Annotated in this window: 106 protein-coding genes and 1 pseudogene (2 of these 107 cut by a window edge); 47 read left to right on the forward strand and 60 right to left on the reverse strand. The window is 65.2% G+C overall.

Annotation, left to right across the window (positions count from 1 at the left end):
• On the forward strand, positions 1–211 hold the 3' portion of the coding sequence (locus J2R76_RS25670; protein ID WP_057015515.1) for a response regulator transcription factor. The gene continues 326 nt to the left of window position 1, outside the view; 211 of the gene's 537 nt are visible here — the last part of the coding sequence; its start codon lies off the left edge, out of view; it ends in the stop codon at positions 209–211.
• A gap of 58 nt (positions 212–269) precedes the next feature.
• On the opposite strand, the gene J2R76_RS25675 is transcribed toward J2R76_RS25670, so the two are convergent.
• Positions 270–668 carry a nuclear transport factor 2 family protein gene (locus tag J2R76_RS25675; RefSeq protein ID WP_057015516.1) on the reverse strand — a complete coding sequence of 133 codons (399 nt, stop codon included), beginning with the start codon at positions 666–668 and terminating at the stop codon, positions 270–272.
• Positions 669–862: 194 nt separating this feature from the next.
• On the opposite strand from J2R76_RS25675, the gene J2R76_RS25680 reads away from it, so the two are divergent.
• Positions 863–1,282 (forward strand): hypothetical protein, encoded by a 420-nt coding sequence (locus J2R76_RS25680; RefSeq protein ID WP_057015517.1) that lies wholly within the window; start codon positions 863–865, stop codon positions 1,280–1,282.
• A 335-nt stretch (positions 1,283–1,617) separates the two neighbouring features.
• Here J2R76_RS25680 and J2R76_RS25685 read toward each other — a convergent pair whose 3' ends face one another.
• The 6 genes from J2R76_RS25685 to J2R76_RS25710 all read right to left on the reverse strand — a co-directional run bounded on the left by J2R76_RS25685 (position 1,618) and on the right by J2R76_RS25710 (position 9,463).
• On the reverse strand, positions 1,618–2,172 hold the full coding sequence (locus J2R76_RS25685) for a hypothetical protein (RefSeq protein ID WP_141341017.1): 555 nt from the start codon (positions 2,170–2,172) through the stop codon (positions 1,618–1,620).
• Between the two features lie 311 nt (positions 2,173–2,483).
• Entirely contained in the window at positions 2,484–3,290 is an 807-nt protein-coding gene (locus J2R76_RS25690; protein WP_076824782.1) for a CarD family transcriptional regulator, read from the reverse strand.
• A 411-nt stretch (positions 3,291–3,701) separates the two neighbouring features.
• Positions 3,702–4,040 carry a ferredoxin FdxA gene (gene fdxA / locus J2R76_RS25695; protein ID WP_057015519.1) on the reverse strand — a complete coding sequence of 113 codons (339 nt, stop codon included), beginning with the start codon at positions 4,038–4,040 and terminating at the stop codon, positions 3,702–3,704.
• A 136-nt stretch (positions 4,041–4,176) separates the two neighbouring features.
• Positions 4,177–4,461: an RNA-binding S4 domain-containing protein gene (locus J2R76_RS25700; protein WP_076824784.1), complete on the reverse strand. Its 285-nt coding sequence runs from the start codon at positions 4,459–4,461 to the stop codon at positions 4,177–4,179.
• A 30-nt stretch (positions 4,462–4,491) separates the two neighbouring features.
• Positions 4,492–8,004 (reverse strand): helicase-related protein, encoded by a 3,513-nt coding sequence (locus J2R76_RS25705; protein WP_076824786.1) that lies wholly within the window; start codon positions 8,002–8,004, stop codon positions 4,492–4,494.
• A 628-nt stretch (positions 8,005–8,632) separates the two neighbouring features.
• Positions 8,633–9,463: a DUF3108 domain-containing protein gene (locus J2R76_RS25710; RefSeq protein WP_076824790.1), complete on the reverse strand. Its 831-nt coding sequence runs from the start codon at positions 9,461–9,463 to the stop codon at positions 8,633–8,635.
• A gap of 354 nt (positions 9,464–9,817) precedes the next feature.
• Between J2R76_RS25710 and rpmB the strand changes: the two genes are divergently transcribed.
• Positions 9,818–10,126, forward strand: a complete 309-nt coding sequence (rpmB, locus tag J2R76_RS25715; RefSeq protein ID WP_028341882.1) for a 50S ribosomal protein L28 — start codon at positions 9,818–9,820, stop codon at positions 10,124–10,126.
• 214 nt (positions 10,127–10,340) lie between these two features.
• Here the strand turns inward: rpmB and J2R76_RS25720 are convergent, their stop codons facing one another.
• Positions 10,341–10,622: a hypothetical protein gene (locus J2R76_RS25720; protein ID WP_141341019.1), complete on the reverse strand. Its 282-nt coding sequence runs from the start codon at positions 10,620–10,622 to the stop codon at positions 10,341–10,343.
• A gap of 379 nt (positions 10,623–11,001) precedes the next feature.
• On the opposite strand from J2R76_RS25720, the gene J2R76_RS25725 reads away from it, so the two are divergent.
• On the forward strand, positions 11,002–11,229 hold the full coding sequence (locus J2R76_RS25725; protein WP_028336196.1) for a hypothetical protein: 228 nt from the start codon (positions 11,002–11,004) through the stop codon (positions 11,227–11,229).
• A gap of 299 nt (positions 11,230–11,528) precedes the next feature.
• A complete protein-coding gene (locus J2R76_RS25730; RefSeq protein ID WP_076824792.1) occupies positions 11,529–12,734 on the forward strand; it encodes an ABC transporter substrate-binding protein in 1,206 nt (401 codons plus the stop codon).
• A gap of 203 nt (positions 12,735–12,937) precedes the next feature.
• On the opposite strand, the gene J2R76_RS25735 is transcribed toward J2R76_RS25730, so the two are convergent.
• From J2R76_RS25735 to J2R76_RS25750, 4 genes are all read right to left on the reverse strand, one after another.
• Positions 12,938–13,900 (reverse strand): alpha/beta hydrolase, encoded by a 963-nt coding sequence (locus J2R76_RS25735; RefSeq protein ID WP_076824794.1) that lies wholly within the window; start codon positions 13,898–13,900, stop codon positions 12,938–12,940.
• A gap of 29 nt (positions 13,901–13,929) precedes the next feature.
• On the reverse strand, positions 13,930–15,705 hold the full coding sequence (locus tag J2R76_RS25740; RefSeq protein ID WP_076824796.1) for an NAD(P)-binding domain-containing protein: 1,776 nt from the start codon (positions 15,703–15,705) through the stop codon (positions 13,930–13,932).
• A 75-nt stretch (positions 15,706–15,780) separates the two neighbouring features.
• A complete protein-coding gene (locus J2R76_RS25745) occupies positions 15,781–19,251 on the reverse strand; it encodes an acyl-[ACP]--phospholipid O-acyltransferase (protein WP_076824798.1) in 3,471 nt (1,156 codons plus the stop codon).
• A gap of 287 nt (positions 19,252–19,538) precedes the next feature.
• Complete coding sequence (locus J2R76_RS25750) at positions 19,539–19,796, reverse strand: hypothetical protein (RefSeq protein WP_057015528.1); 258 nt, start codon at positions 19,794–19,796, stop codon at positions 19,539–19,541.
• Between the two features lie 52 nt (positions 19,797–19,848).
• Here J2R76_RS25750 and J2R76_RS25755 point away from each other — a divergent pair, with 52 nt between their 5' ends.
• Positions 19,849–20,469, forward strand: a complete 621-nt coding sequence (locus J2R76_RS25755; protein WP_194295307.1) for a TetR/AcrR family transcriptional regulator — start codon at positions 19,849–19,851, stop codon at positions 20,467–20,469.
• Between the two features lie 20 nt (positions 20,470–20,489).
• Here J2R76_RS25755 and J2R76_RS25760 read toward each other — a convergent pair whose 3' ends face one another.
• The gene (locus tag J2R76_RS25760) at positions 20,490–21,488 is read right to left on the reverse strand and encodes a winged helix-turn-helix domain-containing protein (protein ID WP_076824800.1); all 999 of its coding nucleotides are present in this window, start codon (positions 21,486–21,488) and stop codon (positions 20,490–20,492) included.
• A gap of 151 nt (positions 21,489–21,639) precedes the next feature.
• Here J2R76_RS25760 and J2R76_RS25765 point away from each other — a divergent pair, with 151 nt between their 5' ends.
• Positions 21,640–22,818, forward strand: coding sequence for an ABC transporter substrate-binding protein (locus J2R76_RS25765; RefSeq protein ID WP_253625171.1), 1,179 nt, complete (start codon positions 21,640–21,642; stop codon positions 22,816–22,818).
• Positions 22,819–22,977: 159 nt separating this feature from the next.
• Here J2R76_RS25765 and J2R76_RS25770 read toward each other — a convergent pair whose 3' ends face one another.
• A complete protein-coding gene (locus tag J2R76_RS25770) occupies positions 22,978–23,397 on the reverse strand; it encodes a hypothetical protein (protein ID WP_028336188.1) in 420 nt (139 codons plus the stop codon).
• 220 nt (positions 23,398–23,617) lie between these two features.
• On the opposite strand from J2R76_RS25770, the gene J2R76_RS25775 reads away from it, so the two are divergent.
• Both J2R76_RS25775 and J2R76_RS25780 read left to right on the forward strand, forming a co-directional pair.
• The gene (locus tag J2R76_RS25775; RefSeq protein WP_076824804.1) at positions 23,618–25,885 is read left to right on the forward strand and encodes a DUF2235 domain-containing protein; all 2,268 of its coding nucleotides are present in this window, start codon (positions 23,618–23,620) and stop codon (positions 25,883–25,885) included.
• Positions 25,886–26,116: 231 nt separating this feature from the next.
• Entirely contained in the window at positions 26,117–27,799 is a 1,683-nt protein-coding gene (locus J2R76_RS25780; protein WP_076824806.1) for a phospholipase D-like domain-containing protein, read from the forward strand.
• A gap of 66 nt (positions 27,800–27,865) precedes the next feature.
• Here the strand turns inward: J2R76_RS25780 and J2R76_RS25785 are convergent, their stop codons facing one another.
• Positions 27,866–28,966 carry an LLM class flavin-dependent oxidoreductase gene (locus tag J2R76_RS25785; protein WP_076824808.1) on the reverse strand — a complete coding sequence of 367 codons (1,101 nt, stop codon included), beginning with the start codon at positions 28,964–28,966 and terminating at the stop codon, positions 27,866–27,868.
• A 105-nt stretch (positions 28,967–29,071) separates the two neighbouring features.
• Positions 29,072–29,710 carry a TetR/AcrR family transcriptional regulator gene (locus J2R76_RS25790; RefSeq protein WP_076824810.1) on the reverse strand — a complete coding sequence of 213 codons (639 nt, stop codon included), beginning with the start codon at positions 29,708–29,710 and terminating at the stop codon, positions 29,072–29,074.
• A 55-nt stretch (positions 29,711–29,765) separates the two neighbouring features.
• Between J2R76_RS25790 and J2R76_RS25795 the strand changes: the two genes are divergently transcribed.
• Positions 29,766–31,277, forward strand: coding sequence for an FAD-dependent monooxygenase (locus tag J2R76_RS25795; protein ID WP_200844625.1), 1,512 nt, complete (start codon positions 29,766–29,768; stop codon positions 31,275–31,277).
• Between the two features lie 19 nt (positions 31,278–31,296).
• On the opposite strand, the gene J2R76_RS25800 is transcribed toward J2R76_RS25795, so the two are convergent.
• The 5 genes from J2R76_RS25800 to cobS all read right to left on the reverse strand — a co-directional run bounded on the left by J2R76_RS25800 (position 31,297) and on the right by cobS (position 36,940).
• On the reverse strand, positions 31,297–32,409 hold the full coding sequence (locus tag J2R76_RS25800) for an NADH:flavin oxidoreductase/NADH oxidase (RefSeq protein WP_057015537.1): 1,113 nt from the start codon (positions 32,407–32,409) through the stop codon (positions 31,297–31,299).
• A 137-nt stretch (positions 32,410–32,546) separates the two neighbouring features.
• Entirely contained in the window at positions 32,547–33,629 is a 1,083-nt protein-coding gene (locus J2R76_RS25805; RefSeq protein WP_200844626.1) for an esterase-like activity of phytase family protein, read from the reverse strand.
• A 3-nt stretch (positions 33,630–33,632) separates the two neighbouring features.
• On the reverse strand, positions 33,633–35,531 hold the full coding sequence (gene cobT, locus J2R76_RS25810; RefSeq protein ID WP_076824816.1) for a cobaltochelatase subunit CobT: 1,899 nt from the start codon (positions 35,529–35,531) through the stop codon (positions 33,633–33,635).
• Positions 35,528–35,938: a GNAT family N-acetyltransferase gene (locus J2R76_RS25815; protein WP_076824818.1), complete on the reverse strand. Its 411-nt coding sequence runs from the start codon at positions 35,936–35,938 to the stop codon at positions 35,528–35,530. The genes cobT and J2R76_RS25815 overlap by 4 nt, the downstream gene beginning before the upstream one ends.
• Before the next feature lie 3 nt (positions 35,939–35,941).
• Positions 35,942–36,940, reverse strand: a complete 999-nt coding sequence (gene cobS, locus J2R76_RS25820; RefSeq protein WP_057015539.1) for a cobaltochelatase subunit CobS — start codon at positions 36,938–36,940, stop codon at positions 35,942–35,944.
• Between the two features lie 292 nt (positions 36,941–37,232).
• Here cobS and J2R76_RS25825 point away from each other — a divergent pair, with 292 nt between their 5' ends.
• Complete coding sequence (locus J2R76_RS25825; protein WP_057015540.1) at positions 37,233–37,895, forward strand: DedA family protein; 663 nt, start codon at positions 37,233–37,235, stop codon at positions 37,893–37,895.
• Between the two features lie 60 nt (positions 37,896–37,955).
• Here the strand turns inward: J2R76_RS25825 and J2R76_RS25830 are convergent, their stop codons facing one another.
• Positions 37,956–39,179, reverse strand: a complete 1,224-nt coding sequence (locus tag J2R76_RS25830) for a citrate synthase family protein (protein WP_057015541.1) — start codon at positions 39,177–39,179, stop codon at positions 37,956–37,958.
• Positions 39,180–39,255: 76 nt separating this feature from the next.
• On the opposite strand from J2R76_RS25830, the gene J2R76_RS25835 reads away from it, so the two are divergent.
• Positions 39,256–40,350 (forward strand): citrate synthase/methylcitrate synthase, encoded by a 1,095-nt coding sequence (locus tag J2R76_RS25835; protein WP_076824820.1) that lies wholly within the window; start codon positions 39,256–39,258, stop codon positions 40,348–40,350.
• 199 nt (positions 40,351–40,549) lie between these two features.
• On the opposite strand, the gene J2R76_RS25840 is transcribed toward J2R76_RS25835, so the two are convergent.
• Positions 40,550–41,188: a J domain-containing protein gene (locus J2R76_RS25840; RefSeq protein WP_028338207.1), complete on the reverse strand. Its 639-nt coding sequence runs from the start codon at positions 41,186–41,188 to the stop codon at positions 40,550–40,552.
• Positions 41,189–41,297: 109 nt separating this feature from the next.
• Between J2R76_RS25840 and J2R76_RS25845 the strand changes: the two genes are divergently transcribed.
• Positions 41,298–41,573 carry a BolA family transcriptional regulator gene (locus tag J2R76_RS25845; RefSeq protein WP_028338206.1) on the forward strand — a complete coding sequence of 92 codons (276 nt, stop codon included), beginning with the start codon at positions 41,298–41,300 and terminating at the stop codon, positions 41,571–41,573.
• A 118-nt stretch (positions 41,574–41,691) separates the two neighbouring features.
• Positions 41,692–42,138, forward strand: a complete 447-nt coding sequence (locus J2R76_RS25850) for a hypothetical protein (RefSeq protein ID WP_076824822.1) — start codon at positions 41,692–41,694, stop codon at positions 42,136–42,138.
• A 149-nt stretch (positions 42,139–42,287) separates the two neighbouring features.
• Here J2R76_RS25850 and J2R76_RS25855 read toward each other — a convergent pair whose 3' ends face one another.
• The 3 genes from J2R76_RS25855 to J2R76_RS25865 form a co-directional block, all read right to left on the reverse strand.
• Positions 42,288–43,595 carry an HlyC/CorC family transporter gene (locus J2R76_RS25855; protein WP_076824825.1) on the reverse strand — a complete coding sequence of 436 codons (1,308 nt, stop codon included), beginning with the start codon at positions 43,593–43,595 and terminating at the stop codon, positions 42,288–42,290.
• Between the two features lie 117 nt (positions 43,596–43,712).
• The gene (gene aroB / locus J2R76_RS25860; RefSeq protein ID WP_057015544.1) at positions 43,713–44,855 is read right to left on the reverse strand and encodes a 3-dehydroquinate synthase; all 1,143 of its coding nucleotides are present in this window, start codon (positions 44,853–44,855) and stop codon (positions 43,713–43,715) included.
• 10 nt (positions 44,856–44,865) lie between these two features.
• Positions 44,866–45,486 (reverse strand): shikimate kinase, encoded by a 621-nt coding sequence (locus J2R76_RS25865; protein WP_076824827.1) that lies wholly within the window; start codon positions 45,484–45,486, stop codon positions 44,866–44,868.
• A gap of 145 nt (positions 45,487–45,631) precedes the next feature.
• Between J2R76_RS25865 and J2R76_RS25870 the strand changes: the two genes are divergently transcribed.
• From J2R76_RS25870 to J2R76_RS41115, 5 genes and pseudogenes are all read left to right on the forward strand, one after another.
• A complete protein-coding gene (locus J2R76_RS25870) occupies positions 45,632–45,778 on the forward strand; it encodes a hypothetical protein (RefSeq protein WP_016843561.1) in 147 nt (48 codons plus the stop codon).
• Between the two features lie 16 nt (positions 45,779–45,794).
• Complete coding sequence (gene xerD / locus J2R76_RS25875; RefSeq protein ID WP_057015546.1) at positions 45,795–46,778, forward strand: site-specific tyrosine recombinase XerD; 984 nt, start codon at positions 45,795–45,797, stop codon at positions 46,776–46,778.
• Between the two features lie 160 nt (positions 46,779–46,938).
• On the forward strand, positions 46,939–47,967 hold the full coding sequence (locus tag J2R76_RS25880) for an IS110 family transposase (protein WP_057016162.1): 1,029 nt from the start codon (positions 46,939–46,941) through the stop codon (positions 47,965–47,967).
• A gap of 511 nt (positions 47,968–48,478) precedes the next feature.
• On the forward strand, positions 48,479–49,441 hold the full coding sequence (locus tag J2R76_RS25885; RefSeq protein WP_076824843.1) for an acetyl-CoA carboxylase carboxyltransferase subunit alpha: 963 nt from the start codon (positions 48,479–48,481) through the stop codon (positions 49,439–49,441).
• Between the two features lie 397 nt (positions 49,442–49,838).
• A pseudogene (locus tag J2R76_RS41115) lies at positions 49,839–50,180 on the forward strand (murein L,D-transpeptidase family protein); the annotation flags it as partial.
• A 278-nt stretch (positions 50,181–50,458) separates the two neighbouring features.
• On the opposite strand, the gene J2R76_RS41120 reads toward J2R76_RS41115, so the two are convergent.
• The 3 genes from J2R76_RS41120 to J2R76_RS25900 form a co-directional block, all read right to left on the reverse strand.
• A complete protein-coding gene (locus tag J2R76_RS41120; protein WP_141343358.1) occupies positions 50,459–51,157 on the reverse strand; it encodes a pentapeptide repeat-containing protein in 699 nt (232 codons plus the stop codon).
• A 422-nt stretch (positions 51,158–51,579) separates the two neighbouring features.
• Positions 51,580–51,810 carry a hypothetical protein gene (locus J2R76_RS25895; protein ID WP_028337297.1) on the reverse strand — a complete coding sequence of 77 codons (231 nt, stop codon included), beginning with the start codon at positions 51,808–51,810 and terminating at the stop codon, positions 51,580–51,582.
• A 68-nt stretch (positions 51,811–51,878) separates the two neighbouring features.
• Complete coding sequence (locus tag J2R76_RS25900; protein WP_076824839.1) at positions 51,879–52,955, reverse strand: flavodoxin family protein; 1,077 nt, start codon at positions 52,953–52,955, stop codon at positions 51,879–51,881.
• A gap of 198 nt (positions 52,956–53,153) precedes the next feature.
• On the opposite strand from J2R76_RS25900, the gene J2R76_RS25905 reads away from it, so the two are divergent.
• Genes J2R76_RS25905 through J2R76_RS25915 form a run of 3 tightly spaced genes read left to right on the forward strand, consistent with a single transcriptional unit; the run spans position 53,154 to position 54,606 of the window.
• Positions 53,154–53,777, forward strand: coding sequence for a phosphatase PAP2 family protein (locus J2R76_RS25905; RefSeq protein WP_076824837.1), 624 nt, complete (start codon positions 53,154–53,156; stop codon positions 53,775–53,777).
• Complete coding sequence (locus tag J2R76_RS25910; protein WP_057015633.1) at positions 53,774–54,121, forward strand: DUF3147 family protein; 348 nt, start codon at positions 53,774–53,776, stop codon at positions 54,119–54,121. Before J2R76_RS25905 ends, J2R76_RS25910 begins: the two co-directional genes overlap by 4 nt.
• The gene (locus J2R76_RS25915; protein ID WP_076824835.1) at positions 54,118–54,606 is read left to right on the forward strand and encodes a DUF3147 family protein; all 489 of its coding nucleotides are present in this window, start codon (positions 54,118–54,120) and stop codon (positions 54,604–54,606) included. Before J2R76_RS25910 ends, J2R76_RS25915 begins: the two co-directional genes overlap by 4 nt.
• Positions 54,607–54,612: 6 nt before the next feature.
• On the opposite strand, the gene J2R76_RS25920 is transcribed toward J2R76_RS25915, so the two are convergent.
• The 8 genes from J2R76_RS25920 to J2R76_RS25955 all read right to left on the reverse strand — a co-directional run bounded on the left by J2R76_RS25920 (position 54,613) and on the right by J2R76_RS25955 (position 63,387).
• Positions 54,613–55,314 carry an ABC transporter ATP-binding protein gene (locus J2R76_RS25920; protein ID WP_057015632.1) on the reverse strand — a complete coding sequence of 234 codons (702 nt, stop codon included), beginning with the start codon at positions 55,312–55,314 and terminating at the stop codon, positions 54,613–54,615.
• A complete protein-coding gene (locus J2R76_RS25925; RefSeq protein ID WP_028343255.1) occupies positions 55,307–56,041 on the reverse strand; it encodes an ABC transporter ATP-binding protein in 735 nt (244 codons plus the stop codon). The genes J2R76_RS25920 and J2R76_RS25925 overlap by 8 nt, the downstream gene beginning before the upstream one ends.
• Positions 56,028–57,122 (reverse strand): branched-chain amino acid ABC transporter permease, encoded by a 1,095-nt coding sequence (locus J2R76_RS25930; RefSeq protein WP_253588262.1) that lies wholly within the window; start codon positions 57,120–57,122, stop codon positions 56,028–56,030. The genes J2R76_RS25925 and J2R76_RS25930 overlap by 14 nt, the downstream gene beginning before the upstream one ends.
• Positions 57,123–57,128: 6 nt before the next feature.
• Positions 57,129–58,346: a substrate-binding protein gene (locus J2R76_RS25935; RefSeq protein WP_028337305.1), complete on the reverse strand. Its 1,218-nt coding sequence runs from the start codon at positions 58,344–58,346 to the stop codon at positions 57,129–57,131.
• A gap of 4 nt (positions 58,347–58,350) precedes the next feature.
• Positions 58,351–59,208, reverse strand: coding sequence for a branched-chain amino acid ABC transporter permease (locus J2R76_RS25940; RefSeq protein ID WP_028337306.1), 858 nt, complete (start codon positions 59,206–59,208; stop codon positions 58,351–58,353).
• 54 nt (positions 59,209–59,262) lie between these two features.
• Positions 59,263–60,777: an amidase gene (locus J2R76_RS25945; RefSeq protein ID WP_057015636.1), complete on the reverse strand. Its 1,515-nt coding sequence runs from the start codon at positions 60,775–60,777 to the stop codon at positions 59,263–59,265.
• Between the two features lie 164 nt (positions 60,778–60,941).
• Positions 60,942–62,126 carry a substrate-binding domain-containing protein gene (locus J2R76_RS25950; protein ID WP_057015628.1) on the reverse strand — a complete coding sequence of 395 codons (1,185 nt, stop codon included), beginning with the start codon at positions 62,124–62,126 and terminating at the stop codon, positions 60,942–60,944.
• Positions 62,127–62,205: 79 nt separating this feature from the next.
• Positions 62,206–63,387: a substrate-binding domain-containing protein gene (locus J2R76_RS25955; protein ID WP_076824739.1), complete on the reverse strand. Its 1,182-nt coding sequence runs from the start codon at positions 63,385–63,387 to the stop codon at positions 62,206–62,208.
• 178 nt (positions 63,388–63,565) lie between these two features.
• Between J2R76_RS25955 and J2R76_RS25960 the strand changes: the two genes are divergently transcribed.
• Positions 63,566–64,009 (forward strand): MarR family winged helix-turn-helix transcriptional regulator, encoded by a 444-nt coding sequence (locus tag J2R76_RS25960; protein ID WP_016847408.1) that lies wholly within the window; start codon positions 63,566–63,568, stop codon positions 64,007–64,009.
• Between the two features lie 165 nt (positions 64,010–64,174).
• Positions 64,175–64,609, forward strand: a complete 435-nt coding sequence (locus J2R76_RS25965; protein WP_076824737.1) for a VOC family protein — start codon at positions 64,175–64,177, stop codon at positions 64,607–64,609.
• Between the two features lie 57 nt (positions 64,610–64,666).
• Here the strand turns inward: J2R76_RS25965 and secA are convergent, their stop codons facing one another.
• Positions 64,667–67,531, reverse strand: coding sequence for a preprotein translocase subunit SecA (secA, locus tag J2R76_RS25970; RefSeq protein WP_076824735.1), 2,865 nt, complete (start codon positions 67,529–67,531; stop codon positions 64,667–64,669).
• Positions 67,532–67,923: 392 nt separating this feature from the next.
• On the opposite strand from secA, the gene J2R76_RS25975 reads away from it, so the two are divergent.
• Together J2R76_RS25975 and argJ are read left to right on the forward strand one after the other, a co-directional pair.
• A complete protein-coding gene (locus tag J2R76_RS25975) occupies positions 67,924–68,850 on the forward strand; it encodes a peptidylprolyl isomerase (RefSeq protein ID WP_076824733.1) in 927 nt (308 codons plus the stop codon).
• A gap of 284 nt (positions 68,851–69,134) precedes the next feature.
• Positions 69,135–70,376 (forward strand): bifunctional glutamate N-acetyltransferase/amino-acid acetyltransferase ArgJ, encoded by a 1,242-nt coding sequence (gene argJ, locus J2R76_RS25980; protein ID WP_076824764.1) that lies wholly within the window; start codon positions 69,135–69,137, stop codon positions 70,374–70,376.
• 159 nt (positions 70,377–70,535) lie between these two features.
• On the opposite strand, the gene J2R76_RS25985 is transcribed toward argJ, so the two are convergent.
• A complete protein-coding gene (locus J2R76_RS25985) occupies positions 70,536–71,864 on the reverse strand; it encodes a TadE/TadG family type IV pilus assembly protein (RefSeq protein ID WP_076824731.1) in 1,329 nt (442 codons plus the stop codon).
• A 174-nt stretch (positions 71,865–72,038) separates the two neighbouring features.
• Between J2R76_RS25985 and J2R76_RS25990 the strand changes: the two genes are divergently transcribed.
• Positions 72,039–72,449, forward strand: a complete 411-nt coding sequence (locus J2R76_RS25990) for a (deoxy)nucleoside triphosphate pyrophosphohydrolase (RefSeq protein WP_076824729.1) — start codon at positions 72,039–72,041, stop codon at positions 72,447–72,449.
• A 397-nt stretch (positions 72,450–72,846) separates the two neighbouring features.
• Here the strand turns inward: J2R76_RS25990 and J2R76_RS25995 are convergent, their stop codons facing one another.
• Positions 72,847–73,689 (reverse strand): methyltransferase domain-containing protein, encoded by an 843-nt coding sequence (locus tag J2R76_RS25995; protein WP_076824727.1) that lies wholly within the window; start codon positions 73,687–73,689, stop codon positions 72,847–72,849.
• Between the two features lie 77 nt (positions 73,690–73,766).
• Here J2R76_RS25995 and J2R76_RS26000 point away from each other — a divergent pair, with 77 nt between their 5' ends.
• The 5 genes from J2R76_RS26000 (at position 73,767) to J2R76_RS26020 (ending at position 76,773) form a co-directional block, all read left to right on the forward strand.
• Positions 73,767–74,576, forward strand: a complete 810-nt coding sequence (locus J2R76_RS26000; RefSeq protein WP_141340583.1) for a ComF family protein — start codon at positions 73,767–73,769, stop codon at positions 74,574–74,576.
• Between the two features lie 29 nt (positions 74,577–74,605).
• Positions 74,606–74,878, forward strand: coding sequence for a glutaredoxin 3 (gene grxC / locus J2R76_RS26005; protein ID WP_057015554.1), 273 nt, complete (start codon positions 74,606–74,608; stop codon positions 74,876–74,878).
• Positions 74,878–75,753 carry a carbon-nitrogen hydrolase family protein gene (locus J2R76_RS26010; RefSeq protein ID WP_057015555.1) on the forward strand — a complete coding sequence of 292 codons (876 nt, stop codon included), beginning with the start codon at positions 74,878–74,880 and terminating at the stop codon, positions 75,751–75,753. Before grxC ends, J2R76_RS26010 begins: the two co-directional genes overlap by 1 nt.
• Complete coding sequence (locus tag J2R76_RS26015; protein WP_057015556.1) at positions 75,750–76,220, forward strand: DUF1178 family protein; 471 nt, start codon at positions 75,750–75,752, stop codon at positions 76,218–76,220. Before J2R76_RS26010 ends, J2R76_RS26015 begins: the two co-directional genes overlap by 4 nt.
• A gap of 112 nt (positions 76,221–76,332) precedes the next feature.
• Positions 76,333–76,773, forward strand: coding sequence for an EamA family transporter (locus J2R76_RS26020; RefSeq protein WP_076824724.1), 441 nt, complete (start codon positions 76,333–76,335; stop codon positions 76,771–76,773).
• On the opposite strand, the gene J2R76_RS26025 is transcribed toward J2R76_RS26020, so the two are convergent.
• From J2R76_RS26025 to J2R76_RS26035, 3 genes are all read right to left on the reverse strand, one after another.
• Positions 76,774–77,673, reverse strand: coding sequence for a DMT family transporter (locus J2R76_RS26025; RefSeq protein ID WP_076824722.1), 900 nt, complete (start codon positions 77,671–77,673; stop codon positions 76,774–76,776).
• Between the two features lie 256 nt (positions 77,674–77,929).
• On the reverse strand, positions 77,930–78,712 hold the full coding sequence (ubiG, locus tag J2R76_RS26030) for a bifunctional 2-polyprenyl-6-hydroxyphenol methylase/3-demethylubiquinol 3-O-methyltransferase UbiG (protein WP_076824719.1): 783 nt from the start codon (positions 78,710–78,712) through the stop codon (positions 77,930–77,932).
• Between the two features lie 14 nt (positions 78,713–78,726).
• Complete coding sequence (locus J2R76_RS26035) at positions 78,727–79,194, reverse strand: PH domain-containing protein (RefSeq protein WP_057015559.1); 468 nt, start codon at positions 79,192–79,194, stop codon at positions 78,727–78,729.
• A 209-nt stretch (positions 79,195–79,403) separates the two neighbouring features.
• Here J2R76_RS26035 and J2R76_RS26040 point away from each other — a divergent pair, with 209 nt between their 5' ends.
• The 3 genes from J2R76_RS26040 (at position 79,404) to prfA (ending at position 84,486) form a co-directional block, all read left to right on the forward strand.
• Positions 79,404–80,660: an aspartate kinase gene (locus J2R76_RS26040; protein ID WP_057015560.1), complete on the forward strand. Its 1,257-nt coding sequence runs from the start codon at positions 79,404–79,406 to the stop codon at positions 80,658–80,660.
• Positions 80,661–81,081: 421 nt separating this feature from the next.
• Entirely contained in the window at positions 81,082–83,349 is a 2,268-nt protein-coding gene (ptsP, locus tag J2R76_RS26045; RefSeq protein WP_028343590.1) for a phosphoenolpyruvate--protein phosphotransferase, read from the forward strand.
• 57 nt (positions 83,350–83,406) lie between these two features.
• Complete coding sequence (gene prfA / locus J2R76_RS26050; RefSeq protein ID WP_076824716.1) at positions 83,407–84,486, forward strand: peptide chain release factor 1; 1,080 nt, start codon at positions 83,407–83,409, stop codon at positions 84,484–84,486.
• A 34-nt stretch (positions 84,487–84,520) separates the two neighbouring features.
• On the opposite strand, the gene J2R76_RS26055 is transcribed toward prfA, so the two are convergent.
• Positions 84,521–84,991 carry a MarR family winged helix-turn-helix transcriptional regulator gene (locus J2R76_RS26055; protein WP_057015561.1) on the reverse strand — a complete coding sequence of 157 codons (471 nt, stop codon included), beginning with the start codon at positions 84,989–84,991 and terminating at the stop codon, positions 84,521–84,523.
• A gap of 145 nt (positions 84,992–85,136) precedes the next feature.
• Positions 85,137–85,577, reverse strand: coding sequence for a hypothetical protein (locus tag J2R76_RS26060; RefSeq protein ID WP_244558659.1), 441 nt, complete (start codon positions 85,575–85,577; stop codon positions 85,137–85,139).
• Between the two features lie 291 nt (positions 85,578–85,868).
• Between J2R76_RS26060 and J2R76_RS26065 the strand changes: the two genes are divergently transcribed.
• From J2R76_RS26065 to J2R76_RS26080, 4 genes are all read left to right on the forward strand, one after another.
• Positions 85,869–87,224 (forward strand): substrate-binding protein, encoded by a 1,356-nt coding sequence (locus tag J2R76_RS26065; protein WP_076824712.1) that lies wholly within the window; start codon positions 85,869–85,871, stop codon positions 87,222–87,224.
• A 114-nt stretch (positions 87,225–87,338) separates the two neighbouring features.
• Complete coding sequence (locus J2R76_RS26070) at positions 87,339–88,214, forward strand: branched-chain amino acid ABC transporter permease (protein ID WP_076824710.1); 876 nt, start codon at positions 87,339–87,341, stop codon at positions 88,212–88,214.
• Between the two features lie 14 nt (positions 88,215–88,228).
• Positions 88,229–90,085: an ATP-binding cassette domain-containing protein gene (locus tag J2R76_RS26075; RefSeq protein ID WP_057015565.1), complete on the forward strand. Its 1,857-nt coding sequence runs from the start codon at positions 88,229–88,231 to the stop codon at positions 90,083–90,085.
• Positions 90,082–90,780 (forward strand): ABC transporter ATP-binding protein, encoded by a 699-nt coding sequence (locus J2R76_RS26080; protein WP_076824708.1) that lies wholly within the window; start codon positions 90,082–90,084, stop codon positions 90,778–90,780. Before J2R76_RS26075 ends, J2R76_RS26080 begins: the two co-directional genes overlap by 4 nt.
• Positions 90,781–91,021: 241 nt before the next feature.
• Here the strand turns inward: J2R76_RS26080 and J2R76_RS26085 are convergent, their stop codons facing one another.
• Entirely contained in the window at positions 91,022–91,447 is a 426-nt protein-coding gene (locus J2R76_RS26085) for an HIT domain-containing protein (protein WP_057015567.1), read from the reverse strand.
• A 105-nt stretch (positions 91,448–91,552) separates the two neighbouring features.
• Here J2R76_RS26085 and prmC point away from each other — a divergent pair, with 105 nt between their 5' ends.
• On the forward strand, positions 91,553–92,440 hold the full coding sequence (prmC, locus tag J2R76_RS26090) for a peptide chain release factor N(5)-glutamine methyltransferase (protein ID WP_076824707.1): 888 nt from the start codon (positions 91,553–91,555) through the stop codon (positions 92,438–92,440).
• A 481-nt stretch (positions 92,441–92,921) separates the two neighbouring features.
• Positions 92,922–93,692, forward strand: a complete 771-nt coding sequence (locus tag J2R76_RS26095) for a DUF4167 domain-containing protein (RefSeq protein WP_076824705.1) — start codon at positions 92,922–92,924, stop codon at positions 93,690–93,692.
• 66 nt (positions 93,693–93,758) lie between these two features.
• Here the strand turns inward: J2R76_RS26095 and J2R76_RS26100 are convergent, their stop codons facing one another.
• Positions 93,759–94,511 carry a class I SAM-dependent methyltransferase gene (locus tag J2R76_RS26100; RefSeq protein ID WP_028343579.1) on the reverse strand — a complete coding sequence of 251 codons (753 nt, stop codon included), beginning with the start codon at positions 94,509–94,511 and terminating at the stop codon, positions 93,759–93,761.
• Positions 94,512–94,696: 185 nt separating this feature from the next.
• Between J2R76_RS26100 and gloB the strand changes: the two genes are divergently transcribed.
• Both gloB and J2R76_RS26110 read left to right on the forward strand, forming a co-directional pair.
• Positions 94,697–95,464, forward strand: coding sequence for a hydroxyacylglutathione hydrolase (gloB, locus tag J2R76_RS26105; protein WP_076824703.1), 768 nt, complete (start codon positions 94,697–94,699; stop codon positions 95,462–95,464).
• On the forward strand, positions 95,464–95,895 hold the full coding sequence (locus tag J2R76_RS26110; RefSeq protein ID WP_076824702.1) for a cupin domain-containing protein: 432 nt from the start codon (positions 95,464–95,466) through the stop codon (positions 95,893–95,895). Before gloB ends, J2R76_RS26110 begins: the two co-directional genes overlap by 1 nt.
• Before the next feature lie 271 nt (positions 95,896–96,166).
• On the opposite strand, the gene J2R76_RS26115 is transcribed toward J2R76_RS26110, so the two are convergent.
• The 3 genes from J2R76_RS26115 to J2R76_RS26125 form a co-directional block, all read right to left on the reverse strand.
• Complete coding sequence (locus J2R76_RS26115) at positions 96,167–97,039, reverse strand: DMT family transporter (protein ID WP_057015572.1); 873 nt, start codon at positions 97,037–97,039, stop codon at positions 96,167–96,169.
• A 187-nt stretch (positions 97,040–97,226) separates the two neighbouring features.
• Complete coding sequence (gene phbB, locus J2R76_RS26120; protein ID WP_076824700.1) at positions 97,227–97,952, reverse strand: acetoacetyl-CoA reductase; 726 nt, start codon at positions 97,950–97,952, stop codon at positions 97,227–97,229.
• A gap of 268 nt (positions 97,953–98,220) precedes the next feature.
• Positions 98,221–99,399, reverse strand: a complete 1,179-nt coding sequence (locus tag J2R76_RS26125; RefSeq protein ID WP_076824763.1) for an acetyl-CoA C-acetyltransferase — start codon at positions 99,397–99,399, stop codon at positions 98,221–98,223.
• 313 nt (positions 99,400–99,712) lie between these two features.
• Between J2R76_RS26125 and phaR the strand changes: the two genes are divergently transcribed.
• The gene (gene phaR, locus J2R76_RS26130) at positions 99,713–100,303 is read left to right on the forward strand and encodes a polyhydroxyalkanoate synthesis repressor PhaR (RefSeq protein ID WP_057015574.1); all 591 of its coding nucleotides are present in this window, start codon (positions 99,713–99,715) and stop codon (positions 100,301–100,303) included.
• Between the two features lie 125 nt (positions 100,304–100,428).
• On the opposite strand, the gene J2R76_RS26135 is transcribed toward phaR, so the two are convergent.
• The 6 genes from J2R76_RS26135 to J2R76_RS26160 form a co-directional block, all read right to left on the reverse strand.
• On the reverse strand, positions 100,429–100,815 hold the full coding sequence (locus tag J2R76_RS26135) for a RidA family protein (RefSeq protein ID WP_076824761.1): 387 nt from the start codon (positions 100,813–100,815) through the stop codon (positions 100,429–100,431).
• A 257-nt stretch (positions 100,816–101,072) separates the two neighbouring features.
• Positions 101,073–103,406: an acetamidase/formamidase family protein gene (locus J2R76_RS26140; protein WP_253625172.1), complete on the reverse strand. Its 2,334-nt coding sequence runs from the start codon at positions 103,404–103,406 to the stop codon at positions 101,073–101,075.
• An 82-nt stretch (positions 103,407–103,488) separates the two neighbouring features.
• Positions 103,489–104,730: an acetamidase/formamidase family protein gene (locus J2R76_RS26145; RefSeq protein WP_076824697.1), complete on the reverse strand. Its 1,242-nt coding sequence runs from the start codon at positions 104,728–104,730 to the stop codon at positions 103,489–103,491.
• Between the two features lie 40 nt (positions 104,731–104,770).
• Positions 104,771–106,381 (reverse strand): amino acid ABC transporter permease/ATP-binding protein, encoded by a 1,611-nt coding sequence (locus J2R76_RS26150; RefSeq protein WP_057015577.1) that lies wholly within the window; start codon positions 106,379–106,381, stop codon positions 104,771–104,773.
• A gap of 32 nt (positions 106,382–106,413) precedes the next feature.
• A complete protein-coding gene (locus J2R76_RS26155) occupies positions 106,414–107,307 on the reverse strand; it encodes an ABC transporter substrate-binding protein (RefSeq protein WP_076824695.1) in 894 nt (297 codons plus the stop codon).
• A 204-nt stretch (positions 107,308–107,511) separates the two neighbouring features.
• Entirely contained in the window at positions 107,512–109,209 is a 1,698-nt protein-coding gene (locus J2R76_RS26160) for a bifunctional diguanylate cyclase/phosphodiesterase (protein WP_076824693.1), read from the reverse strand.
• 219 nt (positions 109,210–109,428) lie between these two features.
• Between J2R76_RS26160 and J2R76_RS26165 the strand changes: the two genes are divergently transcribed.
• Positions 109,429–109,701 (forward strand): hypothetical protein, encoded by a 273-nt coding sequence (locus J2R76_RS26165; protein WP_076824691.1) that lies wholly within the window; start codon positions 109,429–109,431, stop codon positions 109,699–109,701.
• 7 nt (positions 109,702–109,708) lie between these two features.
• Here the strand turns inward: J2R76_RS26165 and J2R76_RS26170 are convergent, their stop codons facing one another.
• The 3 genes from J2R76_RS26170 to mtgA all read right to left on the reverse strand — a co-directional run bounded on the left by J2R76_RS26170 (position 109,709) and on the right by mtgA (position 111,508).
• Positions 109,709–110,347, reverse strand: a complete 639-nt coding sequence (locus tag J2R76_RS26170; RefSeq protein ID WP_076824689.1) for a hypothetical protein — start codon at positions 110,345–110,347, stop codon at positions 109,709–109,711.
• A 143-nt stretch (positions 110,348–110,490) separates the two neighbouring features.
• Positions 110,491–110,676 (reverse strand): 50S ribosomal protein L32, encoded by a 186-nt coding sequence (gene rpmF / locus J2R76_RS26175; RefSeq protein WP_021077536.1) that lies wholly within the window; start codon positions 110,674–110,676, stop codon positions 110,491–110,493.
• Positions 110,677–110,836: 160 nt separating this feature from the next.
• Positions 110,837–111,508, reverse strand: coding sequence for a monofunctional biosynthetic peptidoglycan transglycosylase (mtgA, locus tag J2R76_RS26180; RefSeq protein WP_253625173.1), 672 nt, complete (start codon positions 111,506–111,508; stop codon positions 110,837–110,839).
• Between the two features lie 213 nt (positions 111,509–111,721).
• On the opposite strand from mtgA, the gene J2R76_RS26185 reads away from it, so the two are divergent.
• Positions 111,722–112,642 (forward strand): polyprenyl synthetase family protein, encoded by a 921-nt coding sequence (locus tag J2R76_RS26185; RefSeq protein ID WP_076824685.1) that lies wholly within the window; start codon positions 111,722–111,724, stop codon positions 112,640–112,642.
• A gap of 18 nt (positions 112,643–112,660) precedes the next feature.
• A complete protein-coding gene (locus J2R76_RS26190) occupies positions 112,661–113,341 on the forward strand; it encodes a DUF1345 domain-containing protein (RefSeq protein ID WP_076824683.1) in 681 nt (226 codons plus the stop codon).
• A gap of 78 nt (positions 113,342–113,419) precedes the next feature.
• Here J2R76_RS26190 and J2R76_RS26195 read toward each other — a convergent pair whose 3' ends face one another.
• Positions 113,420–113,776, reverse strand: the 3' portion of a protein-coding gene (locus tag J2R76_RS26195; protein ID WP_076824759.1) for a GFA family protein. Its footprint extends 78 nt past the window's final position; the window shows 357 of its 435 coding nt (coding positions 79–435); the start codon falls outside the window, past its right edge; it ends in the stop codon at positions 113,420–113,422.

A 113,776-nucleotide genomic window follows, 5' to 3' on the forward strand; every position in this document is an offset into this window, starting at 1 on the left:
CACCGACGACATCGAGGCCGCGTTCCTTAAAGCGCAGGGCAATGCCGCCATCGAGGTCGGTGCGCGGCCGACGTCGATCAAGACGCTGGAATGGGAGCGCATCCACCAGACCCTGATGGAGACCGACTTCAACATCTCGGAAGCCGCCCGCCGACTCGGCATGCACCGCCGGACATTGGCGCGCAAGCTCGAGAAGCAGCGGGTGAAGTAGGCGATAGAGGCGGATGACGCCGACGACATCCGCGCATGCGCGCCTGCCTCTTGCTTTGTCACGACATCGCGGCAACATCCGCCGCAGTGTCAATGTACTCCTGAAAGCGGACCGCCTTCCCGTCACGGTACTTGAAAACGTGGGCCCATTCGTTCGTTACAGTCTTGCCTGTTTTCTTTGCCCGCGCCGTGAGTGTACCCAGGACCACGACGGTGTCGCCCTGCTCAATCATCTCACGCGGCGCGAACTCGCTGAATTCCAGATTCTCGCCAACCTGGACGAAGAAGTTTGCAATCTGCTGCTTTCCCTTGAAGGTCCCGGCCCAAGGCAGTTTGTCCTGGGGACCCGGGGTTATCCACGTGCAGTCGTCATCGATCAGATCCCTCATGAGCGTCGGAATGTCACCACGTTGAAAGGCCTCATAACCCTTCCTGGTTGCCTCAACATTGGATGTCATCGAATTTCTCCTCGCTGCAAATTGATGGGGTCAGTTTAATGTCGATCAAATAACGGCAGGGCGGTCAGCATAGCACGCCGCGCTCCGGTTGCCGTCGTCATCCATGAAGCAAGACAAGACGATACTGGTCAGGATCGTTTACGTAGCTTCGAGCGTCATTGCGGCTCGCTTCGCTGCCAGTGTAGAGCGACGGCATGAGTAATGCCGACAAGCTCTTCCAACCCGACCCTGACAATGCCGACCATGCGGCCATGATCGCGGCGGCGATCCGCTGCATCGACGATTTCACCGACCGCTTCAACGCTCGCGATCTCGCCGGCATGGACGCGCTGCTGCACTTCCCGCACGTCATCCTATCCGGCGAGCAGCTCGTGATCTGGGATGGCCCGGGCCAGCTGCCGCCGTCGTTCTTCAACGATCTGGCGCGCACCACGGGATGGACGAAGAGCACCTATCAGCGCAAGGAGCCGGTGCTGGTCGGGCCGCGCAAGGTGCATCTGCTGGTCGAATACAGCCGCGACCGCGCCGACGGATCGATTGCCAGCCGTCACCGCAATCTATGGATCGTGACCTCCGAGAACCGCCGCTGGGGCATCAAGCAGCGCTCGTATTGAGCACGCGGCGCGGCAGCATCAACGGCGTAGCCGACGGGCTACCGCCGAGCCAGGAAGACCCCCAGCAAGAATGCAACGGCAAGCGATTGAAGCGGAGCCGCCCTGGTCGCTTCACTCAAGTGATGCAGCCACCGATCTTGTTGCGGCAAAGGTTCGAATACGCCGCGCTCAGCCATCTGACGGATCGCCTCTGACGCCTGCTCTATGCGTTGTTCAGGACTGGCAGTTGAAGCAATGGAGTTTTCGTTAGCCATCAGACGAACGGGCCTTCTGTATCAGCACTGACGTCCCTCGATTGCGGACTGTTCCTCGGCTCCTTCACTAAAGCGATGCGCTCAGTCATTCCTGAAGAAATTCGCGAACGGACGCGGCGGGGAGTCATCGTCTTCAGACGCCATGATCGGCACTTCGTGGCGTCGCGCCTGCTCCAAGAGCACCGGAGCTTCGCGGCGTTGCTCGCCTTGTTCGATGCGCCGCTGTTGACGCCTCGCCTGCTCGGTCGCGACGCGCTTCGCCTTGCGTTCGGCGTAGCGCTTACGCCGCTCCTTTTCTGCAATGTCAGATTTTCTCGTGTCCACCACGTCCGCCTGCTGCTCGACAGGCGCTTGTACGTCCTTGACCGGCTCCAGTGGCGGCTGCGGCGGTGAGGCTGCGTCTGGCGTGGCGGGCTCTCGTTGGGTGGCAGGCTGCGGTGGCTGCGCAGCTTCTGCCGTGGATGGCAGGATAACGCGCGCTGGTTCCGCGGGCGCTGGCGAAGAGACACGCGCGGGGGCGCCGGCAGAATCCTTAAGCGCCGAATTCGCCATGAACAGTCCACCACCGAACCCAGCGCCTAGGATAATAAAAGTTGTTCCAACGCCTGCGAAAAAAATGCCTGCCTTTGATGTCATGGTCCGCTCTCCTCACTGGCGAGCGAACGCGCGAAAGTTACCGGCGTTCCGTTTCGGGATAAGTCGGCAACGTGTGCCGCTGGTCCAAGAGTCCAGCGGCGCGGACAGTTTGGAATATCGATCTGCCCGGGCGAAGATCGCGGTCGAGGGGCTGCAACTTGCGGAGAGCCTGCACCCTCACCCGGATTGCATTTGCCATGCAATCCGACCTCTCCCACAAGGGGAGAGGTAAGCGTGCCCCACGGACACGCCGCCAAAGCAAAAAGCCCGGTCTTGCGACCGGGCTTTTGTTTTCAATCCGTCGAACCCTTTCAGGCGGCTTCGTCCTCGACGGCGGTATCGTCGCCATCGGTATCGGCATCCTCGCCGTCGGCATCACCCTCGCCTTCACCCTCGGCTTCTGCCTTGGCGCCGCGGCGCGGGCTCTTGGCGAGCTGGCCTTCGATCTCCTTGATCGCCTCGGTCTCGGTCGAGTGCTGCACGACCGCGATCTCGCGCGACAGGCGGTCGAGCGCCGCTTCATAGAGCTGGCGTTCGCTATAGGACTGCTCGGGCTGCGATTCCGAACGATAGAGGTCGCGGACCACCTCGGCGATCGCGACGATGTCGCCCGAGTTGATCTTCGCTTCGTATTCCTGGGCGCGGCGCGACCACATGGTGCGCTTGACGCGGGCACGGCCCTTCAGCGTCTCCAGCGCCTTCTTGACCAGCGCCGGCTCCGACAGCTTGCGCATGCCGACATTGGCGACCTTCGCCGTCGGGACGCGCAGCGTCATCTTGTCCTTCATGAAATTGATCACGAACAACTCGAGCTTGGCGCCCGCGATCTCCTGCTCCTCGATCGCCAGGATCTGGCCGACGCCGTGAGCGGGATAGACCACGAATTCATTGGCCTTGAAGCCCTGACGCTGCGTCACGACCTTCTTCGGCTCCTCGATGCGCGGCGCGGCGGCCGGCTTGGCGGCAGCCTTCGGAGCAGCGGCGGGGACGGCAGCCTTCGGGGCGGCCGGCTTCGGCGCAGCAGCCGTCTTGGTCGCGGCAGGCTTGGGGGCGGCCTTGGCAGCAGCGGGCTTCGCAGCTGCCGCTTTCGCGGCAGTCTTGGCAGTCTTTTCTGGCATCACGCTTCTTTTGTTCTTTGAGGACTTTGCAGCCGCCGCCTTCTTGGCCCCCTTCACGGACGCCTTGGCACGGCCCTTGGTTGCGCTGCGAGCAACGACAGCGGCTTTTTTCGTCGTCTTTGAAGCACTCTTTTTACGCGTTTTCTGTGACACAGCCTGCGCGCGGAAACTGCCACGCCCCTGTTCGAGTTTGCGGGAACCTCGAAGCCACAAGGTACGCATGGCAGGGGGTTCTTGGCCTGTAATGTGTCAGATATAGCACATTTTCCGCAAAAATCAATGGTTTACGCCCGATTCCGGGCATAACAGGGGCCGTTCAGGTCATATGTCCGTCATTAGGGTTAAATCGGCGGCCGAACGGAGGGCCGCGGCGGACCAGAGTCCGACCTTACCACGGTATTCCCTGGCGAATCAGTCGCCGCTGCCGGGATTCGGAGAAAAATATTTATCGAACTTGCCTTCCTTGCCTTCCCACTCCTTGGCGTCTTCCGGCGAGTCCTTCTTCTGGGTGATGTTCGGCCAGCTCTTGGCGTAGTCGCGGTTGACCTCGAGCCACTTTTCCAGGCCCGGCTCGGTGTCCGGCTTGATGGCGTCCGCCGGGCATTCCGGCTCGCACACGCCGCAATCGATGCATTCGTCGGGATGGATGACCAGCATGTTCTCGCCCTCGTAGAAGCAATCGACGGGGCAGACCTCGACGCAGTCGGTATATTTGCACTTGATGCAGGCTTCAGTGACGACGTAGGTCATCCAAAACTCCGGAACGATCGATTTTTCTGGGGTTGCGTAGCGCAGGAATACCGGGGCCGCAAGGGAAGCGGCCCTCGAAAAACGCCCGTATTCTCACGCTCCTGCCACCCAAATTGAGATAGCAAGCGCTAGATAACTACTCCTTACCGGCCTGCAAATTGCCAGCCTGCAAATCCTCGTACAGCACCCGCGCCGAGCTGGCATCGCCGCGCCGCTCGGCAAAGCCGATCACCTTGAGCACGCGGACGCTGTTGTCGAGCGCGACGGTGACGACGTCGCCCGCCTTCACCGCATGGCCCGGCGATTTCTCACGCGCGCCGTTGATCCGGACATGCCCCGATACGACGAGTTCAGCGGCACTGGTGCGGGCCTTCACCAGGCGCGCATGCCACAGCCATTTGTCGAGGCGCTGTCGATCCAAACTAGACCAAGCGTTAAACCAAGGGTTGGACTATTCCTTCCGGCCTGCGAGCTGCTCTTTCAGGGCAGCGAGCTTGGCGAATGGCGAATTCGGATCGATCGGCCGGTCGCGCTCGCGCGGCGCGCTCGAGGCGTAGGGCCGATGCGACGGGCCGCCCTCGCGCTTGTCGCGGCCGCCCTTGCCGAAATCGCGGCCGCCGCGGTCACGATCGCCGCGCTCGCCCTTGCGGTCGCCGCCAAACTTGTTGTCGCGGCGACGCTCATTGTCGCGATCGCGACCCTTGCCTTCGAAGCGTTCGCGGCGCTGGCCCTTGTCGTCCCTGTTGTCGCGGGCCTGCGCGCCCTCGGCGGGCGCCGCAGCCGGATCCGCGGGCGCGCCTGGACGCGGCGCGCGGAAATCCTGGTGACGGCGCGGACGGCGATGCTGTTCGCGCTTGCTGTCGCCCTCGCCGCCGCCTTCAGCGGCCTGCGCGCCCTCGGCGGGCTTGCCCTGGTGACGGCCGCGGTTGCGATCGTGGCCGCGATGATGCGGACGGCGCTCGTCGGAGCGGCCGCCGGGACGCCAGACTTCGACCAGCTGCGGCTCGGCCGGCGTCTCCGCGGCGGCGGCTTCAGCCGGTGCTGCCTCGGCACTCGCGGTCTCCGCGGCCGCCTCAGTGGCGGTCTCGGAGGGTGTCTCTGCAGTGGCTTCCACGGCAGGCGCGGGCTCGGATACTTCCGAAGCGGGCGCCTCAGCAGCGGGCTCTTCGGCGACCGCGGCGGGCTCCGCGGCAACTTCTGCCACGGGCTCGGGCTTGGTCTCGACGACGACCGGCGTAGCCTCGCTGGACACCACCTCGGCAAAGCCGACATCGGGCAGCAGCGCGGCCGACGGTGCGGGATCGCCCGACACCGGCTGATCCGGGGCAGCCTCGGGCGCTTCGGCCACAACCTCGGCGGTGGCACCGACCGGCGCATCCACGGCGGCCTCGACCGTCGGCGTCTCGGCGGCGACCGTCTCGGTGGTCCCGGCCACGGTCTCCGTGGTCTCGGCGACGGCCTCGGTGGCCTCGGCCGGCGCGGCCTCGACGGGCTTCGGCAGCAGCGGCGGACGGCGGTCCATGCGGTAGCCGAGCGCGCGCAGGATCGAGGCAAAATCCTCGCCTGCGGAGCCGGTCAGCGAGGTCATCGCCTGCGTCACGACAAAGCCGCGGCCGTCGAACGCACCCGCAGGCTTCTCGCCCGGCGAGGTCTCGCGCCAGGCCAAAGCGGGGCGGATCAGGTCGGCGAGCCGCTCCAGGATGTCGACGCGCACCGCGCGCTCGCCGCACTGGCGATAGCCGAGTACGCGATAGGCATCGCGCGGCAACGCCTTGTCGACCGGGAACGAGGTGCGGCCGCTGGAGGCGAGATGCTGCACATTCGACAATGCCGCCATGTCGGCATTGCTCTGCTTCTCGGCCCACAGCAGCGAGGCCAGCGAGCGCGCCGCGGGCTTCAAGAGCTGCGGGAAATAGATGTGGTAGGCGCCGAACCGCACGCCGTATTTGCGCAGGGCCGCGCGCGAGGGCTGGTCGAGATCCTTCATCTCGGCCGCGATCTTCGCGCGTTCGAGCACGCCGAGCGCCTCGACCAGCTGGAAGGCGATGCCGCGGGCGATACCCTGCAGGTCCTCGGCCTTGGACAGTTCGAACAGCGGCCCGAGCAGCTTTTCAATATGCGTCTTGAGCCAGAGGTCGAGCCGGGTCTGCACCGCTTCGCGCGAGGCGCCGGTCAGCCGCTCGTCGGAGATGATGCGCAGCCGCGGATGCAGCGCGTCCTCGGCGGCCACCAGCTTGGCGACCGCATCGCCGGTCCAGCGGATGGTGCCGTCGGAGGTCAGCACGAACTGCTCGTCGGGGGCGGCGCCCAGCTTCTCGGCGCGCGCATCGATCTCGCGCGCCAGCACCTGCTGGGCGGCGGCTTGCAGCGCCTTGGCGTCGCTGCCGGCCTCGGCCGCATCAGGTGCGAAGGTGAAACCATCGAGCCGGCCGATCACGTGGCCTTCCACGATCACTTCACCGGTCTTGCCAATTTCCGTATTCAAAACTGAGTTCTCCCGCAGGCGGCGCATCAATACACTGGTCCGCCTGTCAACGAAACGCTCCGTGAGCCGTTCATGCAGCGCATCGGATAATTTATTTTCGAGCTCGCGCGTGATCCCCTGCCAGTGGTCCGGGTCGTAGAGCCAGTCCGGCCGGTTGGCAACAAAGGTCCAGGTCCTGATCTGCGCGATCCGGCCCGATAGCGTGTCGATATCGCCGTCGGTCCGGTTGGCCTGGTCGACCTGGGCGGCAAACCATGCGTCAGGGATACGCCCCTTTTGCATCAGGAAGCCATACAGCGTGGTCACGAGTTCGGCATGGGCGGCCGGCGACAGCTTCCGGTAGTCCGGAACCTGGCAGGCCTCCCACAGCCGCTCCACCGCGGCCGCCCCATGCGCGAGATTGCGCACCTCGGCGTCGCGCGCAACATGCTCGAGCACGCGCAGGTCCTCGGCCACCGGGGCCCGCGTCAGTGCCTCATGATTGGGCGACAGCGCCAGCGACACCTGCAACGCGCCGAGCGAGGCGAAGTCCAACTTCGCGTTGCGCCATTGCAGCACCTTGACGGCATCGAAGGTGTGGTTCTGCAGCGCGTTGACGAGCTCCGGCTCGAACGGCGCGCAGCGGCCGGTGGTGCCGAAGGTGCCGTTGCGCGTCGCGCGGCCGGCGCGGCCCGCGATCTGCGCGAATTCGGCCGGCGTCAGGCGGCGGAACTGGTAGCCGTCATACTTGCGGTCGGAAGCGAAGGCGACGTGATCGACGTCGAGATTGAGCCCCATGCCGACCGCGTCGGTGGCGACGAGATAATCGACGTCGCCGTTCTGGAACATCGCGACCTGGGCATTGCGCGTGCGTGGTGAGAGCGAGCCCAGCACCACGGCCGCGCCGCCATGCTGGCGGCGGATCAATTCGGCGATCGCGTAGACTTCGTCGGCGGAGAACGCGACGATTGCCGTTCTGCGCGGCTGCCGCGTGATCTTGCGGTCGCCGGCGAATTCGAGCTGCGACAAACGGGGCCGCGTGACGATGGAAGCGCCCGGCAGCAGCCGCTCGATCATCGGCCGCATTGTCGCAGCGCCCAGCAGCAGCGTCTCGTCGCGGCCGCGGCGATTGAGGATGCGATCGGTGAACACATGCCCACGCTCGAGATCGGCTGCGATCTGGATCTCGTCGACCGCGAGGAACGAGACATCGAGATCGCGCGGCATCGCTTCCACGGTCGAGACCCAGAAGCGCGGCGCCTTCGGCTTGATCTTCTCCTCGCCGGTGACCAGCGCGACGTTGTCGACGCCGGCGCGATCGACGATCTTGTTGTAGACCTCGCGCGCCAGCAGCCGCAGCGGCAGCCCGATCAGGCCCGACGAATGCGCCAGCATGCGCTCGATGGCCAGATGCGTCTTGCCGGTGTTGGTCGGCCCGAGCACCGCGGTGACGCCTGCACCGGGCACGCGGTCATTTCCGAACGAAGTTGAGAAAACCATATTTTGCAGGTGTTTCTTGAATTGTTGGGGCGCTCTCTGATCCGTCATCCCCGGTACGACGGCGAATTCGCCGTTGTACCTATGAGCAGCGCGTCAGCGCGTCTCGAAGGATGCACGGCCGAGATCGACCCGTTTGCGGCGATCTTGATGAGACAGCAGGGCCGTCGCCCTTCGAGAGGGCCGCTGCACGGCCTCCTCAGGGTGACGGTGAGGGATTGACGCTCTGGTCTTCACTCCTTCACGCGTCCTTTTCACAAAATCTGTCTCACAATGCGACGCTTTCCGCGCCTACCTTAAGCTCTGGAACGACTCTAGAACGAATCGCGGCCGAATCGCTGACTCGATTCCGGGCTCGAAACGTTCACCGCAACATCTCGGGCAGGCTGACGGCGGCGGCACTAGATCAAGTTTGAAGGGGCTCCACAAGCACAGGATATGCGGACTGAATTCCTTAAGTTCCAGGGGTGGCCGAGTCGAATCAGAAGCGGACAAGAGTCAACTGGATTCCGGTGACATTTGTTGTTGGTCCGCGCCTACCTCTGTCTGTCATTCCGGGGCGCGCGTAGCACGAACCCGGAATCTCGAGATTCCGGGTCGCGCTACGCGCGCCCCGGAATGACGGTGCGACTTACTGCGTCTTCGCCACGCGCGGCGGCGCGGCTGTGGTGACGAACGAGGTGGCTTCCAGCATGGCCTGGCCGAGCGGGGTCGGGATCGTCATGCGGAACGGCACCAGCAGGCGGGTGCCGGCGATCGGCACGAAGGCGATCTCGATGTTGCGCTGGGCGGCGAGATATTTGATCACCGGGCGATCCGGGATGTAGCCCGAGATCGGCACGAAATAGAGCGCGCAGACCAGCGCCGGGCCATGATAGCCGCGCTCGGCCTTGACGATCTCGACCCGCTTGAAATCGAGCTTGAGGTCGTAGCGCATGCGGCCGTCGAAGATGCCGGCGCCGCTGCGGCAGATATCCGGGCTCATCAATTCGGCATTGCCGGGCGCGCGCAGGAACGAGCCGGTCATCGGATCGAACACGTTCTTCTTCTGCGCATCGGTCACCGGCAGGCGGTCGGGATCGACCGGCGGCTCCGGCTCGATCGCGGATTCCTTGATGCCGCCATTGGCCAGCACCATCCGGATCGTCTCCGACTTCTTCGAGGTGGTGGTGGTCGCGGTGTAGGAGGTGGCGGCCAGCGCGCCGTTGACGACGCGGCCCTGCGAGGCGCCCGCGCCAGAGCCGCCGGAAAACGCTTTCAGAAGGCCCGCGGTGCCGCCCTGGGCCGAGGCCGAGAAGCTGTCGTCGCCGACTTCGATGGTCCAGCTGCCCTTGCCGACCGGGATACCGGCCAGGGTCGCCTCATACTGGGCGTCGAGCCGCCCCTGCGCGCTGGCGCGCTCGGCGCAGAACAGCAGCAATGCGCCCGCGCACAGGCCGAGCAGCCGGCCGAGCGGGGGCAAAATGGCAATGGCGGTGGTCACTTAACCTACCTGACGGTCCTGCTATCGGCGCTCTATCCATTGTCCATTTCGGCGTTCAATTCGGCCGGACAACAAGGCGCATCTTGTATGGAACCTAGACTTGCAGCCGAATACGCCCTTTATATGGTTGCCATATCCGCCGTTAAGTGGCTGGAAGACCTTATGAACCGGCAATTCCGGTGCCCCGCATGCGGCGATATAATCTTGACGCCCGGGTATTCTCCCCCTATACACCCGCGGTTCCTGGAAAATGGACGCGAATTCAAAACCCCCGCGCGGGCCGTGTGATTGCACGCCCTTCGAGCGGCGGGGATGCAATAAGGATTTTGTAAGATGTCCCGGCGCTGCGAACTGACGGCCAAGGGCCCCCAGACGGGCCACAAGGTGAGCCACTCGAACATCAAGACCAAGCGGCGCTTCCTGCCGAACCTGGCCAACATCACCTTCATCTCCGAAGCGCTCGGCCGCAACGTGCGCCTGCGCGTCTCGACCAACGCGCTGAAGAGCGTCGACCACAATGGCGGCCTCGACGCCTATCTGCTCAAGGCCAAGGCCGACGTGCTCTCGCCCCGCGCCCTCGACCTGAAGCGCGCGATCGAGAAGAAGGTCGGCAAGCCGGCACCGGTGAAGAAGGCGAGCTGAGCGAGACTGCGGGAGCGGAATTCGCGGGAAGAGAGATTTGAACGGCCGGGTCGGATGACCCGGCCGTTTTTGCTTGGCCAACAAACTGGCTACCGAGATGGTCGCTCTGGTTGCATGCGTCGCACATTCATGCGTGAACGCTGGACCAATTTCGGAAGGGGACACGCGGGCTCTCGTGTCAAGCGACGCATCAGTGCATTTCGTCGACTTGGTATCAAAGCAATAGAATTGAAATGAGACCGCGATCGAGGCCCGACGGCGAAGTGGAATCTTCTTTGCGCAATGACGACCGAAGTAAAATCATCCATTGCTCTGCGTAAGGAGAGATGGATTGCTTCGTCGCTTCGCCAAGGCTTCGGCGGACAAGTCGTCGCTTCGCTTCTCGCAATGACGGCGTCACCATGGGTTGCGACAGTTCGCTGACAGCTGCTGCCAATGACAGCGGTGTCATCTCCTCCATCACGCGCACATCACACGAATCTTCTGCTTGATCCATCGAGAGCGCGTGAAGAAACGCTTAACGCGCGCGCCCCGACCCACAAAGAAAGCCTATAAATAAAGGCAAAAGCGGCTTCTCGCGTGGGCTTGTCGCGCCGCAGCCTTGGCGAAGGCGGACGTTAATCACAACCTCACGCGATCAATCACGAGCGCATGAGGCGCATGCAAAACGCCACGATCTCTTCCAGATATTAGTGTGCAAACAAGCCGTCCGACACGAATGCGATTCGACGCGGTACGCCGCATCGTCTCGAAGACCGTGAGAGACATCACGGCCAGCACAACTGATTGTGAGGCATGTGCGCCGCACTCTTGGGAAGAAGCCTGGCCGTTCCTATGTCACGTCCAAAGAACGACCCCGATAAAGGAATTGCTCGATGCAAGTTCGCGCAGCCGATCCGCGCGGAAGACTGGTGCCTGCGATTGCAACCGCCGCCGTGGCGGTGCTCGCCACGGCCGCCCTCGTCATCCTCGAATTCAACCCGCCCCGCAATGTGCAGGCCGCGGCCGAGCCCGGCATGATCACCTCTGCCGCCGCCAGCAGAGCCGGCGCCACCGTGCTGCCGACCGATCCGGTCACGACCGGCAGCGTGCGGGTGCGCTGAGGCGCGACTCTCTCATCATCGTCGTCCCGGCCGAGTGCGCAATTGCGCACGGGGGCCAGGACCCATTATCACTAAAGTTTGCCGTTACGCGGAATGTTGCCCCAGCGTCGCTCCAAATAAGCAGTTGGGGTAATGGGTCCGGGCCTTCGCCGCGACGACGCAGGTGGTTACACCGTGCCGCTATAGCACCAGCCGCATTTTCGCATCCCTGCCCCGGCGTCTCACCACAAGCCCAACGTGCGGCCGCTCACGTAAGCTCTCCCTCGCGAACAAAACAAAAAGCCACAGGGAGGCTCACGATGATCTGGAAGGCCGTCACGGCAGCCGTCGCGCTTGCGCTCGCGACGCAGGTACACGCCGCCGAGAAGAAATATGGCACGGGCGCCAGCGACACCGAGATCAAGCTCGGACAGACCTCGCCATTCTCCGGCGCGGCATCGGCCTACAGCGTGATCGCGAAGACGCAGGCCGCCTACTTCAGGATGATCAACGACCAGGGCGGCGTGAACGGGCGCAAGATCAACCTGATCACGCTCGACGACGGCTACTCGCCGCCGAAGACGGTGGAGCAGACCCGCAAGCTCGTCGAGCAGGAGGAGGTCGCCGCGATCCTCAATCCGCTGGGCACGCCGACCGGCCTGGCCGTGCGCAAATATCTCAACGACAAGAAGGTGCCGCAGCTGTTCGTCGGCGCCGGCGCCACGTTGTGGGGCGACTACGCGCATTATCCGTGGACGATCGGCTTCCAGCCGTCGTACCAGGCCGAGACCGCGGTCTACGCCAAGTATGTCCTGACCAACAAGCCGGACGCCAAGATCGCGCTGTTCTACCAGAACGACGACGCCGGCAAGGACTACGGCAACGGCTTCAAGAAGGGGCTCGGGCCGGAGAACACCGCGAAGATGGTGGTGGCGGAAACGACCTATGAATCGACCGATCCGACGGTCGACAGCCAGATCGTGAAGCTGAAATCATCCGGCGCCAACGTGCTGTTCATGCACGCGATCCCCAAGCAGGCGGCGCAGGCGATCAAGAAGATCGGCGAGATCGGCTGGAAGCCCGACCTGTTCTTCCTCGCGGCGACCTCGACCTCGGTGTCCTCGGTGCTGAAGCCGGCCGGCTTCGAATATTCCAGGGACATCATCTCGTCCTACTCGCTGAAGGATCCGAACGATCCGCAGTGGAAGTCGGATCCGGACGTGATCGCGTGGCAGGACTTCATGAAGAAGTATTTTCCGGACGGCAATCTGCAGGACCAGCTGATCGTCTACGGCTATGTGGTGGCGGAGGCGACGGTGCAGGTGCTGAAGCAGTGCGGCGACGACCTCACCCATGAGAACATCATGAAGCAGGCCGCCAATCTCGACGTCGCGCTGCCGATGTTCCTGCCCGGCATCAAGGTGAAGACCTCGCCGACCGACTACTTCCCGGTCGAAGCGATGCGGCTGCAGAAGTTCAACGGCGAGACCTGGCAGTTGTTCGGCGACACGATCGGGAATGATTGAGGGGTTGTTGAACGCAAATCCATCCACGTCGTCGTCCCGGCGAAGGCCGGGACCCATTACCCCGACTGGATGGAGTGGCACGACGTTGGGGCCGCAGCCCGCCGCAACAACAGGCTGCGGTGGTTATGGGTCCCGGCTCGCGCTTCGCTTGGCCGGGACGACGGGAGGTTAGACCGCCCTACAAAGGCCGGGACGACGGGAGCTTAGACGCCCCGCTCCAGCAACGCCCGAAAATCCGCCCGCGCGCGCTGCGCCTCGGCGCGTGCGGCCTCCGACGCGTCGCCGAGACCAAAATAGCCGTGAATCAGCCCCTCGCCGGAATGATAGGTCACCGGCACGCCGGCCGCCTGCAACGCCTCGGCGTAGGCATGGCCCTCGTCGCGCAGCGGGTCGAACCAGGCTGTGGTGACCACCGCCGGTGCCACACCCGCAAGGCTCTTCGCGCGCAGCGGCGAGACGCGCCAGTCGGCGCCCTCAGCCTTGTCGGCGAGATAGTGCCCGCAGAACCACTGCATCGTCGCCCGCGTCAGGAAGTAGCCGTCCGCATTCTCGGCGCGTGACGGAAACTTGGCGTTCTCGGCCGCGTCGGCAAAATTGCCGACCACGTCGGTGACGGGATAGACCAACAATTGCCCGGCGAGCCTGATCCCGGCGTCGCGGCAGGCCAGCGCGGTGGCGGCGGCGAGATTGCCGCCGGCGGAATCGCCGGCGACGCCGACGCGGGCGAGATCGCCGCCGAATTCATCGATCCGCGCGACCACGTCGCGGATCGCGGCGAACGCATCCTCGAACGCGCCGGGAAAGCGGGTTTCCGGCGGGCGGCGGTAATCGACCGAGATCACGACAGCGCCGGTGTCGATCACGAGGTTGCGGGCCTGGCGATCATGCGTCTCAAGATCGCCGGCGACCCAGCCGCCGCCGTGGAAGAAGATCACGGTCGGCGCCGTGCCGCGGCCGTTGCGATAGAGCCGCGCGCCGAGCTTGCCGGCGGCGCCAGCGACCTCGATATCGCGTGCCACGTCGACCGGCGGCGGCGGCACCGCCTTGCGCGCCTCCGCCAACGCCCGGAGCGAATCGCGACAGCTCTGCGGCGTCATGGTTTCGGGATCGCGCAGCGGCAGCAGCGGGATGATCTTCTCAATGACGGGATCGAGCGGAAGCGGCATGGGAGTCCTTCAGTGCGAGTGCGCGGAGTTCAGGTGAGTTGCTTGGAAAGCGTGCCGGCCTCGATCGCTGCGATCTGCAGCGCGATGAAGCGGCTGTAGATGCGGGCCTGCGAGAACGCGCCGCCGGCGAACCAAAGGCCGGGCTGCGGCGTGCGTGTCCACATGTTGCGCAGCTCTTGCGTCGCATCGTCAAAGCCCCAGACCCGGCCGACGCGCTCGGCGACGTCCTCGCCGAACAATCTGCCGACCAGATGGTCCGGGCCCTTGTAGCCGGTAGCGAGCACGAACAGCTCGGCGCCGAGCGATGTGCCGTCCTTCAGCGCAAGACCGGTGGCGGTGATATCAGCGATGTCGGCGGCCTGGATCAGGCGAATCTTGCCGTCGGCGATCAGCTCGGAGCAGCCGACATTGAAGTAATAGCCGCCGCCGCGGGAGCGGAACTTCAGCGGCCAGCCGGTGCCGTCCTCGCCGAACTCGAGCTGGAAGCCGGCGCGCTCCAGCCGCGACAGCAACGACGCATCGAGCCGCTTGACCTCGTCGGTGATGATCCTGTGCGCGATCTTCATCACCGGCAGCGGCACGCCGGAATTGAGGATGTCGCGCACCTCGATCGCCGGTCCGTCGCCGAGATAGGTCTTGTCGTAGAGCTGCGCGGGCTCGACATTGACTACCATGGTCGGGCTGCGCTGCACCATGGTGACGTCGGCGCCGGCGGCGTGCAGCTCCTGGCAGATGTCATGCGCGCTGGTGCCGGTGCCAAACACGACGACCGAACGCCCCGCCCATTCGCGCCCGGCCGCGAAGGCGCTGGAGTGCAGCACCTTCCCCTCGAAATTCCCGATGCCGTCGATCCTGGGAATGTTCGGCGTGCCGCTGACGCTGGTCGCGAGCACGATGTGCTTCGGATGCAGCGTGCGCGGGCCGCTGGTCCCTTGCAGCGTCACGGTCCAGCGCTGCGTCGTATCGTCATAGCGCGCGCCCTCGAACGAGGTCTCGGTCCAGAAGTCGAGCTCCATGATGTCGACATAGCTCTCCAGCCAGTTCGCGATCTTGTCCTTCGGGATGTAGTCCGGAAAGCTCGGCGGGAACGGGAGGTAGCGAAACAGATTGACCGGCGTCTTGTTGTGCAGCTTGAGCCCGCGATAGCGCAGCCGCCAATTGTCGCCGATGCGCCGCTCGCGATCGACGATCAGGGCATCGAGCCCGATCCGCTTGCACTCGACCGCGGCCGCGATGCCGGCATGGCCGCCGCCGACGATCAGCACATCGGGCTCGCGGTCGGCATAGGCGCGCGAGGCCTGCCGCTGCTCCAGCCAGTCGGGTGCGGCGAAATCGCGCGCATGGGATTGCTCGGCGGCGCCATCGGCGCGCGCCTCGCAGATGCGGTTGAAGTCGAGCATCGTGGAGAACGTCCACGCCACGGAATTTCCGCCCCTCTCATGCAGCAGGCGGACCGCACCGGTGCCGGGACCATTCGACGTGTCGAAGGTGAAGACCGCCTCGATCGTCTCGCGTCCGGCCACCACGGCCCGCCGCGGTATCAAGGCACGGTCATCGAGACGAAATCCGCTCGCGCCGACCGCTTCAGCGCGCGTCAGCAGTTCGGCAACGACGCGCTGCCGCCCGCTGAAGGTCGCAAATTGCCAGGAGATGCCGAAGATATTGCGCCAGTGGCTCTCCGGCGCAAGCAATGCGGATAGAGCCTCCATGGAGCGGCTCGCGAGCGCCGCATCCAGCGCGCCGATCCATCGCTCGGCGGCAAGTTCAGGCGCATCCTCCGTAGCCGGGTTCAGTTTGTCCAGCATGATCGTGCTTTCTCGGGAGCAGTTGCCGTCTATCTGACAACATGCTCCCGAAAAGCACAACCATCATGCCAAGCCTCATGCAACGTGTTGCGCCAGCTGCGCGGGCTCGGCCTCGCCCTCATCGCCGGCGGGCTCGGCCTGCGGCGCGGGCGCCGCGGCGAGTTCCGCTGCTATTTCCTTGGCCAATGCAGTGGCACCGACATAGTCGGTCTTGCCGGTGCCGAGCAGCGGCACCTTGTCGATGACGCGGATATCGGCCGGCACCGCGAGCTCGGAGGCGCCGACGCTCTTGGCCTGGCGCTGCATCGCGGCGCGGTCGGCGTCCTTCTGCGTAGTGAGCAGCACGATGCGTTCGCCCTTGCGCTGATCGGGCAGCGTGACCGCAACCGACATGGCCTGCGGCCAGATCGCGGCCGCGATCGCCTCCACCGCGGACAATGAGACCATCTCGCCGGCGATCTTGGCGAAGCGCTTGGCACGACCCTTGATCGCGATGAAGCCCTGCGCGTCGACCGAGACGATGTCGCCGGTGTCGTGCCAGCCTTCGGGCAGCGGCTCGAGCACGCCGGGATTCTCGGCACGGAGATAGCCGAGCATCACGTTCGGGCCCTTCACCGACAGGCGGCCGCCTTCCTCGATGCCGGGGACCGGATCGAGACGGTACTGCATCAGCGGCGAGATGCGGCCGACGGTGCCCTGGCGATTGGCCATCGGCGTGTTCATCGCCAGCACCGGCGCGGTCTCGGTGACGCCATAGCCCTCGAGGATGCGGATGCCGTAGCGCTCCATGTAGATCTGCCGCGTGCGCTCCTTCACCGCCTCCGCACCGGCGATGACGAGCCGCAGCGTGCGGAAGTCATAGGCATGCGCCGAGCGGGCGTAGCCGGTGAGGAAGGTGTCGGTGCCGAACAGGATCGTCGCGCCGGTTTGGTAGATCAGCTCGGGCACGATCCGGTAATGCAGCGGCGACGGATACATGAAGATCGGGATGCCGCCGAGGATCGGCATCATCATGCCGCCGGTCAAACCGAACGAGTGGAACACCGGCAGCACGTTGAACACCTTGTCGTTGGCATTGGCATCGACCCGCGCCAGCGCCTGTGCCGCGTTGGCGAGGATGTTGCGATGGGACAGCACGACGCCCTTCGGCGTGCCTTCCGAACCCGAGGTAAACAGGATGACCGCGGGATCGTTGGCCTTGCGGGCGACGCGCGGCGCGATGCCGGCGCGGAAGCCCGCGACCTTGTCGGCGAGGCCGATGCCGGCCCTGACATCCTCGAGATAGACGACGCGCGCCTGGCCGGCGAGCGCCGCGATCAGCTTGTCGAGCTTGCCCTTCTCGATGAAGGCCTGCGAGGTCAGCACGGTCTTCACCTGCGCCGCCTTCATCGCCGCCAGCACATTGACTGGACCTGCCGAGAAGTTGAGCATCGCCGGCACGCGGCCGATGGTCTGCAGCGCCATGAACACGACGGCAACGCCGGCCGAGTTCGGCAGCAGCACCCCGACATTCTCGCCGACCGCGGTGCCCTGCTCGAGCTTGCGGCTCAGCACCTGGGCGCCGAGGATCAGCTTGCGATAGGTCAGCTTGGTGCCGAGCGCGTCCTCGATGATCGGCTTGCCGGTATCGCGGTCGCGATAGGCGTGGCCGAGGCCCTCGAACAGCGTGTGGTCGAGCATCGCGTTCTGGACCATGGCGTTGATCATCACGTCCTGCAGCGCGGCACCGGCGGCATTGCGGCGCGCCTTGCCCTTCAGCGACTGGTCGACCGGCAGCTTCACCGGCGGCAGGATCGAGATCGTCACCTTGGGGAACCAGGAGCGCTTGATCTCGCCATTCTTGAGATAGCTGAGATGCGAACGCTGCGCGCCCTCGATGCGGACCGGGACGACGACCGCATCGGCCTTGTCGGCGATCATTGCGGTGCCATCATAGACCTTCATCAACGAACCCGAGACCGTGATGCGCCCTTCCGGGAAGATCACCACCGGCTCGCCGGCGGCGACCAGCTTGATCAGGTCGCGCGCGGCCAGCGGCTTGGACGGGTCCATCGTGTAGTGCTTGATCATCTTCAGGAACGGCTTGGCCCACCACGCCTTGGAGATGCCGGTGTCGACCGCGAAGCTCGCATCGATCGGCAAGGTGGCGTGCAGCAGCGGGCCATCGACCAGGCTGACATGGTTGGGCGCGATCAGCATCCGCGTGCCCGATGGCGGCAGGTTCTCCATGCCACGCACCTCGACACGGAACAGCGCCCGGAACAGCAGCGCGCCGAAGTCGCGCACGCCCTCCTTGCCCCACTTGCTCAGCACGAACCAGACGGTGCCGAAGCTCGCGACGGCGAGGCCGAAGAAAATCCAGGCGATCGGCAGGCCGATATATTGCAGGGCGCCGACGAACACCGCGCCGGCGACCATGAAGCCGGCCTGCAAAATGTTGCCTGCGGCGATGATGCGGGCGCGCTCGGACGGCGCGGTCCAGGCCTGCACGGCAGCGAACGACGGCACCACGAACAGGCCGCCGCCGAAGGCGAACAGGAAGAAGTCGGCCAGCATGCGGAAGCCGCCGAACGAGGTCGCGAACGCAACCGCGGTGACATCCTTGCCGAGCGAGGTGGTGGCGATCGCCCAGGCGAGGTCGAGGCCGACCACGCCCATCACGATGGCGCCGATCGGCACCAGCGCGAGGTTCGGGCGGACATGGCTCAGCTGCGCGGCGAACAGCGAGCCGGCGGCGATGCCGATCGCGAACACGGCGAGGCACAGCGTGACCACGCCCTCGGTACCGCCGACGCCTTCCTTGATCAGCGCAGGCAGCAGCGACAGCACGATCGCACCGACCATCCAGAACCAGGACACGATCACCATGCCGTCCCACAGCCGCGGCTCGGCATAGAGCGACTTCAACAGGCGCACGGTCGAGGTCCAGGGATTTTTTGTGATCGGCAGATCGGGCGCCGACGGCTGCGTCACCGGGATGCGCGATGCAAACGCCCAGGACAGCACCGACAGGCCGACCACGGCGGCGCAGATCCAGCCCATGTGGCTGGCGCCGGCGACGAACATGCCACCCGCAATGGTGCCGATCAGGATCGCCATGAAGGTTGCGCCCTCGACCAGCGCGTTGCCGGTCGCGAGTTCAGACACCGACAGCTGGTCGGGCAGAACGGCATATTTCACCGGACCGAACAGCGCCGCGACGATGCCGAACAGCGCCAGCGCGATGAACAGCAGCGGGATCGAATGGGTGAAGAAGCCGGCGGCGGCAAAGGCCGCGGCGAAGATCTCGAAGAACTTCAGCCGGCGGGCGACGACGGACTTGATGTAGCGGTCGGCGAGCTCGCCGCCGAGCGCCGAGAGCACGAAGAACGGAGCGATGAACACCGCCCCCGCGAGCTGGACCAGCGCCGGCCCCTGCTCGTTGGCGACGCCATACAGCAGCATGATGACGAGCGCGTTCTTCAGCACGTTGTCGTTCAACGCCGAGCAAAACTGCGACCAGAACAGCGGCGCGAAGCGGCGGGACGTCATCAATTCCTTGATCATGACCGGTTCCTTGGGTTAGCGCGCACGGCGCTGGCAGGTCTGCGAATTCGGGTGGCGGAGAATGGTGAGCATGGAGAAAATGACGGGGATGCCGCAGCCTTTAGTCTTTTCCGCAACGTATCGGTTCGAAGGCGCGCAAAATCGGGCGAACCGGGACGTCGCGACATTGCCCGCCAGAGATGTACGAGACCTTATCCAGACCTGGGGCTGATCGACGCCGGATAGGCTCGCAGGGGACATGGTGAGCGCTTTGTTGAGGTTTCGCCGACAATTGCGGGCCGCGTGCTTCAGGTCAGTTCACTCAAGCCGCCGAACGGTGACCATCGGCAGTTGCGCGGCTTGCAGCGGCCTCCGCTCGCAGCCGCCTGGCGCGGCGCGCGCCGATCCGCGCGCCGCTGCTCCAGGACGCCTGCGACGTCGCAGGCGCGGGCGATCCGCTCGATCGGCGCGGTCGCCAGCGTGAGGACGGCGCGGCCGAAGCCCTTCACGAGCTCGATCGCGTCATCGACAAGGGTGGCGGTCAATTGAAGTGCTAGGGTCTGCATCTGAGTGGCCTCCTATGCCAACTTGAGCAACGCTCAAATTAGTAGTATGAAAATGAACATTGTTCAAGAAGAATCGCGACGAGACCGAAAAAAACTTCAGCGGCGGGCCCTGCTGATCGAGATCGCGCGCCGGTCAATCGCCACTAAGGGATTGAGATCACTCAAGGTTCGCGATGTCGCCGAGGCCGCCGGCTGCTCCATCGGCAGTGTCTATAATGAGTTCGGCGACTTCGACGGGTTGATCCTGACCGTGAACCGGGAGACCGTTCACGCCCTGACCACACGCCTCAAGGCGGTCCCGGCCGACGATCCCCTGCGCCAGCTGCACGGACTTGCCGACGCCTATCTCGGCTTCGCCACCGAGCACGCCAATCTGCTGCGCTCGCTGTTCGAGCACCGGATGGAGGACGACCGGCCGTTTCCGGAAGACATCCTCACGATGGTGATGGAGGCGTTCGCGCTGATGCATGCGCCGCTGCTCCGGCTGCTGCCCGATCGCGATCCCGACGATGTCGCGTTGCTGTCGCGGACGATGTTCTCCGCGGTCCACGGCATCATCTCGCTCGGCCTCGAAGAGCGCATGGTCGCGGTCCCGCCTGAGATGCTGCGCGAGCGCCTCGCGCAGTTCGTCGACACGCATCTGGCGGGGCTCGGTGTTTCGCGGCGCGCGTAATCACACCGGGTGCGCTTCGATCAGGTTTGACTGCGTGCAATGGGGCCTGGGTGGGCAAGGGTCCAGAGCGGTTCGAGGAACACGACACCGGTACCTCCCTCACGGAAGACGAGCTTGAACTCGATCCGCCCATCCGCGGTGATGGAGGCGGAATGCAGTCCGGTATTGCCGTCATAGCGCAAGACGTCGTCGAGGACATATCCGGTGAAGCCACCGGAAAAGCCGGGCCCGGGTACACGGCTGTGCGGCATCGCCGGGCCGTTCACGAGATAGCCGGTCGCGACACAATCCCGATCGACATTGGTGACGATCATCATGAATTGGCGGTGCGAATTGATCCAACCCTCGGCGCTCACCCACACGCCGAGAAAGCGGCGGACATTGTCCGGCACGTCGCTTGCCGGCGCGCGAACGCGATAGGCGGGAAGCGGCAGCTGCTTCTCGGCGGCCAGCGCGGTGATCCGCTCGACATCCTGCTTCGGCACGATGCCGTGATCCTGCGGCACAAGCCAGTGCGCCAATTCGGCCAGAGGATGCCACATCCCGTTGGCCAGCGGCGGCACGGATGCGAATGATGCGAAGGCGATCACCGACAGGCCGGCGATCAGCAACCATCGGGGAAGCGCGGCCAAGCGTGCCGCGATACCGCGGGGAGCGGACGTTCGGCGCGAGACGTTCTGCGATCCATGATCGTGCGGCGGCGGCAGCGGCCTGGCATCGAGGCGATAGCCGCGGCGAGACACCGTCTTGATGATGCGGTGGTCATCATCGCGCAGCTTCAGGCGCAACTCGCGGACGCATTGGACGAGCGAGTCGTCGGAAACCGCGACGTTGCCCCAGACCGCCTCGTGCAGATCCTGCTTGGATGCCAGCCGCCCGGCATTGCTGGCGAGATAGCCGAGCACCGCGAATGATTTCGGCCTGAGATCGAGATCGACGCCATCCACGCGGGCTACGCCGCGGGCGAGATCAAGCTCAAAGGAATCAAATATCAAAACGGAATCAGTCGCCGGGTCCATAGAGGTCACTCCATGCCCACAGACGGCACCAATCGGGAAAATTTAGCAGGAAATTCGGCGTTCTGTCACTTCTTCATCAGGACTTCCCTGGCGCGAAGCCGATAGTCGCGAACCGGCCCGGCATCATCTCCGGGCTCGCGGGAGGTTGGCCATGTCGAGTACCCGGTTTGCCATGTTGGTCGGGGCCGTTCTGGCGCTTGCGGCGGTGCGACCGGGACCCACCCAGGCGCAGGACGTCGTAAGGGTCGGGCTGGTGATGCCATTGACCGGCGTCCTGGGGCCGGTCGGCAAGCAGGCGGTCGCCGGGGCGCGGCTCTACATGGCGCAGCACGGCGACATGGTCGCCGGCCGCAAGGTCGAATTGATCGTCCGGGACGATGCCAGCGTGCCCGACAATGCCAAGCGCATTGCGCAGGAGCTGATCGTCAACGACGGGGTGGCGATCCTCGGCGGCGGGTTGACGCCGAGCGTGCTGGCGCTCGCGCCGCTGGCCAATGAGAGCAAGACGGCAACCGTCGTGATGGTATCGGGCACTTCGATCGTGACCGAACGGTCGCCTTACTTCGTGCGCACCAGCTGGACGCACGCGCAGCAGGCCAGCGTGCTGGCGGATTGGGCGGCGAGAAACGGATCGAAACGGGCCACCATCATCGCATCCGACTGGGCACCCGGGCGCGAAGCCGCCGGCGTATTTTCGGCGAGCTTCACCGCGGCAGGTGGAACGATCGTCGAAGCGCTGAAAGTGCCGCTGGCCAACCCCGATTTCGCGCCGTTCCTGCAGCGCGCGCGGGATGGCAATCCCGACACTCTGTTCATTTTTGTCCCGACAAGCCAGGCCGGTATCCTGGCCAAGCAGTTCGTCGAGCGCGGGCTCGACAAGAGCGGGATCAAGCTGATCGGCCCCGGCGACATCGCCGACGACGAGGACCTGCCGGGCATGAGCGATGCGATGATCGGCATGATCACGGCGGGGTTCTACTCCGCCGCGCATCCATCCGAGCTGAACCGCGACTATGTCGCGGCGTTTCGCAAGGCCAACGCGAATGTTCGACCGAACTTCATCAGCGTCAGCGCCTATGACGGCATGCATCTGATTTACGAGGCGCTGAAGGTGACCGGCGGCAAGACCAATGGCGATGCGCTGGTCGAAGCCATGAAGGGCATGACCTGGGAAAGCCCGCGTGGCCCGATGTCGATCGACCCGAAGACGCGCGAAGTCGTCCACGACATCTACATTCGCAGGGTCGAGAAGGTCGGCGGCGAGCTCTACAGCGTCGAGCAGGAGACGTTCAAGGCGGTCAAGGACCCCGCCAAGGTCGCGAACCGATGAGGGAGGCGCAGTAGCAGCTGATCCGGCTCGGCGTAGGCCTTTGCGGTGTCCCGGCGTAGCGGTGACGGCCGACACAGGACTTGCGTTCAGACCATCCCCCCTGCAACACGACCGATCCCGAGCCAGCAAACCAGCCTCGTCCAACGCCACTCCGACGCTTCACGCGCGCGCCCGCGCGATCGTGCCGCCGACGATCTGCATGGCAACGCCGAGCACCCAGCCCGCCATGATGGCCGCGGTCCAGCCGATGTCCGGCTCGCTGCGCAGCACGACGACGCCAACCGAGAAGAACGCAACCATTGTCGCGAGGAAGGTCCCGATCGCGCCGAGCAGCTCCGCCGCGTCGATCTTGCGCATCGAGGCCGAATCCTTCGGATGGAACAGCTTGGGCGGCGTATCGATGCCGAGATAGAAGCCGATCGCTCCGCCCAGCATCATGACGAGCAGGAACGCCTGCGAGGTCAGCGCCGAGACGCTCGAGCCGACATGGATGGCGACAAACAGACCGCTTGCGGCTCCCGCCAAAGCAAGGCCGAAGCGCTCAAGGACGTGGGCAAATTTTCTGACGTGGCTGCGCATGGCTGTGCCTCATCAATGAATTGCGCCGCTATTAGGCTAGGCCTTTTCGCAGCAACGCGAAAGCGGTCACCTCTCACATGGCCGCGACCACGTGACGCTTTGTGCGCTAGTTCACACCTATCGCGGCATGGAATGATTAAAGAGCGATCAAAGGTAGCAAACGATCCGGTCCCTGCTACGCTGCGCCATCCGCTTCATTCGTTTCAGCGAGCGTCTTTCAATGCCGAGTCCGAAGATCATTATTCTGTCCGATGGCACCGGCAACGCCGCTTCCAGCGTCTGGCGCACCAATGTCTGGCGGATCTTCCAGTCGCTCGATTTGCAGGGCGATACGCAGGCCGCCAAGTATGATGACGGCGTCGGCACGTCGAAATTCATTCCGCTGGCAATCCTCGGCGGCGCCTTCGGCTACGGTCTCAAGCGCAATATCCTCGACGCCTACAAGTTCATCTGCCGGAACTACGACCACGCGAACGATTCGAAGGTCTACCTGTTCGGATTCAGCCGCGGCGCGTTCACCGTGCGCACGCTCGCCGCACTCATCCTCGATCAGGGCCTGATCGTCGCGGACACCGAATCCGAGCTGCACGACGGCGCGGTGAAGGCCTATCGCGCATACCGGGCCGAGGGCTACCACTCGATCTGGCGCATCGAGGTGCTGTTCCGCGCGCTGCGCGACTATGTTCTTGTGCCGCTGTGGGATCGCCTTCGAGGCAACAAGCCGTATGCAAGGATCGCGCGGAAGCCGGTGCCGGCGATCGAGTTCATCGGCATCTGGGATACCGTCGCGGCCTATGGCCTGCCGATCGACGAGATGACGCGCGGCATCTCCAACTGGGTGTGGCCGCTCGAACTACCGAACCGGATTCTCAGCCCGAAGGTCAAGTGCGCGCGACACGCGCTGGCGCTCGACGACGAGCGCACGACCTTTCATCCGGTGCTCTGGACCGAGCAAGAGCCGGGGCAGCCCGCACCGGCCGTGCCGACCAGCATCGATGGCGAGCGCCTCGTCCAGGTCTGGTTCGTCGGCATGCACGCCAATGTCGGCGGCGGCTATCCGGACGACGCCGTCGCCTTCGTGCCGCTGGCCTGGCTGGTCGACGAAGCCGTCAAGCGCGGCCTCGCATTCAAGAGCGCACCGATCGCCGACCCTGACGCGATCAAGTCAATCAAGTCCTCCGAGGACAAGGATGGCCGCCTCTACGATTCGCGGGTGGGCCTCGGCGCGTACTACCGGTACGGTCCGCGCAAGGTCGCCGACCTCTGCAACGATCCCTATGCCGGCGTCAGCGTGCCGATGCCGAAGATCCACGAGAGCGTGTTCGAGCGGATCAACAGCGGCGCCAATGCCTATGCCCCGATCGGACTTCCGCCGAACTACGTGGTCGTCTCGCGCAGCGGCCAGGTCACCCCGCTCGGCGCCAATACGTTTGAGACGCCCGCGGGCGCACCGGCGCGCTATGCCGCGCAGGAGAAGCTGTGGAACTACGTCTGGCTGCGGCGGATCGCCTACTTCGCCACTCTGGCGGCGTCGCTGCATCTGGCCGCGTTCTGGCTGTTCCACAACCAGCATAAGGAGCACGAATTCAGCTCCTATGTCAGGATGATTTCGGAGCTGGTGCGCTTCGTTCAATCATTCCTGCCCGATTCCTTTCATTGGTGGACCGATTGGTACGCCGGCAATCCGGAATGGTTCGCCGGCGGCATCCTTGCTGTCATCGTGCTGATGGGTGCCGGCAGTTCGCTCAGCGCGACGATCAGCGACAGGATGCGGATCATCTGGCGTGACCGCGCGAAGCCGACGCCACTCTCCGGGTTCTTGCACGATGCGATCTATCGATTCCGTACCAGCGCGGTCTATCAGTGGATTCTCAATGTCGGAAAGCGGCATGTCGTCCCTTTCCTGCTCACGGCCCTGCTGGTCTGGTTCAGCGCGACGCTGGCCAGCCACTTCCTGTTCAATCTCGCCGATTCGACGGGGGCATTCTGCAAGGGCACTGCAACGGACAAGCTTGTCGCCGTCGACAAGGGCATCCCGCAGGATGCCGCCGACTTCGACACCGGCGCCATCTGTGCGCCGACCGGCCTCAAGGTCCGCACCGGGTTCAAATACGAGATCGCGATCACGATGTCGGAGCCATGGGAGGACGCCGGCCGCGCGGTGACGCCGATCGGATACCGGACCTCGACCATCGAAGGCACAAAGCAGTTGCGCGGCTATTTCGCGATCTTCCTGCGGCGGATCCTGTTCCGGCCATGGTTCAGGCTGATCGCACGGGTCGGAGAGACCGGCGTCGACGAGTATTTTCTCGACCCCCTGCCGATGTCGAACACCGACCCGCAGGTCTACAAGGCGCGTTTCACCGCCGATCGCAGCGGCGAGATCTTCCTCTACGTCAACCAGGCCGTCATCAGCCTGCCCTGGGTCTGCGGATGGTTCTACGGCGACCATAAGGGCAAGGCGAAGGTCACGGTGCGGTTGCTGTAGGAAGCCGCGATCGGGCCCACAGCATCGCGGCCCAACGGGTGCGCACGACGTGACCGATCTGTGATCCTGCCGACAGACCAGGTTGTAGATTGTCTGGCATACTCTCCTTGCTAGATCAGCTGCCCCGACGCCCGGAACGATCCGACGCGACTTCAGGGATCGCCGGGCGACGTTGACGCGCCAGGTTCATGTCGACCGGATATTTCTCAGCCGCGATTTGGAGGCATCACCATGATTTCCACAATTCAGGCGTTCCCGACCACCGACGGCATCTTCGTGGTCTGGGAGGTCGCGGCAATGATCCCGGACTGCCTCGGCTTTGCGCTGTATCGTCAGCAGCAGGGCAAAAGTGCAACCGTGGTCGACACCTGGGTCGGGTTCGAGGACCAGGCGCAGGATCACAAGCCGGGCGAACATCGGCCGAGCACCGAATGGCCGGTGCAGAAGACCAACTGGACCGATTTCCTGGCGCCAACCGACGCGCCGGTCCGCTATGGCGTCGTTCCGGTTCTCAAGGACGGCGCCACCAAGGTGAAGCCCGCCTACAGTGCGCCAGCGACATGGACCGAATACGTCTCCGCAATGCCGTCGGGCCTGCTCAAGCCATGGTTCAACCGCGGCACGATCTCGGCGCAATGGCTGTCGCGCGCGATCGGCAAGGACAAAAAGCCGGCGCAAACCCTGGAGAAGGCGATCTCGACCAAGGGCAACAAGATCCGTGACTTCCTCAAGGGCCAGCTCGGCGCCCGCCTGCTGGCGCTGTTGGCTGAAGCCAAGAAGAGCAAGCGCGACGTCTATCTCGCGCTCTACGAGCTCAACGACCCTGAGCTGATCGCCGCGCTGACCGCGATGAAGGGCAAGGCGCACGTCGTGCTCGGCAACAGCACAGGCAAGTCCGACGCCACCGCCAAGGACACCGAGAAGAACGCCGGCGTGCTGAAGAAGGCCGGCGTCGACATCGTTCGCCGCAAGATCGCGCCGAGCCGTTACGCCCACAACAAGTTCGCGGTGTTCTGCGACGGCGCGCAGAAGCCGAAGGTGGTCTGGACCGGCAGCACCAACTGGACCCGGTCCGGACTGTGCACCCAGAACAACAACGGGCTCGAGATCACCGACGACAAGGTCGCGGCGGCCTATCATGACCATTGGAAAGCGATCTACGCCGACGGCAGCAAGTCGCCGAAGGCGCTGGCCGTGGCCGGCGATCACGAATGGCCCTTCACCATCGGCAAGTCGAAGCTCAGCGTCTGGTTCACGCCCACCACCAGGAGCGGCGACCTCAAGGAAGCCACCAGGATGATCGAGGACACCGAGCATGGCGCGGCGTGCCTGATGCTCAATCCCGGCAACAAGGGCCTGCTCGGCCCGATCCTGGAGAAGGCGCAGGACAAGAAGCTTTATGTGCGCGGGGTGCTCAACAATTTCCCGGCGCAGGGCAAGGACAGCCCGAAGGATCAGCTGCAGCTCCTGGCCGGCGACGGACAGCAGCAGGTCTTCAAGGGCAAGCAGATCGCCGACGTGATCCGGCCCGCCGGCATCGACAAGACCGCGGACTGGTGGGAGCACGAGATCAAGAACACCGGCAAATTCATGATCGCCGTGCACAGCAAGGTGATCGTGCTGGATCCGGCCGGCAAGAACGCGGTGGTCATGACCGGCTCGCACAATTTCTCCGACCGCGCCAGCACCAAGAACGACGACAACCTCGTCATCATCAGGGGCGATTCGCAGCTGGCGCTGACCTATGCCGCGCGCATCGTCAGCATCTACGGCCAGTATCGCTGGCAGGCCTGGCGCAACACGCCGGAGGGCCAGAAGGACAAGGGTCTGAAGCGCAGCGACACCTGGCTGAGCAACCGCATCGGCAAGGGCTGGGCGGAAACCGAAACGCGGTTCTGGCTCGGCACCACCTGACGCCGGCGATCCGTCGTGAACAAGGGGCAGCGTTACCGCTGCCCCTTGTTATCCTCTCCGCCAAACCTACGCCGCGCGGCCGACCGAGGCGTCGAGATGCTTCAGCCGCGGCAGCACCTCCTGCTTCAGGAGCCGCAGCGAATTGTGCCAGGCTTCCGGCTTGTGCTTGTAGTCGAAGCCGAACACCAGGAGCACGCCGAAGCCGCCGACCTCCTGGTAGATCTGCTCGATCTTCTCGGTGACGGTCGCGGGCGAGCCGACGATCCAGTTGTTGCGCGCGCAATATTCGACCGTGACGTCGCTGTCCGGCACGTCGGGCGAGGCCTTCAAGTAATCCTTGAAACCAAAGTGGCCGAGCAGCGGCAGGAAGTACTCGCCCATCATCCGGCCCATCATGTCGCCGGTCGACAGCTTCCATGCTTCTTGATCGGTGTCGGCGACGAATACCTCGCGCACCATTCGCCAATCCTTGCGGCTCGGCGTGCGGCCGGTCTTGGCCGCGCCCGCCTCCACCGAGTCCCAGTGGCTGCCGACATAGGCCGGGTTGAGGTTGAGGCTCATCGGAATGAAGCCGCGCTCGCCGGCGAGCTTCAGCGTGTCCGAATTCTTGGAGAGCCCCGCGACGCCGATCGGCGGATGCGGCGCTTGCTGAGGCTTGATATGCGGCTTGAGGAAATCGAACATCGTGTCCGGCTTGGTCACGGTCCAGAACTTGCCCTTGTGGGTCCAGGGCGCCGGCTCGGTCCACATCTTCAAAATGATCTCGAGCGCCTCGCGGGTCATGTCGCGGTTCTGTCCTGACATGCCGTCGACATTGAACATCGCCCAGTCGCTCGGCAGCCCGGAGGCCGCGACGCCGAAGTTGAGCCGCCCGTTCGAGAGATGATCGAGCATCGCGACGCGGTTGGCGAGCTCTGCCGGGTGATGATACGGCAGCAGGAAGCCGCCGGGTCCGATGCGGATGTTCTTGGTCTGCAGCAGCGCCTGCGCCACCAGCAGGTCGGGCGACGGGTGCGGCTCCCAGGGTGCGGTGTGGTGCTCGCCGATCCAGGCTTCCTGATAGCCGAGTTCGTCGAGCCAGCGCAGCACCTGCAGGTCCCAGTCGTGGCCCTCCTTCAATCCGCACTCCGGCGGATGCGACGGCATCGCGAAGTATCCGAGTTCCATGGGTTTCCTCTCTTTGTTCGATGCGTGTCTTCCGCACGCGCTTCGAGAGTAGCTGCCCCGGCTACGGCAGAACAATGGCCTTGTCGCATCCGGCTCGGCCGGGATTCATGCGTAGGGCGTATCCTTCAGCATGATCGCGATACCGGAAAAGCTTCGCTCCATGATCCGCAGAAAGGTCTCGCGTGACGATGCAGCCGACCTGCGGGCCTTGTGCTCGCGAAGCCCTTCCGCATAGGCGACGGTCAGCGCCGTGACCACCATCGACGCGGCGAGCCGGGCATCGGCATCGGCGAGCGGGCGCTTGATGGCTGCCGCCAGCACGCTCGCGAGATCATCGATCAGTTCGTCACGCATCTCGCGCGCCCGCGCCGAGAGCACCGGGCTCTCGGCGACGGTGCGCCAGAATTTCGCCGTTGCGTCGGTGAATTTCGCGAACGGATGCACGCGATCCGCCAGGCTGTGCACCAGCTTGCGGAGCGTCGCGATCGGCGCCTCGCCGGCCGGACGCTCGGCAAAGGCAGTCCGCAGCAACTGACGGCTTTCCTCTTCACGGTCGAAGAACAGGTCTTCCTTGCGTGGAAAGTAATTGAACACCGTCATCCGGGAGACCTCGGCTGCCTCGGCGACTTCGGCCACCGAAACATTGTCGAAGCCCCGTTCCAGGAACAGCTCGGTGGCGACATCCGAGATCGCCTGGCGCGTCGCCTCCTTCTTCCGCTCCCGCAACCCGCCCTGATTTGACATGCGGGAATTTGTACCATAATAAATATTATACTGAGTATAATTTTATGGTGACGGCGTGACGCGTGAACGAACCGATGTGGTTGTGGTCGGTGCCGGGCCGACCGGACTGCTGCTGGCGATCGAACTGACCCTGGGCGGCGCCGACGTGATCGTCATCGAGCGGCTGGCCGAGCCCGACCAGACCATCAAGGCCGGCGCGATCGGCGCGCTGGCAGGCGAGGCCCTCGAGCGCCGCGGCCTCGGCGATGCGATGAATGCGGTCGAACGCAGCATGGCGGACAGCATGTCCAGGCTCATGAAGGGCTCGGGCGATGCGAACGACCTGCCGTTCAAGAAATTCGGCGGTCACTTCTCGGGCATTTTCCTGATCGACCAGACGCGTCAGCGCGAGCCGGACCGGCGGTTGCGCGGGGTGAACCAGCAAGCCCTGGAAAGCATGCTTGCCGAGCGCGCCCACGCGCTCGGCATCGAGATCAGGCGCGGCTGCGAGTTGATCGATTTCGAGGATAGCGGCGACGGCGTCGTGGCGCAAACTAAGGACGCGTCCGGCGATGCCACGCTGCACGCGGCCTATCTCGTCGGCTGCGACGGCGGACGCAGCGCCGTGCGCAAGCGCGCAGGCTTCGCATTCCCCGGCACCGAACCGACCCTCACCGGACACCAGGCCATCGTCGATCTCGATCATCCGGATCGACTTCTGCCGGTCGGCTGGCGGCGAACGCCGGTCGGCATGATGGCCTATGGACCGATTCCTGGCCGGGTGTTCCTGGCCGAGTTCGACGGACCGCCGGCCGATCGCAGCGCGCCGGTCACGCGCGAGGAGATCGAGACCACCCTGCGCCGGATCAGCGGCGTCGACGTTCGCGTCACCGCTGTCAAGACCGCGACGCGCTTCACCGACAATGCGCGACAGGCCGACAGCTATCGCAGGGGCCGCGTCCTCTTGGCGGGCGATGCGGCGCATGTGCACTCGCCATTCGGCGGACAAGGCCTCAATCTCGGCCTGCTCGATGCGGTCAATCTCGGCTGGAAGCTTGCGGCGGTCGTGTGCGATCGCATGCCCGACAGCCTGCTCGACAGCTACACCGAGGAGCGGCACCCGATCGCGGCAAGGGTGCTGGCCAACACCCGCGCCCAGGTCGCCTTGATGCGGCCTGATGTGTTGACGGACGCCCTGCGCGACATCGTCGCTGATCTGATGAGCCTTGACGAGGGCACCCGCTATTTCGGCGAAATGATCAGCGGCGTCAGGATCCGTTACGATCTCGGCAGCGACCATCCATCGGTCGGCCGGCTCTCCGGCAATTTCGCTCTCGGCGACGGCGACGCGGAAACAACCCTGTTCGATCAGATGGAGGACGGCAGGGCCGTGCTGATCGATGCGACTGATGGAGCCGCGTCAGCGATCGCGGCACGCTGGGATATCTTCGTGCGATGCGTGCCGCGACGTAGCGGCGCTTCGCTGCTGATCCGCCCGGATGCCTGCATCGCCTGGGCGGCCGACGACGCCGACACGACGGGCCTCGACGCCGCGCTGACGCGCTGGTTCGGGCCCGCCATGCCGTGACCTCGCACGAGGTGCGCTGTCAGCGCGTCCCGAACGTGGTCTTGCCGAACAGCGCCTTCTGCGTCGAGGGCTGCGAGCGCCAGTATTGCGGCGGTGCGCTCACCTCGCCGCCGAGCTCGGCGGCAGCGTGCCAGCCCCAGCGCGGGTCGTAGAGCATGCCGCGGGCGAGCGCGACCATATCGGCCTTGCCGGACGAGACGATCTCCTCCGCCTGCTTCGCTTCCGTGATCAGGCCGACCGCCATCGTGGTAACGCCGGTCGCCTCCTTGACCGCCAGCGCCGCCGGCACCTGGTAGCCCGGCCCGAGCGGGATCTTCTGCAACGGCGAGACACCGCCGGAGGAGACATCCATCCAGTCGACGCCGCGCTTCTTCAGCTCCCTGGCAAACTCGATGGTCTGCGCAAGGTCCCAGGCGCCCTCGACCCAGTCGGTCGCCGACACCCGCATGCCGATCGGCTTGTGATCCGGGAATACGGCGCGCACGGCGTCGAACACTTCCAGCGGGAAGCGCATGCGGTTTTCGAGCGAGCCGCCATAGCGGTCGGTCCGCTTGTTGGCGATCGGCGACAGGAACTGGTGCAGCAGATAGCCGTGCGCGCCGTGCAGCTCGAGCGCATCGATGCCGAGTCGGTCGGCGCGCTTCGCCGACGCGACAAAGGCCTCGCGGATGCGCGTCAGGCCGGCGTCGTCGAGCGCCACCGGCGCGGCCTCGCCTTCCTTGTGCGGGACGTCAGATGGTCCGACCGTCTGCCAGCCGCCTTCGGCAATCGGGATCAACTGCCCGCCCTCCCAGGGGCGCTGGCTCGACGCCTTGCGGCCGGCATGGGCGAGTTGCATGGCGACCGCCGCTTTCGAATGCTTGCGCACCGAGGCCAGGATCGGCTTCAGCGCCGCCTCGTTGGCGTCGTTGTAAAGACCGAGGCAGCCCGGCGTGATCCGCCCGATATCCTCGACATGGGTGGCCTCGATGCAGAACATCGCCGCGCCCGACAGGGCCAGCATGTTGATGTGGGTGAAGTGCCAGTCGTTGGCGGAGCCGTCGACGGCCGAATACTGGCACATCGGCGAGACCATGACGCGATTGGAGAGTCTCAGGTCGCGCAGTTCGATCGGGGAGAACAGGGTGCTCATGCGGCGGATATCCGGGATCGGGGAGAGGGCCCGGTTAAGATAGAGGCACCACGGCCGATCACCAACCGTCCGGATGGCCGCGCAGGCCGGGGCGCAGATCAGCAATGTCCTGACGGGGTCCCTCCGGGCCGGCGCCCTCAGTCCACCAGCGTGAACTGCAGCAGCAGGTTGCGCTGGATCAGGGAGAAATTGTCGTCGGAGACCATGGTCAGCACGGTCTCGCCCTCCTCCGTGACATGGGCGTCGATGCCTTCCATATTGTCGATCTCGTTGCCGAGATCGGCATTGAAGATCGCGGGGCCGTCGACCACGGCGCCGGGCGCGATATCGGACAGCGCGAGACGGCGGATGCGGATGCCGACGCCGCCGAACCAGGAGAATTTCCGCTCCAGAATCAACAGACCGCCCGACGGCAGCAGGACCGCGTCGCTGATATCGAAATTCTCGCTGCGACGGACGCTAAACTGGCCCGGCGTCTTGCCGCCGACCAGGAAGGCGACCAAATTGCCGCTCGCATCGAGCCCGCGTTCCGAGAATGCGATCAGCGTACCGGCAAGCGGCTGGCCTTTCGGCACGAAGACGAGCCCCTCCAGCCCCTTGTTGTTGGGAAGCTTGCGTGCCGCCGGCGGCAGCGCAATCACCTCGCCGCGCGAGCGGGTAAAGCCCTTGGCGAAATCGAAGCGCAGCACCTGGTTGACCCGCTCGAGACCGACATAGGCGAACGAGCCGTCGAGCGCGAGCGATTCCGAATCATACCAGCCGCGGGTCGCGGTGATCGGCCTGCCGTCGGCGCCGAGCAGCGGCGCCGCTTCGACATCCTCGAGCCCGACCATCTCCCGGCCGCGATAGACGATGCGGCCGGTGAACCAGCTGCCCTGGTCGCTGACCGCGATGAAGCGTTCGCCCTTGGCATCGAGCCGTAGCGCGGAGAGGCCGCCGAAGCCGGAGAACGACGAGGTCAGGATCAGGCCGCTGCGATATTCCAGCGCGCCGAACCGCGTGCGCGCGCGGTCGCGGATATCGAACGACGGCATCGGCCGCGCGTTGACGTCGATCGAAACCGGTTCGTTGACCCGGTAGGGGCTCGGCCTCGCAGCCGGCCTCGACGTTGCCGGCGGCTGGGTCGCGCTCTGCGCCTGCGCAAGACGCGGCAATGCGGCGACCGACAGCCCCGCCGCCATACCCTGGAGGAAACGGCGGCGGCTAGGGGATGAGCGCATGTCTCACGAGTGGAGGCGGCGCCGGACGCCCGGCGCGGGCGCCGAGCCGTGAGTCTCGCTGAACAGCTCGGCGAGCTTTTCGGTAATGGCGCCGCCGAGCTCTTCGGCGTCCACGATGGTCACGGCGCGGCGATAGTAGCGCGTCACGTCGTGACCGATGCCGATCGCGATCAGCTCGACCGGGGAGCGGGTCTCGATCTCGTCGATGATGTGTCGCAGATGCCGCTCGAGATAGTTGCCGGGATTGACCGACAGCGTGGAGTCGTCGACCGGCGCGCCGTCGGAGATCATCATCAGGATGCGGCGCTGCTCGGGGCGCGCGAGCAGGCGCTTGTGCGCCCAGTCGAGCGCCTCGCCGTCGATGTTCTCCTTGAGCAGGCCTTCGCGCATCATCAGCCCGAGGTTTTTCCGCGCGCGACGCCAGGGTGCGTCAGCCGACTTGTAGATGATGTGCCTGAGATCGTTGAGGCGGCCCGGATTGGCCGGCTTGCCGGCCGCGAGCCACGCTTCGCGCGACTGCCCGCCCTTCCAGGCGCGCGTGGTGAAGCCGAGGATCTCGACCTTGACGCCGCACCGCTCCAGCGTGCGCGCCAGAATGTCGGCGCAGGTGGCGGCGACCGTGATCGGGCGGCCGCGCATCGAGCCGGAGTTATCCAGCAGCAGCGTCACCACGGTGTCGCGGAAGGTCGCCTCCTTCTCATGCATGAAGGACAGCGGATGATAGGGATCGGTGACGACGCGCGACAGCCGCGCCGGATCGAGGATGCCCTCCTCGAGATCGAAATCCCAGGCGCGGTTCTGCTGCGCCATCAGCCGACGCTGCAAGCGGTTGGCGAGCCGCGCCACGATGCCCTGCAGATGCGCGAGCTGCTTGTCGAGATAGGAGCGCAGCCGCTCGAGCTCGTCGTGATCGCAAAGGTCTTCGGCGGCGATCACCTCGTCGAACTTCGGCGCGAAGGCGTGATATTCCGGACCGCGCGGCTCGTTCTGTCCGCGCGCATTCGGCCGCGTCGCCTCGCCCGGCGTCTCGTCGTCGCCGAGCTCGCCGTCGTCGAACGTATCAGACGTGGAGGCCTGCGCGCTCTCCATCGCGCTTTCGCTCATCTCTTCCGCTGACGTCTGCGCCTGGTCGGCGCTCATCTCCTGCGCGGCATCGGAGTCGGGCGAGCCCTCGGCGCCGGACTGATCGCTCTCGCCGTCCTGGTTCTCGTCCTGGTCGTCGTCATCGTCCGAATCCATGTTGCGGTCGTCGCCGAGATCGAGCGCCGACAGCAGATCATGGACGAGGTCGCCGAACCTCGCCTGGTCCTCGGTGAAACGGCTGAGCTTGTCGAGCCGCGAGCCGATCTTGTCCTCCAGGGTCGGACGCCAGAGATCGACCATCTTCTTGGCGGCCGCGGGCGGGGCCATGCCGGTGAGACGCTCGCGCACCAGCATCGCCAGCGCATCCGACAGCGGCGCGTCGGCGCGATCAGTGATCTCGTCATACTTGCCGCGATGGAAATGATCGTCGAGCATCGCGGTGAGGTTCTTCGCAACGCCCGCCATCCGCCGCGAGCCGATCGCCTCGACGCGCGCCTGCTCGACCGCCTCGAACACGCCGCGCGCCTGCGGATTACCCGGCATCAGCTTGCGATGCACCTTGGGATCGTGACAGGCGATCTTGAGCGCGATCGAATCGGCGTGGCCGCGCACGATCGCCGCATCACGCTTGGTCATCTTGCGCGCCGGCTCCGGCAGCCGCGCCTTGCCGGGCGCGAGCCCCGGGCGCTCGGCGGCGAAGGAGACCTCGAGCTCCGGCTTCTTGGCGATCGCCTTCAGGCACGCCGATACCGAGCGCTTGAACGGCTCGGTCGGCGCTTCCTTGGATCCGGGACGGAATTTGATGTTGGAGGTTGTCATAGCGATTTCGTAAACCAATGGCGCGTTACGCCGCCGGGATACCCCTCAATCGAACCGAACTCTTTATATCCGTTGGCGCGGTAGAAGCCCGGCGCCTGGAAGCTCATCGTATCCAGATAGGATCGCGTCGCTCCGAAGCGCCGCGCCTCGTCCTCGATCGCCTTGATCAGCTTCGCGCCAAAGCCCTTGTTGCGAAACTTCTGCTCCATCCAGAACAACTGGATGAACAACACCGCGGTCCAGACCTCGCCGACGATGCCGCCGACAATCTTGTCGCCTTGCCGCAGCGAGATGGCGAAGCGCTTGTACTTCTGCTTCCCCATCTTCTCGTTGTTGTAGTGGAGCAATCCGCCGAGCACCGCTTTCTTCGTCTGTGTGACTGTGCGCTCGACGGAGATTTTCGGCATGGACTAGCTGAGCGCCACGTTGACCGAGGATTCCGGCAGCTCGACGTTGAAGCAGCGCTGGTAGAACTCGGCGACCAGCGGCCGTTCCAGCTCGTCACACTTGTTGAGGAAGGTGACGCGGAACGCGAAGCCGATATCGCTGAAGATGTCGGCGTTCTCGGCCCAGGTGATCACCGTGCGCGGGCTCATCACCGTCGACAGGTCGCCATTGGCGAACGCGTTGCGGGTGAGATCCGCCAGCCGCACCATCTTGTTGACGATGTCGCGGCCTTCCTGGGTGCGATAGTGCTTCGCCTTCGCCAGCACGATCTCCACTTCCTCGTCATGGGCGAGGTAGTTCAGCGTGGTGACGATCGACCAGCGGTCCATCTGGCCCTGGTTGATCTGCTGGGTGCCGTGATAGAGGCCCGAGGTGTCGCCGAGGCCGACCGTGTTGGCGGTCGAGAACAGGCGGAACGCCGGATGCGGCTTGATCACCTTGTTCTGGTCGAGCAGCGTCAGGCGGCCGGAGACTTCCAGCACGCGCTGAATCACGAACATCACGTCCGGGCGGCCGGCGTCGTATTCGTCGAACACCAGCGCGATATTGTGCTGCAGCGCCCAGGGCAGGATGCCGTCGCGGAATTCGGTGACCTGCTTGCCTTCCTTGACCACGATCGCGTCCTTGCCGACGAGGTCGATACGGCTGATGTGGCTGTCGAGGTTGACGCGCACGCAGGGCCAGTTGAGGCGGGCCGCAACCTGCTCGATGTGGGTGGACTTGCCGGTGCCGTGATAGCCGGTGACCATCACGCGGCGGTTCTTGGCAAAGCCGGCGAGGATCGCGAGCGTGGTGGCGCGGTCGAAGCGGTAGTCGCTGTCGACCTCCGGCACATGCGGATCGACTTCGGAATAGGCGGGAACTTCCAGGTCGCTATCGATCCCGAAGACCTGCCGGACCGACACCTTCATGTCGGGCAAGCCGACGGGTTCCTGAGCTTTGGTCTGGACGGCGGTCGTCATTCATCCTCCGAGGTCCCGGGCGTTCCCGAAACCAGATTAATCGTTTGGCTGCGGATGGGGTGCTACGCATAAGCCTAGCAGAGAGCAACGGTTGGCAGAAGCCCGCGAGCAAATCAAAGTTCCGTTGTTCTATCATAAAGATAGGAGCGAAACTCGGTTTTTGGAAGGCTGCCCTGCAAATCCCGCCGTACTTTCGCCGCAGCACCACGACGGCCGGCCCGGGCCGGGCACTTTTCAGCCCGGCGGGGAGTTGTTAGCTCTCAAATCGATAACACCGCCACATGGGAATTTTGTGACTTCATTCCTTGACCCTTTGATCGCGTTCGTTTCGGCCCACGCCTGGCTTGCCTATCTGACCCTGTTTCTGGCCGCCCTGCTGGAGGCGGTGCCGGTGGTCGGCTCCCTGGTGCCGGGGTCGACCATCATCCTGGCGTTGAGCGCGCTGGTGCCGGGCGGCGAATTGAAGCTGTTGCCGGTGCTCGCCGCGGCGGCCGCCGGCGCGATGCTCGGCGACGGCACCGCCTACCTGATCGGCCACCGCAGCCAGCGCGAGATACTGTCGGCCTGGCCGCTTTCCAACTACCCGCGCGTGGTGGCGCAGAGCGAGGCCTTCTTCAACCGCTGGGGCGTGCTCGCGGTGTTCTTCGCCCGCTTCGTGCCGCCGATCCGCGCCTTCGTGCCGATCACGGCCGGCGCGCTCGGCATGCCGCCGGCGCGCTTCTACGCGGTCAACATCCCCGCGATCCTGCTCTGGGCGCCGGCGCATGTGCTGCCCGGCGTGCTCGCCGTCACCGCGCTGCATGACTATGCCGGCCTGCCGCATCATGGCCATGTCGGCAAGCATCTCTGGATGTTTGCGGTCGCGGGCGGCGCCGTGATCCTGGCGCTGGCCGTCTGGACCATCCGCCGCCGGCATGGCGGCAGCCTGATCGAACCGGCCAAGCCGGCGAAATAATTCCTTTCACTTGCGCATGATCTTCTCGGAAAACCGGTCTCCACTTTTCCGGATCATGCGCTAGATGCTGTTGGTCGTTCCCGCCCGCCCGGGTGCCGGACCGACATAGCGCGCGCGAGGCCTGATCAACTTGCCGAGCTGAAGCTGCTCGCTGGCATGCGCGATCCAGCCGACGCTGCGCGCCATCGCGAACAGCGCAAGCTCGCTGCCCGCGGGCATCCGCAGCGCATGCACCAGCACCGCCAGCGCGTAATCGATGTTGACGAATTCGCCCGTTGCCTCCGCGATCCGCTCCGGCACTTCCCTGGTGAATTTGCGCGGCGCGCCGGCCCGCGTCAGCGCTTCGAGCAGCGAGATCGCACGCGGATCGCCCTTCTTGTAGACGCCGTGCCCAAAGCCGGCGAAACGCTCGCCAAGCGCGACCCGCTCACGAACCACCGGCGCAACGTCATTGTCGAGCATCGTCTTGACGAGGCGCGAGGCGAGCACGCCGGCACCGCCATGCATCGGTCCCTTCAACGCGACGAGACCCGCGATCACGGCGTCGTACAGATTGAGCCCGGTCGATGCCGCGCAGCGTGCGGTGAAGGTCGACGCATTCAGTTCGTGATCGGCGAGCAGCACCAGCGCGCGGCGGATCAGGTCGGGCGCGTGCTTGTTGCCTGGCGTCCAAACCTGCGCCACCTGCTCGTGCAGCGGCTCGTTCGATGGCGCAGCGTTCAGCATGGTCGCGACCAGCAGCCGCAGGATGCGGCCGCCGACCATGGCGCGGCCGTCGGGCGCGCGCGTGAAGGCGCCGGGATCGGCACTTGCCGCCAGCGCCAGCACCGCCACCGTGCGGTCGATCGGCTGGGCGCGGCGCGCGGCCTCAGCGATCGCGCGCATTTCGTCCGAGAGGTGCGGGCAATTGTCCGGCGCGAACGGATCGACGCCGGTGACATCCCACAGCAGCGTCGCGGTGTGCTCCAGCGTGTCGCGCTCGGCGAGCTCGACGCAGTTGACGCCGCGATAGATCGGGCCTTGCTCGGTGATGGTTGCGATCGCCGAATCCATCACCGGCAGGTCGGCGTCGAAATTACGGAAGCCCCGCGGCTCCGGCGACGGCACGCGGCGCTCCTTCAACCCCCTGATGTCCTCGGCGCGGTAGCGGTGGCTGCGCGAATCCGGCGACGGCTCTGAGCGGATTAGCCCGCGGCTGACATAAGCGTAGAGGGTCGCCGGCGAGATCGCGAGCTCGGCGGCGGCTTCGCGAGCGGAGAGGTAAAGCTCGGCGGATTTTTTCATATTGATTTATATAATCAAGATTGATCAACTCGTCGAGAGGCCTGACCTTGAAGGGGTGAAGCAAGGAGATCAGGCCATGAATATGCACCTCACCAAGAGCCAGATCGGTCTGGACGGCGTTCCTGCCGCCGAGACCGTGTTGAGCCATGTCGACGGCGAGCGCGGCGAATTGATCATCGCCGGCGAGCACGTCGCCGACCTCGCGGGCAAGTCGAGCTTCGAGGGCGTCACGGCGCGGCTGTGGAACGGCGCCACCGGCAAGTCGCTGAGTGAAGCCAATGTCCGCGCCAGCCTCGGCGCCGCCCGCGAACGCGCCTTCGCCCGCCTGCCGGACCTGCTGCCGGCGACGCGCGGCATGTCGATCGTCGACGGCTTCCGGGCCGCGATCGCAGGCCTCCGCGGCGAGAGCGGGCTGGAGCACGAGGCGACCATCGTCGGCGCCTTCCCGGTGATCGCCGGCGCGCTGGTCCAACACGCCAAGGGACACGACCCGATCGCGCCGGACCCGAATGCCGGCCACGCCGCCGACACGCTGCGGATGCTGCTGGGCCGCAAGGTCGAGCCGCGCGAGGTGGCGGCGCTCGACGCCTATCTCGTCACCGTCTGCGACCACGGCATGAATGCGTCGACCTTCACCACGCGGGTGATCGCCTCGACGCAGGCCGACCTGTTCGCGGCGATCACCGGCGGCTATTGCGCGCTGACCGGCCCGCTGCACGGCGGCGCACCTGAGCCGGTGCTCGAAATGCTGGACGCGATCGGGACGCGCGAGCGCATCAAGCCCTGGGTCGACGGCGCGCTGGCGCACGGCGAACGGCTGATGGGGTTCGGTCACCGCGTCTATCGCGTGCGCGACCCGCGCGCCGACGTGCTGAAGATCGCGATCGAGCGCCTCGAGGCCAGTGGCGCCGACCTGCCGTTTGCCGGCGAGGTCGAGGCCTACATCCGCGAGGCGCTGCGGAAAAAGAATCCGGAGCGGCCGCTCGAGACCAATGTCGAGTTCTTCACCGCGATCCTGCTCGACGGGCTGGAAATCCCGCGGCAGGCGTTCACGCCGATCTTTGCCACCGCGCGCGCCGCCGGCTGGACCGCGCACGCCCTGGAGCAGCGGCGCACCGGGCGCCTGATCCGGCCGAGCTCGTCCTATGTCGGGACGGTGCCGAAGGGGTGAGAACTAAGCCGCATCAACGTTTACGATGGCGGAGCCACACACTCCGCCGTCGTCCCGGCGAAGGCCGAGACCCACACGCCGCGGCCCATCGATGGGGCAATCGGGCAGACATCTTGTGCAAACGATAACGGCCGGTGGTTATGGGCCCCAGCTCCGTGCGCAACTGCGCACTAGGCAGGGGCGACGAGGACGAGAGACTTCAGGCCTCGCGCACCACGGTCTTCAGATAATTGTACGCCTTGATGATCTCGATCAGGCGATCCTCGGTGGAGCGGTCGCCGCCATTGGCGTCGGGGTGGTGCTGCTTGACCAGCGCCTTGTACTTCGACTTGACGTCTTCGAGCGTCGCCTCGGCCCCGAGCCCCATCACCTGCAGCGCCTTGCGCTCGGCGTTCATCACCTTGCGGGTCTCGGGCTTGGGCTCCGCGCCACCGGGTCCGGGGCGCCAGCGGCCGCGGCCGTTGAGCTCGGAGAATACGTGGAACGGATCGGAGGCGGCATCGAGACCGCTCTCGCCCTTCTTGCCGTTGTTGGCGCCCATCTTCCAGGTCGGACGGTGGCCGGTCAGCGCGTCCTTCTGGTAGCGCGCGACGTCGTCAGGGTTCATACCCTGGAAGAAATTGTAGGACTGGTTGTATTCACGGACGTGGTCGAGACAGAAGTGCCAATACTCGCGTGAATTCTCGCGGCCTTTCGGGGCGCGATGCGCGCCCTTGTTCTGGCAACCCGCCCACTCGCAGGTCACGGCCTGCTCGCCGGCCTGCGCCTGGCGCTTCGCACTGACCTTGGTCGGCTTGATGCGAATGGAGTCGAAGAATTTTGATGAATCGATCGGCATGTTCTCTTTGACTACGCAATGCACAAATCTTCAAGTCTTGACATTGCGCGGACCTCGTTTCCCGCTTGCACCATTGACGAAAAGCTGTCGCGAACCTAACTCCGCCGCCATGAGCACCAAAGACGCTATCATAAACAAGTTGCGTGAAGCTTTCTTGCCGGAAAGCCTCGACGTCGTCGACGAGTCACATCTGCATGAGGGCCACGCCGGCCACAGGCCAGGCGGGGAGACGCACTTTCGGGTATATATTGTGTCTCCGGCCTTCGAAGGGAAGAGCCGGATCGAACGCCATCGCATGATAAATGCGACGCTGGCGCAGGAACTCGCCGGCTCGGTGCATGCGCTGGCGATCCACGCCCACGGCCCCGGGGAAAAGCCGCGCTAGTTCGCGCTTGCCTCAAGACGAAGCGGTGGTTTTCCTCTATGAGAACAGGATGGACCTGCTCCATAGGTGAGCAGGTGAAACTACGGATTGCACCGCCACGCATGATATGGGGCCATTGATGATCCGTTGCTGGCCACGTTTCCGGTCGATCGTCACCGCCGGCCTGCTCCTGATCTGCGCGATGCGCCCGGCCTCCGCGCTGGACATGCCGAGCCCGTTCGTCCAGGAGGTGCTGATCAAGAGCATCCTGGTGTCGCTCAACGATGCGGTGGCCGCGAACAATTTCACCGTGTTCCACGCCAAGATCTCAAAGCCGTTCCGCGACCAGTTTCCACCCGACAAGCTCAAGACCATCTTCAAGGATCTGGTCGACAAGCATGCGGTGTTCGACGCCGTGGTTGCCAAGCCGATCGTTCTCGACGAGGACGCCAGGATCGACGACAAGGGCGTGCTGCGACTGAAGGGACATTTCGACACCACGCCCAAGCAGGTGAAGTATCAGCTCGGCTTCATCCCCTCCGACGGCGCCTGGAAGCTGTCGGGTATCTCGATCGATATCGAGTAGCACTGGGGCAGTCGCCAAACCGTCATCCTGAGGTGCGAGCGGAGCGAGCCTCGAAGGATGCACGGCCCGGCTGGTGGCCGTCGACCCTTCGAGACGCGCGCGATGCGCGCTCCTCAGGGTGACGGTACCGGCAGCCTAGCCAACTCGAACTAGAACGCCGTCCCCGCCCGCTTCGGCTTCTTCTCCTCCAGCTCGGTCTCGCGCGGGACGGCGACGATGCGCAGCGCGGTGATGCGGTTGCGCTCGCGGCGGAGCACGCGGAAGCGGAAGCCGTGGAAGGTGAAGCTCTGGCCGCGCTCCGGGATCGAGCGCGCCTCGTGGATCACGAGGCCGGCGACGGTGGTCGCCTCCTCGTCCGGCAGGCGCCAGTCCATCGCGCGGTTGAGATCGCGGATCGGCACCGAGCCGTCGACCACGACCGAGCCGTCCGGCTGCGCCCGCACGCCGGCAACGACGACGTCATGCTCGTCGGAGATGTCGCCGACGATCTCCTCCAGAATGTCCTCCAGCGTCACCATGCCTTCGACCTCGCCATACTCGTCGACCACGAGGGCGAAGTGGGTCTTGCGGCGACGGAACGCCTTCAGCTGTTCGGAGACCGGACGCATCTCCGGCACGAACCAGGGCGGCAGCGCGATCGCGGAGGCATCGATCGCCGACATGTCACCCTCGTTGGCGCGCATCGCGCGCAGCAGGTCCTTGGCGTGGAGCACGCCGACGATGTTCTCCGGCTTCTCCCGCCACAGCGGGATGCGGGTGTATTCGCTCGCCAGCACCTCGCGCACCAGTTCCTCGGGCGGCAGGTCGGCGTTGACCATCGTCATCTCGGTGCGATGGACCATGACGTCGGAGACCTGCAGCTCGCTGAGATCCAGCAAGCCGCCGAGCATGTCGCGATCCTGCTTCTCGACCTTGCCCTCGTGATGCAACAGATCGACCGCACCGCGCAGACGTTCGGTCGGCGACAGCACCGCCTGATGCGCCCCGACCTTGATGCCGAGCAGCTTCATCAGCGCCAGCACGATGGTCTCGATGATGGTGAGCAGCGGCCCCAGCACGAAGATCGTCAGCCGCATCGGCCGCGCGACCAAAAGCGAGATGCGGTCGGGCGCGTTGATCGCGATGGTCTTGGGCAGCACCTCTGCAAACACCACGACCATCACGGTCATGACAGCGGTGGCATAGAGCACGCCGACGTCGCCAAACCAGGCGGTGAACACGCCGGTCGCCAGCGCCGAGGCGCCGATATTGGCGATGTTGTTGCCGAGCAGCAGCGCGCCGATCATGCGCTCGCGCATGTTGACCAGCTTGGAGACCACACCGGCATCGGTGTTGCCCTGCTTCGACAGCCGCAGCATGCTGGCGCGCGAGGCGCCGGTCAGCGCCGTCTCACTCGCCGCGAAAAACGCCGAGATGAACAGGCAGAGCAGCACGATCGAGAAGGTGAACCATCCCACTGAACTGATCCGTGGCTAGAGCATGATCCGGAAAAGTGTGTAGCGGTTTTCCGAAAGGATCATGCTCAAATCAAAAAGATAGAGCGGGATGACGATCCGAAGGAGAGGCATCCCGGTCTAGGCCTTCAGCTTGGCTTGCAGGAAGTCGCGCACCGGCTGCGGCTCGACATTGTTGGCGATCACGGCGCGGCCGACGGCCTCCAGCAGGATGAAGGTGAGCTTGCCGCGCTTGACCTTCTTGTCCTGCGCCATCAGCGCCAGCAGCGCGTCGGCGTCGGCAAGGCCTTCCTGCGCGAAGCCTGCGATATCCTGCAGGCGCGTCGGCAATCCGACCGCGGACAGATGACGCGCGATGCGCCCCGCATCGTCGGACGAAATCATGCCGAGTTGCGCCGAGAATTCCGCCGCCAGCACCATGCCGACCGCGACGCCCTCGCCGTGGAACAGCCGGTCGGAGAAGCCGGTTGCGGCTTCCAGCGCATGGCCGAAGGTATGGCCGAGATTGAGCAGCGCCCGCTCGCCGGTCTCTCGCTCGTCGCGCGAGACGACGCCCGCCTTGGCGCGGCAGGAGGTTGCGATCGCGTGCTCGCGCCCGGCGCCGCCGGCGAAGATGTCGGTGTGGTTCTTCTCGAGCCAGGCGAAGAAGGCTTCGTCGCCGAGGATGCCGTATTTCGCGACCTCGGCGTAGCCGGCGCGGAACTGGCGCGGCGACAGCGTGTCGAGCACCGAGGTGTCGGCGATGACCAGCACCGGCTGGTGGAATGCGCCGATCAGGTTCTTGCCCTGCGGCGAGTTGATGCCGGTCTTGCCGCCGACGGAGGAATCGACCTGCGCCAGCAGCGAGGTCGGCACCTGCACGAAATCGACGCCGCGGCGCAGGATCGCGGCCGCGAAGCCGGCGAGATCGCCGACCACGCCGCCGCCGAGCGCGATCACGAGGTCATTGCGCTCGATCTTCGCCGCGATCAGCGCCTCGCTGACCTCGGTCAGCGTGGCATAGCTCTTCGAGCCCTCGCCCTCCTCGACGACGATCCGCGACGTCGGCACCCCCGCGGCGGCGAGCGACGCCTCGGTCGGCTCCAGCCAGTGCTTGGCGACGGTGCGGTCGGTGACGATGGCGGTACGCACGCCGGGCCGCAGCGCCGCGACACGCTCGCCGAGTGACTGCAGCACGTCGCGGCCGATCACGATGTCATAGGCGCGGTCGCCGAGCGCGACGTCGACGGTAACTGAGGCGGAATGTTTCAAGGGCGCAGTCATGAGGTCGCGTTCAATCCATCACAGGTGGTTGCTCGTCGGCCGGACGCGCACCGCACAGATGCGCATGCAGGGCCTCGAGGCATTCGTCGACGATGCGGTCGTGCGGCACGTCGCGCGAGGCAATCGTCAAATCGGCGGTGCCGTAGACCGGCTCGCGCTCGCTGAGCAGGCGGTTGACGGTCGCTTCGGGGTCAGGGGTGTGCAACAGCGGACGATCGGCGCGGCGGCGCACCCGGCGCATGATGATATCACTGTCGGCCTTGAGCCAGATCGAGATCGCGCGGTCGCGGATCCGGTTGCGGGTCTCCTCGCGCATGAAGGCGCCGCCGCCGGTCGCCAGCACGACCGGGCCATTGCCGAGGATGCGGGCGATCACCCGCGCCTCACCGTCGCGGAAATACGGCTCGCCCTTGCTCTCGAAGATCTCCGGGATAGTCATGTCCGCCGCCGCCTCGATCTCGGTGTCGGCATCGGTGAACGGCAGCTTGAGTCGCGCCGCCACCCTCCGGCCGATGGTCGACTTGCCGGCCCCCATCATGCCGACCAGCACGATCGACCTCGTCCCCAGCGCGGCCGCGATGTCGGCCTCCAGGGTCGGGTGGGTAGGCGCCGGTACGGCTGCGTCGGACATCAAAAAGCTCGGATATTGGGACGAATTGTTCAGAATTCGAGCCACCTATACTACCCCCGGCGACACCCTTACCAGCGACTCTTGCAACCGCGCGGGGAACATGTTGGATGATTTCATTGGTTAATTCGCCGCCCGAGTCGCCTCCATGCCCAGCCTGTTCCGCTTCCTGACGGTCGTCGCCGTGATTTTCGGGATCGGCTACGGCATCGTCTTCGCGCTGGCTAATTTCGTGCACCCGAAACCGCGGGAAATGACGGTGACCATCCCACCGGATAAGTTCCTCAAGAAATAGACGCTATGATTCCGGCATGCCCGCTGCTGCCAAAAATCCCGCCAAGACCCTCGCCAAGTCCTCCGACGCCAGACTGACCGCGTTGTTCCTCGACATGCTCGCCGCGGAACAGGGCGCCGGCGCCAACACGCTCGACGCCTACCGGCGCGACCTCACCGATTTCTCCGACTACCTCGCCCATGCCGGCGCCGATTTCACCAGCGCCGACACCGAGACGCTGCGTGGCTACCTCGCCGACCTCGATGTCAGAGGCTTCAAGTCGACCAGCGTGGCGCGGCGGCTGTCGGCGATGCGGCATCTCTACCGTTTCCTGCTCAATGAGCGGGTCCGCACCGACGATCCGGCCGCGATCCTGTCCGGCCCGAAGCGCGGCCGCGGCCTGCCCAAGGTGCTGTCGATCGCCGACGTCGACCGCATGCTGACCCGCGCCAAGGAACTGACCCAGACCGACGTCTCGCCGGCGCAGCGGCTGCGCGCGCTGCGGCTGTATTGCCTGCTCGAGGTGCTCTACGCCACCGGCCTGCGCGTCTCCGAGCTGGTGTCGCTGCCGGTCTCGGCGGCGCGGCGCGACGCGCGGATGATCGTGGTGCGCGGCAAGGGCAACAAGGAGCGGCTGGTGCCGCTGAACGACGCCTCGCGCCAGGCGATGGCGGACTATCTCGCCGCGCTGGAAGTGATGCAGCCGAAGGCGAAGAAGGCCGCGCCGGCGAAATGGCTGTTTCCGTCCTCCGGCGAGAGCGGCCATCTGACCCGGCAGCATTTCGCCCGCGATCTGAAGGAGCTCGCGAGCGCCTCCGGCCTTGCGCCGCGGCTGGTCTCCCCGCACGTGCTGCGTCATGCGTTTGCCAGCCATCTGCTGCACAATGGCGCGGACCTGCGCATCGTGCAGACCCTGCTCGGCCACACCGACATCTCGACCACCCAGATCTACACCCATGTGGTCGAGGAGCGGCTGAAGAGCCTGGTCCGCGACCTGCACCCGTTGGCGGAGAAGTCCTAGGGATCCGTAGATGGGGTAACGGGCCGGCCGCCCGCTCGCTACGGCGCAATTTGGAAGCGCGCTCGCGAGCGGCCTGTTGGTTGGAAGGCGGTCGTCCCTCAAACTGATGGTGTTCAACGGAGTCGGGCAAGCCCGCTCCAAGCATCATTAAGGGACGACCATGTACCACTATGCAGGAATTGACGTGTCTTTGGAATGCTCGAGCGTTTGCCTTGTCGATGGGACAGGCAAGATTTTGCGCGAGACGAAGGTTGCGAGCGAGCCGGCGGCGCTGATCGCCTGGTTCCGGTCGCTGGGTCTGGTACTGGAACGGATCGGGCTGGAGGCAGGCCCCTTGTCGCAATGGCTGTATGCGGGTCTGCGAGACGCAGGGCTTGCGGTCGAGCTGCTGGAAACGCGGCACGTTCGCGAAGCCTTCAAGTCGATGCCGGTGAAGACGGACCGCAACGATGCCCGCCGGATCGCGCAGTTGATGCGGCTCGGCTGGTTCCGGCCGGTGCACTGCAAGTCGGTCGCGGCGCAGGAGACCCGCGCCATCCTGACGGCGCGCAAGCTGCTGCAATCCAAGCTTCGCGATGTCGAGAACAGCCTGCGCGGCATACTTCGCGGTTTTGGCCTGAAGGTCGGTGCGACCACCGAGCGCACGTTCGCCGGACGCATCCGCGAGCTCGTGACCGGCCATCCCGGACTGGAGTTGGTCGCGGCGGCGCTGCTCCAAGCCCATGCGGTGCTGCTGCGGGAGTTCAAGAGCCTGGACAAGCACACCCAGAAGCTCGCCAGGACGCATCCATCCGCCAAGCTCCTGATGACAACGCCGTCCGTTGGTCCGATCGTGGCGCTCACCTATGCCGCGGCGATCGACGACCCGAAGCGCTTCCGCTCCTCGAAGGCCACGGGAGCCCACTTTGGGCTCACCCCGAAGAAGTACCAGTCCGGTGAGACCGACTACACCGGCCGCATCAGCAAGATCGGGGATGCCTCCGTGCGCGAGGCACTCTACCAGGCAGCTCACGTCATGCTGACCAAGCCGGTCAAGAATTGCTCGGCATTGAAGAGCTGGGCGATGCGGATCGCCCGGCGCGCAGGCATGCGCAAGGCCAAGGTAGCGCTGGCTCGCAAGCTCGCCGTGATCCTGCATCGCATGCTCGCCGACACCAAACCGTTCAACCCGATGACCAAGGCCATCTAGCCAGGAGCAGCAATCGGTTCCGGGCGGGCCACGACACCAGGCTCTCCCCGAGCGAAGTCCCTCCGCTGGGACGATGGATCCGGTCAGGCCGCCATCCGGGAAGTGGCTCACGACCACGCAATCCGTAGATTGGCCGGCCGGCTCCTCAATGCACCCCATCAGGCGACGGCCTTCGCGCCGATCCCGTACAGAAGCAAGTGCCCGGCGAGTGGATGACGCGAAAAGGGATTGACTAACCAAGGCCCGTTACAGAAGCCCGGATGAAGCGCAAGCGAAATCCGGGAATGGAATATCGGTCGATATAGCTCCCCGGATTGCGCTTCGCTCCATCCGGGCTACGAGCAATCCGCCTTGACTTCCGCTTCGTCTCCGCAGAAAGAGCGTCACCTGCTTGCGATCCCGAAGCGTGCATTCCACCCGGATGCGCGTTAACCGTTTGAAGTTACAAAGCTTCTCTTTCCGACGCCGAAACCGCTTCGCCCCTCGCACCGTTCCTCCCTATATTGAGTTGATGCCCGACCCGATGCGCAGCTATCTCGACTTCGAAAAACCCGTCGCCGAGCTTGAATCCAAGATCGACGAGTTGCGTGCGCTTGCCGCGAGCGGCAGCGACATCGGCGACGAGGTCGCGCGGATCGAGGACAAGGCGGCGCAGGCGCTCACCGAGCTCTATTCCAATCTGACGCCGTGGCAGAAGACGCTGGTGGCGCGGCATCCGCAGCGGCCGCACTTCACCGATTTCATCGGCGGCCTGATCACCGAATTCACCCCGATGGCCGGCGACCGCAAATTCGCCGACGACGAGGCCCTGGTCGGCGGCTTCGGCCGCTTCCGCGGCGAGAGCATCTGCGTGGTCGGCCAGGAGAAGGGCGCCACCACCGAGAGCCGCATCAAGCACAATTTCGGCATGGCGCGGCCCGAAGGCTACCGCAAGGCGGTGCGGCTGATGGAGATGGCCGACCGGTTCGGCATTCCGGTGCTGTCGATCGTTGATTCCGCCGGCGCCTATCCCGGCATCGGCGCCGAGGAACGCGGCCAGGCCGAGGCGATCGCCCGCTCGACCGACGCCTGCCTGTCGCTCGGCGTGCCCAATGTCGCGATCGTCACCGGCGAAGGCATGTCCGGCGGCGCCATCGCCATCACTACCGCCAACCGCGTCCTGATGATGGAGCACGCGATCTACAGCGTGATCTCGCCGGAGGCGGCATCCTCGATCCTGTGGCGCGACGGCACCAAGGCGCAGGAAGCCGCCAACAGCATGAAGATCACCGCCCAGGACATGCTGCGCTTCGGGGTGATCGACCAGATCCTGAAGGAGCCCTCGGGCGGCGCTCATCGCGACCCGGGCGCGATGATCGCGACCACCGGCGATGCCGTCGCCCAGGCGCTCAACGACCTACGAAATCTTGATCCGGACGCGATTCGCAAACAGCGGCGCCAGAAATTCCTCGATATCGGCCGCAAGCTCGGCTGAGGCGCCCAAACCGCCCGATTTTTCGTCCAAATCGACCAATTTTGCCGTAATTGGGCCCCGAGCCGGGTCTTTAACATTCCTTGAACCATGCCTGCTACCGTGAGGGCTGTCCGCCCCGGTTCAGGTTGCGAGCAGGGGTCGTCGAAGGCTAATATTTTACACAATGGCTTCAGGGCATATTCGCCGTGTTGGGGTCGCGAAAATCGCCCGGTGGGTGTGGAGCTCGGACTTGACTCATCGCACGCTCGTACGCGCGCTTCTGACCTCGGCGGTCCTCGCCGCAGGCGTCATGCTCGCCGGTTGTGACAGCGACCAGATCTCGCTCGCGCAGAACGCCAAGGCCAACCAGCCGGTCCCGCCAAAGCTCGTCGCTGCCATGACCGAAAAGGACATGGACATGCAGTCGCCGATCCTGGTGCGGCTGTTCAAGCAGGAGGCCGAGCTCGAGGTCTGGAAGCAGAACCGCTCCGGCCAGTTCGCGCTGCTCAAGACCTATCCAATCTGCCGCTGGTCGGGCGACCTCGGTCCGAAGGTCCGCGAAGGCGACCGCCAGGCGCCCGAAGGGTTCTACTCGATCAACCCGAGCCAGATGAACCCGCAGTCGGCCTATTACCTGTCGTTCAACACCGGCTATCCCAACGCCTTCGACAAGGCGCTCGGCCGCACCGGCTCGCAGCTGATGGTGCACGGCGATTGCTCTTCGCGCGGCTGCTACGCGATGACCGACGAGCAGATCGCAGAGATTTACTCGCTCGGCCGCGAATCCTTCTTCGGCGGCCAGAAGGCGTTCCAGCTGCAGGCCTACCCGTTCCGGATGACGCCGGTGAACATGGCCAAGCACCGCAACAATCCGAACATGCCGTTCTGGAAGATGATCAAGGAAGGCTACGATCATTTCGAGGTGACGAAGCAGGAGCCGAAGGTCGACTTCTGCGAGAAGAAGTATGTGTTCGACGCGGTGAAGGCGCCGGGCGCGACACGCGATCCGGTGTTCGACGCCTCCGCGAAGTGCCCGGCCTATGTGATCCCCGAGGAGATCGCGAGCGCCGTGCACGAGAAGGAGCAGAAGGACGCCGCCGAGACCGCCAAGCTGGTATCCAAGGGCACGCCCGTTGCGCGCCTCAACACCGGCATCGACGGCGGCATGAACGCGATCTTCGCCTCGAAGATTCCGGAAGGAAACACCGGCCTCTCCGAAGGCGGCGACAGCCAGGCGCTGGCCTCGATGTCGCTGGCGCGCGCGCCCGGCACGATCCCCGGTACGGTCAATCCGCCGAAGCCCAATCTCGCGGTCCAGCAGGAAGAGCCGGTCGTGGCGACAACGTCGTCCACCGCATCGTCGGCCAGCACCCGCGTCGCCTCGGCGAACGCGTCCGACAAATCCGCCTCTGACAAATCCGCCTCTGACAAATCCACCTCTGACAAATCCGAAGGCTTCTTCTCCAGTTTTGCCCGCAAGGTCGGGATCGGCGGCACCGCCGACGCCAGCAAGACGACCGCGCCGGCTCCGGCCGCTGCCGCACCAGCCAAGCCGAAGGTCGCCGAGGCCAAGCCGCAATCGGTGGTTCGCGTCGCCCCCAAGGCTGAGCCGAAGCAGGCCGCCAAGCCCGCGCCGAAGCCGGCAGTGACCACGGCCGCAGCCGCCGCACCGGCCCCGTCGTCGTCGACCCAACTCGCCGGCTCCGCGCCTGTGGTGCAGACCAACTCGTTCGACACCCGCTTCTCGGCGGTGAAGTAGGCGGGGCGCGTCTGCGCGAAGACAGCTCGCTGCCGCTTGTCGCAATGCTGCTGTAGCGCAAACTATTTCCAGCCGTCGTCCCTGCGAAAGCAGGGACCCATAACCACCGAACTTGATCGTGAATGGGATCGTTGGCCCCAGCGTCGCGCAACAACTCTCATTTGGGGTAATGGGTCCTGGCTTTCGCCAGGACGACATTGAGTGTGTGGCGCGGTCTGTGAGTCACACCACAACGTTCTCGCGACATGATTTGTCCGAGCTTTGCTCTTCGTTCCGCTCTCTCCGTTGGCAGAGCGCGCAGGGAGGCCGGGCGCCGATCGCACTCAAGGCGCCGCACCGCCAGCTCGCGGCTTCAAACGCCACGCTCCGTCACGTCGCATGCGCGTTGGCAGGCGACGGGTTACATTCCGTGGCTTTCGAAAACCTTCTTGCAGCTTCGGCTCAGGCTGGCCCGCTTCATCTGAAGACAGTTCTGCACGGCACCGTCATTGCCGAGGTCCTTCCGGCAGAAGCGCTGTGCATCGCGCGTGCACGCGCTCTGTTCCGATGGCGTACCGGAATGCTGCGCCAACGCGGCACCGCTGCTCATCACGGCAGCAGCAACAAGAGCTGCAATCGAAATATAGCGCATTGTGACTTCCTCCCGCGGCCTAACGGGCAGCGGGGGCCCATCGTTCCTTTGGGAACCCGGATTCCATCCTACTTCGGCCGCGGGTCCTCAAGCCCCTTGCCGGGATCTTCCAGATGCCCGGTGCGCGCGAGGTCGACGGCGGCGCCGAGCGCCTGCGCGACATTGCGCACCTGTTCCTGGAAGGCCTTGTCTTCGTCGAGATCGCGATGCGACGTCGCATAGGGCTTCATGTAGCCGACATAGCCATCGATCTCGGCCCTGCCGCCGGCCGAGATCAACTCCATGTCGGTGAGCCAGTCCGCAAGAAAGCGGCGGCATGTTTCCGCACCGACGCTGTCGCCGTGGACCACGATGCCGAAATGCCGGCCGCGCAAATGCTTGGGGTATGGCCAGCCCTTGAGTTCGAGCGCCTTGGCTTCGCTCGCGGTCTTACCGTGGGTCGAGGTCGGATCGAGATTGCCGCCATCGGCGCAGACCAGGCGATCGATCATCGCCTTGAGTCCGGTCGGCGTCTGGTACCAGTTGACGGGCGAGATGATCATGATGCCGTGCGCGCGCACCCACAGCGGATAGATCTCGTTCATCCAGTCGTCGGTTTGCCCGAGCGAGTAGTTCGGATAGCAGCTGCACGGCCAGTGGCAGAGTGCCATCGAGGTGGAGACGCAGGACTTGCAGGGGTGAATCTCCCTGCCGAACTCGGACGTCAGCCGCGACAGATCGAGCACATCGACCGCGAGGCCCATCTCGCGGAAGGCGGCCTCGGCGATCTCGACCATGCGCCAGCTTTTGGACATCTCGCCGGGACACGTGTGCTCGCTGCGCGAGGAGCCGTTGATCAGCAGGATATGCGGCGCTTCGTTTGGATCGTCGTGCCTGCGTTGCGCTTCATCGATGGCATCGCGCGCGGACAGCCAATCGACCGCGAGATCATAGTCGGGATCGGCAAAACCGGGGCCGGCCTTGCGGGTAACCGGCGCCTTGCGCGAATGACGATAGGCGTCCCAGGCGCCGGCGATGATCGTCGCAAGCTCCGTCTGCATGGATTGAAAGACCGGATCGGCAAATCGCTTGCGGTAGCGCCGTTCGAATTCATCGCGCGAAAGCTTGACCGGCGGCATCCCCTTGCGAACGTCCGGCTCCGTCATCGACACCTCTCCCTGCCTACAATCCATCGCCCGCCGTGCATCCCGGTTGGCGCGCGAAACCTCGGGATGAGACCTTGGGATCAAGTCGAGACGGGCAGAGGCTAAAGACCATCGATCTGCATTTGGTTCCTCCGGGCGATGCCTCGCACGCCGGTTAGGACCCATGCCGCGGCTGGCGCGTTGGATGGGAACCTGATCATGCATACGACAGCCCGAGTTCGCGCACGCCGCCAGCGAGGCGCCCCCTTCCCGATCACCATTCGCCCGACCGCGGCGGACGCCATGATCGCGCGTGCGATCGCCCGCAACACCGCACCTGCGCCGGAAGAGATCGCCCGCACACTGACCTGGGGCGCTGACGAAAAGGTCCTGCTTGCGCTCGCCGCCGCAGGCTGGCTCGCCTCGCGCGGGCGCGGCGCCTCGCTCGAGCGCGCCGGCAATCACGCGCTGCTGGTGACGGTCGCAGCATCGCTGCTGCCGCATGGCCTGAAGTTGCTGTTCAACCAGACTCGCCCGGATCGCCTGACCGTGGCCGGCCATGCCAACGGCATCCCGATCTCTGGCAAGCGCGACGACGCCTTCCCATCCGGCCACGCGCTGCATATGGGCGCGCTGGCGTCGGCGGCAGCGACATTGCCCGCCGGCGCGCGCCGCCCAATCCAGGCACTCGCGGTCGGCCTCTCGCTGACGCGCGTTATGGTTCTCGCACACTGGACGAGCGACGTGATCGCGGGATTCGGGCTCGGAGCACTTCTCGAGCGGCTGCTGCGATTGTGGACCGGCTATCCCGGTGACGATCCACCGCGGGGCAAGGCGCGATGAGCGAATATGTCATCCGCTTTCTCGTGGGCGGGGCCGTGGTGTCGGCCTTCGCGATGCTGGGTGACGTGCTGCGTCCGAAGAGCTTCGCCGGGCTGTTCGGCGCGGCGCCGTCGGTTGCGCTCGCCACCCTCGGCATCGCCGTGTACCAGCACGGCACCGACTATGCCGGCCTGCAGAGCCGCGCGATGATGGCTGGCGCCGTTGCGCTGGCCATCTATAGCTTCGTGGTCTGCCAATTGCTGATTCGCGCGAGGCTCCGCGCTGCCCCCGCCACCTTGCTGGCGCTTGTCGTCTGGCTCGCGATCGTCTTCGGCTTGCTGGGCGTTGCCGGAGGACAGGCATGACACCGGTCCGCGTCTCACTGTCCTCGCTCAGGGAAAGCCGGTGGACCGAATATCTGATCCGCTTCGTGCTCGGTGGCGGCGCCACCGTCCTGACCGGACTGATCAGCAGCACGTGCGGCGCCTATGTCGGCGGCGCCTTTCTTGCACTCCCCGCCATCTTCTGCGCCAGCGCCACCCTCATCGAGAAGCATGAAATCCGCCGCAAGCGGAACGCCGGCCTCGACGGCACGTGGCGCGGGCAGCAGGCCGCGGCGCTCGATGCGGCGGGCGCAGCGCTCGGCGCGGTCGGCATGCTGGCATTCGCCATCGTCTTCGCGCTGACGGTGGGCCGCAGCGTCCCGGCCGCCTTCATCGCGGCATCGCTGGCCTGGCTGATCTGCTCGGTCGCGGCCTGGTATGTGCGTCGCGAGATACGATCGGCACGGCGGACGCGGACGCCGGGAGACGGCGTGATCGGCCGCAAGGCCGACCGCCTGCCGCATTGAAGCCTGCTACGGCGCCAGATAGCGCAGCAGTTCCGGATCGCTCCGCACCTCGCTGGCGCCGCCCTGCAGCGCGACGCGGCCGCGGTCCAGCACATAGGCATAGTCGGCGACGCGCAGCGCGAGGTCGAGATGCTGCTCGACGATCACGACCGAGATGCTTTTGGCGAGCTCGATCAGCCGTTCGGTGATCTCCTCGATCACGCCGATCCAGACGCCTTCGGTCGGCTCGTCCAGCAGCAGCAACTTTGGATTGCCGAGCATGGCGCGGCCGATCGCCAGCATCTTGCGCTCGCCGCCGGACAGCGTGCCGGCCGGCTGGTCGAGCCGCTGGCCGAGTTTCGGAAAGATGGCCAGCACGCGATCGACGGCGCTGGCATCGGAATTGAACAGCGAGCCGACGGCGAGGTTGTCGCGCACCGACAGGCGGGCGAACACCGAATGCTCCTGCGGCACATAGCCGATGCCGGAGCGCACCCGCTCCTCGGTGCGGCGGCGGGTGATGTCGCGGCCGTCGAAGAACAACTCGCCCTGCGAGCTTGCGAGCTCGCCGACGATGGTCTTCATCAGCGTGGTCTTGCCGGCGCCGTTGCGGCCGAGCACGGCGACGCCGCCGCGCCAGGGAATGCCGATGTTGACATCGAACAGGACCTGGCTGCGGCCATAACCGGCGTCGAGATGCCGGATATCGAGGAAGGTTTGCTCAGGCACGGCGAAGATAGATCTCCTGGACGCTTTTGTTGGCCTGGATTTCCGCGACCGTTCCCGAGGCCAGCACCTTGCCCTGGTCGAGCACGGTGAGGCGGTCGCAGATGTCGCGGATGAAATCGAGGTCGTGTTCGACGATGACGAGCGAGCAATGCTGCTTGATCGGCTGCAACAGCTCGCCGGTGACGCGGCGCTCCTCGAGGCTCATGCCGCCGGTCGGCTCGTCCAGCAGCAACAGCCGCGGCTTGCCGGCGAGCGCCATCGCGATCTCGAGCCATTGCTGCTGGCCGTGCGACAGCGCCGCGGCGGCATCATGCGCGCGATCGGCGAGCCGGAACTGGGTCAGCATCGTCATCACCTGATCGTGCAGCTTCTTGCGGGTGCGCGACAGCACCAGGTCGAACAGCGAGCAGTGCGCCTGCAGCGCCAGCAGGATGTTGTCGTACAGCGTCAGCGTCGGCAGCACCGAGGTGATCTGGAACTTCAGGCTCATGCCGGCGCGGGCGCGCTCGGTCGGCGTGAACGCCGTGATGTCGGTGTTGATGAAGCTGACCTTGCCGGTGGTCGGCACCTCGGCGCCGGCGACGCATTTCATCAGCGTGCTCTTGCCCGAGCCGTTCGGGCCGATCAGGCCGTGGAACTCGTTCTCGCCGACGGTCAGCGCTGCACCGTCGAGCGCGGTCAGCTTGCCGAACACTTTGCTGATCCCTTGCGCCTCAAGGAGCGGCATTGCCGGTCTCCTTCGGGGCTTTGCCGAAACTGCCGACCCGCTCGCGCTCGCCGAGCACGAAGGAGATCAGCCCGAGCGGCCGGAACATGATGACGAGCAGCAGCAGCACGCCGAGGATGATCGGCCAGACGTCGCGGTAATTGTCGGACAGCCAGAAGCTGACGCCCTCGATGATCACGGTGCCGATCACGGCGCCGATCAGCGTGCCGGAGCCGCCGAACAAGACGTAGAGCACGACCTGGGTCGAGAACACGACGCCCAGCATGTTGGGCCAGACGAAGCCCTCGTGGAAGGCATAGAGGCTGCCGGCAAGACCGGCGATGGTGCCGCCGACTGCAAAGATGATCGCCTTCAGATGCTGCGCCTTGTAGCCGAAGAAGGCGATGCGCTGCTCGTTCTCGCGCAGGCCGGCGAGCGCGAGGCCGAATTGCGAGCGGACCAGGAAGCGGCAGAGCAGATAGACGACCACGAGGATGCCGAGCACCATGTAGTAGTAGATCGGCCCCTCCTCGAACTCGTAGCTGCCGAGGGTGAGCGGCGGGATCGACGGGATGCCGTTCTGGCCGCCGAGATAGTACCAGCCGCGCGCCAGCCGGTCCGCGGCATAGGAGCCGGTGAGGGTGCCGAGCGAGACGAAGATCACGCTCGAGGGATAACGCCCGAGCAGCAGGAAGCCGCCGAGCAGCAGCGACGCGGTGAGCCCGATCAGCGTTCCGGCAGGCAGGATCAGGAGGATCGAGGTGACGTTGAGATCGCGCGCCAAGAGCGCCACGCCGTAGCCGGCGGCGCCGAAGAACAGCGCCTGGCCGAAGCTCATGATGCCCGCATAGCCCCACACCAGGTCGAACGACAGGGCGAACAACGCGAGGATCACCACGCGGGTGGCGAACACCGTCAGATAGTCCTGCAGCACCCATGGCAGGACCAGTGCGATCAGCAGCACCAGCCCTTCCACGATCGGCAGGACCTTCCATCCTGCCGATACCCGTCCCGCCGGCGCGCTTGCGGCCGGTGCACCCTCGCCCGTCACGACATCTGGTTCCTCACCGACGCGTGCGACAGCCTCTCTTGCTCCAACCATGGTCGCTCAGCATTCCTTGGGATCAACGAGACCGTCGCTGCGCGCGACGATCTCATAGTTCCCGCCTTTGGCAACAGCGGTGTACATCTTCATCTTGCAGTGACGCTTGCCCGGCACCATCTCCGCCGGTCCGCCCGGCCCTTCGGCGATCTTGGCGTGGTCGAGCGCGGCCGCAACGGAGTCGCGGTCGACCTTGCCGGCCTCCTTGACCGCCGCCTCCCACAGCTTGAGGCCGCGATAGGTTCCGGTGGCGGCGCTGCCGGCCGCGAACAGGAAGTTGCCGGGGAAATCCTTCTCATAGGCTGCCTGGAGCTTGGCGTCGAACGGATCCTCCTTGGTCAGCACCTTGAAATAGTCGAGGCAGCTCGCAAGGCCCTCGATCTCGTTGGCCTGATTGATGTTGAGCGTGTTCTCGTCATAGTAGACGCAGGCGAGCCGCCCGCCGTTCTTGAGGAAGCCGGCTTCATAGAGCTGCTTGAAGAACGGGCCGACGCCGGGCGGGATCACGGTGTTGAAGACGACGTCGACCTTGTTGGAGATGACGCGGTTGACGGTGGCCGAGAAGTCGACCTGGTCGAGCGGGTAGTATTCCTCGAACACCACCTCGCCGCCGTTCGATTCGATCACCTTGCGGGCGTAGACGTTGAGCGTGTGCGGCCAGACATAGTTGGCGCTCGGCAGCGCGAATTTCTTGCCGCCGTTCTTGATCAGCCAGGGAATGAAGGTGTCGCATTGCTGCGCCGGGGTCGGTCCGGTGCAGAACAGATAGGGCGTGCACTCCTTGCCCTCGTAGAGCTGCGGATAGATGTAGAGCGTCTTGCCGCGCGCCACGATCGGATCCTTGATCGCATTGCGCATCGACGAGGTGATTCCGCCGAGCACCATGTCGACCTTGTCGCGCTGGATCAGCTTGCGGACATTGCCGACCGCGACCGATTCGTTCGAGGCAGTGTCCTCGATATAGAGCTCGAGCGGCCGGCCGAGCAGGCCGCCGCCGGCGTTGATCTCCTTGATCACCATCTTGGCGACGTTGGCGTCGGCGTTGCCGGCATAGGCGATCGGGCCGGTCAGGTCGGTCGCGATGCCGACCTTGATCGGTCCCTCCGCTGCGTTGGCCCAGTCGGGCCTGACCACCCAGCTGCCGACCCCGGTCGCGAGCGCGCCGGTCGCGAACGCGAAATTGCTCATGAAGCGGCGGCGCGTGAGATTGGTGCGATCGAACATCTGACTAAACCCCTTTTCCCGATATGAGGCCCTGTGGGCGGAATTTGATGAAGGCAATGGCGAGCACGAAGACCAGGACGTCGGCGACGACAGGAGACATCACCCAAGGCAGCGCCGCGCTGAGCGTGCCGATCACACCGGCGCCGGCGACCGGACCGATGAAGGAGCCGACCCCGCCGACCATCACGGCGACGAAGCCCTGGATCAGGAAGCGGATGCCGAGATCGGCGAACAGGCTGAACACCGGCACGATCAGCGCGCCGGCAAGTCCGGCCAGCGCCGCGCCGAACGCGAAGGTCGCCCCGTAGATCAGGGGCGTCGAGATGCCCGACGCGCGCGCCAGCGCCGGATTCTCCAGCGTGGCGCGGACCCGAAGCCCGAACGAGGTGCGCGCCAGCAAGAGATAGCAGCCACCCATCACCAACAGCGTGATCACGATGATGGTGAAGCGCCAGGCCGAGATGTGGACCGAACCGAGGTCGATCGAGCCGCCGATCGGCTCCGGCACCGTGAGATAGAAGCCGCCGATCAGGCCGCGCACGCTTTCGCGGATGATCAGGCCGAGCGCATAGGTGCCGAGCATCGCCACGATCGGCGCGGCGTAGAAGCGCCGGATTATGAGCGCCTCGAGCACGAAGCCGATCGCGCCGACCACGAAGGGCGCCGCGACCATGCCGGCCCAGACCGGTGCGCCATGGGCGTAGGCCAGATAGGTGACATAGGCCCCGAGCAGGACGAACTCGCCCTGCGCGAAGTTAAAGATGCCCATCATGCTGGCGATGATGCCGAGCCCGAGCACCACCAGCACGATGATCGCGCCGAAGCTCACGATCTCGAACGCCGCGGCAAAAGTGCTAGCCATGTCGTTCGATCCGGCGTTCGATCCATCCAGCCTGCGTCTGCAACAAGCGGCGCCTCACATCTTCTTCCAGTCGCCGGCCTGCTCGAAGGCGTGCGCGGCGCGGTAGATGGTGGATTCCTCGAACATCCGGCCGACCAGCATCAACCCGACCGGCAGGCCGTCGACCATGCCGCAGGGCAGCGACATCGCCGGGTGGTGGGTGATGTCGAACGGCGCGGTGTTGGTGATCATCTCGAGCGCACGGGCGACATAGTCCTCGCGGCTGGCATTGGCCGCCGGCAGCGCCGGCGCCTTCATCGGCGTGGTCGGCAGCAGCAGCAAGTCGTAATCCTTGAACGCCTTGTCATAGGCCGCGGTGAGGCGGCGGGAGATGTTGAGCGCCTTGCCGTAGAAGCGCGGACCGAAATTGTTGTTGATGTAGGTGCCGAGCATCATGAACAGCTTGGTGGTCTCCGACAGCGAGTCCGCCTGGCGGCGCCAGCCGCGATGGAAGTCCATCAGCGAGGTCGAATAGAGGTCGGGCCGGCTGAGGCCGTAGCCGTCGCCGAACATCATGGTCTGGGTCAGGCCTTCGGTGCCGATCGGGGTCCAGATCGCGGGGCCGACCATGTGCATCGGGATCGACACGGTGTCGACCGACGCGCCGAGATCCTTGAAGCGCTTGGCCGCCTCGCGCACGCTTTCATTGACCGCGGCTTCCGCGGTCGGCTGCTCGAAGCCTTCCTTGAGGATGCCGATCTTCATGCCCTTGACGCCCTTGCCCAGCGCCTTGGTGTAATCCTCGACCTTGGGCGCCTTGATGCGCGGATCGTAGCCGTCGTCGCCGGCGATCACCTCGAGCAGCAGCGCGTTGTCCTCCACCGTTGCGGTCATCGGTCCTGTGTGGTCGACGAAGATCTCGATCGGCATGATGCCGGTATAGGGCACGAGGCCCCAGGTCGGCTTCATGCCGTAGGTGCCGCAGAACGAGGACGGCATGCGGATCGAGCCGCCCTGGTCGCCGCCGATCGCCATGTCGACCTCGCCGAGCGCGACCACGACGCCGGAGCCCGACGACGAGCCGCCGGCCGAATAGCCCATCTTGTGCGGATTGTGCACCGCTCCGTAAGAGTTGGTGTGGCTGCCGCCGGACAGGCAGAAGTGCTCGCAATGGGTCTTGCCGGCGATCTCGGCGCCGGCATCGAGCATCCGCGTGACGATGGTGGCGTCGAAATCGGGGATATAGCCTTCCAGCGTCGACGAGCCGTTCGTCATCGGCACGCCGGCCAGCATGATGTTGTCCTTCAGCGCCACCGTCTTGCCCTTGAGCTTGCCGGACGCCGCGCCCTTCACGGTCGACTTGTAGTACCAGGCGTTGCGCGGGTTCTCCTCTGGCGCCGGGCGATAGCCGGGCGTGCGCGGATATTTCACCGCAGGCAGTTCGTCCGGCATCGCGGCGATCACGTTGTAGGCGTCGATCGAGCCCTGCATCAGGCCCCGGAACGAGGCCACATCCTCATCGGTCAGTGACAGGCCGCACTGCTCGGCGACGGCACGAAGTTGCGTTGGCGTGGGAAGGACGACGGTCACGGCGCTCTCCTGATAGCTTTTGATCTTTGGATTTGATCCCTCGACGCAGGTGCAGCGGCGCGCTGCCCGCGCGAACCGCTCACCCCGTTGCTGTATTGAAAACGGAAATATTTTCCTTTTCAAGTATTATTTCGCAAAACCTTCCGGCGACGCTGTCGCACTGCTCAGATCGGCTTGATCACCCTGAAGTCGAGACCGTCGGCTTCGGCAAGATACATCGGCATCCTGGCATGGCCGCTGCGCACCGTGACCGGACCGCGCGGGCCGCGATAGACGAGGTTGTCCGCCGCCGCGAGCAGCGGCCGCATGTCCAGCGTGCCGGCGCGCTTGGCGGCGGCCTCGAGCAGGCAGAACCCTTCATAGGCGGACTCGCTGCACGAGCCGACCGGCGGCGCGAACGCACCGAACATCGCGCGATAGCGGTCCCTGAAATCGTCGCCTTCGCGTGAGCCGACGGAGGGGAAATAGCCGGAGGCGCAGTAAAGGTTCTCGGTCTTGTCGGCGCCGATGCCGAGCAGCGCCGTCTCGTCGAAACAGCCGGCAAAGCGCAGCGTGGTGGCGGCAAGGCCGGCATCGGCGAAGGCGCGGTTGAAGGTCACGCTATCGGTGCCGATCAGCGAGATCAGCACGACATCGGGTTTCGCGGCGCGGATGCGTTCCAGCTGCGCCTCGTGATTATCCTCGCCGACCGGCACGAACTCCTCGCCGACCACGAGCCCGCCGGTCTCCTTGATGTAACGCTTCACCGCGCGGTGCGACTGCCATGGCCAGACATAGTCGCTGCCGATCAGGTACCAGCGCGAGGCGCGCTTCGCCTCGGCCAGCCAGTGGATCGACGGCCGGTTCTGCCAGCGCGGCGTCTCGCCGATCGCGATGACGCCGGGCGTCCGCTCGCCGCCCTCATAGACCGGCGTGTAGATGTAGGGGATCTTGCTGCGGGTGATCAGGCCACGCAACGCGACGCGCACCGCGCTCGTGTGCATGCCCATGATGAGATCGACGTCGTCGGACGCGATCGCCTGCTCGGCGCGGTCGAGTACGTCCTCGATCGGTCCGCCGGCGTCATAGACCGAGAACTCGACCTCGCGGCCGAGGATGCCGCCGCGCCGGTTGATGTCGGCGACGGCGAGCTGTGCGCTCGAGGTCGCGGCCGGTCCCCACATCCCGGGCGAACCGGTGCAGCAGACGAAGCCGGCGATCCGAAGCCGGCTGCGCGCACCGCGCGGACCGAAACCGTCCCGATCCATCGGAGAAAACACCCGATCGGACCGCGCCGACGTCAGGTTCCGGAACAGCAGGGAAGGCGGGCATGGAAGGCCGCCATACCTGTTGCTCAAGGTTCGGGCCATGACGTAGGGCGTCGAATGCACACCTGCTCCTGTCTGGCACCGGCAAGCCGCGCGGCGAGCGCGGCATCGCCCGGTCCATCTAGATCGTCCTGATCACATTGAAGTCGAGACCGTCGGCCTCGGCAAGATAGATCGGCATCTCAGCGCGGCCGTCGCGAAGGGTGACGGTGCCGCGGGCGCCGCTGTAGACGAGGTTGTGCGCTGCGGCGGACAGCGGTCCGATCGACAGCGAGCGCGCCTGGTTGGCCGCCGCTTCGAGAAAGCGCATCCCCTCATAGTTCGACTGCCCGACCGAGCCGATCGGCGGCGCATGCGCCCCGAACATCGCGCGGTAGCTGGTCCGGAAGTCGTCATTGGCGCGCGAATCGATGCAGCCGAAATAGCCGGAGGCGCAGAACAGGTTTTGGGTCGAGTCCGGGCCGATGCCGAGCATCACGGTCTCGTCCATCGCGCCGGCGTAACGTAGCGTGGTCGCGGCAAGCCCGGCCTCGGCGAAGGCGCGGTTGAAGGTGATGCTGTCGGTGCCGATCAGGGTGATCAGCACGACATCGGGCCGTGCTGCGCGAATCCGCGCCAGATGCGGCTCGTGATTGTCCTCGCCGAGCGGGACGAATTCCTCGCCGACGACGTGGCCGCCGGCCTCCTTGATGTAGCGCTTCACCGCGCGATGCGACTGCCAGGGCCAGACATAATCGCTGCCGATCAGGTACCAGCGCTGCGCCTTCTTGACCTCGGTGAGCCAGTGGATCGCCGGCCGGCTTTCCGCGCGCGGCGTCTCGCCGATCGCCATCACCCCCGGCGTCCGCTCGCCGCCCTCATAGACCGGCGTGTAGACATAGGGGATGCGGCCGGCCGTGACCTTGCGCAGCGCGAGGCGCACCGCCGAGATATGCGAGCCCATGATCACGTCGATCTCGTCGAACGCGATCGCCCGCTCGGCGCGGCGCACCACCTCCTCGATCGGGCCGCCGGCGTCGTACATCGACAATTCGACCTCGCGGCCGCGGATGCCGCCGCGGCGGTTGATCTCGGCGACCGCGAGCATGACGCTGTTGGCGGAGATCGGCCCCCAGATCCCGGGCGCGCCCGAGAAGGTGATGAAATTGCCGATTCTAAGCTTGCTGTCGGTGCCGCCGCGGCGCGAGGACCCCGGCTTGACGGTCAAAGCGAGATCGGCCGCGCAGGACGACGGATTTCGAAACAGCAGCGGCGGCGCGACGGGCATGCCGCCATACGCCTGGAAAGAGACCGTCGAGAGCACGCCAACTCCTGTCTGGGAAGCAGTACGCAACGCAGCCAGCGGGCGGTCGCGGCATCCGCCCCTTGGTTGGGGGAATATCCTAGGTGAAAATATTGAATATTCAACAATTGAAGTGCATATAGAAACGGCATGAGTTGCCGGACATTCATTCACCGGGTCAGGAACCAGGTCTCACGCCGTGGCTAAACCGCCGAAAGAAAATTCCCCGATCACCGAACATCTCGCCTACCTGCTGGCGCAAGCCAACCGGGAGATCAACCGGCAGTTGGAGACGCGGCTCGCCAAGGAAGGCGTGCCGGTCGAGCAGTGGCGCATCCTGAAAGTGCTGTCCGACGGCAACGGCCACTCGATGGGCGAGCTTGCGGATGCTGTGCTGCTCAACCATCCGACGCTGACCAAGATGATCGACCGCATGGTGTCGGACGCGCTGGTCTATCGCGTCCAGGATCCCAAGGATCGCCGCAAGGTGCTGATGTTCGTCTCCGACCGCGGCAAGGCGCTGTGCCGGCGGCTCAACTCGCTCGCGGTGAGCCAGGAGGAGCACATCGTCGAGAGCTATGGCGACAAGTCGACCACCGAGCTCAAGCGCCTGCTGGAAAGCCTGATCGGCAGCGCCAATTAAGGCCGCGCCGGCCCGGCGCGCTCCTGCCGAAACCATCGAAAAAAGACCGGCAGGAAATGTCGGGATGCAGCGGTTTGGTGCGTCCTTGGGGCGCGCCCTGCGGCGCAGCCTTCGCGCGCCGTCGCGCAGGCTTCCCCGATCGACAATTAGCGAGGACTTCCCGTCATGACTTCGATCACGCCGTTCCTCTGGCTCGACAACAACGTCCGCGATGCCGTCGCCTTCTACCAATCGGTGTTTCCGAACGCGGAGATCGAGACCGTCAGCGATTTCATGGCGACCTTCGAGCTCGAGGGGCAGCGGTTCCACGCGCTCAATGGCGGGCCGCAGCACAAGTTCAACGAGGCGGTGTCGTTCTTCCTGAGCGTCGAGACCCAGGAGCAGGTGGACTACTTCTGGGAGAAGCTCACCGACGGCGGCCAGGAATCGCGCTGCGGCTGGCTCAAAGACCGCTTCGGCCTGTCCTGGCAGGTGATCCCGACCGCGCTCGGCCGCTATCTCGGCGCCCCCGATCGCAAGGCAGCCGACCGCGCGATGCAGGCGATGCTGAAGATGCAGAAGATCGTGATCGCCGATCTCGACAAGGCCTTCGCCGGCTGAAGGCGCTGCGGCTCGACGGGCGGGCCAGTCGCCCGCGGCGTCGGCGCGCGTGGCGGCTTAAGCGTACCGGCCGTGGCAGTGCTTGTACTTCTTGCCAGACCCGCAGGGGCAGTCCTCGTTGCGGCCGACCTTGCCCCAGCTCGCCGGATCGTTCGGATCGCGGTCGGTGGCAATCATCCCCGGCGCCAGCGAGGCCTGGGCGTAGGTCGCTTCGGTCAGGCGGGCCTGCGCGAACTCGTCCTCGCCGGTGTTGGGATCGAGCTTGTGCGCTTCCATCAGCGGCAGCGGCTGCGGCGGCTCCTCCGGCGGCACGATCTCGACCCGCATCAGCTGCGCGGTGACGGCCTCGCGCAGATGCGCGCTCATCTCCTGGAACAGGTTGAAGGCCTCGGTCTTGTACTCCTGCAACGGATCGCGCTGGCCATAGCCGCGCAGGCCGATCACCTGTCGCAGATGGTCGAGCATGATCAGGTGCTCGCGCCAGAGATGGTCCAGCGTCTGCAGCAGGATGGTCTTCTCGACGTAACGCATCACGTCGGGACCCCATTGCGCGACCTTGGCGGCCATGCGCTCGTCGACATGGGTCTCGATGCGCGTCAGCAGCTCCTCGTCGGCGATGCCCTCTTCCTTGGCCCATTCATCGACCGGCAGATCGACATCGAGCACACGCTTCAGCTCGTCCTTGAGGCCGGCGGTGTCCCACTGCTCGGCATAGGCGTGCTCGGGAATGTATTTGGCGACCACGTCCTCGACGAAGGCATGGCGCATGTCGGTCACGGTCTCGACGACGCTGTCGTCCTTCATCAGGTCGACGCGCTGGTCGAAGATCACCTTGCGCTGGTCGTTCTGGACGTTGTCGAACTTCAAGAGGTTCTTGCGGATGTCGAAGTTGCGCGCCTCGACCTTCTGCTGCGCCTTCTCGAGCGCCTTGTTGATCCAGGGATGGATGATCGCTTCGCCTTCCTGCAGGCCGAGCCGCTGCAGCATGCTGTCGAGCCGGTCGGAGCCGAAGATGCGCATCAGGTCGTCTTCCAGCGACAGGAAGAACTTCGAGCGGCCGGGATCGCCCTGACGGCCGGAACGGCCGCGCAGCTGGTTGTCGATGCGGCGGGATTCGTGACGCTCTGAGCCGATGATGTAGAGGCCGCCCGGCTTCTTCACGGTTTTCGCGGGCTTGTTGCCCTTGGCGGGCTCGACCTCGAAATCCTCTTCCGCCTTCAGCACGATCTCGCGGAAGCGCTCGATGTCGGCCTTGATCTGCTCGATCTTCTTGGCCTTCTCGGCCTCATCGGTGATCCCGGCGGTCTCCTGCTGGATCCGCATCTCGAGCGAGCCGCCGAGCTTGATGTCGGTGCCGCGGCCGGCCATGTTGGTCGCGATCGTGATCGCGCCCGGCACGCCGGCTTCCGCGACGATATAGGCTTCCTGCTCGTGGAAGCGCGCGTTCAGCACCGCGAACAGCTTTGCCGGCTTGCCGGCGCGCGCGGCGGCATAGAGCTTCTCCATGCCGGATTCGGACGTGAAGTCGATCTGCTTGTAGCCGTGCTTCTTCAAGTACTCGGCCAGCACTTCCGACTTCTCGATCGACGCCGTGCCGACCAGCACCGGCTGCAGCCGCTTGTTGGCGCGCTCGATCTCGGCAAGGATCGCGGCGTATTTCTCGTTCTGGGTGCGGTAGACCTCGTCGTCCTCGTCAAGGCGCGCCACCGGCAGGTTGGTCGGGATCTCAACGACCTCGAGCTTGTAGATGTCGAACAGTTCGTCGGCTTCGGTCAGCGCCGTGCCGGTCATGCCGGACAGCTTCTGGTACATCCGGAAATAGTTCTGGAAGGTGATCGAGGCCAGCGTCTGGTTCTCGGGCTGGACCGTGACGTGCTCCTTGGCTTCCAGCGCCTGGTGCAGGCCTTCCGAATAGCGCCGGCCCTGCATCATGCGGCCGGTGAACTCGTCGATGATGACGACCTCGTCGTCGCGGACGATGTAGTCCTTGTCGCGCGTGAACAGCGTGTGCGCGCGCAGCGCCTGGTTGACGTGATGCACGACGGAGACGTTCTCGACGTCGTACAGCGAGTCGCCCTTGAGCTGGCCGGCGTCGCGGAGCAGGTTCTCCAGCTTCTCCATGCCGGCTTCGGTCAGCGTCACCGTGCGCTGCTTCTCGTCGACCTCGTAGTCGTCCTTCTTGGCGAGATTCGGCATGAAGGTGTCGATGGTGTTGTAGAAATCCGAGCGGTCGTCGAGCGGGCCGGAGATGATCAGCGGCGTGCGCGCCTCGTCGATCAGGATCGAGTCCACTTCGTCGACGATCGCGTAATAGTGCTCGCGCTGGACCATGTCCTCCAGGCGGTACTTCATGTTGTCGCGCAGATAGTCGAAGCCGTATTCGTTGTTGGTGCCGTAGGTGATGTCGCAGGCATAAGCGGCCTTGCGCTCGGCGTCGTCGAGGCCGTGCACGATCACGCCGGTGGTCAGCCCCAGGAAGGCGTAGATCTGGCCCATCCAGCCGGAGTCGCGGCGGGCGAGGTAGTCGTTGACGGTGACGACGTGGACGCCCTTGCCGGCGAGCGCGTTCAGGTAGACCGCGAGCGTCGCGACCAGCGTCTTGCCTTCGCCGGTTTTCATCTCGGCGATGTCGCCCTCGTGCAGCACCATGCCGCCGATCAGCTGAACGTCGAAATGGCGCTGGCCGAGCGTCCGCTTGGCGGCCTCGCGTACGGTGGCGAAGGCCGGAACCAGGATGTCGTCCAGCGTCTTGCCGCTGGCGAGCTGCTGCTTGAACTCGGCGGTGCGGGCCTTGAGCTGTTCGTCCGTCAGTTTGACGAGCTCGGGCTCCAGCGCATTGATGGCGTTGACGCGGGATTGATACCCCTTGACCCGACGGTCGTTGGCGGAGCCGAAAAACTTGCGGGCGAGCGCGCCGATCATGCGAAATTCCTGTTCTTCGGTCTCGAGTTCGGTCTTCGTTCAGTGTTGGAATTCAATTTGGAATTCAGTCTTGGATTACAGCCTGAGATGGTCCGCCGGATCGCCTATCAACTCAACGTGACGCGCTACGGTTCGAGCCCCGGCCCGGGGGCTCCTCCGCCAATTGAGTGGGAAACAGGCCATCCTGGGTTCAACGGCGAAAAACGCAGCAAAATAAGCGCTCTCGCCGCTGACGCGGTTGGCCAGAGATATGGCCCGGTCGGGGGGTTGTCAACGCTGGCAAGATGTCAAGGAATTCATCATTTTGACAAGACTTTCGCGTTGCCAATGTAACACGATTGGGCGAGTGTCCGCCCCGCTCGAGCTTCCCCCCTTTGAGACAAGGATTTTGCATGACCACCTCGCCCCCGGAAACCAAAACCGGCCTGCGCCTCGGCCTCGCCACCCTGGCCGCGACGGGCTGTCTTGTCGCAGTGCTGGCTGCCGGCCTCCCGGTCCGGGCCGCGGAATCCGACCCGGTGCTGGCGAAGGTCAACGGCTCGGAGATCCACGCCAGCGACGTGGCGCTCGCCGAGGAGGAACTCGGCCAGAGCCTGCAGCAGATGGACCCCTCGACCCGCAAGGACAACGTGCTGTCCTTCCTGATCGACATGAAGATCGTGTCCAAGGCCGCCGAGGACAAGAAGATCGAGAACAATGACGACTTCAAGAAGCGGCTCGCCTTCACCCGCAACCGCCTGTTGATGGACAGCCTGCTTGCCAGCGAGGGCAAGGCCGCGACCACCGACGACGCCATGAAGAAGGTCTATGAGGAGGCCGCCAAGCAGATCACAGGCGAGCAGGAGGTGCACGCCCGCCACATCCTGGTCGAGACCGAGGACGAGGCCAAGGCGATCAAGGCCGAGCTCGACAAGGGCGCCGATTTCGGCGAGCTCGCCAAGAAGAAGTCCAAGGACCCCGGCGCCTCCGACGGCGGCGACCTCGGCTTCTTCACCAAGGAGCAAATGGTGCCGGAATTCTCCGCGGTCGCCTTCTCGCTCGAGCCGGGCAAGATCTCCGATCCGGTCAAGTCGCAGTTCGGCTGGCACATCATCAAGGTCGAGGAAAAGCGCAACCGCAAGGCGCCCGACTTCGAGCAGGTGAAGGCCCAGATCGAGACCTATGTGACCCGCAAGGCCCAGGCCGACTATGTCGCCAAGCTGCGCGAGGCCGCCAAGGTCGAGCGCATGGACAAGCCGGCCGATGCGGCCGCGCCGGCGGATGCCGCCAAGGACGCGCCGAAGCCGGCCGACAACAAGATGGCGCCGGCGAAGAAGTAAGCTTTGCGACGTCGATAGCTTCAATGCGCGATGGCCGGGCTCGTCCCGGCCATTTTGCTTTTTTAGCCCGTCCTCGTAGCCCGGATGAAGCGCAGCGAAATCCGGGGTCTGTTGCCGCGGAGGGACTCGTCCCGGATTGCGCTTCGCTCCATCCGGGCTACACATTCGTCGCGCTACCGCTTCCTTGAACGATTCATGACAGCGCGTTCGCATCGCAGCCCTCTCCCGCTTCTTGCGGCGAGATGTTATGGAGCGCTTCCCTCCCCGTAGCCGGAAGCTTGCCGATGTCCACCGCCGTCTCCCCCCTCGCCCCGCCCGACTTTCCCGAGATGCCCGTGATCGCGGGTGTGCGGCTTGCGACCGCTGCCGCCGGCATCCGCTACAAGGGGCGCACCGACGTGCTGCTCGCGCTGCTCGACAAGGGCACCGCGGTGGCCGGCGTCTTCACCAAGTCGAAGTGCCCGTCGGCGCCGGTCGAATGGTGCCGCGCCAAGCTGCAGGGCGGCGCTGCGCGCGCGCTGGTGGTCAATTCCGGCAACGCCAACGCCTTCACCGGCAAGACCGGCAAGGCGTCGACCGCGCTGACCGCGCAGATCGCGGCGAAGGCGGTCGGCTGCTCGACATCGGACGTGTTCCTCGCCTCCACCGGCGTGATCGGCGAGCCGCTCGACGCCACCAAGTTCGACGGCGTGCTGGCGCAGCTCGCGGAGACCGCGACCCCCGATCGCTGGATGGACGCAGCGAAGGCAATCATGACCACCGACACCTTTCCGAAGGTCGCCACCGCGACCGTCAAGCTCGGCAAGGCCAAGGTGACGATCAACGGCATGGCCAAGGGTGCCGGGATGATCATGCCCGACATGGCGACCATGCTGTCGTTCATCTTCACCGACGCGCCGCTGTCGGCCTCGGTGCTGCAATCCCTGCTCAAGGCCGGCGTCGAGGACACCTTCAATGCGCTGACCATCGACGGCGACACCTCGACCTCGGACACGCTGCTCGCCTTCGCGACCGGCGCCGCCGCTGCCAACGGCGCGCCGAAGATCTCGCGCGCCGGCGACCCGCGGCTGAAGGCCTTCACCAAGGCGTTCCAGCAGATCCTCGCTGATCTGTCCGAGCAGGTGGCGCGCGACGGCGAAGGCGCCCGCAAGCTGGTCGAGGTCGTGGTCGAGGGCGCCACCACCAAACCGTCGGCACGCAGAATCGCGATGTCGATCGCCAATTCGCCGCTGGTGAAGACTGCGATCGCCGGCGAGGACGCCAATTGGGGCCGCGTGGTGATGGCGGTCGGCAAGGCCGGCGAGCCCGCCAACCGCGACAAGCTCTCGATCTCCTTCAACGGCATCCGCGTCGCCAAGAGCGGCGCGCGCGACCCCTCCTACAACGAGAAAGAGGTGTCGGAGGCGATGAAGGCGCCGAAGGTCCAGATCAAGGTCGCGCTTGGCCTCGGCAAGGCCAAAGACCGCGTGCTGACCTGCGACCTCACCAAGGAATACGTCGCGATCAACGGAGATTACCGGTCTTAATCGCACACCTTCCTACCCGTCATCCTGAGGAGCGCGTAGCGCGTCTCGAAGGATGCACGGCCACGAGAGCGCCGCATAGAGAAACCCTGGCCGTCGACCCTTCGAGACGGCCGCTTTGCGGCCTCCTCAGGGTGACGGTGATAGAGCGTGTGCGCTTCGCTAGCTGCTGATCCGCGCGTCGGCGACGGCCTTCTTGAACAGCGCGTTCATCGCGTCGGCGATGCCTTGCGTCGGGCTGACCTCGAAATAGAAGCCCGGCGACGCGCAGGCCTGCATGTTCTGCGCGATCTGGCTGTTCGGCGACGGGCCGAACGGGCCCTGGTTGAACGGATCGATCCAGGTCATGTACCAGCCGTTGGTCGGCAGCTGCAGGTAAGTCGTGTAGAGCACCGCGATCTTGATGCCGCGGTTCTTGATCGCCGTGCACAGCGCCGGATTGATCGGCGACTGGCAGCGATTGCCGCCGCTGATCGGCTTCAGGCAGCTTGAATTCGGCTCGTCGGCCACGCCGTCGGATACGAAGAACAGGTATTTCATCGGCGCTGCCGCCGTGCCCGGGCCCGGCGCGCTGATCGCGTTGCTGATGGCCGGAAGCACCGTCGAGAACTGGCTGTCCTTGTCGGCGGTGTAGGTATCGTTGTTGCCGTAGACGCCCATCAGGTCGATGTTGCCGGCCGCGGACTTGGCGCTCGACAGGCTGGTCGACAGCGAGAACAGTGCGCGCAGGCCGATCGTCTTCGACGAGGCGCCGAAATCGTAGATCGCCATCCGGTACTGGCTGGCATAGGTCGCGGTGTTCGCGGCCGTGTCCATCAATTGCTGGGTCGCGCTGCGCAGCACGTCGATCCGCGTCGTCACGCCGAGCGTCTTGGCGAGATTGTAGTAGTTGTTGGCGTCGTTGTAGTCGTGACAGGCGAAGGCGCACTTGTCGGACGTGTTGTTGACCATCTTGGTCAGGTCGGCCGGCGTCGCCGCAACCCCCATCGACGGCGAGTTGTCGAGCAGGAGATAGAAGTCGATATAGAGTGGCATGTTCGCGGTCGAGGTCGACGCGCCGGTCACCGTCATCTTGCTTTGTCCGATCACGCCGAGGAACATGGTCGGGACATCGGCGGTGAACTTGACCGTCGAGGTGATGACGCCGCCGGTCTTGGTCATGGTCGGCGTCACGCTGGTCAGCGTGAAGCCGTTCTGGTTGAAGATGTTGCCGTTGAAGATCTTGGCCGCATCGGCTTCGCCCGCCTGGATCTCACCGTCCGAGGTCATGGCGCCGGCGGCGATGAAGCCGGGCGACGCCTTGGCGATCGATCCGACGCTCGCGGCGTCGGCGGCCGATATCAGCTTGCTGCGGATCTGGTTGGCGCGGGAATAGTCGACCGCGCATCCGACCGCGACGACGAGCGGCAGCACAGCGAGGCCAAAGGTCATTGCGATGTTGCCGGAGCGATCGCGACGGAAACGGCTGATGGTCCGGATCAAGGTGCTCATGGGTTATGTCGGCAAAGAATATGATGGGCAGATAAATGAGAACCTTCACCCTGCCGGATACGAATTAAGGCCGGCTTATCGCGATCGCGGAAAGCCGCGCGGGCATAAATCGTTTGGCTGACAGCGCGTTGCTGGTTAATGAAAGCTTGCAGACTGGAAGGAATCCCCCGCCGCATGGCTGACATCAAGCTGACCCTCGTCGTCGCGTGCGCGCTTGTCGATGCCGACAAGCGCGTGCTGCTGGCGCAGCGCCCCGAGGGCAAGGCGCTGGCCGGCCTGTGGGAATTCCCCGGCGGCAAGGTCGAGCCCGGCGAGCGGCCGGAGCAGACCCTGATCCGCGAGCTGCATGAGGAGATCGGCATCACCGTGAGCGAGCCGTGCCTCGCGCCGCTGACCTTCGCCAGCCATGCCTACGAGACCTTCCATCTGCTGATGCCGCTCTACATCTGCCGGCGCTGGGAGGGCATCGCGGCGGCGCGCGAGGGCCAGAACCTCGCCTGGGTCCGCGCAAGCAAGCTGCGCGACTACCCGATGCCGCCCGCAGACATCCCGCTGCTGCCGCATCTGATCGATCTGTTGCTGTGATCCTCTTCGCCTCTTCCGCTTGCGAGGGAGGCGCGCTGCCAAAATATCGAAAACAACCCCATGCAAAGCAGGTGGCGGTGGCAGGCGTTCGACCAGGCGACTTGACACGTCGGGCAACTCACCGGCATAATTCCATTATTCCGAAATCGTGCAAGCTCCCCTCGCCTTTTCCCGCAAGGACAGGGCAATCGCATATGGCCGTTTGAGGCGATCGGAGTTCCCACAAACTCATCATGCCCGGGCTTGTCCCGGGCATCCACGTCTTCGTTTCCACGCGGAGATAAAGACGTGGATGGCCGGGACAAGCCCGGCCATGACGGCGCGGAAGAATCGGTTCATTCCATATGCAATTGCCCTCCTCCGCAAGCGGGAGAGGGAGCCCTTGCGTCGTGCGTCCCTAACGCTTCATCCCCTTCACCGCCGCCTCAAGGCTCGCCTTCGCCGACCCTGGCTTGAGCGGCTTCGGCTGGCTTTCATGCGGCGCCCAGCCGGACAGCCAGACGATGTCGAAGGTGGCGCGGATGCGGCCGTCGGGATCGGCGAAGCGTTCGCCGTAGATCTGCGCCATCCGCAGCATGGTGGCGCGGCGGGTCAAGGTATGGCGGCGCTCGCGCAGCACATTGGTCGCACCCATGCGTCGCAGGTCAGCCATCAGCGCGAACGCGCTTGAATAGCGCACCACGACGCGGTCGACGTCGGTGACCGGCAGCGCGAAGCCGGCCCGCTGCAACAGCGCGCCGATATCGCGCAGATCGGCGAACGGTGCGACGCGCGGCGACGCCCCGCCCTCGCATTCCGCCTCCGCCGCGGCAAAGCTTTGCCGCAGCTCGGTCAGCGTATCGCCGCCGAGCATCGAAGCGAGCAGCAGCCCGTCCGGCTTCAGCGCCCGGCGGAGCTGCGCCAGCACGCCCGGCAGATCATTGACGAACTGGAAGGCCAGCGCGGAGACCACAAGATCGAGCGACTCCGGCGCCAGACCGAGCGCTTCCGCCTCGCTGAAACCGATCGCATCGACCGCGGCGACACGCCCGCACAGGACGTCCGCGAGCCCGACACCCGGCGTCCAGACATCGGCCGCCGCCGAAAAGCTGCGCGATACCGCCTGCAAGCGGTCCGCCATGTCTTCGCTGGCACGCTCGAGCAGGAATGTCGCCGCGCCCTCGCGCCGCGCGCGCGCCAGCCGCGCGCCGAGCAAGGCGCGGTCGAACAGGATGGGGGCTGAGGGCGGGTTCGGTGTCATGCCGCTGGTTACGCCGGACCGCCGCCGCAGGCAATGCGCCTTGAGCCGGCGTTGCTCAAACGCTAGCCTCGCCCGCCATGGACGCCGAGGCATCACCGACACGCTCCATTACCGGTCACGTCCAGCGCGCGCTTGGCGCGATCGGGGGCGCGTGGCTGCGCACGGCGCGGCTGGCGCTCGATATCGCGCTGCCGACGCTATGCGTTTCGTGCCGCGAGCCGGTCGATGGCGAGGGGGTGTGCGCGGCCTGCTGGGCCAGATTGTCGTTCATCGCGCCGCCGTTCTGCCCGCGGCTTGGGATTCCCTTCGTCTACGATCCCGGGCCCGGGTTGCTGTCGATGGAGGCGATCGCCAATCCGCCGGCCTACAGCAGAGCCCGCGCCGCGGTGCGCTATGACGATGTCGCGCGCACGCTGGTGCACGCATTGAAATACCAGGATCGCACCGATCTGGCGCCAACAATGGGTCGCTGGATGGCGCGGGCGGGGAAGGAATTGCTCGCCGACGCCGATCTGCTGGTTCCGGTTCCTCTGCATTGGCGGCGCGGCTGGAGCCGGCGCTACAACCAGTCCGGGGCGCTCGCCAAGGTGATCGCGCTCCAGAGCGGCGTCAAAATGGCTGCCGAAGCGCTGCGGCGCATCCGCGCCACCGAGCAGCAGATCGGGCTGTCACGCAAGGATCGCGCCAGCAATGTGCAGGGCGCATTCGGGGTCGCCGATGAACGCAAGGCTGACGTCCAGGGCCGCCGCGTGATCCTGATCGACGACGTCCTGACCTCGGGCGCGACAGTGGACGCCTGCGCACGGGCGCTGCTCCGCGCCAAAGCCGCGCAGGTCGACGTGCTGGTGTTTGCCCGGGTTGTCGATACCCACCGCGCTCCCATATAATCTGACATTCTGGTTCAACCGAGCGCACCATGACCGCTGCCATTGAAATCTACACCCGCCCGGGCTGCGGTTATTGCAGCGCGGCCAAATCGCTTTTGACGCGCAAGAACGCCGCGTTCACCGAATTGAGCGTCGCCAGCAACCCGGCCTATCGCGACGAGATGTATGGCCGCGCCGGTGCCGGCTCGACCTTCCCGCAGATCTTCATCGGCAAGACCCATGTCGGCGGCTGCGACGAGCTCTACGCGCTCGACCGCGAGGGCAAGCTCGACGGCCTGCTCAGCAACGGAGGCGGCGCCTGATGACGGAGAACATTTTCACCGCCGCCATGGTGCAGATGCGCACCGGATTGCTGCCGGAGCCGAGCCTCGAGCAGGGCACGCGGCTGATCCGCGAGGCGGCGGCGCAGGGTGCCAAGTACGTGCTGACCCCTGAGGTCAGCAACATGATGCAGCTCAACCGCAAGGCGCTGTTCGAGCATTTGGCGAGCGAAGAGGACGACCAGTCGCTCAAGGCGTATCGCGCGCTGGCCGCCGAGCTGAAGATCCACCTGCATATCGGCTCGCTGGCGCTGCGCTACTCGCCGGAGAAGGCGGTCAACCGCTCGTTCCTGATCGGGCCCGAGGGCAATCTGCTCGCGAGCTACGACAAGATCCATATGTTCGATATCGATTTGCCCGGCGGCGAAAGCTACCGCGAATCGGCCAATTATCAGCCCGGCGAGACTGCCGTGATCTCCGACCTGCCCTGGGGCCGGATCGGACTGACTATCTGCTACGACGTGCGCTTCCCGGCGCTGTACCGTGCGCTGGCCGAAGCCGGCGCATCGTTCCTCACCGTGCCGTCCGCCTTCACCCGCAAGACCGGCGAAGCGCATTGGCACACGCTGCTGCGCGCCCGCGCCATCGAGACCGGCTGCTTCGTGTTCGCGGCAGCGCAGGCCGGCCTGCATGAGAACAAGCGCGAGACCTTCGGCCATTCGCTGATCATCGACCCCTGGGGCGAGATCCTCGCCGAGGGCGGCGTCGAGCCGGGCGTGTTCCTGGCCGAGATCGACCCCGCCAAGGTCGAGACCGCGCGCAAGACCATTCCCTCGCTGCAGCATGGCAGGCGTTTCGGCATCGCCGACCCCAAGGCCGGCCCGGAACATCTGCACCTCGTCCGGGGTTCGGCATGATCCGCTACACGCTGCGCTGCGAGCGCGGCCACCAGTTCGAGAGCTGGTTCCAGAGCTCCTCGGCCTATGAATCGCAGGAGCGGCGTCACCTGATCGATTGCCCGTCCTGCGGCTCAAGCAAGATCGAGCGCGCCATCATGGCGCCGCAGGTCGTCAGCAAGAAGGGCCGCGAACCGGCCCAGCCGGCGCCGGCCGCGCCCGTCGAGGCAGCGGCGAGCGAGTCGACATCGCTGATGATGGCGCAGGAGCGCGAGCTGCGCAGCAAGCTGAAGGAGCTGCGCGACCACATCGTGAAGAACGCCGACAATGTCGGCGACCGCTTCCCCAACGAAGCACGCAAGATGCATTACGGCGATATCGAGCACCGGCCGATCTACGGCGAGGCCTCGCCCGAAGAGGCCCGCGCGCTGATCGACGAAGGCGTCGAGGTCTCGCCGCTGCCGACGCTGCCGGAAGACCGGAATTGACGCGCAGCGTCATTCCGGGGCACGCGACGCGTGAACCCGGAATCTCGCGCCGCAACCTCGAGATTCCGGGTTCGGTGCTGCGCACGCCCCGGAATGACAATCTGGGAAGAGCATGACTCCCGACTCATTCTCCTCCTGGCAGGTCTGGGCGTTCCTTTCCGCCGTCTTCGCCGCGCTGACCGCGATCTTCGCCAAGGTCGGCGTCGAGGGCATCAACTCCGATCTCGCCACCCTGATCCGCACTGTGGTCGTGCTGATCACGCTGTCGGCCATCCTGTTCGCGACCGGACAGTTCACCCAGTCCGGGCCGATCTCGGCGAAGAGCTGGCTGTTCCTGCTGCTGTCCGGGCTCGGCACCGGCGCGTCGTGGATCTGCTATTTCCGCGCGCTCAAGCTTGGACCTGCGACGCTGGTCGCGCCGATCGACAAGCTCAGCGTCGTGCTGGTGGCGCTGTTCGGCGCTACCTTCCTCGGCGAACGCCCCTCGGCCTATGGCTGGATCGGGATCGCGCTGATCTCCGCGGGCGCGGTGCTGATCGCGGTGAAAGGGTAATTACGCGGCGATCAAGAGCGCGACGCCGATCACGATCAGGACGATGCCGAACACCTCGCGCAGCGAGAACGGCTGCTTGAGCGAGAAATACGCCACGCCCTGCGCGAACAGCACCTCGATCAGCGCCAGCGTGCGCACATTGGCGGCGGCGGTGAGCGCGAACGCCAGGAACCAGAATTGCGATGAGAATGCGCCCATGAAGCCCGCGAACATCGAGGGCCGCCACAGCTTGAGGATCGACCTCAGCACGTCGGGCGCGCGCAACAACAGATAGACCGACAGGATCAGCGTCTGCACGAGGAGGCTCCACATCAGCGTGTAGGAGGCCGCCGTGACAAATGAGACTGAGGGCACCGCGATGATCGCGCCGCGAAAGCTCACCGCCGAGATCGCGAACACTGCGGCGGCGCCGAGGCCGAGCACGGTCGGGCGCAGGTCGGCGAAGCTCTTCTGCCCGCCGGGCCGCAGCGCGGTGATGACGACGCCGATGGTCGCGATCACGATCGCGATCACCTTGGTCGTCGTTAGATGGTCGCCGAGGAAGATGAAGCCGAAGATCGCGGTCTGGATCGCCTCGGTCTTCATGTAGGCCGTGGTGACGACGAAAGAGCGGTCGTTCATCGCCAGCAGCATGAAGCCGGTGCCGACGATCTGGCTGAGCGCGCCGGTCACCAGCCACGGCCAGAACGACGATGACGGCCACGGCACGCGATCGCCGGTCAGCAGCACCGCCAGCGCGAAGAACACCACCGAGAACGGCAGGCCGAACAGGAAGCGGATATTGGTCGCGCCCCAGGTCCCGAGCGGCCCGGTCAGATGCCGCTGCATCGCATTGCGCGCCACCTGCCCGAACGCAGCGACGATGGTGAAGGGGATCCAGAGCGAGGCGATCGTGAACATGGGGGATAAGGAAAGCATGCCGGCGGGAGTACACGCCCAGCGTGCCGATTGCCGCTGACGCGGTCAACCGAGTGGGCGCATGACAGGCCTGCGCGATGTCCACAAACTTCCGTAGCCCGGATGAAGCGAAGCGCAATCCGGGGCCAGCTCATCCGCGGACGAAGCAGTCCCGGATTACGCTACGCTCCATCCGGGCTACGCATTCTGTGGTCGCAGGGACGACACCTGTTGTGTGGCCGAGACCGTGGTATCTAACTCACACCTCTTCCGCCACCACCATGTAGTTCACGTCCATGTCGGTCGACACGGTCCATTTGTCGGCGAGCGGGTTGTAGACCACGCCGGCCTGCTCGGTGACGGTGAGGTTGACGTCGCCGAGATAGCGCTCGAGCTCGGCGGGGGTGACGAACTTGCTCCACTCGTGGGTGCCGCGCGGCAGCCAGCGCAGCACGTATTCGGCGCCGACGATCGCCAGCGCAAAACTCTTCAAGTTGCGGTTCAGGGTCGAGACCACCATCAGCCCGCCGGGCTTGAGCATGACAGCGCAGCGCTTGATGAAGGCGCCGACGTCATTGACGTGCTCGACCACCTCCATCGCCAGCACGATGTCGAAGCGCTCGCGGGCGTCCATCTCCTCCACCGTGGTGCAGCGGTAGTCGATCGACAGATGGCCCTTGTCGGCGTGCAGCTTCGCGGCAGCGATGTTGGTGGCGGACGGATCGATCCCGATCACCTGGGCCCCTAACCGCGTGAACGGCTCGCACAACAGGCCGGCGCCGCAGCCGATGTCGAGCAGGCGCAGGCCGGACAGGCAGCTGAGGCTCTTGGCGTTGCGCTCGAACTTGCGGCAGGCCGCGTCGCGGATATAGGTCAGGCGCAGCGGGTTGATCTTGTGCAGCGGCGCCATCTTGCCGCGCGGATCCCACCATTCATCGGACAGTTTCGAGAATTTCGCGACCTCGGCCGGATCGACCGAGCTGGCGGAGGCATTGGCGGAGGAACTGGCGGAGAAACCGGAAAGAGTTGATTGCGTGGCCATGATTGCGCGCGCCCCTATCGCGCGGTGATCGAATTGCGGAACGACAGCGGCGCGGCGATGGTCCTGATGGTCTCGATGCCCTCGCCGACGCCGCGGATGGTGACGTCGCCATAGTTGAGCAGGCGCCCCATGATGCTCTGGTTGACGTCGACGCTTTCGACCTTGTCGAGGCTCATCTCGAAGGTGCGCCGCTTGATGAAGCCGCTCTTGTGCACCACGCGGAAATTGGTGACGTCGGTTTCGGTGGTCCAGCGGTGGAACCAGGCCGCGGCGGTCCAGTACAGCGCCGCGACCGCGACCACGGCGGCGGCCGCAAAGCAGGCCATCACGAGGCCGTCGACCGTCGTCATCCGCGACAGGATCAAGAGCGCCAGCACCACGATCCAGGCCCCGATCGCCGGCAGATAGAACATCCAGTGCGCATTGGTGGAATACAGCACCTTCTCGCCAGGCTGCAGGATCTCATCGATATAACGTCCCATCCAATCCGCCTTCGAGTTGCCCCGTGTTACCCGTGCGCCACAACCCGCCCGCAACCGGTCAAAACACCCCCAAAAGACACTCGAGGGCCCCCTACCTACCGGCTTGCCCCCGGGCGCGGCGCTATGTATACGCGCGTTTCGGTCCCCGCGCTTGCGGTTTTCGGCGTGGGTTAACCTACTTATCCTCTTAAAGGAATAGACGCGTCGTCATGGGCCGCCTCGTGATGAAATTCGGCGGTACATCCGTCGCCAATATCGATCGTATCCGCAACGTCGCGCAGCATGTGAAGCGCGAGGTCGACGCGGGCCACGAGGTCGCCGTCGTCGTCTCCGCGATGTCCGGCAAGACCAATGAGCTGGTGGCCTGGTGCACCGATGCCTCGCCGATGCACGACGCGCGCGAATATGACGCGGTGGTCGCCTCCGGCGAACAGGTCACTTCGGGCCTGCTCGCGATCGTGCTGCAGGGCATCGGCATCCAGGCGCGCTCCTGGCAGGGCTGGCAGATCCCGATCAAGACCTCGGAGGCGCATGCCTCGGCGCGCATCCTCGATATCGACGGCACCGAGATCATCACCCGCTTCAAGGAGCGCAAGGAAGTCGCCGTGATCGCCGGCTTCCAGGGCATCAATCCCGACACCGGCCGCATCACCACGCTCGGCCGCGGCGGCTCGGACACCTCGGCGGTGGCGATCGCCGCCGCGCTGCGCGCCGACCGCTGCGACATCTACACCGACGTCGACGGCGTCTACACCACCGATCCCCGCGTGGTGCCGAAGGCGCGCCGGCTCGACAAGATCGCCTTCGAGGACATGCTGGAACTGGCCTCGCAGGGCGCCAAGGTGCTGCAGGTTCGCTCGGTGGAACTCGGCATGGTGCACAACATGCCGATTTTCGTGCGCTCCAGCTTCGACAAGCCAGAGGATATCGACCCGCACGCCAACCAGCCGCCGGGCACGCTGATCTGCAGCGAGGAGGAAATCATGGAAATGCACGTCGTCACCGGCATCGCCTTCTCCAAGGACGAAGCCCAGATTTCCGTGCGCCAGATCGAGGACAAGCCTGGCGTCGCCGCCGCGATCTTCGGGCCGCTCGCGGATGCCAATATCAATGTCGACATGATCGTGCAGAACGTGTCCGAGGACGGCAAGACCACCGACCTCACCTTCACCGTTCCGGCCGGCGACTATAACCGCGCCAAGGACACGATTACCGCCGCCAAGGCCAAGATCGGCTACGCTCGCGTCGATACCGCGACCGACGTCGCCAAGGTCTCGGTGATCGGCAGCGGCATGCGCAGCCATGCCGGCGTCGCGGCCAAGGCGTTCAAGGCGCTGGCCGACCGCAACATCAACATCCGCGCCATCACCACCTCCGAGATCAAGTTCTCGGTCCTGATCGACGCCGCCTACACCGAGCTCGCGGTCCGCACGCTGCACACGCTGTACGGCCTCGACCAGGCGTAGGCGCGACCGGCAGGGGCAGGGCTCGCTCCGCTGTCATTCCGGGGCGATGCGACAGCATCGAATCCGGAATCTCGAGGTTCCGGGTTCGCCGCTTCGCGACGCCCCCGGAACGACGAGACCGAGCACTGGCCGTGCTCCCCAGCCGCGCCCCGGAGTTAGAATTTCTCTTAGCGGGCGCAGCATTGGGCTGACGCAGACGTTATTTGCTACTGGCAGGCGTTTTGCTTGGCAAAGCAAGCCTCGATTGGCTATACGGCCAGTCAGGTAGGCTGTCGCAAACTGTGGCACAGTTTAGTGATCCCGAATCGGCGGGAACTGGCGAGCGGCGACGCCGAATGATTAAAATTGTTGTTTTTGACGAGTTTTGCGCCAACGGCCGGCCGCACCGGTGCGCTGGCTACGTGGGGAGGGACTGAAACATATGCGGAGCGCGTCGGGAGGCCCCCGCATCCTGTTGAGACGGCTCCGCGAGACCATGGCGGAGCAAGTCTCCGCCCAGGAGCGGCTCGACAAGATCGTGGTGCTGATCGCGGCCAACATGGTGGCCGAGGTCTGCTCCTGCTACGTGCTGCGCATCGACAACACCCTCGAACTCTATGCCACCGAAGGTCTGAACCGCGACGCCGTCCACCGCACGGTGATGAGCGCGCATGAAGGCCTGGTCGGCCTCGTCGCCAGCGAGGCGACGCCGCTCAACCTGTCCGACGCGCAAAGCCATCCCGCCTTCGCCTACCGCCCGGAGACCGGCGAAGAGGCCTACCACTCGTTCCTCGGCGTGCCGATCCTGCGCGCCGGCAACACGCTCGGCGTGCTCGTGGTGCAGAACCGCGCCAAGCGCACCTATGTCGAGGAAGAAGTCGAGGCGCTGCAGACCACCGCCATGGTGCTGGCGGAGATGATCGCCTCCGGCGAGCTTGCCGCGCTGGCGCAGCCCGGCGCCGAGCCCGCCGCGCGGCACTCGCTGCACAAGACCGGCGCGGTGCTCTCCGACGGCATCGCGCTCGGCCACGTCGTGCTGCACGAGCCGCGCGTCGTCATCACCAACTACATCGCCGAGGATCTGCCGAAGGAGATCAAGCGGCTCGACACTGCGCTCGCCAATCTGCGCGCCGATCTCGACCGCATGCTGGAGCGCGGCGACGTCGCCGACGGCGGCGAGCACCGCGAGGTGCTGGAAGCCTACCGCATGTTCGCCAACGACCAGGGCTGGTCGCACAAGCTGCACGAGGCGGTCGCCACCGGCCTCACCGCGGAAGCCGCCGTCGAACGCGTGCAGTCCGACACCCGCGCGCGCATGCTGCGCTCGACCGATCCCTATCTGCGCGACCGCCTGCACGACCTCGAGGATCTCGGCCATCGCCTGATGCGGCAGCTGGTCGGCCAGGACCATGCGCCGTCGCGCGAGCAGCTGCCCGACAACGCCATCCTGATCGCCCGCGCGATGGGCCCGGCGGCGCTGCTCGACTATGACCGCAAGCGGCTGCGCGGCCTGGTGCTGGAGGAAGGCACCGCGAATTCCCACGTCTCGATCGTGGCGCGCGCGCTCGGCATTCCCGCGGTCGGCGAGGTGCCGAACGCGCCCGGCATCGCCGACCCGGGCGATGCCATCATCGTCGACGGCATTTCCGGCGAGATCTATGTCCGCCCCTCGACCGAGATCGAATCCGCCTATGCCGAGCGTGTCCGGTTCCGGGCGCGGCGGCAGGCGCAATATTCGGCGCTGCGCGACAAGGCCTGCGTGACCAAGGACGGCCAGCCGATCGAGCTTCTGATCAATGCCGGCCTGACCATCGACCTGCCGCATATCGACGACACCGGCAGCGCCGGCATCGGCCTGTTCCGCACCGAATTGCAGTTCATGGTGAGCCCGAACCTGCCGCGCTCGAGCGACCAGCTCGCGCTGTACCGCACCGTGCTCGACGCCGCAGGCAGCAAGCCCGTCACCTTCCGCACGCTCGACATCGGCGGCGACAAGGCGCTGCCCTATATGGAGACCGTGATCGAGGAAAATCCCGCGCTCGGCTGGCGCGCGATCCGGCTCGGCCTCGACCGTCCGGGCCTTTTGCGCGGCCAGATCCGCGCGCTGCTGCGTGCCGGCGGCGGCCGCGCGCTGAAGATCATGTTCCCGATGATCTCGGACATCGCCGAGTTCGACCAGGCCAAGGCGATCGTCGAGCGCGAGTTGACCTATCTGCGCCAGCACGGCCATTCGCTGCCCGAGCGGATCGATATCGGCACCATGGTCGAGGTGCCGGCGCTGCTCTACCAGCTCGACGAGCTCCTGAAGAAGGTCGACTTCGTCTCGGTCGGCTCCAACGATCTGTTCCAGTTCCTGTTTGCTGTCGACCGCGGCAATGCCAAGGTCTCCGAACGCTTCGACATCCTCTCGGCGCCGATCCTGCGCGCGCTGCGCGACATCGTGCGCAAGGCCAAGGCGGCGAAGAAGGCCGCCTCGCTGTGCGGCGAGATGGCGTCGAAACCGATCGGCGCGCTGGCGCTGATCGCAATCGGCTACCGTTCTCTTTCATTGTCGGCAACTGCGCACGGCCCGGTCAAGGCGTTGATCCTCGACCTCGATGCCAAGAAGGCCGAGGCGATGATCAATCCGCTGCTGGACGCGCCGGTCGGCAGCGTCTCGATCCGCGCGGCGCTGACGAAGTTTGCGGAAACCGAGGGGCTGGCCTTGTAGCGACGCTGCCGTCGCCGCTGCCGCCCTTCCGTACCTTCCGCAATTCGAGATACCGCCATGCTACCCGAAGCCAAACTCGACGTCCTGCTCGCCCATCATGCCTCGCTCGAGGCCGAGCTGCTCGGCGAGGTCAAGTCCGAGCGCTATGTGCAGATCACGCGCGAGCTCGCCGAGCTCAACCCGTTGATCGACGCGGTGAAGCTCTACCGTTCTGCGCGCAGCGAACTCGCCGATACCGAGGCGATGCTGGCGGATGCGGAGACCGACGCCGAAATGCGCAGCATGGCGGAAGCCGAGCTGGAAACGCTGCAGGCGCGGCTCGGCGAGCTCGAGCAGCAGATCCGGATCGCGCTGTTGCCGAAGGACGCGATGGACGACCGCAACGTGATGCTGGAAATCCGTGCCGGCACCGGCGGCGACGAGGCCTCGCTGTTCGCCGGCGACCTGTTCCGGATGTATGAGCGCTTCGCGTCCTTGCAGGGCTGGAAGGTCGAGGTGATTTCGGCGAGCGAAGGCACCGTCGGCGGCTACAAGGAAATCATCGCCGAGGTGCAGGGCCGCGGCGCGTTCGCCAAGCTGAAATTCGAATCCGGCGTGCACCGCGTGCAGCGTGTGCCCGACACCGAGACACAGGGCCGCATCCACACCTCGGCCGCCACGGTCGCCGTACTGCCCGAGGTCGAGGACGTCGACGTCGATATCAAGGACACGGACTTGAGGATCGAGACCATGCGCGCGGGCGGCGCCGGCGGTCAGCATGTCAACAAGACCGAATCGGCGATCCGCATCACCCATCTGCCGACCGGCATCGTCGTGATGATGCAGGACAGCCGCTCGCAGCACAAGAACCGGGCGTCGGCGATGAACATCCTGCGCTCGCGCATCTACGATGCCGAGCGCCAGCGCGTCGAGGCGGCGCGCTCCGCCGACCGCAAGGAGAAGGTCGGCTCCGGCGACCGCTCCGAGCGCATCCGCACCTATAATTTCCCGCAAGGACGCGTCACCGACCACCGCATCAACCTGACGCTCTACAAGCTGCCGCAGGTGATCGCGGGCGAAGCGCTCGGCGAATTGATCGACGCGCTGACCACCGAGCACCAGGCGGCACAGCTCGCCGCGCAGGGCGCAGCGGCCTGACGCGCGCCGCCGCTTGCGCCGGCGGATGCTGCACTCAGTCCTCTTCGGAAGACGGCGAAGACTTCAGCAAGCGGCGCAACGCCGGGCTCGCGACGCGGCGCAGTTCCTCGATGTTCTTCTTCGAGACCGCCTGGAGCTTCTGCTCACCCTTTGCCGTCAGCTTGAGCTGAACCCGCCGCGCGTCATCCGGATCGGCAAGGCGGCTGACCAGCCCGAGCTTTGCCATGCGGTTCATCAGTTCGACGGCGGAGTGATGCCGGATCAGCAGGAACCGGGCGATGTCGCCGACGGTCGGCGGACCGGGATCGACGAAACCCTTGATGCCGAGCAGCGCCTGATGCTGCCGCGGCGTCATTCCGGCCTTCCGGGCGCCCTCCTCGCTGAATGCGAGAAACCTGCGCAACTCGTAGCGAAACTGCGCCAGCGCCCGGTAGTCCACCGTCGCGGCCACGGCCTTGCGTTTGGTTGCGCCGGCGAGCGCTCGTCGTTGCTTTGGTTGCGGCATTCGATCGTCCTGCTGCTGGCTCGCTCCGCCGGACGGCAGACGCCGTGCAACGCTATCAAGCCCGCGCCGGACGCACCATACTACCGGCCGCCCTTCCACTTATGTTTTCAACGGTTTGACGATCGAGCGGCGGGGCCGCGCAAGCTCAGGGCTGCGGCCAGTGATCGTAGGTCGAGCTCAATATTTTCAGCAGCACGATCTGGAACGCGACCGGAATCCGCGGGCTCCTGCGGCGAATGGATTTCTCCAGCGCCTCGGTGATCTCGCTCTTGGTGAGATGCCCGGCCGAGGCACGCGCGACCAGATCGCCCCAGACCTCCGTCAACGACTTGCCGGTGTGATGCGGAGACGGGATCGTTATCCCGCGCGTCTCGGCCCAAGCGATGATCTCGCGCATGGTTTGCCGTCCGCAATTTCGCGCCGTCGCGAGGTGGCGCGCGGTGAGCAGCCGCAGCAGATCGTCCGGCGGCGCCCAGCCCACCTTCGGCGGCACTTCGTCGAGCAGCTCGACCGCCAGTTCCTTCAGGACGTTGATCGCGCGGATGCTCAGGCTGCCCGATTGCCCGGCGGCACCGTGCTCGGACACGGCGTGCTCTCCGGCATTTCCGGTGCGACTTGAAGGCTCCTGGATCATCGCTCCCTCACTTACAGGACCCGCACCCGGTCGGTAAACCTCGATACATCGTAGAACGATATTATTTCTATCGTAGGCCGATATGATTCGACGAAAGGTGACATTGACTAAATATGCCGGTGGGGAATTGTAGCTGTGACAGGCTGCTCGATTGCAGCCGGCGCATCGTGCCGCCGATCGATCCGATCAGGCGACGAGTGAGCATGCGCGCCAACAATCAATATAATTGGAGGATACTGAGCGATGAGCACCAAGGATTTTCGGCCGGGCAGTGCCCCGAACGTTTCGCGCCGCACTTTGCTGCAAGCCGGCGCGGGCCTGATCGGCGGCAGCGTGCTGCCGGCCTCGATCGCATCGCGGGCCTTCGCCGAGGACCACCCGGCGATCGGAACCTATCCCGCGGGCTCGTCGGGCTCTTCGGCGTTCATCGGCATCTCGGTCCCGCGCACCGGCACCTATGCGGTGCAGGGCGAGGATGAGCTCAAGGGCTATCAGCTCGCGATCGAGCACATCAACAGCGGCCACGAGCTGATCAAGAAGATCTCGCCGAAGACCAGCAAGGGCGTGCTCGGCAAGGAGCTGAAGTTCGGCGTCGCGGATTCCGCGGCGAAGCCGAACGAGGCCGTGCAGGCGCAGCAGCGCTTCATCTCCGAGAACAAGGCGGTGATGATCACCGGCGGCACGTCGAGCGCGGTCGCGGTGGCGCTGAACAAGCTGGCGCAGCGCGAGAAGGTGATCTTCGTCTGCGGCATTTCCGGCTCCAACGACACCACCGGCAAGGATTGCGTGCGCTACGGCTTCCGCCAGAACTTCTTCGGCCAGACCGCCGCGGCGGCGATCGCGCCGGTGCTGATCAAGCAGTTCGGCAAGAACAAGAAGGCCGCCTACCTGACGCCCGACTACACCTACGGCCACACCGTCACCAAGTCGATGCAGGACTACCTCGCCCAGGCGGGCTGGACCACCGTCACCAACCAGGTCTCGCCGCTCGGCGCGCCGGACTATTCGTCCTATCTGCTCAACGTCGCGAACTCCGGCGCCGACGTGCTGATCAACGTCAACTGGGGTCACGATGCCGTGCTGTCGACGCAGCAGGCCAAGCAGTTCGGCGTGCTCGACAAGATGAAGCTCGTGGTGCCCTACCAGGTGCCGTTCATCGCCCGCGAGACCGGCGGCCTGATGCAGGGCGTCTACGCCGCGACCGACTATTGGTGGACCATCGAGGACAAATATCCGCTGGCCAAGATGTTCAACGAGGCCTTCGAGAAGAAGTACGGATACAAGCCGGAATGGGGCGCCGAGAATGCCTATGTCAGCTTCGCGCACTGGGCCCGCATGGTCGAGGAGGCCGGCAGCTTCTATCCGCCCGACGTCATCAAGGCCTATGAGAAGGGCGAGACGCTGCCTTCGCTTGTCGGCGACGTCCACTATCGCCCCGAGGATCATCAGTGCGTCCGCCCCGTCGTCATCGTCCGCGGCAAGATGGAAAAGGAGATGAAGAACAAGGAGGACTATTACGAGGTGATCGAGATCGTCCCCGGCGACGGTCTGATGCAGAAGCCGGATGCGTTCGGCTGCCATCTCGGCGACTACACCTGATTAACGTGGGAAGACTCGGCGCCGTGGGCGGGGCGACCCGGCCCGCGGCGCCGCTTTTCTCGGAACGCATCCTCCACTGACCGGGCCAGGTATACGGCTAAGTGAACGCGCGTCATGATCAACTGGCCAAATTTCGTCTCGCAACTTTTCAACGGACTGGCGCTCGGCGCGCTGCTCGCGCTGATCAGCTCCGGATTGACGATCATCTACGGCACACTCGGGGTGCTCAACCTCGCCCACGGCGCCATGTTCATGATCGGCGGCTACGCCGGATACGTGACCTATTCCTACACCGGCTCGTTCATTCTCGCCGTGATCGCAGGCTCGCTGTTCGTGATGGTGCTCGGGATTGCGATGGAGCGGATCATCATCCGCCACTTCTACCACCGCCCGCATGAGGACCAGCTGCTGGTCACGTTCGGCCTCGGCATCTGCTTCGTCGAGATCGTGCGGCTGATCTTCACCAGCCAGTCGCAGGTGGTGCCGCCGCCGGCGCTGCTGCAGGGCATCACCTCGCTCGGCTTCCTGTTCTACCCGACCTACCGGCTTGCGGTCGTCGGCATCGTCGCGGTCGCGCTGGGCGCGCTGTTCCTGATCCTGTACCGCACCCGGCTCGGCATGATCGTGCGCGCCGGCATCGAGGATTCGGTGATGGTCGATTCGCTCGGCATCAACGTCTACCGCGTCTTCATGATCGTGTTCGGCATCGGCGCGATGGCCGCGGGCTTCGCCGGCATCATCAATGCACCGGTGGTGTCGCTGACGCCGGGTGTCGGCGACGACATCCTGGTCGAGACCTTCGTGGTGGTGGTGATCGGCGGCGTCGGCTCGTTTCCCGGCGCCATCCTCGGCGGGCTGATCGCCGGCGAGATCATCAGCATCACCTCGATGTTCAACCCCGGTTACGCCTACGTCATGCTGTTCGCGGCGATGACGCTCGTGCTGGTGCTCAGACCGCATGGCCTGCTCGGCACGCAGGGCCGCGAATGACGACGGATATCTAGATGCTTAAACAGCGCCCATACCTGATCGAACTCCTGACCGCCGCCGGCCTGATCGTCGCGCCCTTCGTGCTGCCGTGGCTCGGCTTCGCGCCCAACACGGTGAACCGGATCCTGGTCTGGGGTCTGTTCGGCCTCGGCTTCGACATCCTGTTCGGCTTCACCGGCCTGCTGTCGTTCGGCCAGTCGGCCTTTTACGGCACCGGCGGCTTCGTCGCGGCCTATCTGCTGACGCGCGCCGGTTTTCCATACGTCGTGCTCGCGCTCGTCATCGGCATGATCGCGGCCGCCGCCACCGGCTATCTGATCGGCCTGATCGCGCTGCGTCGCACCGGCATCTACTTCGCGATGATCACGGTGGCGATCGCCGAGGTGTTCTTCTTCGTCGAGTTCAATCCGCTGTCGGACTTCACCGGCGGCGAGAACGGGCTGCCGGGCGTGCCGACCCCGAGCTTCAATCTCGGCTTCACCACGCTGCACTTCACCACCGGCTGGTCGCTCTATCAGTTCCTGGCGCTGTGCTACTTCATCGGCGTCGTGATTGCGCTGCGCATCGTGCGCTCGCCGGTCGGTGCCGTGTTCAGCGCGATCCGCGACAACCCGCTGCGCGCGACCGCGGTCGGCCACAACATCCACGGCTACAAGCTCACCGCCTTCGTGATCGCCGCCGCCTATGCCGGCTTTGCCGGCGGGCTGCTCGGCGTGCTGCAGGCCTTCATGCCGCCTGACGCGTTCACCTTCGACACGTCGGGGCAGCTCGTGATGCAAACCGCGATCGGCGGCCGCGGCACGCTGTTCGGGCCGCTGGTCGGCGCCGCGGTGTGGCTGTCGCTGCAGGACTTCCTGCAGGCGGCGCTCGGGCTCGGCGCGGCCTGGAAGCTCGTGCTCGGCATCGTGTTCGTGCTGCTGGTGTGCTTCCTGCGCCGCGGCATCATCGGTGGCCTCGCCGATCTTTACCGCCTCCTGACCGGACAGCGCGGCGCCAAGGAGCCGGAGGAGAGCGCACCCGAGGTCGTCGCCGTGGCAAGCGAGCGGCACGCCGCAGCGCCCGCCGCGCCGAAGCCGGTGGCGGCTCGTGCTGGCGGCAATCCGTCCGGCCCGATCCTCCAGGCTAGGGGCCTGACCAAGCGCTATGGCGGCCTGCTCGCCAACAGCGACATCGACTTCACCGTCAATCACGGTGAGCTGCGCGGCATCATCGGCCCGAACGGCGCCGGCAAGTCGACCTTCTTCAAGATGCTGACCTGCGAGGTGCATCCGACCTCGGGCACCATCCTGTTCGAGGGCCGCGACATCACCGGCATGAACGTCACCGACGTCTGTCAGCTCGGCCTGACCAAGAGCTACCAGGTCAACCAGCTGTTCACCGGGCTGACGGTGCGCGAGAATTTGGTGATCGCGGCGCTGTCGGCGCTGCGCGGCAAGTTCAAGCTCGACCTGTTCCGCAGCATCGACAGCATCCCCGGCCTGTCCGAGCGCGTGCAGCAGACGCTCGAGCTGGTCAATCTGACCTCGAGGCCGGACACGCCCGTGTCCGAGCTTGCCTATGGCGAGAAGCGGCGGCTGGAGATCGGGCTGGCGCTGGCAACGTCGCCGAGCCTGTTGCTGCTCGACGAGCCGCTGGCCGGCATGAGCCCGCGCGAGCGCGTCGAGACCGTCAAGCTGCTGAAGTCGATCAGCCAGGGCCGCACCATGATCATCATCGATCACGACATGGATGCGCTGTTCGAGCTCGCCGAGCGCGTCACCGTGCTGCAGGAGGGCCGCGTGCTGGTCGAGGGAACGCCGGAAGAGATCAAGACCAATTCGACCGTCCAGGAGGCCTATCTTGGCGGCGTGCATGGAGTGCTCGCCGCATGAGCCTGCTCGAGGTCAACGGACTGAACAGCTATTACGGGGATTCCCACATCCTGTTCGACGTCTCGATGCACGTCGAGCGCAACGAGGTGGTGGCGCTGCTCGGACGTAACGGCGCCGGCAAGAGCACGACGCTGAAGAGCCTGATGGGCGTCGTCACCCCGCGCCGCGGCTCGGTGATGTTCGACGGCGTCGAGATCTCCGGCCGGAAGAGCCACAAGATCGCGCAAGCCGGCATGCAGCTGGTCCATGAGGAGCGCCGTATCTTCGGCAGCCTGAGCGTCGAGGAGAACCTCGTGATCGCCGGCCTGACCGCCTCGCAGCGCTGGCCGCTCGACCGCATCTACGAGATGTTCCCGCGGCTGCGCGAGCGGCGCGGCAACCGCGGCACCGACCTGTCGGGCGGCGAGCAGCAGATGCTGGCGATCGCGCGCGCCTTGGTACGCGATCCCAAGATCATCCTGCTCGACGAGCCGTTCGAGGGCCTGGCGCCGGTGATCGTGCGCGACCTGATGAAGGCGTGCCGCGATCTCGCCGAGGCCGGACAGACCATCGTGCTGGTGGAGCAAAACCTCGCCGCGACGCTCGCGCTGGCGCAGCGCATCTACATCATCAACAACGGGCACATCGTCCATGAAGGGCCGGCGCAGGAGATCAAGGCGCAGCCCGATGTCCTGCAGCGCTATCTCGGGGTTTAGGGCGCGTCACTTTCTCCGCCGTCATTGCGAGCCAACGGGTCGCGCGAACGCACGCCCGATGACAGGCTCCGCGAAGCAATCCATCGGTCCGCATGCGCGGATGGATGGATTGCTTCGTCGCTACAGCGCAAAATTGCTTTACAAATTTTGTCGCGAGCTCCTCGCAATGACGAACTCGATATTGCGCATGGCCTCTCGGGATAGGGATTACGGCATTCCCGCGTCGGACCGGGCCACCCGCTCACCCACCCAGCGCCGCGATCATCCGCCTGGCGTGATCGGCGAGCACATCCATCTCCGCCTTGACGGTCTGCGCCGGCAGCAGTGCGACGCCGGCCTTCACTGGCATCACATGCATGTGCAGGTGAAACACCACCTGACCGCTGGCGGGCTCGCTGAACTGCTGGATGATGATGCCGTCGGCCGCGAACGCCTTCATCGCGGCGATGGCGATGCGCTTGGCCGACCGCGCCACCGCGGCGAGGTCGTCTTCCGCGATGTCGAGGATGCCGCGCGCGGGCGCCTTCGGAATCACCAGGGTATGTCCCGGCGATCGCGGCATGATGTCGAGAAAGGCAAAGGTCCGGTCGGTCTCGTAGACCTTGAAGCTCGGGACCTCGCCGCGCAGGATCCTGGCGAAGATGTTCTGGTCGTCATAGCCCGTCATGGTCGCGCGTTCCGGATCGCTAGGTTCAGATTCTGACCGTGCGCGCCGGCCGCACGGGGCGCAAGTGATATCGACGCCGCATCGACCATCGGCTAACAACGCGCGATGAGCGAACCCGCAGGACATGGCCAGACCGTCGAGAGCATCAGGCGCAGCCTCACCGCCCGCCTCAAGGCGGCCGGCCACGACGCCGCCGAGCTCGATGCGCGACTGCTGGTCGGCGCCGTGCTGGGGCTCGATCTGACCGGCATGATCACGGGCGCGAAGCGCGCGCTGACGAGGGACGAAGCCGATCGCCTCGAGCACCTCGCGCAGCGCCGCCTCGCCGGCGAACCGATCGCGCGCATCCTCGGCGTCAAGGAGTTCTGGGGACTGCCGCTGCACCTGTCCGCCGCGACGCTGGTGCCGCGCCCGGACACCGAGACGGTGGTCGAGCGCGCACTCGAACTGCTGCGCGCCGACGGGGTGGCCGAGCGCGCGTTGCGGATCGCCGATCTCGGCACCGGTTCTGGCGCGATCCTGCTGGCGCTGCTCTCGGAACTGCCGAACGCGCATGGCTTCGCCACCGACATCTCGACGGAGGCGCTGCAGACCGCGAGCCGCAACGCCACCGCGCTCGGATTCGCCGATCGCACGACATGGATCGAGTGCGACTACGGCCGCGGGCTCGTCGGCGCGTTCGAGCTGATCGTGTCCAATCCGCCGTACATCCCCTCGGCCGACGTCGCCGGACTCGACATCGAGGTGCGCGCGCATGATCCGCGCGCGGCGCTCGACGGCGGTGCCGACGGGCTCGACGCCTACCGCGCGCTGATTTCGCAATCTGCGGGTCTTTTGACCTCAGGAGGATTTCTGGTTGTGGAAGTCGGACAGGGTCAGAGCGGCGACGTTGAAGCGCTGATGACGGCATCCGGGTTATTCCCAACGGGGCCGCCAAAGGCCGATCTGGGGGGCATCCCGAGGGCCGTTTCCGCCCGCCGGCTGCCCCGATAAAGTCCTATTGGAACGAAAAAAAACCTCTTGGATTATCTCCCGGGAACGACTACGTTCCGGGCACAACATCGGTGCTGGCCCCGTAATCCGTTACGGGTGATGACCAGGGTTCAGCAGAGCCCGCCGATCGAAAGGTTCCAGGAACGCAGGTCATATAGAGCGCAATAGCCGAAGCTGTGCTGCTCTCGACCGCCAAGCGAACGAAAGCCTGTTATTGCGCTTGAAGACTTACGCACGAGAACTGAGCCTGTCTCAACGGGCGGAATGATTTGGTCGCTGGCGCGATTGCCGGCGGTTGGGGAACGCGTCTTTGCTGCACGCGACTTTGCTGAACGAGATGGTCGGCGACATCGAAACCACTTCGAACGGTATTGCGATTCCGTGTGCCTAGGCGCGCGCCGAATCGGACTCTGGGAATCGGACTTCTGAGAAATCGGACTGTGGACTGCAATAACTTCAGGGCTGGAATAAAAGGCGACAGATGAGAAACGGTCAGAACAACAAGCGGATGCGCAACCGGAATAACAACAACAATAACAACAACAATAACCGGCGCGGCCAGAATCCCCTGACACGGGTGTACGAATCGAACGGACCTGACATCAAGATCCGCGGCACGGCCTCCCACGTGGCCGAGAAATACGTTCAGCTTGCGCGCGATGCGCGCTCCTCCGGCGATCCGGTGGCAGCTGAGAACTACTACCAGCACGCTGAGCACTACTACCGGATCATCGCGGCCGCACAGGAGCAGTTCCGGCAGAATCAGCAGCCGCCGCGCCCCGACGCCGAGGTCACCCCGACCGAAGACGGCGACGACGACAGCGACGGCTATTCGAGCTTCGGCCAGGAGCCGGGCTTCGTGCCGCAGCAGCAGCAACCTTTCATGCGCGACAACGGCCAGCAGCCGTACCAGCGCGAGCAGCAGCAGCCGCGCGAGCATCGCGAGCGCGACCAGCAGCCGCGTGAGCACCGCGAGCGCGAGCATCGTCCGCAGCCGCAATATCAGCCGCAACCGCAGAACCAGCCGCAGCCCGCGATGGCCGATGCCGGCGGCGTCGATCGCCTGCCCTCGTTCATCACCGGCGGCGCGCAGCCACAGGTCAACGGCGCCTATGAAGGCAATAATGGCGGCGCAGAACGCGGCGAACGGAGCGAGCGCTTTCCGCGCCGCCGCCGCCGTCCGCACGGCCCGCGCCCCGACATGGCGACGCAGCCCGCACCGAGCGACGACTTCAATCCGGGCAACGAGTAATCCTGAAAATCTGTCACCCTCCCTTCACGGGGAGGGTGAATTGTCCGCGTCACGCCTCGGGTCGTGTTACGACTCTGCGTGAGTCGATTTGCGCGTCGCCGTCGAGGACGGCACCAGCACCGGACGCAATGACGGGATCAGCTGCGTGCGCTCGCGACGCGCGGGAATCGCCCGATAGACCTGCTTGGTCGCCTCCACGATATGCACGCCGGCGAACGGCATCGACAGCGCCGCGCCGACCCGCTCCCACGCCATCGCCGAGCGCAGGAACCAGCTGCCCTGCACCGGCGGCATGAACAACGCCTCGCCCCACGACGACGGCGTGAACCAGGTCTGCCGCAACAGCTGCGTGATCTGCGCCCGCGAATAGGGCCGGCCATGGCCGAACGGCGTGGCGTCGGTGCGCGTCCAGACGCCGCGGCGGTTCGGGATGATCGCGATCAGCCGCCCCGACGGCGAGAGCACCCGCCACACCTCGCGCAGCAACCGCTCCGGGTCATCGGACATCTCCAGCGCGTGCACCAGCAGCACGCGGTCGACCGCGGCATCCGGCAGCGGCATCGAGAATTCGTCGATCAAGGTGGCCAGCGCCGGCCGGCCGGTCGGCCATTTCAGCACGCCCTGGGCCGCCGGCATGAAGGCAATGCAGCGCTCGCAGGACTCACGGAACAGGCCGAGATAGGGGGTCGGATAGCCGAGGCCGAGCACGCGCTGGCCTTCCGCGTTCGGCCACCGCGCGCGGATACCCCGGTTGATCAGCTGCCGCGCCACGATGCCGAGGCGCTGCGAATAGAAGTCGCGCAGGTCGATGACGTCCATGGTGTTTAGCCTAACACGCCCCCTGCTGCCCGGGTGCGCCGAAAATTGCATTGCCGCCGGAGCGTTAACGCCATATTTCACCCCTATATTGGGCGCGTTAAAAGCATGACCCGGGAAAGTCGATACCGGTCTTTCGAATACATCATGCTTTGAAAATGTCCGTCCCGTTTGTTCGTGGAGATATCATGACCGCCGAAATTCGCACCTTCAGCTGCCTCACCGACAATTTCGGGTATTTGATCCACGATCCCGCGACCAAGGCGACCGCGTCGATCGACGCGCCGGAAGCCGGCCCGATCATCAAGGCGCTGGAGCGCGAGGGCTGGACGCTGACCGATATCCTGATCACCCATCACCATGGCGACCATGTCGGCGGCGTCGCCGAGCTGAAGCAGAAATATGGCTGCCGCGTCGTCGCCCCGCACGACCAGTCGGCCAAGATCGCCAATGTCGATCTGCGCGCCGCCAATGCCGATGTCATCAAGGTCGGCAGCCTGCTCGCGCGCGTCGTCGAGACGCCCGGCCATACGCTCGACCATATCTCCTACGTGTTCGACGGCGAGAAGGCGGTGTTCGCCGCCGACACGCTGTTCTCGATCGGCTGCGGCCGGGTGTTCGAAGGCACCTACCCCATGATGTGGGATTCGCTTTTGAAGCTGCGCTCGCTGCCGGACGATTTCCGTCTCTATTGCGGCCATGAATACACCGCCTCCAACGTGAAATTCGCGCTCACCATCGAGCCCGACAATGCGGCCCTGCAGGCGCGCGCAGCAGAGGTCACAAAACTGCGCGCCGAGAACAAGCCGACGATCCCGGTGCTGCTCGGCGACGAGAAGAAGGCCAACGTGTTCCTGCGCGCCGACGAGCCGGCGGTGGCGGCAAAGCTGCACATGAAGGGCGCCGACCCGGCGCTGGTGTTCGGCGAGCTCCGCGAGCGCAAGAACAAGTCGTGATGGCCGACCTCTCGGCGGCCGACATCATCGCGCGGCTCGCGCTGCAGCCGCATCCCGAAGGCGGGCACTATCGCGAGACGTTTCGCGACGCGCGCTGCGACGCCAATGGCCGTGCGCATTCGACCGCGATCTACTTCCTGCTGGCGCGCGGCGAGCGCTCGCATTGGCACCGCATCGACGCCGTCGAGATGTGGCACTATTACGCCGGCGCGCCGCTGACATTGCGGATCGCGCAGGACGGCGGCCCACATTCGATCACGCTCGGGCCGGATGTGGCGCGCGGCGAGCAGCCACAGGCAATCGTGCCGGCGGACACATGGCAGGCCGCCGAAAGCAGCGGCGACTGGACGCTGGTCGGCTGCACCGTCGCGCCGGGATTCGAGTTCGCGAAGTTCGAGCTGGCGCCGAAGGGCTGGGAGCCCGCTTCGTAAGAGCTTTTTCCCGTCATCCCCGCGCAAAGGCTTTGCCTTTGTCGCTGCAGGTGCGAGCCTTGCGGCGCAATTGCGCCGCTGGGCGAGCCTCGAAGGATGAATCGGCCACAGACGGGGCCGTCGCCCCTTCGAGACGGCCGCGCTGCGGCCTCCTCAGGGTGACGGTGAAACAGTAGCAACAACCCTCTTCGTAGGATGGGTAGAGCGCAGCGAAACCCATCAATTCCTATCTACTCTGCGGGATGATGGGTTTCGCTTCGCTCTACCCATCCTACGTTCTTTTTCTCAGCACCATGTCCTTTGCCGCGATCAGCCCGCCGCCGGCGATCAGGATCGCGGCGATCGCGATATTGGCGCTGGGCTTGGCGAAGCCCGCTGCGATCAGGAACGCGGTCGAGAGCAGCGGCGTGGCATAGGAGGCGGCACCGAGCACGCGGATGTCGCCGCGCTTCATGCCGATATCCCAGGCGAAGAACGCGGCCCCCACCGGACCGATGCCGAGCGCGACGACGGCAAGCCACTGCAGCGGCGTCGCGGGCCACACCGTCGTCTCCACCATCATGTGCACGAGCGCCGCAAGCACGGCGGTCGCGAGGCAGAAGCCTGCCACCGCATCGGTCGGCACCGCCTTGAGCCGGCGCGACATCACCGAATAGGACGCCCAGACGAACGCCGCGACGAAGGCGGCCGCGAAGCCTGGAATCTGCTCTTTTGTGAAGGCGCCGGTGTTGCCGGCGAACAGCAGCACGGTGCCGGCGAGGCCGAGCAGCGCGCCGACGATGTGATGCACCGCAAGCCGCTCGCCCGGCAGCAGCGACGAGAACAGCACGATCAACAGCGGCCAGAGATAATTGAGCAGCCCGGCCTCGGCCGGCGGGGCGAAGCGCAGCGCCAGGAAATACAGCGCGTGATAGCCGAACAGCCCGCCGACGCCGACGACCCAGGCGACAAGCGGTTGCTTCAACGCGCCGAAGGCTGATGGACGCAACAGGAAGCTCGCGAACGCCACCGCGGCGCCGATCGCAAAGGTCATGGCCGCGAGCTGGAACGCCGGGATCGTCCCGGTCGCGACCGTCATGACCGACAGCAGCGACCACATCAGGATGGCGGTCAGTCCGACAAGGGTGGCAGTTCGGGTCGTCATCTCAATTCAATCCGTCGTGGCCGGGCATGACTATCCAAAGGATGGCGGTCTGAAGCCGCTCGCCGATGTCCCGGCCGGCCACGTCTTCCTTCGCGTGTGGCGCGTTGTAAAGACGAAAATGCCCGGCACAAGGCCGGGCATTCGCTACTTGATTGTGCGCGCCTGCGACGCGACGACGCTACTCGCGTCAGGCGTGATACTGGCCGCCGTTCACCGTCAGCGTCGAGCCGGTGATGAAACCGGCATCGTCGGCGGCGAGGAACACCACGGCCCGCGCGATCTCTTCGGGTTCGCCGAGCCGGGCGACCGGAATCTGCGGGATCACGTTCTTCTCGAGCACGTCCTTCGGCACCGCCTGCACCATCTCGGTGTTGATATAGCCGGGGCAGATCACGTTCACGGTGATGCCGCCCTTGGCGTTCTCCAGCGCCAGCGCCTTGGTGAAGCCGATGTCGCCGGCCTTGGCCGCCGAGTAGTTGACCTGGCCGAACTGGCCCTTCTGGCCGTTGATGGAGGAGATCGAGATGACACGGCCGAACTTGCGGGCGCGCATGCCCTCGATCACCTGGCGCGTCATGTTGAACAGCGAGCCGAGGTTGGTGTTGATCACGGCATTCCACTGCTCGACCGTCATCTTGTGGAACGCGGTATCCTTGGTGATGCCGGCATTGTTGACGAGCACGTCGACCGAGCCGAGATCGGCCTCGACCTGCTTGACGCCAGCCGCGCAGGCGTCGAACGAGGCGACGTCCCACTTGTAGACCGGAATCCCGCTCTCCGCCTTGAACTTCTCCGCCGCGGCGTCATTGCCGGCGTAGCTCGCCGCCACCTTGTAGCCCGCCGCTTTCAGCGCCTTGCTGATCGCAGCTCCAATACCGCGCGTTCCGCCCGTCACCAATGCAACACGTGCCATGTCCGTTTCCTCCTTGGCCGTCTTTTATAACCGGATAACTCCGGCCTACGCACTCACTCAACAAAGCGCGATGAGATCAGGTTGAATTGTCATCGCGCTTTGGCTCCCTTTTTTGAGCATGGTCTTCTCGGAAAACCGCTTCACACTTTTCCGGATCATGCTGTCGAAACAAAAATGCCCGGCGCAAAGCCGGGCATCTTATTTATCAGCTCGCTTCGCGGTTGACAGATGATCTTTTCATCACCTAACCGGCCTCGCTGCCTTTTGTTCAGTCGCGTGCAACGCACATAGCGATGCCCATGCCGCCGCCGATGCACAGCGTCGCGAGGCCCTTCTTGGCATCGCGCTTCTGCATCTCGTGCAGCAGCGTCACCAGCACGCGCGCACCCGACGCGCCGACCGGATGGCCGATCGCGATCGCGCCGCCATTGACGTTGACCTTGGCCGGATCCCAGCCGAGGTCCTTGTTCACCGCGCAGGCCTGCGCGGCGAACGCCTCGTTGGCCTCGATCAGGTCGAGGTCGGCGATGTTCCAGCCGGCCTTCTTCAGCGCGGCGCGCGAAGCGGGGATCGGGCCGGTGCCCATGATCTTGGGGTCGACGCCGGCCTGGCCCCATGACACGATGCGGGCCAGCACCTTCTTGCCCTGCTTGGCGGCTTCCTTGGCGGTCATCAGCACGACGGCGGCGGCGCCGTCATTGATGCCCGAGGCGTTGCCCGCGGTCACGGTGCCGTCCTTCTCGAAGGCCGCGCGGAGCTTGGCCATCGCGTCGAGCGTGGCGCCGTGGCGCGGATACTCGTCGGTGTCGACCACGATATCGCCCTTGCGGGACTTGATGGTGACCGGGACGATCTCGTCCTTGAACTTGCCGGCCTTCTGCGCCGCCTCGGCCTTGTTCTGCGAACCGACCGCGAACTCGTCCTGCTGCGACCGGGTGATCTGGTATTGCTTGGCGACGTTCTCGGCGGTGTTGCCCATGTGGTAGCCGTTGAAGGCATCCCACAGCCCGTCCTTGATCATGGTGTCGATCAGCTCGAGCCCGCCCATCTTGACGCCGCCACGCAGATATTGCGCGTGCGGGGCCATGCTCATGGATTCCTGGCCGCCGGCGACGACGATCGAGGAATCGCCGTTGAGCAGCGCCTGGTAGCCGAGCGCCACCGTGCGCAGGCCCGAGCCGCAGAGCTGGTTGACGCCCCAGGCCGGGCTTTCCACCGGGATGCCGGCCGCGATCGAGGCCTGGCGGGCCGGGTTCTGGCCCTGCGCGGCGGTGAGGATCTGGCCCATGATGACTTCGGAGACCTGACCGCCCTCGACGCCGGCACGCTCCAGCGCCGCCTTGATGGCGATGGCCCCGAGGTCATGGGCCGGCGTGGTGGCGAAAGCGCCGTTGAAGCTACCGACGGGGGTGCGGGCGGCGCTGACGATGACGACATCGTCTGACATGGACATCTCCTATTGGTTGTAGCTGGGTTTCTCGACGGCGGGCGGCCGATTTGGCGGGCCTGTCTCTTGACGGCTATCCTGTAAACCTCGTTGAGACATGTCAATCGCACTGTCGGGCAAATCGCGCCGCGACGCACTCAAAATGACGCCCTTGGCACTTTCCTGAGCAAATCCTATGCTTTGGAATTAACCGCACAGCACAAAACTGTAGCCGAACCGCTTTGAAAATGCTTACCTTTGCTGCGATGCGTTGCATTTTGCCCTGCGGCGATGCCGTAGGGTTCCAGGTTCTTCGGTGTTGAAGTGAGAGCCCATGGCAAAATCTGAACAACCGACCACGATCAAGAAATACGCGAACCGGCGGCTCTATAATACCGGGACGAGCACCTATGTCACGCTCGAGGATCTCGCGGCGATGGTGAAGGAAGGCGAAGATTTCCTCGTCTATGACGCCAAGACCGGCGACGACATTACCCGCTCCGTGCTCGCGCAAATCATCTTCGAGCAGGAAAACAAGGCCGGGCAGAACCTGCTGCCGACCACTTTCCTGCGCCAGCTGATCCGCTTCTACGGCGACAGCATGCAGATGGTGGTGCCGAAATATCTCGAACAGTCGATCGAGACGCTGACCAAGGAACAGGAAAAATTCCGCAAGCAGATCGCGGGCGCGCTGAGCGGGACACCGTTTGCGCCGCTGGAAGAACAGGTCCGCCGCAACATGGAGCTGTTCCAGCAGACCTTCTCGATGTTCAAGCCATTCGTGCCGCAACGCGGTGGCGGCGAGGCCGACAAGGCGCCGGAGCCCACGCCCGATGACGGCAACATCGACGATCTTCGCCGCCAGATGAAGGACATGCAGGAACGCCTCGAGCGCATGTCGCAGCCGACGAAGAAGGACGAGTAGGTCTCGTTCAGGTCCGCTGCCGGCCCGGCCGGACCTCCGGCCGCCATCACTTCTGAAGTCCTGACGGCGGCTCTCGCCGACGTCGGGCGGTCTCCGTCTGGTCGAGCATACCCTCGCGGGCGCGTCTATGCAGGCCGGCGGCAGACGAGATCGATTTCGATCAACGCATCATAGGCGAGACCGGTGACGCCGACGCAGGTGCGGGCCGGCAGGCGGTCGGACGGGAAATAGCGGCGATAGGTCTCGTTCATCGCCGCATAATCTTCCTTGAAGCGCGTCAGATAGATGCGCGACATCACGATATGCTCGAGGCCGAGATCGAGGCCCGCAAGCACCACGCGCAGATTCTCCATCACCGCGCGGGTCTGCGCCACGATGCCCTCGGGCAATAGGCCGGGTGCGGCCGGCGTATCCGGCATCTGGCCGGTGACGAAAACGAAACCATCCGTCTCGACCGCGTGGCTGAACGGCGCGACCGGCTTCGGGCCGCCGGATATCATGTGAAATTGCAACGACGTCTCCTCGCCTGCTCTCTGATGGATCATGATGCGTTTCTACGGAATCGCATCATGATCTCATGTCTTTGTTCGAGCACGATCTTTCATGCTCTAGTGTCCCGAATCCGAAGTTCGCATCATTTGCCGCACCTTCGGAGCGAACTTCGGATTCGATAAGGACACTAGCAAACTTATGATTCTAGTGTGCTTTATCAATGCGAAGTTCGTGAAAGTGGCTGCCGCGAAATCGCACGAACTTCGCATTCAGCACACTAGTTTTGCGGCGCGTGATCGAAGACGCGCTTGCTGAGAATGGCATGGACGCCCCAATTGCCGTCCACCACCTGCGTCACGCCGAAATCCACCGCCACCGACATCAGCGCGATCGCCTCGTCCTCGGTAAGGCCTTTGATGTTCATCAGGAAGCGGCGCATCTTGCGGAACGCATCCTTCATCGCGAGATCGAGCGACGAGGTCGCGTAGACCTCGCTCTGCCCCTTGGCGCCGAATTCGGCGAGATAGTTGGGATGACTGAAGCCCATCAGCACCCAGTCGGCTTCGGTCTCGATCAACGGATAGGTAAGATCGGCGAAGGGCTGATTGGTAAGCTCGTTCTTCTTGTGCAGGATGACCTGGAACGTGCCGGTCATCGAACATTCGATGGCGGTGCCGCCGAGTTCGCCGTCACCCTGCGCAGCATGGGGATCGCCGACTGACAATAGCGCGCCCGGCACCGACACCGGCAAATAGACCGTCGAGCCCTTGCCGAGCCGCCAATTGTCGAGATTGCCGCCGAAATATGCGGGCGGGACGGAATCGACAAGCTCGGCCTCGCGCGGCGCAAGCGCGATGACTCCGAAATGCGGGCGCAGCGGAATGCGGATGCCGTCGAGCACGTCGTGGCGGCGCCGCACCGATGACGGCGGGATCGGGATGCCCGGATAGTCGTAAGTCTTGTGCAGCGTCCCGAACGGATCGGTCTGCGGCTCCCAGCGATAGGAATACAGCGCACGGGCATGCGGCGCGTCATCGTCGTCGACGATCTCGTAGATCGTCACCGCCTCATGGGCGTTCTGCTCGGCAAGGAACTCCTTGTAGTGATAGCCCCACCAGGCCGCGACGCTGCTGCCGAACACGCGGCCCTCGAAGTCCGGATTGCGGCTCGCGCGCGGCGCGATGTCGAGGATGCGGATTTCCAGTACGTCCCCTGGCTCCGCATCCTTCACGGCCACCGGCCCGGTGCAAATGTGAACGCCGAATCCCTCACCGGCGCCGCGGCCGTAGATCGAGGCATCGAGCGGGCCGGCGCCGCGGCGATCGACGTTCTTCCGATCGCGCGTCCAGTGGAACACGCTCTCCGCGCCTGGATCACCCTTGATCATGCGCTCGGGATCGTCGGAGGCGTGCTGGGTCAGCGTCTCAATGGTGATGGTGTCGCCGGAGCCGATCTCGACCTGCGGCGGCAACGAATGGCTGAAATAGCCCCAATGCACGCGCGAGGCATCCGCGGCGAGATGGTGATGGCGCGGCGCGTCCGCGATCTCCACGTCATGGGCGTTGAACGGCGCAGCCGTCCTGCGCACCAGCGCTGCGCGCCGGCTGCACATTTGCGCCAGCGCCTGTTGAGGCCAGCCGCGTTGCACCGTGGCCGCGGATGCGGTCTGCCGCTCGGCTTCATGATGGCGGAATTCGCGCGGCGACAGACCGAAGCGCTGGCGAAACGCGCGGCTGAAATGGGCAGAGTCGTTGAAGCCGACGCGGAACGCGATCTCGGAAATCGAACGATGCGCCTCGGCGGGATTCGACAGATCGGCCCAGGTGCGCTGCAGCCGACGTTCGCGCAGGTAATGCGTGAAACTGGTGCCGGCCCCCTCGAACAGCTTTTGCAGATAGCGTTCAGAAATGCCCTCGGCACTGGCGATTTTGACCGGCGTCAGATCGGGTTCCTCGAGGCTGCGTTCGACGGTCTGGCACAGGCGATGCAGCGTCGCTGCCTTGGAAGCGCCGCCGCCGCGATCGCCCGCCGTCTCGCCGTGCTGACGCATGAAGGTCGGCAGCAGATCGGCGAGACTTCGCGCCAGCGCCGTCCATTCGACATCGGACAGCGCGTCGAGATCGCGCGCGGCGAGCTCCATCATCTGCGCGAATACCCTGCCAAAGCCGCCGGGCTGGAGCACCCGCACCTCGCCGCCTTGCAACGTGGCGCGATGGCGATGTGCCGGTTCGGACGTCACCGACAGCACTACCGCGCGCATCTCGCGCTGGAACGACACGCTCCAGTCCCCTGCGCGTGGCAGCAAGAGAAGATGCCGCGCAGCAACGATCTGATAACCGGTGGTCGTCTTCAGCGCCACCCCGTCTTCGAGCGGCAGCAGCACCAGCGGATGATCGGCCACAGCATCCGTGCGCGGCGACACCGATTGTTGCCCTGCCGAAAGCCTGGCCAGCGTCACGCCCTGAAAGCTGCGCCGCACCGCGATGGCATGGCCGGCATGGGTGCTCGTGGCGACCGTGGGCTGCAAGCCGACCGACGCCAGGACGTCCCGCCACGCCTCGGGGCGGTCGCCTTCGGAATAGGATTCACTAGTGAACGGACGCAACCTCATGCATCGACCTTTATGGCCGAAGCGAAGCAATCTCCGTGCCATCCTCAAGGATGACACGTCCTGCTCAGCGGCCGGCGCGTGATCAGTCACACCGGAACACGTTCTTGCGGATGGTCCCGTGCACGCCCCAATTGGCGTCGACCACCTGCGTCACGCCAAAATCTGCCCCCACCGACATCAGCGAGATCGCCTCGTCCTCGCTGAGCTTGTGCACCGTCATCAGGAAGCGCCGCATCTTGCGAAAGGCGTCGCGCATGGCGCGGTCGAGGCTGGAGTGATTGGCGATTTCGAGCTGCGCATTGGCGCCGAGCTCGGCAAGATAGTTCGGGTAGGTGAAGCCGTAGACCGACCAGGCGTCGGGGGTTTCCAGCATCGGATGCGTCAGTCCTTCGAGCTGTGTGCCGCCGAGATCGCGATGCTTGTGCAGGATGAATTCGAAATCGCCGGTGAGCGAGGTCTCGATCGCAGTGCCGCCGAGCTCGCTGTCGCCTTGCGCGGCATGCGGATCACCGACCGAAAAGAACGCACCGGGCACCGCAACCGGATAGAACATCTTGGCACCCTTGCCGACGCGCCAGTCGTCGATGTTGCCGCCGGTATAGCTCGGCGGGATCGAGGAGACGAAATCCTGCTCAGACGGCGCGAGGCCCATGGTGCCAAAATGCAGCCGCGCGGGCACACGGACATTGCTCAGAACATTCTCACGCTTGACGACGGTGGCGTGATCGACGCGGACGCCGGGATAATCGATGGTCGGGTGCACGATGCCATCAGGATCGGTCTGCGGCGTCCAGACATAGTTGTAGACCGCTTTGGCGAAAGGCTCACCCGACGCGTCGAGCTCGAAGATCGTCACCACTTCGCGCGGCTTCGGCTCTTCGATCAGGTCGTGATAGTGAAAGCCCCAATTGGCCGCGACGTTGGAGCCGAAGCATTTGCCGGCATGGCAGGCCTTGCAGGCCGGCCTCGGTCGCACGTCGAGAATGCGAACCTCCAGCACGTCGCCCGGCTCGGCGCCTTCGATCGCCACCGGACCGGTGAGCAGGTGCACGCCGACGCCTTCGCCGGAGCCGCGGATGAACGGCCCTTCGATGGGCCCCGAACCGCGCCGCACCACCGCCTTGTGCTCGCGCGTCCATTTGAACACGCTCTCGGCACCCGGATCGCCCTCGATCATGCGCTCGTAATCGTCATTGGCGTGATGCGTCAGCGTCTCGATGGTCGCGCGGTCGCCGGACTTCAGCTTCAATGCCGGCGCCACGACCTTGCTGAAATAGCCCCAATGCACAGTCTTCGCAGATACCGGCAGCAGATGATGTTTCACGCAGGGGTCCTCACGCGGATGGAAACGGAACGGGTTCTATTCATGCGACCTCGGCCTCCATGGCATTGAGGAAACGCTGCGCGACCGGATTGCGCGGATTGCTCAGCACCTCGTCGGCCGGGCCTTCCTCGACGATCGCGCCATCCGCCAGCAGCACCACGCGATCAGCGACTTCACTGGCGAAGCGCAGTTGATGGGTTGAGATGATCATGGTGAGGCCGTCTTCCACCGCGAGGCGACGGATCACTTCAAGGACCTCATTGACGAGTTCGGGATCGAGCGCGGAGGTCGGCTCATCCAGCAACAGCACGCTGGGATTCGGCGCGATCGCACGGGCGATGGCGACGCGCTGCTGCTGGCCACCGGAGAGATGCCGCGGCAACGCATCGGCGCGGTGGCTGAGGCCGACGCGCCCGAGCAGTTCGGTCGCCCGGCGATCCGCATCGATGCGCGACACACCATGCACCCAGCGCAGCGGCCCGGCGATGTTCTCCTTCGCGGTGAGGTGACCGAACAGGTTGAACTGCTGGAACACCATACCGACACCGACCTCGGCGCGCGCCTGCGCCAACAGTCGCGGCGACAGCGCCTTGCCGCTATCGCTGAAGCCGAGCCGGCGACCGCCGACCTTGATGCTGCCGTCGTTCCAGAGTTCGAGATTGTTGATACAGCGGAGCAGCGTGCTCTTGCCGGAGCCGGACGGCCCGAGCAGGGCGACCACCTCGCCGATCCGCACCGTGAGATCGACGCCGGCGAGCACCATTTGCTTGTCATAGCTTTTGCGCAATGCGGCAACATCGACCGCCACATTGTTCCGCTTAAGGATCTCGTTGCGTTTGGCGCGATCGACACGCTCGGTCTGCGCCCGCGGCGGCGGCAATTCGGCGACACCGGCATCGGGCAAGATCTCGGGCGGCGCGTCCTCGGCCGCAATCAACGGATCATCGAGTCCCTGCGCGCGATACCCCGGCATCATCCGCATCAGCTTGATCTGCTTCGATGCGCGGTCGAGATCGAACAGCCATTCGAGGAACAGCTGGATGCCGGCGATCGCCGCGGTAAGGAACAGATAGATCAGGCCCGAGGCGAAGAAGATCGAGAAGAAATCGAAAGTTGCCGACGCCATCTGGGTCGAACGCAACGTCAGCTCCTGCACGGCGATCACCGACGCCAGCGAGGAATTCTTCAGCGCGCTGACGGTCTCGTTGCCGAAGGCGGGGATCATCGAGCGGATCGCCTGCGGGGCGATGATCCGGCGCATCAGGACGCCGGGCGTCATGCCGAGCGCCTGCCCGGCCAGCACCTGGCCGCGATCGACGCCGAGCACGCCGGAGCGCAGCATCTCGGCGATGAACGGAGCTTCGTTGCAGGCCAGCGCGAGGCCGGCGGCGAGAATGGCCGGTAGCTTGATGCCGATCTGCGGCAGGGCATTATAGGCGAACACCATCTGCAGGATCAGCGGCGTGCCGCGAAAGATCACGGTGTAGACCCGGGCGAAGGACGCCAGCGCCCTGAAGCGGCTGAGTTGCATCCACGCCAGGATCACACCGAGGATCAGGCCGCCGAGCAGACCGAGGGCGGTGACCTGCAAGGTCGCCTGAATGCCCTCGATCATATACGGCATGGTCAAATAGTGGAGGAACAGCTCCATGGAGCATGTCGTCCTTTTGCCGGTGCTGGGGCCTACTTGACCGTCAGCAGACCGGGCTCGATCAGGTTCTCCGGATCGAGATTCCACTTCTTCAGCAACGCGAGCTGATCGCCCGATTTGTAGATCTCGGTCAGCGCCGCCTTCACGGCATCGCGGAAGGCCGGTTTGTCCTTGGGCACGCCGATGCCGACCTTGTACGGGATCGTCACCGCGATAGCTTTTTCGAGCTTGTCCGGATAGGCCTTCACCGCATTGTCGACGGTGTTGACGTCGTTGACATAGGTGTCGGCGCGTCCGGCCAGAATCGCCTGGATGCAGTTGGCGTTGTTGTCGTAGAGCTGAATGGTCGGCTCAGGCTTGCCCTCCTTCTTGCACTCCGGCACGAGCGCCTGGATCAGCGGAACTTCAACGTAGCCTGTGTTCTCGGCCGCTGCCGCACCGCACATCGAGGTGTTGATGCCGGAGATCTTCTTCGGATTGCCCTTGGCGACCAATACGCCGTCGAACACCTTCGAATAGGTGATGAAGTCGGCCGCCTTGGCACGCTCTTCCGTGGCGTAGATGTCGGAGATCACAATGTCGGCCTGACCACTGGACAGCGTGGTCAGGAGTGCGGCGAAGGTCACCGCCTTGTAGGTCAGCTTGAAGCCGAGGCATTCGCCGATCTGCTCGCCGAGATCGATATCGAAGCCGACATATTTGCTCGGATCCTTCGGATCGATCGACTCGTAGCCCGGCGTATGCGGATTGATTGCGTTGACGAGGGTCTTGCCCTTCCAGTCCGGATACTTTGCCTGCAGCTCCGCACAGGCGGCCGGCGCAGCTGCCCTGGCGTCGGTTGGAGCACCGACGCCCACAACGAGCAATGCCCCTAACGCTGCGATGTGCATGAGTTTGTACGCGCGCGGAAAAGATAACGTGACCATTCGATCCTCTTTCGACGTTGTCATGGCGCAAGCCACGGTCCAAACCTCGAAGAAGTAAACGGCGGTCTCCGGCGGAAAACTTGTCTGGGGACGCACAATTAATTGGATGAACTCCCGCCAAACCTTGGGCAGGACGCGCTCATATTTTGAGCAATCCCTTTCGCGGGTATCACGACCGATATTGTGAAACGGCCTATGGCCGCTTCAGCCCGTGGCGGGCACGGGCTTCTCCGCCGACGCGTTCCACGGGCGGTCCGGCGAGGCGAGGCCGATCAGGCGGCCCTGGATGAAGTCGCAGCCCCATTCGCGCAGCATCACGGCGGCTTCCTCGTCCTGCACCCATTCGGCGACCGTCTTGATCTCGAGGCGGCGGGCGAGATCGATCAGCGTCTGCACGAAAGCGCGGTCGTCGGCCGAACGCACGATGTTCTGCACGAAGGCGCCGTCGATCTTCACGATGTCGACGCCGAGCTTGCGCAAGTTGCGGAACGAGGTGTAGCCGGCGCCGAAATCGTCGATCGCGATCCGGCTGCCGAAGTTCTTCAGGCGCGTGACAAAGCCGCGGACGTCGTCGATATCCTGGATCGCCACCGTCTCGGTGATCTCGACGATCAGCCGCTCGCCGACGCCGGGATGCGCGCGCATCAAAGATTCGATGGTGGCCCACCAGTCCGGATCCATCGTGGTGTCGGGCGAGATGTTGAGGCTGAGCTGTACGCCGGGAGCGGCAGCGAGCTCGGCGATGGCGAGCTCCAGCACACGGTGATCGACCAGCCGGATCAGGCCGAGCCGCTCGGCGACCGGCACGATATCGGGCGCGAGCAGCGCGCGGCCGTCGTCCTGCTCCATCCGGACCAGGCACTCGTAGAACGCGGGCTGCCGCAGGCGCGCATCGACCACGGGCTCGAAGCCGATCACGATGCGGCGCTCGTTCAGCGCGGTGACGATCTCGTCGGTGACGCGGATGTTGACGCGGCGCTGGGCGTCGCGCTCGACATTCGGCTTCCACAGCGCGAACGATCCGGCGCGGCGGCTCTTGGCCGCATCCAGCGTCTCCTGGGCGCGATTGACCGCCTCCTCCGCCGACCTCGCATGGCGCGGAATGGTGACGGCGCCGATCGACACCGTCACCGACACCGGGCCGGACTTGGTCGGCACCACCTCGTCGCGCACCGCGGCGAGGAAGCGCTCGGCCGCGACATTGGTATCGTCGACGGTGCAGTTGCGCAGGATCAGGCCGAACTTGTTGCCGGAGAAGCGGCCGAGCATGTCGCCGCTGCGCAGCCGCGCACGAATCCGCTTCGCGACCTCGGCGATGACGGCGTCGGCGACATCGAAGCCGAAGGCATCGTTGACCCGCGCGAGGTGATCGATGCCGATCAGCATGAAGGCGCAGGAGGAGCGGAAGCGCGCGCACTCCTCCATCGTCTCGGCGAGCGAGGCGATCAGATGGGTGCGGTTGAGCTCGTTGGTCAGCGGATCGTGCCGCGACAGCTTCAGCAGCTGCTCGTCGCGGGCGTGCCGTTCATTGTTGATGCGGACGACACCCTGCACGCGCGCCGGCCTGCCGTCGGCGCCGGCAAACCAGCAGCCGGTCTCCTCGATCCAGATCACCGGCGCCGAGGTGACGGCCCGCACGCCATATTCGATCCGGTAGGGAACGCCCTCCCCGCCGCGTACCGGCGCCGGCGCGGACTGGCCCAGCGCATCAGTACGAACCGAGCGCGATGGCTCGATCAGCTTTGCAAGCTCGGCACCGCTCGCCAGCGCCGCGACCGGGATATCCGGGAAGACCGCCGCCACATTGTCGCTCCAGGCGATCGCATCGCTCGCGAGGTCCCAGGCGAATGTCGCTTGGCCGAGCGAGGCGAGGATGCTGGCAGCTGGCGGGACAGGGAGCATCGAACATGTCTCGATTTGGGACGGCGCCCGGTGATTCTACACGCTCTCAAGATAGTGGTTCCGGCGAATCCAACGCTAGGTGAAGTTGATAAATAATCTGGAAACCACGTTTTCGACTGTCCGGGAACGAACTGGGGACGGCGGGCATGACCCTTGCCACAGGGGTGTTGCGGAGGGCCGCAACGTCCCAAACTATGACGCTCCAACGGGTCGCAGACGATGCCGGATATCGATCAATCGGAAATCCTCGACGGCGATGCTGCGGCGGCCAGCACGGCGCTGGTGCCGCTGGCCGCGACCACCCATTGGGCGCCCAAGATCCCGCTGCCGCATGCCGATCCGTCGTTTGTGGCTCACCTGATCGCGACCGCCGCACACGAGCCGCAGACGCGCGGGCAGCGGCGTGGGTCATTGGCCGACGCGCAGAGCGCTTACGGCCCGCATGTCGACGAACGCCGCAGCGTGGCGCGGCGGACCCGGCAGATCATCTAGGAAAATATCAGCGCTGCGGCGTGTCCGACGGCGGATGGCCGCCCGGCTGCAAATCCGGCGAGGTCACCGTCGGCTTTGGCGCGGACTGATCGAGCAGCACGGATTCCGCAACCGACGTCGCCGAGGGGACCGGTGCGGCCGGTGGCGGCGCGGCAGGCGTCGGTGCTGCGACAGGCGCGGGCTCAGGCCGGGGTGCCGGCTCCGCTACGGGTGCAGGTTGCGGTGCCTCAGCTGCCGCAGGGTGCGCCCTGCCGGCGCTGGGCGCCGGTGCGACCACCGCACGGCGGCGGGTGCGCAGCGCAATTCCGGAAATGAAATCGACCAGCGCCAGCAGCGTGAGCAGGCCATAGGTCGAGTTGCCGAATTTCGGCCAGAGCACGAATTCGGCAGCGGCGGCGCCGAACACGATCAGCGACAGCAGATGGTCGGTGAGATATTTCGCGCCGGGGCGCGCGCCCTTGATGACCTCGAGCAGCAACAGCAGTACGGCGGCGGCGAGCAGCATGTCGCTGAGCGTGATCTGCCACTGCTCGCCCGACAGCAATGTCAGCCTGATCAGCGGGTCGGTGAACGACACGCCGGGCATCAGGAAAGCGATGATGTTGTAGACCGCGAGCGGAACGAGCAGCAGCGGAAAACCGACCATCGGGGCTTGCGCCTTATTCAGGGAGAACCAGCAATGCGGCGATGCTCATTGGCCTCGCCGCGGACGCGCCCGTCTTGGCCGCACTCGTTGACCGAATTCAGGCGCCGCGCCGCATGGCTGCGGCGCGTAGGCCGAATGTCCGATCAGGACTCTTTCTTGGCCTTCAGGACCTGGCGGCCCTTGTACATGCCGGTCTTCAGGTCGAGGTGGTGCGGACGGCGCAGTTCGCCGGAGTCCTTGTCCTCGACATAGGTCGGGGTCTTGATCGCATCGGCCGAACGGCGCATGCCACGGCGCGACGGCGAGGTTTTTCTTCTGGGAACGGCCATGACGGTGTCCTCTAGGGGTGTTGCGGAGGCATCGTCCGAAATGGGGACGAGCGCACAGCGCTTCAAAGCGCCAGCTGCGATGCCGGTAAGGCCGCGCTTATAGAGGAAGGCACTGCGTAAAGCTAGGGCCGGAGACAGCAAAAAGCGTCCGAAATCGGCCTCAGGAGCCGCGATTTTCGCGCCAGCAGCGCGTCACGGAGTTGGCCCGGACCATATAGGTGGCGGACAGCCTGCGGACCCCCGGGCCGGGGTTCCGGGCGCTCCTCTTGACCGGATTCGGCAGGATCGCGGCCAAAAGCGCGGCCTCGCGGGCTGACAGCCCAGCGGCGGACCGGCCGAAGGCATATTGGGCGCCGGCTTCGGCGCCGAACTGGCCGGACGGGCCCATTTCCGCGATATTGAGGTAGATTTCCAGGATCCGCTGCTTGGGCAGCACGAGATCGATCCAGAGCGCCAGCGGCAGTTCCAGCCCCTTGCGGATCACGCTGCGGCCGGACCACAGGAACAGGTTCTTGGCGACCTGCTGGGTGATGGTCGAGCCGCCGCGGGCCACCTCGCCATCCTCGGCGTCGTCGAGCACCTCGCGCAGCGCGCCCCAGTCGATGCCCCGATGCTTGCAGAAATGAGCATCCTCCGAGCCGACCACGGACCGCACCAGATAAGGCGACATCGCGCCGAAATCGATCCAGTGCCGCGTCACCGGGCCCCCGCGCAGGGTCCGCCACGCCATCAGCGCCGAAACCGGATGGCCGGTGCGATAGAACGGCGCCACCAGATACGGCAGCAACAGCAGCGCCAGCAAAAGCAGCAATAAAATTCGGACGATGCGCAAAACAGGGGTTTCCGGGGAGGACCATTCCAGGAAGGATTTGGGACCCGCCCGCCAGAACACGGCCGGCGCCGTCGACGTCTGCGGGATAATTCACGGTTTTTCCAGCACTTTTAAGGCGCATTCCGTCGCAGGGCGGGAATTGACGAAGCCGATGCCATCAACGATTGTCCGGCCGAAAATCGATCTGGAGCAATTCTTCTGGAGCAATTCTTAATGACGACCGGTACTGCAGAGTTTTCCAAGCGGCTGGACCAGACCGCGGAGGATACCGAAGCCCTGCTCGCCAAACTGCTGTCCGACGCGACCGAAAGCGATGAGATCGTGCGCCCGAAGCGGCTGATCGAGGCCATGCGCTATTCGAGCCTCGGCGGCGGCAAGCGGCTGCGGCCGTTCCTCGCGGTCGAGAGCGCGGCGGTGTTCGGCATCCCACGCGAATCCGCGCTGCTGGTCGGCGCCGCGCTGGAATGCATCCACTGCTACTCGCTGATCCACGACGATCTGCCGGCGATGGACAATTCCGATCTGCGCCGCGGCCGCCCGACCCTGCACAAGGCCTATGACGACGCCACCGCAATCCTCGCCGGCGACGCGCTGCTCACCATCGCCTTCGACATCATCACCCGTGATGCGATCCACAAGGACGCCCAGGTCCGCCTGCTGTTGACCCGCGCGCTGGCGCGCGCCTCCGGCGTCGGCGGCATGGCCGGCGGCCAGATCCTCGACCTCGCCGGCGAAGGCCGCTTCGGCGACCGCGAGCCGGTCGATGTCGCGCGCCTGCAGCAGATGAAGACCGGCGCGCTGCTCCGCTTCGGCTGCATCGCCGGCGCGATCCTCGGCCAGTCCTCGCAAAAGGAGTACCAGGCGCTCGACGATTACGGCAAAGCGCTCGGTGAAGCCTTCCAGATCGCCGACGATTTGCTCGACGTCGAGGGCGACGCCGCCGCGCTCGGCAAGCCGGCCGGCGCTGACGCCGCGCTCGGCAAGACCACGTTCGTCACCCAGCTCGGCATCGATGGCGCCAAGCAGCGCGTCCGCGATCTCCTCGCGCGTGCCGACGCCGCGCTGTCGGTGTTCGGCGACCGAGGCGACGTGCTGCGCGCGGCCGCCCGCTTCGTCGCCGAGCGCAAGAACTAGCCGAGAGCACAGCGCGAAATGAACAAGGAGATCGACGACCGCCTTGTTCGCTTCCGCAAGCTGCCGCTGCCGGTCCGCGTCGTCGTGGGCCGGCCGCGCACCTTCGGCTCGATCGCTTTCGGTATCCTGGCTGCGCTGCTGGTGCCGGGAGCACCGCGCATCGTCACGCGCCTGCTCGCGGGCTGGGATGCCTTCGCCGCGCTGTATCTCGTGCTGGCCTATGTGATGATGCTGCGCTGTGGCGTCGCCCATATCAAGCGAAGCGCCATCCTGCAGGACGACGGCCGTTTCCTGATCCTGCTGCTGACCGCGTTCGGCGCGCTGGCGAGCCTCGCCGCCATCGTGTTCGAGCTCGGCGCATCAAAGGGCAGCCCGGCCGGACTGGCGCTGGCAATCGTCACCATCACGCTGTCATGGGCCTTGGTGCACACCGCGTTCGCGCTGCACTACGCCCATGAGTATTACCGAGGCAAGACGCCCGGCGGATTGCAGTTTCCGAGCGGCGACGAACATGCCGACGCCGATTACTGGGACTTCGTCTATTTCTCGTTCGTGATCGGCATGACGGCGCAGGTCTCAGACGTCGGCATCACCGACAAGATCATCCGCCGCACCGCGACCGTGCACGGCATCATCTCGTTCGTGTTCAACACCGCGCTGCTCGCCCTGATGGTAAACATCGCCGCGAGCGCGATCTAGTCGCGCCGCCTGATGAGATGCCGTGCGCAGGGCGGTCGGCAAGGGCTACAAGCAGCACGCCGATGACGTCGTGCGAATTTATTCCCCGCCTTGCGTCACGTGCTCCTGATATTGCGGCAGATCGTCCGATATCGCGTACCACGGCGCCTTGGAGCCGACGAAGATATGGGCGGTCGGCCGGATCGCCGGCGCATCGCGCAGCGTACCCATCGCGACATGGACATAGGCGCCGCCGCGGACCTGCGAATAGAGCAGCGAGCCGCAGCGGCCGCAATGCGCGTCGTGGGTGAGCTCATCGCCATAGATCAGGAGCCCATCAGCGCCGCCGACCACGGTGAATTTGTCGCGCGCGATTCCCGCGAACGGCTTGAACGCCGATCCCGTGGTGCGCCGGCAGTTCGAGCAGTGACAATTGAGCGCATAGGCAAACGCGTC

The sequence above is a fragment of the Bradyrhizobium sp. USDA 4532 genome, assembly GCF_024171315.1.
Lineage (GTDB): Bacteria > Pseudomonadota > Alphaproteobacteria > Rhizobiales > Xanthobacteraceae > Bradyrhizobium > Bradyrhizobium australafricanum.

Coding starts and splice junctions, on each gene's coding strand:
- J2R76_RS25675 (WP_057015516.1), bottom strand. CDS start 668: ATGACATCCAATGTTGAGGCAACCAGGAAGGGTTATGAGGCCTTTCAA.
- J2R76_RS25680 (WP_057015517.1), top strand. CDS start 863: ATGAGTAATGCCGACAAGCTCTTCCAACCCGACCCTGACAATGCCGAC.
- J2R76_RS25685 (WP_141341017.1), bottom strand. CDS start 2,172: ATGACATCAAAGGCAGGCATTTTTTTCGCAGGCGTTGGAACAACTTTT.
- J2R76_RS25690 (WP_076824782.1), bottom strand. CDS start 3,290: ATGCCAGAAAAGACTGCCAAGACTGCCGCGAAAGCGGCAGCTGCGAAG.
- fdxA (WP_057015519.1), bottom strand. CDS start 4,040: ATGACCTACGTCGTCACTGAAGCCTGCATCAAGTGCAAATATACCGAC.
- J2R76_RS25705 (WP_076824786.1), bottom strand. CDS start 8,004: ATGGTTTTCTCAACTTCGTTCGGAAATGACCGCGTGCCCGGTGCAGGC.
- rpmB (WP_028341882.1), top strand. CDS start 9,818: ATGTCCCGGCGCTGCGAACTGACGGCCAAGGGCCCCCAGACGGGCCAC.
- J2R76_RS25720 (WP_141341019.1), bottom strand. CDS start 10,622: ATGGATCAAGCAGAAGATTCGTGTGATGTGCGCGTGATGGAGGAGATG.
- J2R76_RS25725 (WP_028336196.1), top strand. CDS start 11,002: ATGCAAGTTCGCGCAGCCGATCCGCGCGGAAGACTGGTGCCTGCGATT.
- J2R76_RS25730 (WP_076824792.1), top strand. CDS start 11,529: ATGATCTGGAAGGCCGTCACGGCAGCCGTCGCGCTTGCGCTCGCGACG.
- J2R76_RS25735 (WP_076824794.1), bottom strand. CDS start 13,900: ATGCCGCTTCCGCTCGATCCCGTCATTGAGAAGATCATCCCGCTGCTG.
- J2R76_RS25740 (WP_076824796.1), bottom strand. CDS start 15,705: ATGCTGGACAAACTGAACCCGGCTACGGAGGATGCGCCTGAACTTGCC.
- J2R76_RS25745 (WP_076824798.1), bottom strand. CDS start 19,251: ATGATCAAGGAATTGATGACGTCCCGCCGCTTCGCGCCGCTGTTCTGG.
- J2R76_RS25750 (WP_057015528.1), bottom strand. CDS start 19,796: ATGCAGACCCTAGCACTTCAATTGACCGCCACCCTTGTCGATGACGCG.
- J2R76_RS25755 (WP_194295307.1), top strand. CDS start 19,849: ATGAACATTGTTCAAGAAGAATCGCGACGAGACCGAAAAAAACTTCAG.
- J2R76_RS25760 (WP_076824800.1), bottom strand. CDS start 21,488: ATGGACCCGGCGACTGATTCCGTTTTGATATTTGATTCCTTTGAGCTT.
- J2R76_RS25765 (WP_253625171.1), top strand. CDS start 21,640: ATGTCGAGTACCCGGTTTGCCATGTTGGTCGGGGCCGTTCTGGCGCTT.
- J2R76_RS25770 (WP_028336188.1), bottom strand. CDS start 23,397: ATGCGCAGCCACGTCAGAAAATTTGCCCACGTCCTTGAGCGCTTCGGC.
- J2R76_RS25775 (WP_076824804.1), top strand. CDS start 23,618: ATGCCGAGTCCGAAGATCATTATTCTGTCCGATGGCACCGGCAACGCC.
- J2R76_RS25780 (WP_076824806.1), top strand. CDS start 26,117: ATGATTTCCACAATTCAGGCGTTCCCGACCACCGACGGCATCTTCGTG.
- J2R76_RS25785 (WP_076824808.1), bottom strand. CDS start 28,966: ATGGAACTCGGATACTTCGCGATGCCGTCGCATCCGCCGGAGTGCGGA.
- J2R76_RS25790 (WP_076824810.1), bottom strand. CDS start 29,710: ATGTCAAATCAGGGCGGGTTGCGGGAGCGGAAGAAGGAGGCGACGCGC.
- J2R76_RS25800 (WP_057015537.1), bottom strand. CDS start 32,409: ATGAGCACCCTGTTCTCCCCGATCGAACTGCGCGACCTGAGACTCTCC.
- J2R76_RS25805 (WP_200844626.1), bottom strand. CDS start 33,629: ATGCGCTCATCCCCTAGCCGCCGCCGTTTCCTCCAGGGTATGGCGGCG.
- cobT (WP_076824816.1), bottom strand. CDS start 35,531: ATGACAACCTCCAACATCAAATTCCGTCCCGGATCCAAGGAAGCGCCG.
- J2R76_RS25815 (WP_076824818.1), bottom strand. CDS start 35,938: ATGCCGAAAATCTCCGTCGAGCGCACAGTCACACAGACGAAGAAAGCG.
- cobS (WP_057015539.1), bottom strand. CDS start 36,940: ATGACGACCGCCGTCCAGACCAAAGCTCAGGAACCCGTCGGCTTGCCC.
- J2R76_RS25830 (WP_057015541.1), bottom strand. CDS start 39,179: ATGAAAAAATCCGCCGAGCTTTACCTCTCCGCTCGCGAAGCCGCCGCC.
- J2R76_RS25835 (WP_076824820.1), top strand. CDS start 39,256: ATGAATATGCACCTCACCAAGAGCCAGATCGGTCTGGACGGCGTTCCT.
- J2R76_RS25840 (WP_028338207.1), bottom strand. CDS start 41,188: ATGCCGATCGATTCATCAAAATTCTTCGACTCCATTCGCATCAAGCCG.
- J2R76_RS25845 (WP_028338206.1), top strand. CDS start 41,298: ATGAGCACCAAAGACGCTATCATAAACAAGTTGCGTGAAGCTTTCTTG.
- J2R76_RS25850 (WP_076824822.1), top strand. CDS start 41,692: ATGATCCGTTGCTGGCCACGTTTCCGGTCGATCGTCACCGCCGGCCTG.
- aroB (WP_057015544.1), bottom strand. CDS start 44,855: ATGACTGCGCCCTTGAAACATTCCGCCTCAGTTACCGTCGACGTCGCG.
- J2R76_RS25865 (WP_076824827.1), bottom strand. CDS start 45,486: ATGTCCGACGCAGCCGTACCGGCGCCTACCCACCCGACCCTGGAGGCC.
- J2R76_RS25870 (WP_016843561.1), top strand. CDS start 45,632: ATGCCCAGCCTGTTCCGCTTCCTGACGGTCGTCGCCGTGATTTTCGGG.
- xerD (WP_057015546.1), top strand. CDS start 45,795: ATGCCCGCTGCTGCCAAAAATCCCGCCAAGACCCTCGCCAAGTCCTCC.
- J2R76_RS25880 (WP_057016162.1), top strand. CDS start 46,939: ATGTACCACTATGCAGGAATTGACGTGTCTTTGGAATGCTCGAGCGTT.
- J2R76_RS25885 (WP_076824843.1), top strand. CDS start 48,479: ATGCCCGACCCGATGCGCAGCTATCTCGACTTCGAAAAACCCGTCGCC.
- J2R76_RS25895 (WP_028337297.1), bottom strand. CDS start 51,810: ATGCGCTATATTTCGATTGCAGCTCTTGTTGCTGCTGCCGTGATGAGC.
- J2R76_RS25900 (WP_076824839.1), bottom strand. CDS start 52,955: ATGACGGAGCCGGACGTTCGCAAGGGGATGCCGCCGGTCAAGCTTTCG.
- J2R76_RS25905 (WP_076824837.1), top strand. CDS start 53,154: ATGCATACGACAGCCCGAGTTCGCGCACGCCGCCAGCGAGGCGCCCCC.
- J2R76_RS25910 (WP_057015633.1), top strand. CDS start 53,774: ATGAGCGAATATGTCATCCGCTTTCTCGTGGGCGGGGCCGTGGTGTCG.
- J2R76_RS25915 (WP_076824835.1), top strand. CDS start 54,118: ATGACACCGGTCCGCGTCTCACTGTCCTCGCTCAGGGAAAGCCGGTGG.
- J2R76_RS25925 (WP_028343255.1), bottom strand. CDS start 56,041: ATGCCGCTCCTTGAGGCGCAAGGGATCAGCAAAGTGTTCGGCAAGCTG.
- J2R76_RS25930 (WP_253588262.1), bottom strand. CDS start 57,122: ATGGTTGGAGCAAGAGAGGCTGTCGCACGCGTCGGTGAGGAACCAGAT.
- J2R76_RS25935 (WP_028337305.1), bottom strand. CDS start 58,346: ATGTTCGATCGCACCAATCTCACGCGCCGCCGCTTCATGAGCAATTTC.
- J2R76_RS25940 (WP_028337306.1), bottom strand. CDS start 59,208: ATGGCTAGCACTTTTGCCGCGGCGTTCGAGATCGTGAGCTTCGGCGCG.
- J2R76_RS25950 (WP_057015628.1), bottom strand. CDS start 62,126: ATGGCCCGAACCTTGAGCAACAGGTATGGCGGCCTTCCATGCCCGCCT.
- J2R76_RS25965 (WP_076824737.1), top strand. CDS start 64,175: ATGACTTCGATCACGCCGTTCCTCTGGCTCGACAACAACGTCCGCGAT.
- secA (WP_076824735.1), bottom strand. CDS start 67,531: ATGATCGGCGCGCTCGCCCGCAAGTTTTTCGGCTCCGCCAACGACCGT.
- J2R76_RS25975 (WP_076824733.1), top strand. CDS start 67,924: ATGACCACCTCGCCCCCGGAAACCAAAACCGGCCTGCGCCTCGGCCTC.
- argJ (WP_076824764.1), top strand. CDS start 69,135: ATGTCCACCGCCGTCTCCCCCCTCGCCCCGCCCGACTTTCCCGAGATG.
- J2R76_RS25985 (WP_076824731.1), bottom strand. CDS start 71,864: ATGAGCACCTTGATCCGGACCATCAGCCGTTTCCGTCGCGATCGCTCC.
- J2R76_RS25990 (WP_076824729.1), top strand. CDS start 72,039: ATGGCTGACATCAAGCTGACCCTCGTCGTCGCGTGCGCGCTTGTCGAT.
- J2R76_RS25995 (WP_076824727.1), bottom strand. CDS start 73,689: ATGACACCGAACCCGCCCTCAGCCCCCATCCTGTTCGACCGCGCCTTG.
- J2R76_RS26000 (WP_141340583.1), top strand. CDS start 73,767: ATGGACGCCGAGGCATCACCGACACGCTCCATTACCGGTCACGTCCAG.
- grxC (WP_057015554.1), top strand. CDS start 74,606: ATGACCGCTGCCATTGAAATCTACACCCGCCCGGGCTGCGGTTATTGC.
- J2R76_RS26010 (WP_057015555.1), top strand. CDS start 74,878: ATGACGGAGAACATTTTCACCGCCGCCATGGTGCAGATGCGCACCGGA.
- J2R76_RS26015 (WP_057015556.1), top strand. CDS start 75,750: ATGATCCGCTACACGCTGCGCTGCGAGCGCGGCCACCAGTTCGAGAGC.
- J2R76_RS26020 (WP_076824724.1), top strand. CDS start 76,333: ATGACTCCCGACTCATTCTCCTCCTGGCAGGTCTGGGCGTTCCTTTCC.
- J2R76_RS26025 (WP_076824722.1), bottom strand. CDS start 77,673: ATGTTCACGATCGCCTCGCTCTGGATCCCCTTCACCATCGTCGCTGCG.
- ubiG (WP_076824719.1), bottom strand. CDS start 78,712: ATGGCCACGCAATCAACTCTTTCCGGTTTCTCCGCCAGTTCCTCCGCC.
- J2R76_RS26035 (WP_057015559.1), bottom strand. CDS start 79,194: ATGGGACGTTATATCGATGAGATCCTGCAGCCTGGCGAGAAGGTGCTG.
- J2R76_RS26040 (WP_057015560.1), top strand. CDS start 79,404: ATGGGCCGCCTCGTGATGAAATTCGGCGGTACATCCGTCGCCAATATC.
- ptsP (WP_028343590.1), top strand. CDS start 81,082: ATGCGGAGCGCGTCGGGAGGCCCCCGCATCCTGTTGAGACGGCTCCGC.
- prfA (WP_076824716.1), top strand. CDS start 83,407: ATGCTACCCGAAGCCAAACTCGACGTCCTGCTCGCCCATCATGCCTCG.
- J2R76_RS26055 (WP_057015561.1), bottom strand. CDS start 84,991: ATGCCGCAACCAAAGCAACGACGAGCGCTCGCCGGCGCAACCAAACGC.
- J2R76_RS26065 (WP_076824712.1), top strand. CDS start 85,869: ATGAGCACCAAGGATTTTCGGCCGGGCAGTGCCCCGAACGTTTCGCGC.
- J2R76_RS26070 (WP_076824710.1), top strand. CDS start 87,339: ATGATCAACTGGCCAAATTTCGTCTCGCAACTTTTCAACGGACTGGCG.
- J2R76_RS26075 (WP_057015565.1), top strand. CDS start 88,229: ATGCTTAAACAGCGCCCATACCTGATCGAACTCCTGACCGCCGCCGGC.
- J2R76_RS26080 (WP_076824708.1), top strand. CDS start 90,082: ATGAGCCTGCTCGAGGTCAACGGACTGAACAGCTATTACGGGGATTCC.
- J2R76_RS26085 (WP_057015567.1), bottom strand. CDS start 91,447: ATGACGGGCTATGACGACCAGAACATCTTCGCCAGGATCCTGCGCGGC.
- prmC (WP_076824707.1), top strand. CDS start 91,553: ATGAGCGAACCCGCAGGACATGGCCAGACCGTCGAGAGCATCAGGCGC.
- J2R76_RS26095 (WP_076824705.1), top strand. CDS start 92,922: ATGAGAAACGGTCAGAACAACAAGCGGATGCGCAACCGGAATAACAAC.
- J2R76_RS26100 (WP_028343579.1), bottom strand. CDS start 94,511: ATGGACGTCATCGACCTGCGCGACTTCTATTCGCAGCGCCTCGGCATC.
- gloB (WP_076824703.1), top strand. CDS start 94,697: ATGACCGCCGAAATTCGCACCTTCAGCTGCCTCACCGACAATTTCGGG.
- J2R76_RS26110 (WP_076824702.1), top strand. CDS start 95,464: ATGGCCGACCTCTCGGCGGCCGACATCATCGCGCGGCTCGCGCTGCAG.
- J2R76_RS26115 (WP_057015572.1), bottom strand. CDS start 97,039: ATGACGACCCGAACTGCCACCCTTGTCGGACTGACCGCCATCCTGATG.
- phbB (WP_076824700.1), bottom strand. CDS start 97,952: ATGGCACGTGTTGCATTGGTGACGGGCGGAACGCGCGGTATTGGAGCT.
- J2R76_RS26125 (WP_076824763.1), bottom strand. CDS start 99,399: ATGTCAGACGATGTCGTCATCGTCAGCGCCGCCCGCACCCCCGTCGGT.
- phaR (WP_057015574.1), top strand. CDS start 99,713: ATGGCAAAATCTGAACAACCGACCACGATCAAGAAATACGCGAACCGG.
- J2R76_RS26140 (WP_253625172.1), bottom strand. CDS start 103,406: ATGAGGTTGCGTCCGTTCACTAGTGAATCCTATTCCGAAGGCGACCGC.
- J2R76_RS26150 (WP_057015577.1), bottom strand. CDS start 106,381: ATGGAGCTGTTCCTCCACTATTTGACCATGCCGTATATGATCGAGGGC.
- J2R76_RS26155 (WP_076824695.1), bottom strand. CDS start 107,307: ATGGTCACGTTATCTTTTCCGCGCGCGTACAAACTCATGCACATCGCA.
- J2R76_RS26160 (WP_076824693.1), bottom strand. CDS start 109,209: ATGCTCCCTGTCCCGCCAGCTGCCAGCATCCTCGCCTCGCTCGGCCAA.
- J2R76_RS26165 (WP_076824691.1), top strand. CDS start 109,429: ATGCCGGATATCGATCAATCGGAAATCCTCGACGGCGATGCTGCGGCG.
- J2R76_RS26170 (WP_076824689.1), bottom strand. CDS start 110,347: ATGGTCGGTTTTCCGCTGCTGCTCGTTCCGCTCGCGGTCTACAACATC.
- rpmF (WP_021077536.1), bottom strand. CDS start 110,676: ATGGCCGTTCCCAGAAGAAAAACCTCGCCGTCGCGCCGTGGCATGCGC.
- J2R76_RS26185 (WP_076824685.1), top strand. CDS start 111,722: ATGACGACCGGTACTGCAGAGTTTTCCAAGCGGCTGGACCAGACCGCG.
- J2R76_RS26190 (WP_076824683.1), top strand. CDS start 112,661: ATGAACAAGGAGATCGACGACCGCCTTGTTCGCTTCCGCAAGCTGCCG.